The sequence below is a fragment of the Streptomyces sp. NPDC085900 genome, assembly GCF_044540925.1.
Classification (GTDB): domain Bacteria; phylum Actinomycetota; class Actinomycetes; order Streptomycetales; family Streptomycetaceae; genus Streptomyces; species Streptomyces gilvifuscus.
On record NZ_JBITSP010000014.1, the window covers coordinates 1 to 114491 of the forward strand.

The 114491-nt window shown below is 71.3% G+C and carries 99 protein-coding genes (1 of these 99 running past the window's edge); 61 read left to right on the forward strand and 38 right to left on the reverse strand.

Annotation, left to right across the window (positions count from 1 at the left end):
- From ACIGDI_RS36245 to ACIGDI_RS36280, 8 genes are all read right to left on the reverse strand, one after another.
- Positions 1-6726, reverse strand: a 6726-nt coding sequence (locus ACIGDI_RS36245; RefSeq protein ID WP_399905956.1) for a type I polyketide synthase, incomplete at its 3' end; no start/stop codon positions are given.
- A gap of 169 nt (positions 6727-6895) precedes the next feature.
- A complete protein-coding gene (locus ACIGDI_RS36250) occupies positions 6896-7789 on the reverse strand; it encodes a 3-hydroxybutyryl-CoA dehydrogenase (RefSeq protein ID WP_399905959.1) in 894 nt (297 codons plus the stop codon).
- The gene (locus ACIGDI_RS36255; RefSeq protein ID WP_399906416.1) at positions 7786-8784 is read right to left on the reverse strand and encodes a 3-oxoacyl-ACP synthase III family protein; all 999 of its coding nucleotides are present in this window, start codon (positions 8782-8784) and stop codon (positions 7786-7788) included. Before ACIGDI_RS36255 ends, ACIGDI_RS36250 begins: the two co-directional genes overlap by 4 nt.
- Positions 8785-8808: 24 nt before the next feature.
- Positions 8809-10173, reverse strand: coding sequence for a crotonyl-CoA carboxylase/reductase (gene ccrA, locus ACIGDI_RS36260; RefSeq protein ID WP_399905962.1), 1365 nt, complete (start codon positions 10171-10173; stop codon positions 8809-8811).
- Positions 10174-10542: 369 nt separating this feature from the next.
- A complete protein-coding gene (locus ACIGDI_RS36265; RefSeq protein ID WP_399905965.1) occupies positions 10543-10908 on the reverse strand; it encodes a hypothetical protein in 366 nt (121 codons plus the stop codon).
- A gap of 106 nt (positions 10909-11014) precedes the next feature.
- Positions 11015-11731 (reverse strand): HAD family hydrolase, encoded by a 717-nt coding sequence (locus tag ACIGDI_RS36270; RefSeq protein ID WP_399905968.1) that lies wholly within the window; start codon positions 11729-11731, stop codon positions 11015-11017.
- The gene (locus ACIGDI_RS36275; RefSeq protein WP_399905971.1) at positions 11728-13017 is read right to left on the reverse strand and encodes an oxidoreductase; all 1290 of its coding nucleotides are present in this window, start codon (positions 13015-13017) and stop codon (positions 11728-11730) included. The genes ACIGDI_RS36270 and ACIGDI_RS36275 overlap by 4 nt, the downstream gene beginning before the upstream one ends.
- 273 nt (positions 13018-13290) lie before the next feature.
- The gene (locus ACIGDI_RS36280; protein ID WP_399905974.1) at positions 13291-14232 is read right to left on the reverse strand and encodes a ScbA/BarX family gamma-butyrolactone biosynthesis protein; all 942 of its coding nucleotides are present in this window, start codon (positions 14230-14232) and stop codon (positions 13291-13293) included.
- 234 nt (positions 14233-14466) lie between these two features.
- On the opposite strand from ACIGDI_RS36280, the gene ACIGDI_RS36285 reads away from it, so the two are divergent.
- Entirely contained in the window at positions 14467-15105 is a 639-nt protein-coding gene (locus ACIGDI_RS36285) for a ScbR family autoregulator-binding transcription factor (RefSeq protein WP_399905976.1), read from the forward strand.
- Positions 15106-15137: 32 nt separating this feature from the next.
- Here ACIGDI_RS36285 and ACIGDI_RS36290 read toward each other — a convergent pair whose 3' ends face one another.
- Both ACIGDI_RS36290 and ACIGDI_RS36295 read right to left on the reverse strand, forming a co-directional pair.
- Positions 15138-15794, reverse strand: coding sequence for an MBL fold metallo-hydrolase (locus ACIGDI_RS36290; RefSeq protein WP_399905979.1), 657 nt, complete (start codon positions 15792-15794; stop codon positions 15138-15140).
- 78 nt (positions 15795-15872) lie between these two features.
- Positions 15873-16559 carry a maleylpyruvate isomerase family mycothiol-dependent enzyme gene (locus ACIGDI_RS36295; RefSeq protein ID WP_399905982.1) on the reverse strand — a complete coding sequence of 229 codons (687 nt, stop codon included), beginning with the start codon at positions 16557-16559 and terminating at the stop codon, positions 15873-15875.
- Positions 16560-16782: 223 nt separating this feature from the next.
- Here ACIGDI_RS36295 and uvrA point away from each other — a divergent pair, with 223 nt between their 5' ends.
- On the forward strand, positions 16783-19821 hold the full coding sequence (gene uvrA / locus ACIGDI_RS36300) for an excinuclease ABC subunit UvrA (protein WP_399905985.1): 3039 nt from the start codon (positions 16783-16785) through the stop codon (positions 19819-19821).
- A gap of 60 nt (positions 19822-19881) precedes the next feature.
- Here uvrA and ACIGDI_RS36305 read toward each other — a convergent pair whose 3' ends face one another.
- Positions 19882-20805, reverse strand: a complete 924-nt coding sequence (locus ACIGDI_RS36305) for a carbohydrate kinase (protein WP_399905988.1) — start codon at positions 20803-20805, stop codon at positions 19882-19884.
- Positions 20802-21977, reverse strand: a complete 1176-nt coding sequence (locus ACIGDI_RS36310) for a LacI family DNA-binding transcriptional regulator (RefSeq protein WP_399905990.1) — start codon at positions 21975-21977, stop codon at positions 20802-20804. The genes ACIGDI_RS36305 and ACIGDI_RS36310 overlap by 4 nt, the downstream gene beginning before the upstream one ends.
- 167 nt (positions 21978-22144) lie before the next feature.
- Between ACIGDI_RS36310 and ACIGDI_RS36315 the strand changes: the two genes are divergently transcribed.
- Positions 22145-22573: a Rieske 2Fe-2S domain-containing protein gene (locus tag ACIGDI_RS36315; RefSeq protein WP_399905993.1), complete on the forward strand. Its 429-nt coding sequence runs from the start codon at positions 22145-22147 to the stop codon at positions 22571-22573.
- A 54-nt stretch (positions 22574-22627) separates the two neighbouring features.
- On the opposite strand, the gene ACIGDI_RS36320 is transcribed toward ACIGDI_RS36315, so the two are convergent.
- Complete coding sequence (locus ACIGDI_RS36320; protein ID WP_399905996.1) at positions 22628-23584, reverse strand: hypothetical protein; 957 nt, start codon at positions 23582-23584, stop codon at positions 22628-22630.
- 499 nt (positions 23585-24083) lie between these two features.
- Here ACIGDI_RS36320 and uvrC point away from each other — a divergent pair, with 499 nt between their 5' ends.
- From uvrC to pgi, 12 genes are all read left to right on the forward strand, one after another.
- Positions 24084-26198 (forward strand): excinuclease ABC subunit UvrC, encoded by a 2115-nt coding sequence (gene uvrC, locus ACIGDI_RS36325; protein ID WP_399905999.1) that lies wholly within the window; start codon positions 24084-24086, stop codon positions 26196-26198.
- Entirely contained in the window at positions 26195-27163 is a 969-nt protein-coding gene (rapZ, locus tag ACIGDI_RS36330; protein WP_399906002.1) for an RNase adapter RapZ, read from the forward strand. The genes uvrC and rapZ overlap by 4 nt, the downstream gene beginning before the upstream one ends.
- The gene (yvcK, locus tag ACIGDI_RS36335) at positions 27160-28227 is read left to right on the forward strand and encodes a uridine diphosphate-N-acetylglucosamine-binding protein YvcK (protein WP_200699132.1); all 1068 of its coding nucleotides are present in this window, start codon (positions 27160-27162) and stop codon (positions 28225-28227) included. The genes rapZ and yvcK overlap by 4 nt, the downstream gene beginning before the upstream one ends.
- Positions 28218-29207, forward strand: coding sequence for a DNA-binding protein WhiA (gene whiA, locus ACIGDI_RS36340; RefSeq protein ID WP_200699133.1), 990 nt, complete (start codon positions 28218-28220; stop codon positions 29205-29207). Before yvcK ends, whiA begins: the two co-directional genes overlap by 10 nt.
- A 168-nt stretch (positions 29208-29375) precedes the next feature.
- Entirely contained in the window at positions 29376-32330 is a 2955-nt protein-coding gene (locus ACIGDI_RS36345) for a M14 family zinc carboxypeptidase (RefSeq protein WP_399906005.1), read from the forward strand.
- 227 nt (positions 32331-32557) lie between these two features.
- A complete protein-coding gene (gene gap / locus ACIGDI_RS36350; RefSeq protein ID WP_058926002.1) occupies positions 32558-33565 on the forward strand; it encodes a type I glyceraldehyde-3-phosphate dehydrogenase in 1008 nt (335 codons plus the stop codon).
- A 191-nt stretch (positions 33566-33756) separates the two neighbouring features.
- Positions 33757-34968, forward strand: a complete 1212-nt coding sequence (locus tag ACIGDI_RS36355; protein WP_272175557.1) for a phosphoglycerate kinase — start codon at positions 33757-33759, stop codon at positions 34966-34968.
- A gap of 6 nt (positions 34969-34974) precedes the next feature.
- Positions 34975-35751 carry a triose-phosphate isomerase gene (tpiA, locus tag ACIGDI_RS36360; RefSeq protein ID WP_399906008.1) on the forward strand — a complete coding sequence of 259 codons (777 nt, stop codon included), beginning with the start codon at positions 34975-34977 and terminating at the stop codon, positions 35749-35751.
- A gap of 95 nt (positions 35752-35846) precedes the next feature.
- Positions 35847-36080, forward strand: coding sequence for a preprotein translocase subunit SecG (secG, locus tag ACIGDI_RS36365; RefSeq protein ID WP_142151226.1), 234 nt, complete (start codon positions 35847-35849; stop codon positions 36078-36080).
- Positions 36081-36307: 227 nt separating this feature from the next.
- Positions 36308-36643, forward strand: a complete 336-nt coding sequence (locus tag ACIGDI_RS36370) for an RNA polymerase-binding protein RbpA (protein WP_003976875.1) — start codon at positions 36308-36310, stop codon at positions 36641-36643.
- A gap of 210 nt (positions 36644-36853) precedes the next feature.
- Complete coding sequence (locus ACIGDI_RS36375) at positions 36854-38122, forward strand: MFS transporter (RefSeq protein WP_399906011.1); 1269 nt, start codon at positions 36854-36856, stop codon at positions 38120-38122.
- 52 nt (positions 38123-38174) lie between these two features.
- Positions 38175-39830: a glucose-6-phosphate isomerase gene (gene pgi / locus ACIGDI_RS36380; RefSeq protein ID WP_399906014.1), complete on the forward strand. Its 1656-nt coding sequence runs from the start codon at positions 38175-38177 to the stop codon at positions 39828-39830.
- 124 nt (positions 39831-39954) lie between these two features.
- On the opposite strand, the gene ACIGDI_RS36385 is transcribed toward pgi, so the two are convergent.
- Genes ACIGDI_RS36385 through ACIGDI_RS36395 form a run of 3 tightly spaced genes read right to left on the reverse strand, consistent with a single transcriptional unit; the run spans position 39955 to position 43601 of the window.
- The gene (locus tag ACIGDI_RS36385) at positions 39955-42297 is read right to left on the reverse strand and encodes an ABC transporter permease (protein ID WP_399906016.1); all 2343 of its coding nucleotides are present in this window, start codon (positions 42295-42297) and stop codon (positions 39955-39957) included.
- Positions 42298-42336: 39 nt separating this feature from the next.
- A complete protein-coding gene (locus ACIGDI_RS36390) occupies positions 42337-43089 on the reverse strand; it encodes an ABC transporter ATP-binding protein (protein ID WP_272175553.1) in 753 nt (250 codons plus the stop codon).
- The gene (locus tag ACIGDI_RS36395; protein WP_200699141.1) at positions 43086-43601 is read right to left on the reverse strand and encodes a PadR family transcriptional regulator; all 516 of its coding nucleotides are present in this window, start codon (positions 43599-43601) and stop codon (positions 43086-43088) included. The genes ACIGDI_RS36390 and ACIGDI_RS36395 overlap by 4 nt, the downstream gene beginning before the upstream one ends.
- Positions 43602-43723: 122 nt before the next feature.
- Between ACIGDI_RS36395 and ACIGDI_RS36400 the strand changes: the two genes are divergently transcribed.
- From ACIGDI_RS36400 to ACIGDI_RS36420, 5 genes are all read left to right on the forward strand, one after another.
- Complete coding sequence (locus tag ACIGDI_RS36400) at positions 43724-44995, forward strand: ABC transporter substrate-binding protein (RefSeq protein WP_399906019.1); 1272 nt, start codon at positions 43724-43726, stop codon at positions 44993-44995.
- A 135-nt stretch (positions 44996-45130) separates the two neighbouring features.
- Positions 45131-46741, forward strand: coding sequence for a glycoside hydrolase family 13 protein (locus tag ACIGDI_RS36405; RefSeq protein ID WP_399906022.1), 1611 nt, complete (start codon positions 45131-45133; stop codon positions 46739-46741).
- A gap of 64 nt (positions 46742-46805) precedes the next feature.
- The gene (locus ACIGDI_RS36410) at positions 46806-48131 is read left to right on the forward strand and encodes an ABC transporter substrate-binding protein (protein ID WP_399906025.1); all 1326 of its coding nucleotides are present in this window, start codon (positions 46806-46808) and stop codon (positions 48129-48131) included.
- Positions 48132-48137: 6 nt separating this feature from the next.
- Positions 48138-49499, forward strand: a complete 1362-nt coding sequence (locus ACIGDI_RS36415; protein ID WP_399906028.1) for an ABC transporter permease subunit — start codon at positions 48138-48140, stop codon at positions 49497-49499.
- A complete protein-coding gene (locus ACIGDI_RS36420; RefSeq protein ID WP_399906031.1) occupies positions 49496-50335 on the forward strand; it encodes a carbohydrate ABC transporter permease in 840 nt (279 codons plus the stop codon). The genes ACIGDI_RS36415 and ACIGDI_RS36420 overlap by 4 nt, the downstream gene beginning before the upstream one ends.
- A 38-nt stretch (positions 50336-50373) precedes the next feature.
- Here the strand turns inward: ACIGDI_RS36420 and pgl are convergent, their stop codons facing one another.
- Genes pgl through tkt form a run of 5 tightly spaced genes read right to left on the reverse strand, consistent with a single transcriptional unit; the run spans position 50374 to position 57053 of the window.
- Positions 50374-51156 (reverse strand): 6-phosphogluconolactonase, encoded by a 783-nt coding sequence (gene pgl / locus ACIGDI_RS36425; protein ID WP_384820674.1) that lies wholly within the window; start codon positions 51154-51156, stop codon positions 50374-50376.
- Entirely contained in the window at positions 51153-52274 is a 1122-nt protein-coding gene (gene opcA, locus ACIGDI_RS36430; RefSeq protein WP_399906034.1) for a glucose-6-phosphate dehydrogenase assembly protein OpcA, read from the reverse strand. The genes pgl and opcA overlap by 4 nt, the downstream gene beginning before the upstream one ends.
- On the reverse strand, positions 52271-53764 hold the full coding sequence (gene zwf / locus ACIGDI_RS36435) for a glucose-6-phosphate dehydrogenase (protein WP_399906037.1): 1494 nt from the start codon (positions 53762-53764) through the stop codon (positions 52271-52273). The genes opcA and zwf overlap by 4 nt, the downstream gene beginning before the upstream one ends.
- Positions 53765-53813: 49 nt before the next feature.
- Positions 53814-54932, reverse strand: coding sequence for a transaldolase (gene tal, locus ACIGDI_RS36440; RefSeq protein WP_399906039.1), 1119 nt, complete (start codon positions 54930-54932; stop codon positions 53814-53816).
- Between the two features lie 33 nt (positions 54933-54965).
- Positions 54966-57053: a transketolase gene (tkt, locus tag ACIGDI_RS36445; RefSeq protein WP_399906041.1), complete on the reverse strand. Its 2088-nt coding sequence runs from the start codon at positions 57051-57053 to the stop codon at positions 54966-54968.
- A gap of 356 nt (positions 57054-57409) precedes the next feature.
- Here tkt and ACIGDI_RS36450 point away from each other — a divergent pair, with 356 nt between their 5' ends.
- The 3 genes from ACIGDI_RS36450 to ACIGDI_RS36460 all read left to right on the forward strand — a co-directional run bounded on the left by ACIGDI_RS36450 (position 57410) and on the right by ACIGDI_RS36460 (position 60000).
- Positions 57410-58363: a heme o synthase gene (locus ACIGDI_RS36450; RefSeq protein WP_399906419.1), complete on the forward strand. Its 954-nt coding sequence runs from the start codon at positions 57410-57412 to the stop codon at positions 58361-58363.
- 92 nt (positions 58364-58455) lie between these two features.
- Positions 58456-58788, forward strand: coding sequence for a hypothetical protein (locus tag ACIGDI_RS36455; protein WP_200699152.1), 333 nt, complete (start codon positions 58456-58458; stop codon positions 58786-58788).
- Between the two features lie 105 nt (positions 58789-58893).
- Entirely contained in the window at positions 58894-60000 is a 1107-nt protein-coding gene (locus tag ACIGDI_RS36460) for an amidohydrolase family protein (protein ID WP_399906045.1), read from the forward strand.
- Positions 60001-60010: 10 nt separating this feature from the next.
- Here ACIGDI_RS36460 and ACIGDI_RS36465 read toward each other — a convergent pair whose 3' ends face one another.
- From ACIGDI_RS36465 to ACIGDI_RS36480, 4 genes are read right to left on the reverse strand one after another with little or no spacing between them, the layout of a single operon-like run.
- A complete protein-coding gene (locus tag ACIGDI_RS36465) occupies positions 60011-61021 on the reverse strand; it encodes a heme A synthase (protein ID WP_399906048.1) in 1011 nt (336 codons plus the stop codon).
- Between the two features lie 56 nt (positions 61022-61077).
- Positions 61078-61794, reverse strand: a complete 717-nt coding sequence (locus tag ACIGDI_RS36470; RefSeq protein ID WP_390629342.1) for an ABC transporter permease — start codon at positions 61792-61794, stop codon at positions 61078-61080.
- Positions 61795-61847: 53 nt separating this feature from the next.
- Complete coding sequence (locus ACIGDI_RS36475; protein ID WP_399906051.1) at positions 61848-62771, reverse strand: ABC transporter ATP-binding protein; 924 nt, start codon at positions 62769-62771, stop codon at positions 61848-61850.
- A gap of 10 nt (positions 62772-62781) precedes the next feature.
- Positions 62782-63633 (reverse strand): aminoglycoside N(3)-acetyltransferase, encoded by an 852-nt coding sequence (locus ACIGDI_RS36480; RefSeq protein ID WP_399906054.1) that lies wholly within the window; start codon positions 63631-63633, stop codon positions 62782-62784.
- 160 nt (positions 63634-63793) lie between these two features.
- Between ACIGDI_RS36480 and ACIGDI_RS36485 the strand changes: the two genes are divergently transcribed.
- From ACIGDI_RS36485 to ACIGDI_RS36520, 8 genes are read left to right on the forward strand one after another with little or no spacing between them, the layout of a single operon-like run.
- Positions 63794-64546: a metalloregulator ArsR/SmtB family transcription factor gene (locus ACIGDI_RS36485; RefSeq protein ID WP_200699158.1), complete on the forward strand. Its 753-nt coding sequence runs from the start codon at positions 63794-63796 to the stop codon at positions 64544-64546.
- Positions 64543-65967, forward strand: a complete 1425-nt coding sequence (gene sufB, locus ACIGDI_RS36490) for a Fe-S cluster assembly protein SufB (protein WP_058926029.1) — start codon at positions 64543-64545, stop codon at positions 65965-65967. The genes ACIGDI_RS36485 and sufB overlap by 4 nt, the downstream gene beginning before the upstream one ends.
- 60 nt (positions 65968-66027) lie before the next feature.
- A complete protein-coding gene (sufD, locus tag ACIGDI_RS36495) occupies positions 66028-67209 on the forward strand; it encodes a Fe-S cluster assembly protein SufD (RefSeq protein WP_399906058.1) in 1182 nt (393 codons plus the stop codon).
- Positions 67209-67529: a non-heme iron oxygenase ferredoxin subunit gene (locus ACIGDI_RS36500; protein WP_058926031.1), complete on the forward strand. Its 321-nt coding sequence runs from the start codon at positions 67209-67211 to the stop codon at positions 67527-67529. Before sufD ends, ACIGDI_RS36500 begins: the two co-directional genes overlap by 1 nt.
- A gap of 7 nt (positions 67530-67536) precedes the next feature.
- Entirely contained in the window at positions 67537-68301 is a 765-nt protein-coding gene (gene sufC / locus ACIGDI_RS36505; protein WP_200699160.1) for a Fe-S cluster assembly ATPase SufC, read from the forward strand.
- On the forward strand, positions 68298-69554 hold the full coding sequence (locus ACIGDI_RS36510; RefSeq protein ID WP_399906062.1) for a cysteine desulfurase: 1257 nt from the start codon (positions 68298-68300) through the stop codon (positions 69552-69554). The genes sufC and ACIGDI_RS36510 overlap by 4 nt, the downstream gene beginning before the upstream one ends.
- 16 nt (positions 69555-69570) lie before the next feature.
- Positions 69571-70041 carry a Fe-S cluster assembly sulfur transfer protein SufU gene (sufU, locus tag ACIGDI_RS36515; RefSeq protein ID WP_399906065.1) on the forward strand — a complete coding sequence of 157 codons (471 nt, stop codon included), beginning with the start codon at positions 69571-69573 and terminating at the stop codon, positions 70039-70041.
- Positions 70038-70370 (forward strand): metal-sulfur cluster assembly factor, encoded by a 333-nt coding sequence (locus ACIGDI_RS36520; RefSeq protein WP_058926035.1) that lies wholly within the window; start codon positions 70038-70040, stop codon positions 70368-70370. The genes sufU and ACIGDI_RS36520 overlap by 4 nt, the downstream gene beginning before the upstream one ends.
- A gap of 54 nt (positions 70371-70424) precedes the next feature.
- Here the strand turns inward: ACIGDI_RS36520 and ACIGDI_RS36525 are convergent, their stop codons facing one another.
- A complete protein-coding gene (locus ACIGDI_RS36525; RefSeq protein ID WP_399906068.1) occupies positions 70425-71255 on the reverse strand; it encodes an AbfB domain-containing protein in 831 nt (276 codons plus the stop codon).
- A 289-nt stretch (positions 71256-71544) separates the two neighbouring features.
- On the opposite strand from ACIGDI_RS36525, the gene ACIGDI_RS36530 reads away from it, so the two are divergent.
- From ACIGDI_RS36530 to ACIGDI_RS36545, 4 genes are all read left to right on the forward strand, one after another.
- The gene (locus ACIGDI_RS36530; protein WP_399906071.1) at positions 71545-71865 is read left to right on the forward strand and encodes a DMT family transporter; all 321 of its coding nucleotides are present in this window, start codon (positions 71545-71547) and stop codon (positions 71863-71865) included.
- Complete coding sequence (locus ACIGDI_RS36535) at positions 71865-72401, forward strand: TetR/AcrR family transcriptional regulator (protein ID WP_399906073.1); 537 nt, start codon at positions 71865-71867, stop codon at positions 72399-72401. Before ACIGDI_RS36530 ends, ACIGDI_RS36535 begins: the two co-directional genes overlap by 1 nt.
- 94 nt (positions 72402-72495) lie before the next feature.
- Entirely contained in the window at positions 72496-73101 is a 606-nt protein-coding gene (locus tag ACIGDI_RS36540) for an RNA polymerase sigma factor (RefSeq protein WP_399906076.1), read from the forward strand.
- Positions 73102-73103: 2 nt separating this feature from the next.
- Positions 73104-74108, forward strand: coding sequence for a CU044_5270 family protein (locus ACIGDI_RS36545; protein ID WP_399906079.1), 1005 nt, complete (start codon positions 73104-73106; stop codon positions 74106-74108).
- A gap of 55 nt (positions 74109-74163) precedes the next feature.
- Here ACIGDI_RS36545 and ACIGDI_RS36550 read toward each other — a convergent pair whose 3' ends face one another.
- Entirely contained in the window at positions 74164-75045 is an 882-nt protein-coding gene (locus tag ACIGDI_RS36550; protein WP_399906081.1) for a winged helix-turn-helix transcriptional regulator, read from the reverse strand.
- Between the two features lie 95 nt (positions 75046-75140).
- On the opposite strand from ACIGDI_RS36550, the gene ACIGDI_RS36555 reads away from it, so the two are divergent.
- Both ACIGDI_RS36555 and dapD read left to right on the forward strand, forming a co-directional pair.
- Positions 75141-76394: an MFS transporter gene (locus ACIGDI_RS36555; protein WP_399906084.1), complete on the forward strand. Its 1254-nt coding sequence runs from the start codon at positions 75141-75143 to the stop codon at positions 76392-76394.
- Positions 76395-76494: 100 nt separating this feature from the next.
- Positions 76495-77484: a 2,3,4,5-tetrahydropyridine-2,6-dicarboxylate N-succinyltransferase gene (gene dapD, locus ACIGDI_RS36560; protein WP_272175540.1), complete on the forward strand. Its 990-nt coding sequence runs from the start codon at positions 76495-76497 to the stop codon at positions 77482-77484.
- Between the two features lie 127 nt (positions 77485-77611).
- Here dapD and ACIGDI_RS36565 read toward each other — a convergent pair whose 3' ends face one another.
- A complete protein-coding gene (locus ACIGDI_RS36565) occupies positions 77612-78115 on the reverse strand; it encodes a hypothetical protein (protein WP_399906087.1) in 504 nt (167 codons plus the stop codon).
- A 137-nt stretch (positions 78116-78252) separates the two neighbouring features.
- Here ACIGDI_RS36565 and ACIGDI_RS36570 point away from each other — a divergent pair, with 137 nt between their 5' ends.
- The gene (locus tag ACIGDI_RS36570) at positions 78253-78810 is read left to right on the forward strand and encodes a SigE family RNA polymerase sigma factor (protein ID WP_399906422.1); all 558 of its coding nucleotides are present in this window, start codon (positions 78253-78255) and stop codon (positions 78808-78810) included.
- Positions 78807-80033: a WD40 repeat domain-containing protein gene (locus tag ACIGDI_RS36575; RefSeq protein WP_399906089.1), complete on the forward strand. Its 1227-nt coding sequence runs from the start codon at positions 78807-78809 to the stop codon at positions 80031-80033. The genes ACIGDI_RS36570 and ACIGDI_RS36575 overlap by 4 nt, the downstream gene beginning before the upstream one ends.
- 12 nt (positions 80034-80045) lie before the next feature.
- Here ACIGDI_RS36575 and dapA read toward each other — a convergent pair whose 3' ends face one another.
- Positions 80046-80948, reverse strand: a complete 903-nt coding sequence (dapA, locus tag ACIGDI_RS36580) for a 4-hydroxy-tetrahydrodipicolinate synthase (protein ID WP_399906092.1) — start codon at positions 80946-80948, stop codon at positions 80046-80048.
- A 161-nt stretch (positions 80949-81109) separates the two neighbouring features.
- Here dapA and ACIGDI_RS36585 point away from each other — a divergent pair, with 161 nt between their 5' ends.
- The 6 genes from ACIGDI_RS36585 (at position 81110) to ACIGDI_RS36610 (ending at position 84563) form a co-directional block, all read left to right on the forward strand.
- On the forward strand, positions 81110-81241 hold the full coding sequence (locus ACIGDI_RS36585) for a hypothetical protein (protein WP_267955905.1): 132 nt from the start codon (positions 81110-81112) through the stop codon (positions 81239-81241).
- Positions 81238-81933, forward strand: a complete 696-nt coding sequence (locus ACIGDI_RS36590) for a hypothetical protein (protein ID WP_399906095.1) — start codon at positions 81238-81240, stop codon at positions 81931-81933. Before ACIGDI_RS36585 ends, ACIGDI_RS36590 begins: the two co-directional genes overlap by 4 nt.
- Before the next feature lie 69 nt (positions 81934-82002).
- Positions 82003-82422: a phage holin family protein gene (locus ACIGDI_RS36595; RefSeq protein WP_399906098.1), complete on the forward strand. Its 420-nt coding sequence runs from the start codon at positions 82003-82005 to the stop codon at positions 82420-82422.
- Positions 82419-82913: a DUF3618 domain-containing protein gene (locus tag ACIGDI_RS36600; RefSeq protein ID WP_399906101.1), complete on the forward strand. Its 495-nt coding sequence runs from the start codon at positions 82419-82421 to the stop codon at positions 82911-82913. The genes ACIGDI_RS36595 and ACIGDI_RS36600 overlap by 4 nt, the downstream gene beginning before the upstream one ends.
- A gap of 293 nt (positions 82914-83206) precedes the next feature.
- Positions 83207-83815: a helix-turn-helix domain-containing protein gene (locus ACIGDI_RS36605; protein WP_200699176.1), complete on the forward strand. Its 609-nt coding sequence runs from the start codon at positions 83207-83209 to the stop codon at positions 83813-83815.
- A gap of 13 nt (positions 83816-83828) precedes the next feature.
- Positions 83829-84563, forward strand: coding sequence for an SRPBCC domain-containing protein (locus ACIGDI_RS36610; RefSeq protein ID WP_351582378.1), 735 nt, complete (start codon positions 83829-83831; stop codon positions 84561-84563).
- Positions 84564-84576: 13 nt separating this feature from the next.
- On the opposite strand, the gene ACIGDI_RS36615 is transcribed toward ACIGDI_RS36610, so the two are convergent.
- Positions 84577-86403, reverse strand: coding sequence for an endonuclease/exonuclease/phosphatase family protein (locus ACIGDI_RS36615; protein ID WP_399906105.1), 1827 nt, complete (start codon positions 86401-86403; stop codon positions 84577-84579).
- Positions 86404-86681: 278 nt separating this feature from the next.
- On the opposite strand from ACIGDI_RS36615, the gene ACIGDI_RS36620 reads away from it, so the two are divergent.
- The 5 genes from ACIGDI_RS36620 (at position 86682) to ACIGDI_RS36640 (ending at position 94086) form a co-directional block, all read left to right on the forward strand.
- The gene (locus ACIGDI_RS36620) at positions 86682-88109 is read left to right on the forward strand and encodes a hypothetical protein (protein ID WP_399906107.1); all 1428 of its coding nucleotides are present in this window, start codon (positions 86682-86684) and stop codon (positions 88107-88109) included.
- Between the two features lie 622 nt (positions 88110-88731).
- A complete protein-coding gene (locus tag ACIGDI_RS36625) occupies positions 88732-90177 on the forward strand; it encodes an alkaline phosphatase PhoX (RefSeq protein ID WP_399906110.1) in 1446 nt (481 codons plus the stop codon).
- 510 nt (positions 90178-90687) lie between these two features.
- Entirely contained in the window at positions 90688-92268 is a 1581-nt protein-coding gene (locus ACIGDI_RS36630; RefSeq protein ID WP_399906113.1) for a TROVE domain-containing protein, read from the forward strand.
- Positions 92269-92386: 118 nt separating this feature from the next.
- Positions 92387-93040, forward strand: coding sequence for a GntR family transcriptional regulator (locus ACIGDI_RS36635; RefSeq protein ID WP_200699185.1), 654 nt, complete (start codon positions 92387-92389; stop codon positions 93038-93040).
- A 29-nt stretch (positions 93041-93069) separates the two neighbouring features.
- Positions 93070-94086: a 1-aminocyclopropane-1-carboxylate deaminase gene (locus ACIGDI_RS36640; RefSeq protein WP_399906425.1), complete on the forward strand. Its 1017-nt coding sequence runs from the start codon at positions 93070-93072 to the stop codon at positions 94084-94086.
- A 42-nt stretch (positions 94087-94128) separates the two neighbouring features.
- Here the strand turns inward: ACIGDI_RS36640 and ACIGDI_RS36645 are convergent, their stop codons facing one another.
- The 7 genes from ACIGDI_RS36645 to ACIGDI_RS36675 all read right to left on the reverse strand — a co-directional run bounded on the left by ACIGDI_RS36645 (position 94129) and on the right by ACIGDI_RS36675 (position 101440).
- Positions 94129-95298 carry a TerD family protein gene (locus tag ACIGDI_RS36645; protein WP_399906427.1) on the reverse strand — a complete coding sequence of 390 codons (1170 nt, stop codon included), beginning with the start codon at positions 95296-95298 and terminating at the stop codon, positions 94129-94131.
- Between the two features lie 52 nt (positions 95299-95350).
- A complete protein-coding gene (locus tag ACIGDI_RS36650; RefSeq protein WP_399906116.1) occupies positions 95351-96340 on the reverse strand; it encodes a zinc-dependent alcohol dehydrogenase family protein in 990 nt (329 codons plus the stop codon).
- Entirely contained in the window at positions 96337-97185 is an 849-nt protein-coding gene (locus ACIGDI_RS36655; protein WP_399906118.1) for a carbohydrate ABC transporter permease, read from the reverse strand. Before ACIGDI_RS36655 ends, ACIGDI_RS36650 begins: the two co-directional genes overlap by 4 nt.
- Positions 97182-98120, reverse strand: coding sequence for a carbohydrate ABC transporter permease (locus ACIGDI_RS36660; protein WP_399906121.1), 939 nt, complete (start codon positions 98118-98120; stop codon positions 97182-97184). Before ACIGDI_RS36660 ends, ACIGDI_RS36655 begins: the two co-directional genes overlap by 4 nt.
- Positions 98117-99490 (reverse strand): ABC transporter substrate-binding protein, encoded by a 1374-nt coding sequence (locus tag ACIGDI_RS36665; protein WP_399906124.1) that lies wholly within the window; start codon positions 99488-99490, stop codon positions 98117-98119. Before ACIGDI_RS36665 ends, ACIGDI_RS36660 begins: the two co-directional genes overlap by 4 nt.
- A gap of 86 nt (positions 99491-99576) precedes the next feature.
- Positions 99577-100356, reverse strand: coding sequence for a DeoR/GlpR family DNA-binding transcription regulator (locus ACIGDI_RS36670; RefSeq protein ID WP_399906127.1), 780 nt, complete (start codon positions 100354-100356; stop codon positions 99577-99579).
- 274 nt (positions 100357-100630) lie between these two features.
- Positions 100631-101440, reverse strand: a complete 810-nt coding sequence (locus ACIGDI_RS36675) for an NAD-dependent epimerase/dehydratase family protein (protein WP_399906130.1) — start codon at positions 101438-101440, stop codon at positions 100631-100633.
- 243 nt (positions 101441-101683) lie between these two features.
- Between ACIGDI_RS36675 and ACIGDI_RS36680 the strand changes: the two genes are divergently transcribed.
- Both ACIGDI_RS36680 and ACIGDI_RS36685 read left to right on the forward strand, forming a co-directional pair.
- The gene (locus ACIGDI_RS36680) at positions 101684-102625 is read left to right on the forward strand and encodes a 5-dehydro-4-deoxyglucarate dehydratase (protein WP_399906133.1); all 942 of its coding nucleotides are present in this window, start codon (positions 101684-101686) and stop codon (positions 102623-102625) included.
- The gene (locus ACIGDI_RS36685) at positions 102622-103785 is read left to right on the forward strand and encodes a hypothetical protein (RefSeq protein WP_399906136.1); all 1164 of its coding nucleotides are present in this window, start codon (positions 102622-102624) and stop codon (positions 103783-103785) included. Before ACIGDI_RS36680 ends, ACIGDI_RS36685 begins: the two co-directional genes overlap by 4 nt.
- Here ACIGDI_RS36685 and ACIGDI_RS36690 read toward each other — a convergent pair.
- Complete coding sequence (locus tag ACIGDI_RS36690; RefSeq protein WP_399906139.1) at positions 103722-104957, reverse strand: MFS transporter; 1236 nt, start codon at positions 104955-104957, stop codon at positions 103722-103724. The genes ACIGDI_RS36685 and ACIGDI_RS36690 overlap by 64 nt on opposite strands.
- Before the next feature lie 147 nt (positions 104958-105104).
- Between ACIGDI_RS36690 and ACIGDI_RS36695 the strand changes: the two genes are divergently transcribed.
- The 9 genes from ACIGDI_RS36695 to ACIGDI_RS36735 all read left to right on the forward strand — a co-directional run.
- On the forward strand, positions 105105-105698 hold the full coding sequence (locus tag ACIGDI_RS36695) for a TIGR03086 family metal-binding protein (protein ID WP_399906142.1): 594 nt from the start codon (positions 105105-105107) through the stop codon (positions 105696-105698).
- Positions 105699-105885: 187 nt separating this feature from the next.
- Positions 105886-106560, forward strand: coding sequence for a GntR family transcriptional regulator (locus ACIGDI_RS36700; protein ID WP_384817628.1), 675 nt, complete (start codon positions 105886-105888; stop codon positions 106558-106560).
- The gene (locus ACIGDI_RS36705; RefSeq protein WP_399906145.1) at positions 106557-107468 is read left to right on the forward strand and encodes a dihydrodipicolinate synthase family protein; all 912 of its coding nucleotides are present in this window, start codon (positions 106557-106559) and stop codon (positions 107466-107468) included. Before ACIGDI_RS36700 ends, ACIGDI_RS36705 begins: the two co-directional genes overlap by 4 nt.
- Positions 107465-109201, forward strand: coding sequence for an L-arabinonate dehydratase (gene araD / locus ACIGDI_RS36710; RefSeq protein ID WP_399906148.1), 1737 nt, complete (start codon positions 107465-107467; stop codon positions 109199-109201). The genes ACIGDI_RS36705 and araD overlap by 4 nt, the downstream gene beginning before the upstream one ends.
- A 160-nt stretch (positions 109202-109361) precedes the next feature.
- On the forward strand, positions 109362-110297 hold the full coding sequence (locus tag ACIGDI_RS36715) for a carbohydrate ABC transporter permease (RefSeq protein ID WP_384817624.1): 936 nt from the start codon (positions 109362-109364) through the stop codon (positions 110295-110297).
- The gene (locus tag ACIGDI_RS36720) at positions 110294-111178 is read left to right on the forward strand and encodes a carbohydrate ABC transporter permease (RefSeq protein ID WP_399906151.1); all 885 of its coding nucleotides are present in this window, start codon (positions 110294-110296) and stop codon (positions 111176-111178) included. Before ACIGDI_RS36715 ends, ACIGDI_RS36720 begins: the two co-directional genes overlap by 4 nt.
- A 52-nt stretch (positions 111179-111230) precedes the next feature.
- The gene (locus tag ACIGDI_RS36725; RefSeq protein ID WP_399906154.1) at positions 111231-112376 is read left to right on the forward strand and encodes a Gfo/Idh/MocA family protein; all 1146 of its coding nucleotides are present in this window, start codon (positions 111231-111233) and stop codon (positions 112374-112376) included.
- Positions 112376-113221: a PmoA family protein gene (locus ACIGDI_RS36730; protein ID WP_399906157.1), complete on the forward strand. Its 846-nt coding sequence runs from the start codon at positions 112376-112378 to the stop codon at positions 113219-113221. The genes ACIGDI_RS36725 and ACIGDI_RS36730 overlap by 1 nt, the downstream gene beginning before the upstream one ends.
- Positions 113218-114491, forward strand: partial view of a family 43 glycosylhydrolase gene (locus ACIGDI_RS36735; RefSeq protein ID WP_399906160.1) — the 5' portion only. It continues 226 nt past the right edge of the window; the window shows 1274 of its 1500 coding nt (coding positions 1-1274); it begins with the start codon at positions 113218-113220; the stop codon falls past the right edge of the window. Before ACIGDI_RS36730 ends, ACIGDI_RS36735 begins: the two co-directional genes overlap by 4 nt.

Below are 114491 nucleotides of genomic sequence, written 5' to 3' on the forward strand. Positions count from 1 at the left end.
TGTGGTGACCAGGGACAGGCCCAGGTCCGCGACCGACACCTCGGGGTGCGCCTGGGCATGCGCCAACAACCGCACCGCCTGATCCCGCAACGCCGGCTCGGTGCGTGCCGACAGCAGCCAGGCAACAGTTGTCTCGCTGTCCGACGGGATGTCCGTTCCCGTCGGCTCCCCGACGGGCTCGGGAGCTTCCTCGAGGATGACGTGGGCGTTCGTACCGCTGATCCCGAACGACGAGACACCGGCCCGGCGCGGACGGACGAACTCGGGCCACGCCTGCTCCCGCGTCAGCAGCTCCACCGCACCGGACGTCCAGTCCACGTGCGAGGACGGGACGTCCACGTGCAGCGTGCGCGGCAGCTTCCCCTCGCGCAGCGCCATCGTCATCTTGATGACGCCGGCGACGCCCGCGGCGGCCTGCGTGTGGCCGATGTTGGACTTGACCGAGCCCAGCCACAGCGGTCGGTCCTCCGGGCGGTTCTGGCCGTACGTCGCCAGCAGCGCGCCGGCCTCGATCGGGTCACCGAGCCTGGTGCCGGTGCCGTGCGCCTCCACCGCGTCCACGTCGCCCGGTTCCAGTCCCGCGGAGGCGAGGGCCGCGCGGATCACCTTCTGCTGGGAGCGGCCGTTGGGGGCGGTGAGGCCGTTGCTGGCACCGTCCTGGTTGATCGCACTGCCCCGAACCACGGCGAGTACCCGATGCCCGTTGCGGCGGGCGTCCGACAGCCGCTCGACGACCAGGACGCCGACACCTTCCGACCAGCCGGTGCCGTCGGCCGCGTCCGAGAAGGACTTGCAGCGGCCATCGGCCGACAGGGCGCGCTGGCGGGTGAGTTCGACGAAGATGCCCGGCGTCGACATCACGGTCACCCCTCCGGCCAGGGCCATGGTGCACTCGCCGTCCCGGATCGACCGGGCGGCCATGTGCAGGGCCACCAGGGATGCCGAACAGGCGGTGTCGACGGTCACCGCCGGGCCTTCCAGCCCGAGGGCATAAGCGACCCGGCCGGACGCCACGCTCGGCGTGCTGCCGGTCATCAGGTATCCCTCGGTGGCCTGGGTGCCTTCGTCGAGGCGGGGACCGTAGTCCTGGAAGGTGGCGCCGACGAACACGCCGGTCCGGCTGCCGGCCAGGGACCTCGGGTCGATGCCGGCGCGCTCGACGGCCTCCCACGAGGCCTCCAGGAACAGCCGCTGCTGCGGGTCCATGGCCAGCGCCTCGCGCGGGTTGATGCCGAAGAACTCGGCGTCGAAGCCGGTCGCGTCGAGGAAACCGCCCTCGCGTACGTAGTGCTTGCCGGGCGCGTTGCCCTCGGGGTCGTAGAGGCCCTCCAGATCCCAGCCGCGGTCGGCGGGAAAGGCACCGATGACGTCCCGGCCCTCGGCGACCGTGCGCCACAGCTCCTCCGGCGAGTCGATCCCGCCGGGGAAGCGGCAGCTCATGCCGACGATGGCGATGGGGTCGTCCTCTGCGCCCTCCGAGTCCTCGCCTGCCGGGGCGGGCCGCGGCCGCTTCGCCGTGCCGTCCTCGGCCGGCAGCGTGTCGGCATCCACGTCCGTCAGTCGCTCTTTTAGGTGGGCGAGTACGGCGTCCGGTGTGGGATGGTCGAAGACGAGGGCGGACGGCAGGTCCAGGCCGGTCGCCCGGGCGAGCCTGTCGCGCAGTTCCACGACCATCAGCGAGTCGAAGCCGAGCTCCTTGAACGGGCGGCCGGTGTCGATGCCGTAGGGGTCGCCGTGCTCCAGCACCGCGGCGACGGTGCCGCGCACCAGTTCCTCCAGCGCCTGAGCCAACCGCTCGCCGGACAGCGCGGCGAGCCCGGTCCGTGCCTCGTTGCCGTCGCCCGGGTGTGTGGTCGCCGTCGGCTCGGGCAGCGATGCTGCGACGCGCCGTACCGGTGTGCCGGCGGTGCCGCGCAGTGCGGCCGGGACGGTGGCGGGATCGGCGGCGTCGATGGCGGCGCGGTCCAATCGGGCCGCGACGGCCAGCACGGCGGGGACCCGGGGTGCAAGGTCGAGCAGCCCGAGGGCCTCGGAATCGGACAGCGGCCGCAGGAAGCCGTCGTCGTCCTCGTCCCAGTCACCCAGGGCCACGGCCTGGGCGGGCAGTCCCGCGGCCTGTCGCCGCTCGGCCAGCGCGGCCAGGAAGGCGCCCGTCGCCGCATCCTGCGGCGACCCGCCGCCGAGGGCCGCGGCGGTGGAGGTGAGCAGGACGAACGCGGACAGCCGCAGCGGCCTGGTCAGCTCCTCCAAGTGCAGCACGGAGGCGATCCGGTCGCGCACCGATGGTCCGTCCGCGTCGGTGGCGGTCGTGGCACCCGTCCCGGACGGGAAGTCCACATGGACCACCGCGGTCAGCGGCCGGTCGGTGGTCACCCGCTCCAGCAGGCCCGCGAGGGCGCGCCGGTCGGCGGGGTCGCAGGGCTCCGCCACCACCTCGGCGCCCAGCGCGCCGACTTCGCCGGCGAGTTCCGCGACCTCGGCCGAGACGTCCGCGCCGGGCGCGGCGACCACCACTCTGCGCACCCGGTGCGTGGTGACGAGATGCCGGGCGACGGTCGTGATCCGTCCCTCGCTCCCACCCGTGAGCAGCACATTGCCGCCGGTCTCCCACACCGGGACGGGACTCACCGGCGGAACGGCCGGCACCAGCCGTGGCACCAGCGGCTCACCGCCGCGCAGCGCGATCTCCGGCTCCGGCGAGGCGAGCGCCGCCGGCAGGCCCTTGAGCGATTCGTTGCCACCCGCGACATCGACCAGGGTGATGCGGCCGGGGTGCCGCCGCTGGAGCGACCGCACCGGGCCTCGCGCGGCGGCGGCCACCGGATCGGGCGCCTCGTTGTTCGAACCCGTGGTCACGGCACCGCGGGTGATCAGGGCGAACCGGGTGCCGTTCAGCCGCGGGTCGGCCAGCCAGGCGCTCAGCGTCCCGGCGATCCGGTTCACCGTCGCCTCCACGGCGTCGGCGGTGTCCACGGAAGCGCCGGGGCACGACAGGAGCGCCAGGTCGGGAACGTCCTGGGCGCAGGCGTCGACGAACCCGGCCGCGTCCAGGTGCAGTCGGACGCCGGTTGTGGCGGTGGTCAACGCGGCGGACAGGCCGAGCACATCGGCGCCGACGAGCGCGACCCGGCCCTGCGGGCACCGGTGCCGGAACCCGGCGTGCCCCTCGGCGCGCCGCCACTCCACCCGGTGCAGGGCGTCATGTACGGACGCACGGGCCGCGCCCAGTTGTTCGGCGGTGACCGTGCGGACGGTCAGGGAGCCGACGGCGGCGACCGGCCGGGCCGAGCCGTCGGTGAAGGTGAGGGACACGCTCTCGTCCGCGGCCGCGCTCACCCGCACACGCAGAGCATCCGCGCCGGTCGCATGGAGCCGCAGGTCGTGCCACTCGACGGGCTGTGCCGGCGACATGGGCCCGTGGGACGGTTCGCCGTCTGCGCGGAGGAGCCGCAGCGCGGCGTCCACGAGCGCGGGGTGGAGCCCGTACCGATGGGCCTCCTCCGTCTGCTCCCGGTCGACCACGACCTCGGCGAACATCTCGGCACCGCGCCGCCAGGCCGCCCGGGCGCCGGCGGGCGCGTCGACGGCCACGGCGTCCCGCGGCGGCCAGGGCTCCGGCTGCTCCCTGCCGAGGGCCTCCGCCTCCGGGACGTCGGCTGCGGGGGACAGCGTGCCGTGGGCGTGGCGGGTCCAGCGCGCACTCCGGCCCGCGTCCTCGGGACGGGCGTGCAGGGTGAGGGAGCGTCGTCCGGCCTCGTCCGCCGGGCCGACGACGACCTGGAGCTGGACCGCGCCGTCGTCGGGCAGGACCAGCGGTGCAAGGACCGTGAGACGTTCCACACGCTCGGCTCCGGCGATTGCCCCTGCCTGCAGGGCCAGTTCGGCGAAGGCGGCCGCCGAGACCAGTGGTGCGTCCGGCAGCGTGCGGTCGAGCGGGGCATGCGGGTCCTGTGCCGACAGCCGTCCGGTCAGCAGGAGTTCATCCGCCTCGGCCCGCTCCACGACGGCCCGCAGCAGGGGATGCGGTACGGCGTCCAGCCCGGCAGCACCGACGTCCGCCCGCTCCCGGACGGCGGCGGCGAGCCAGTACCTGTCCCGCTGGAAGGCGTAGGTCGGCAGCGCCACCCGGTGCCCGGCACGGCCACCGCCCGCGTCGGTCAGGAGCACCGCCCAGTCCGGCTCGGCGGCGCCCATGGCGTGCAGTTCCCCCGTGGCGCCGAGCAGTGTGCGCACCTCGGGCCGGTTGCGCCGCGCGGACGGCACGACCGTCGGCTTCGCGTCTGGGGGGAGGGTGTCGCGGGTCATGGCGGTGAGGACGGCGTCGGGGCCGATCTCGAGGTAGGTGGTGACGCCGAGGGTGTGCAGTTCGTTGATGCCGTCGGCGAAGCGGACGGCTTGGCGGGCGTGGCGGACCCAGTATTCGGGGGAGGTGATCTCTTCGGTGGTCGCGGTGCGTCCGGTCAGGTTCGATGTCAGCGGCACCTGGGGTGGCAGGTAGGTGAGGCTTTCGGTGACCTGCCGGAACTCGGCCAGCATGGGTTGCATGTGGTGGGAGTGGAAGGCGTGGGAGACCTGGAGGAGTTTGGTCCTGCGTCCTTGGGTCTGCCAGTGTTCGGCGATGGTGTGGACTGCCGGTTCGTCTCCTGCGATGACGGTGGAGGCGGGGCCGTTGAGTGCGGCGATCTGGACGCCGTCCACCAGGGTGGGCAGCACCTCGGCTTCCGAGGCTTGCAGGGACAGCATTGCTCCGCCCGGGGGCAGGTTCTGCATGAGCCGGCCGCGGGCTGCGACCAGGCGGCAGGCGTCCCGCAGAGACCAGAGCCCGGCCGTGTATGCGGCCGCTATCTCGCCGACGGAGTGGCCGGTCAGGTAGTCGGGTCGTACCCCCCAGCTGTGCCACAGGCGGGCGAGTGCCACCTCGAAGGCGAACAGGGCGCACTGGGTGTAGCGGGTCTGGTGCAGCAGTCCTTCGGTGTCGTCGGTGAACATCACCTCGCGCAGGGGGCGGTCCAGGTGGGTGTCCAGCTCTGTGCAGACCTCGTCCAGCGCGGCCGCGAACACGGGGAAGGACTCGTACAACTCCCGTCCCATACCGGCCCGCTGACTGCCCTGACCCGTGAACAAGAACGCCGTCGAACCGGCCTCACCCCGCACTCGTCGTACCGGCGGCGCGGCGGGCGTGCCCTGCGCCAGCGCGTCGAGGGCGCTCAGCAGTTCGTCGTGACCGTCGGCCAGGACCACGGCGCGCTGTGCGAAGTGGGTTCGGGTGGTGGCGAGCGAGTACGCCACGTCCGTGAGCGGCGTCGTGGGCCGCTCCGCGAGATGCGTACGCAGGCGTGCCGCCTGGTCGCGCACTGCCTGCTCGGTACGCCCCGACAGCGTGAACGGCAGGACGGATCCGGTGCGGTCTTGATCGGTGGGTGCCGGTGCGTTCCGCCAACGGGACAGCACGATATGGCAGTTGGTGCCGGCCATACCGAAAGAGCTGACCCCTGCGTACACCTCTCCGTCGGGCAGGGGCAGCAATTCGGTGTTGACGGTGAGGTTCAGCTCGTCGAGCGGGATGGCCGGGTTGGGCGCCCGGAAGTTGAGGCTCGGCACAAGGGTGCCCTCGCGCAGGCAGAGCAGGGCCTTGAGGAGTCCGGCTATCCCGGCCGCGCCCTCCAGGTGGCCGATGTTGGTCTTCACCGATCCGACGGGCAGCGGGTTTCCGGGACGACGGGCGCGGCCGAGCACCGCGCCGAGGGCGGCGGCCTCGACAGGGTCGCCGACGGGGGTGCCGGTGCCGTGGAGTTCGACGAACCGTACCGCGGCGGGGTCGACACCCGTCCGGTCGTAGGCGCGGCGCAGCAGGTCCTGCTGGGCCTCGGCGCTGGGAGCGGTCAGAGTGGCGCCGCCGCCGTCGTTGTTGACGGCGCCGCCGCGGATGACGCCGTGGATGACGTCGCCATCCGCGAGGGCCCGGCTGAGCAGCTTCAGGACGACGATGCTCGCGCCCTCGCCACGGACGTAGCCGTCGGCGCGTTCGTCGAAGGTGAAGGCCCGGCCCTGCGGGGACAGCGCACCGAACTTCTCGGCGACGGCGAAGCCTTCGGAGGTGAGGTTGAGGCTGACCCCGCCGGCCAGGACGAGCGTGGCCTCGCCGCTTACGAGTTGCTCGCAGGCGAGTTGGACGGCGACGAGGGACGACGACTGGGCGGTGTCGACGACGAGGGAAGGGCCGCGCAGGCCCAGGGCGTAGGAGACGCGGTTGGCGATGACGCCGCGGCTGACGCCGGTGATCGTGGTGTGGGTCGCGGCGTCGGCGCCGCGTTCGTGGGCGAGCTTGGCGTACTCGTCCCACATCGCGCCCACGACGACGGCGGTGCGGGTACCGCGCAGGGTGGCGGGGACGATCCCGGAGTGCTCCAGGGCCTCCCACACCAGTTCCAGGACGAGCCGCTGCTGCGGGTCGACTCCGGCGGTCTCGCGCGGGGAGATACCGAAGAACTCGGGGTCGAAGTGGGCGACGTCGTCGAGGTATCCGGCGGGTGCCCGGTTCCCGGCCCGCAGGTCCGTCCGGTCCGCGGGTGGGCCCGACAGGGCGTCCTGGCCGCCGCGCAGAAGCTGCCAGAAGGCTTCCGGGTCGCCGGCGCCGGGGAATCGGCAGGACATTCCGACCACAGCCACCGCATCGCGCGGCAGGTCGTGCCGGACGGTCTTTCCGACCTCGGTTTCGAGGGACATTTTCTTCCTTCCGGAAATACGGGGTGGCCTGCCGTGTGGGGGCATGCGAGTACTGGGGCAGCCGGGCAGGGGAAACAGGCCCGTTCAGGCGTGAAGGGGAGGGAAATTCGGGGGAGGGGCAAGGGGGAATTGCATTCCGCCGCGTGACGGAACGACGGACGACCGGCGTTCAGGCGTAGTTGTAGAAGCCCCGGCCCGACTTCTTGCCCAGAATTCCGCACTCGACCATGCGCAGCAGCAATGACGGCGGGGCGTACAGCGGTTCCTTGGTCTCCTCGTACATGGCCTCGGCTATGGCCGCCGTGGTGTCGAGGCCGATGAGGTCGGCGAGCCGCAGCGGTCCGAGAGGGTGCGAGCAGCCGAGCTCCATGCCGCGGTCGATGGTCTCGGCGGTGGCCAGGCCGGTGTCGACCATCCGGATCGCGGAGAGGAGGTAGGGGAACAGCAGGGCGTTGATGACGAAGCCGGCCCGGTCGGGTGCCTCGATGACGGTCTTGCCGAGCGTGTCGGTGACGAAGCGGGCGGCGCGCTCGGTGATGTCCCGCTCGGTGAGCACGGAAGGGACGATCTCCACCAGAGGCAGGACCGGGACGGGGTTGAAGAAGTGGATGCCGACGACATGGCCGCTGCGCTCGGTGACGCGGGCGAGGCGGGCCACGGACAGCGAGGAGGTGTTGGTCGCCAGGATCGCTTCGGGGTCGGTGACGACCTTGTCCAGGAACGTGAACACCTCCCGCTTGACCTGCTCGTCCTCCTTCACCGACTCCACGACCAACTGCCGGTCGGCGAGGCCCGCCAGATCCGTGGTGAAGTCGATGCGGGCCAGGGCGGCGTCGCGGTCGGCCTCGTCGACGCGTCCTTTGGCCACGGCGCGGTCGAGCGAGCCGAGGATACGGCGGCGGCCGCGCGCGGCGGAGGCGTCGGAGGAGACCGCGATGCGGACATCGAGCCCGGCGCGGGCGCTGATCTCGGCGATTCCGGCGCCCATGGTGCCGCAGCCGACGATGCCGACCCGTTCGATCACCGGGCCCTTGTAGGTGCTGTGGGGTGCCGTAGTGGTCATGCCGTCACCGCCCAGCGCATCAGCGTGGTGCCCATCGCCATGCCGCCGCCGAACCCGGCCATGAGCACCAGGTCGCCGTCGCGCAGCGCCCCGGAGCGGTTGGCGTCGTCGAGGGCGACGGGCACGGAGGCGCTGCCCACATTGCCGTAGCGTTCCAGCGTGCGGTGGGTGGTGGCCCGGCCGAGCCCGCTGACCTCGACCAGGTCGGTCAGCATCACGCCGTTGGCCTGGTGGGGTACGAAGTGGTCGACGTCCGTCATCGCGAACCCGGCGCGGTCGACGATGCCGCGCAGAGCGCCCGGAACGTTCTCGGCGACGAAGTCGCGTACTCCGCGGCCGTCCATGCGGAAGTGGTGGCCGCCGTCGGCGACCGTCTCCGCGGAGGCGGGCCGCCGGCTGCCGCCCGCCTCGACCCGGATGAGGGCATGGGCGTCGCCCCGGCTGACGAGGTCGGTGTCGAGGATCCCGTACGGCTCGGGGACGTGGCCCACGACGGCCGCACCGGCCCCGTCGGCGAAGAGCACCGCGGTCTTGCGGTCGGTGAGGTCCAGAATCCGGGAGTAGACGTCGGCGGCGACCACCAGCGCGTGCGCGCCGGGCCGGGAAGCGACGAGACTGCGGGCGACCTCGAGGGCGTATACGAAGCCGCTGCAGACGACGTTGACGTCGAGGCAGGCGGCGCCGTACGCGCCCAGCCGGTGCTGGATCAGGCAGGCGGTCGGGGGCTGGGGGAAGTCCCCGGTGGAGGTGGAGACGACGAGGTAGTCGAGCCGCTCGGGCGGGAGGCCGGCCTGTTCCAGGGCCTTCTCGGCCGCCTTGACGCCCAGATCGGAGGTGGCCTCGTCGGGTGCCGCGTACCGGCGGGAGCGGATCTGGGTCTTGCGCTCGATCCACTCGGGGGTCACACCGGCCCGGCGTGCCACCTCCTCGTTGCTGACCTCGTCCTTGGGCAGGTACGAGCCCGTTCCGAGGATGCCTATCGCTTGGTTCACCATGTCGGTCATGTCTCCCGCGGGGCGTCAGCCGGCCAGCGCCGGTATTCGGGTCTGCTGCGACAGGTCGCGCAAGGGGTTGAGCGTCTGGGCGCCGATGCGTTCGCGCAGTTCGGGGTCGGTGACACCAAGACCGGTCTCCGGTGCCAGGGCGAGGACGCCCACCTTCCCGATGTGCCGGTTGTTCTGCACGAGCCGGGCGGCCTCGGCGGTGTCGGCGAGGGGATACACCTCGGAGAGGATCGGCATCAGCTTCCCGAGCTGGAACAGGCGGTTGCACTCCCACTGCTCCTGGAGGTTGGCCGCGTGGCTGCCGATGATCCGCTTGAGGTTCATCCACAAGTAGCGGTTGTCGTACCGGTGCCAGTAGCCGGTGCTGGAACCGCAGGTGACCACGGTGCCGCCGCGCCGCACGACGAACACCGACAGCGGGAAGGTGGCCTCGCCGATGAAGTCGAAGACGACGTGCGGGTCCTCGCCGGTCTCCCGGCGGATGACCCGGCCGAGCCTGCGGCCGAGTTCGGCCGCGCGTTCGGGAGTGAGTTCCTCGTCGCCGCCGAGTCCGATCTCCTCGCGGTTGATGACGACATCGCATCCGAGCCCGCGCAGCAGCCGGGCCTTGGCCTCGGAGCTGACCACACCGACCGGGATACCGCCGGCGTTCTTGACCAGCTGGACGGCGAAGCCGCCGAGTCCGCCGGTGGCGCCCCAGATCAGCACGATGTCGCCCTGCTTGATACGGGCACCGCGGTCACTGACGAGCATGCGGTAGGCGGTGGCGGCGGTCAGCATCGTGCTCGCCGCTTCCTCCCAGGTCAGATGGGTGGGCTTGGCGAGCAGCTGGCTGGCCCGCACGACGGTGTAGTGGGCGAGCCCGCCGAAGTTGGTCTCGTATCCCCAGATGCGCTGTTCGGTGCCGAGCATGCCGTCGGCGTGGGTGGCCGGCTCCTGGTCGTCCACCTGGACGCAGCTGACGGTGACGTGGTCGCCGGCCCGCCAGCGGCGCACTCCCGCGCCCACTCGGACGACGACGCCTGCGGCGTCCGAGCCGAGCACGTGGTACGGCTGGTCGTGGCGCTCCGCCCAGCCGCCCTGCGCGCCGAACTTCCGCAGGAAGCGGAAGGTGGACACGGGCTCGAAGGTCGCGGACCAGACGGTGTTGTAGTTGATGGAGCTCGCCATGACCCCGACGAGTACTTCGTCGGGGGCCAGTTCGGGCATCGGCACCCGGCCCACGTGGATCGAGCGGCGTACGTCGGGATCCGCGTCGCCGCGGAACATGTCGACGTCCTCGGCTCGGGTGTGCACGGCGAGGTAGTCCTCCGGGAGGGGTTCCCGCTCCAGGATCTCGGCGCCGGCTCCGTTGAGCAGAGCATCAGCCAAAGAGTCCATGCCAGTCCTTCGTCATCGGCGGATGTCCGCCGCACGGCAGGGCGAAACGCGCACAGGCCGGCAGCGGGCAATCGAGAAAGGGAAGCCGAGCCGCAGCCGATGGCGGACGGCGCCGCCGTGAATATCGGGCTGCTCGGTTCTCGTTGGGGAAAAGGGCCGGAATCCGGCACGTCGCTGGGTCGGAATCCGGTGCACTCGGGCGCCGGGAACACCTACGGACGATCCCCCGAACTTCCGTTTGCAATAAAACATTACGGGGCGGGAACTGATGTCCCCTACCCCTTACCACCCCTAGAGCCCCCTAAGGTGGCCGGAATTGAGGCGGTTTTCGGGACGGCGACGCTGCCGCCCGGGGCGCGGTCGGCCGGCTCAGGCGGTGAGACGGGTCAGAGCACGCGACAGGCGGCGGGCACCGCGGGGGCCCATGGTCTCGGCTTCCGCGCGGGCGGCGGCCACCAACTCCTCCGCCTGGAGGGCGGGAACGTCGTAGGGGAAGGTCGCGGTGGTGCGGACGACCCAGGCCAGCGAGTCGGCGGGCGCGGTGCGCCGCCAGGCGGTCAGGGCCTCCAGGGCCGCCAGGGGTCCGGACGCCCGCTCCATGTCGGTGGCGTCCTCGCTCCCGGCCTCGCCACTCGGCCACTGACGGCAGATCACCCAGTACGTGGGTGCCGGGCTGCCCGTCGCAGGGCGCGGGACGGTGTCGGTCACGGGGTTCTGCTTCTGGTGGTCGCTCATGACGTCCTCTCAGCTAAAAACCTTCATGAAGGTATTCTTTGTGGTCAGAGGTGTGCCGACGGTCCTTCCGGGTCCGTCGGCTCCCTCGACAGGCCGCCGCCTCCGCTCACATCGGAGCCGTCCGGCGGGCGTTCGGCAGCCGCGCGAGGAGCTCGGGGGAGTCCCCCACCACGGTGGGGTGCCCGACCTCCAGCAGCATCGGCAGATCGGAGACATGGTCGCCGTACGCATGGCAGTCGGCGGGGTCGATGTGCGGATGGCGGGCCAGTAGCGCGCGCACGGCCCGCCGCTTGCCCTCCCCGATCACCGGCTCGCCGGCCACCTCGCCGGTCAGTACCCCGTCCGCCACGGCGGGCCGGGTGCACAGGACGTGGGCGGCGCCGCATTCCTCGGCCAGCGGATCAAGGACGGCGGCGAACGAGCCGGAGACCAGGGCCAGTTCGGCACCCTCGTCCCGGTGGCGGCGCAGTGCGGCGTACGTGGCCTCGACGAAGAGGCCGCCGGCCGACCGGCGGGCGGCGTACCAGCGCCGCCCCGCCTGCCGGACCTCCCCGAGGAGCTCACCGCGCCAGGCCCTGTAGTACAGGGCGTTGGCCTCCTCCCGCCCCGCTCCGGCGGCGGTCGCCGAGGCGAGCCGCGCCCGCACGGCGGTGGCGTGTCCTCGGCCGTCGGGGCCATGGCGCTCGGCGAAGTAGTGGTCGAGGAACTCCAGCAGGCTCTTGCAGTGGATCAATGTCTCGTCCACGTCGGAGAAGACCAGATACGCGGGTTCACCCGGCCGGGACAGGGTGGCGGCACCACGGCCGGCCCGATGAGTGCTCATCGGACGGCCGCCGTGGCCACGTCGGCGTACGCGTCGGCGGCCGGTCCGAGACGCAACACGCCGTGGGCGGCGATGGTGTGCAGATCACGCCAGCAGCGCTGGAGCTCACCGTCGTCCTCCCGCGCATGGACCCCGCCCGTGCGGAACAGCCGCTCGACCGCGCCGACCAGCAGGTCCGTGGCGACCGCCGTGTCACGGCGGTTGAGCGCCACGGCGGTCGCCACGGCCCGGGCGTCGGCCGGGTCGACCTCGTCGCCCCGGCCGGCGGCCGCCTCCAGAAGCAGCCGGGCCGCCTCGGCCTCGGCGGAGGACCGGGCCAGCGCCGCGCGCGCCGGGCCGTCGACAGGCAGGGGCGCGACACCCTCCGGCCCGGACGGCCGGAGGGCCCATCGTGTCCAGGCCGCCAACGCGTGGCGGGCGGCGCCCAGACCGGCCGCCGCGAAGATCAGTCCCCCGCCGAGCATGGCCGGCAGGGCGTGACAGCGGGCGTGTCCCGCCCCCCGCGTACCGGCGAGCAGCTCCGCCAGCGGAAAGGTGCGACGGTGTGGCACCAGGACCCCGGACGCGGCGACGGTGTGGCTGCCGGTGCCGCGCAGACCCGTGGGGTGCCAGCTGTCGAGCACCCGTACGTCCGCGGTGGGTACCGCGAAGACCCGTACGGCAGGCCGGTCGTCCGCGGCGTCCTGGTCGGCGCGCCGTCGGTCGGCTGCCGAGGACCCACCGGAGGTGTCGTCCCGGCCGTCCACCTCGACGCGTCTTCGACCGGCTGCGGTTGCCGCCGGGTCCCGATCCTCTTCGACGGCCGCGAGCAGCACCCAGTCCGCGGAGCCGACACCGCTGACGCAGGACCACTGGCCGCGCAACCGCCATCCGGCGCGCTCACGGACCGCGGTGCCCGTCGGCGGCATGATCCCCGCGGCGATCCGGACGTCCGGGGAGGCGGCCCACAGGTCACGCTGCCCCTCGTACGGCAGACACGCGGCGAACCGGCCATGCGCCGCGTACAGGGCCGCGACCCAGGCGGCCGACGCACAGGCCTCCCCGACCGCCGCCGCACGGGTCAGCAACTCCCCGAAGGTCCCCTCGTCGCCTCCCCATCGCCGCGGCACGAAGTGCCGGCTGAACCCCGCGCGGGTCAGCGCGTCGACGACCTCGGGGTCGAGACAGCGGTCGAGGTCCGCCGCGGTCGCCCTGGACGCGGCGGCCACGACCGCGCTTTCCAGGGTGTCGGAGGGTGAGCCGCGCGAAATCGTGGGCCGCGCGGGCGGAAGCTCTGTGACAGTCATGCCATGCCCTTCTTGGCAAACTGATGGCTATGCGGTCGAGTCGGGATCACGACCGGACGACCGTGGGCCGCAACGGCGGCCTGGGTCGAGGAAACGCGCAGAACGAGGCAACGGTCATGGCGACGGCCACGGAGCGCGTCGCACGGACGACCGCCGGAAAGGACCGCACGCGCACGGGCATTCCGTCATGGCGGAACGCCTGCGGCGAGACCTCGGTGAAGTGGACTCCGGAACGGAGGTACACGGTGCCCCGACGGGGCACGGGGCGGTGCGTCAGGCGACGCCCTCGCGCTCGGCCACTGGCAACGCCGCCCACGTCATCGCGGCCGTCGCAACGCCCCGGCCGGACTGCACCGCGTCCACGCGGAGCTCACCGGCTCCGCCGCGTGCGGCGGGCTCATAGCCGTTCTGCACCTCGAGCCGGATGGGTGCGTCCAGTTCCGCGAACGCCACGCAGTCGATGCTCACCGCCGTCAGGAAGGCCGAGACGCCCGCTTCCGTGTAGACGGTGGACATACGGCTCAGGAGATGCCCGAGCTGACGGAAGCCCTCCAGCATCACCATCATGGGAACATGATCGGTGGGGTGGTCGAACAGCACGGCATGCCCCACCGACGCGCGGATCTGCCAGTCCGAGGAACCGGCACGCTCCAGCACGCAGTCCTTCTCCCGCAGGCGGCCCACGCACGCGGCGGGAATCCTGGTCCCCTGCTGTGTGACCAGCGTCTGAGTCCCGGCGGCCGGCGCCGCCCCGCGACGCCGCAGGATGCCGTACCGCTTGGCGTCCACGGCGATCGCCGAGATCGAGCCATGGCCGCAGACCCGTCCGGCGATGGTCAGCTCCACGTCCACGCGCAGCGAGATCCGGTTCGGCGGCCTGCTGTCCACTTCGGTCCAGCGCGCCTCCAGGACCGGCTGGAGCGGCACGCCGGTGACCCGGAACATCTCGGGGTCGGTTATCTCGAAGTGGAAGTCACTGCCGATGAAGTGATGCGTGAGCGGTACGTCGTAATAGGCGTGCGCCAGATAGACCATGGACTGCCGGATGGTCTCCGCGAAGAGCAGCGGATCGCTCAGGCCGTCGCCGTCCGGGTAGTACAGGGCGTGGTCTCGGGGCCACTGGGCCGCGACCAGGAACCGGTCTCCACCGAGGGCCTGCGCGTCTGTGAGGAACACCTCGGACAGGGCGGCGCGGTGGACCATGTGCCGGGGCACGGTCTGAAGATGGCTGAGGCGGTGGCCCGAGGCCTCGGATATGTGGATGCCCCTCACGGGCATGACTGACCTGTCACGCATAACTCCCCCATTTGATTAGCGTGGTGCAGGACCGTTGTCATCCGACACGGTGGCAGTGAGAATATACCTTCGCGAAGGTATCTACAAGATGTTCCGGACCCCCCTCCGTCCCCCGGGGAGCCGTGACACGAGGTGCAGGACAAAGGAGTTGCCGTGGCACTTCAGACGGCCAAGAACGAAGGCGCAGGAGCGACCAATGCCAAGGGTGCGCTGCTGAAGCAGGAACGCGCGCTGCAGACCCGGCAGACGGTGCTGGCGGCGGCTGCTGAGATGTTCGCGAAACACGGGTTTCCCGCGGTGACCGTCATGCACGTGGCCGAGTGCGCGGAGATGACCAAGGGGGCGGTGTACTTCCACTTCACCAACAAGGAGGCGCTCGCGGAGGCGGTGGTCGACGAGTTCTACCGCAGGCTGCCGCTCATCGTGGCGCCGGTACGCGATCTGGGCCTGCCTCCTCTGCAGGCGGTCGCCGAGGTGCTGATCCGCACGGCCCTCGCCTTCAAGGACGACCGGGTGATCCAGGCAGGGGCCCGGCTGCAGATAGAGCGGTCGTACATCGGCACAGAGCTGCCGGCGCCGTACACCACCTTCCAGTCCATGATCGAGGAACTGTTCTCCCAGGCCAGCGAGGAGGGCGCGCTGCAGAGCCGTCTCTCCCCCGGGGGCTACGCCCGGGTCCTGGTCGCCGCCTTCTTCGGCGCGCAGCACATCTCGTGGGTCCAGTGCAATCGCGAGGACATCGAGGACCGTGTCCGGGAGATCATCGAGGCGGTCATTCCCGACCGAGTCTGATCGTTCACTCGCCGGGCAGTGTCCTTGCGGGGTCACCAGCCTCGTTGACGCCACTCCGGCAGATGGGGCCGCTCCGCGCCCAGCGTCGTGTCGTTGCCGTGCCCCGGATAGACCCAGGTCTCGTCCGGCAGCACGTCGAAGATCTTCGTCTCCACGTCGCGGATCAGGCTCGCGAACGCCTTCGGATCCTTACGGGTGTTGCCGACCCCGCCCGGGAAGAGGCAGTCGCCCGTGAACACATGGGGATGCCCGTGCGGGTCGTCGTAGACGAGCGCGATCGAGCCCGGCGTGTGCCCGACCAGATGGCGCGCGGTGAGCTCCACCTGCCCCACCCGGATGGTGTCGCCGTCGTCGACCAGGACGTCGGTCGGCACCGGGATGCCCGAGGCGTCGTCCCGGCCCGCGTACGTGCGCGCCCCGGTGGCCGCGACGACCTGGGCGAGCGCCTGCCAGTGGTCCCCGTGCTGGTGCGTGGTGACGACGGACGCGATGCCGTCGTCACCGATCATGCCGAGGAGGGTGTCCGCGTCGTTGGCCGCGTCGATCAGCAACTGCTCGTCCGTGGCCCGGCAGCGCAGCAGATAGGCGTTGTTGTCCATCGGGCCGACCGCGATCTTGGTGATCATCAGGTCCTTGAGCTCGTGCACGTCCGCCGGGCCGCCGACCGTCACCTGTCCGCTGTACGTCATGGCGGTCAGCCTATAGCGGGGGAGGGTGCCGGACTCCCCGCCGAAGGCCGCGCCCGCGGACGAGGGGAGCCCTCGCCCCTACAGCGGCGGCAGTCCGGGAAGCGAGCCGCCTCGCACCGTCAGCCCGGAGCCGTCCCGGCGTCCCGCGAGCCAGCCCAGCAGCTCGGGTGCCGGACCCGTCACCGTGATCTCCGCGTCCGCCGCCTCCCGGCCGGTCCGCCACGCGCGCGTACCGTCCGTGAGGCGCGTCGGCGGCACGTCCGGGTGGCCCGAGAAGCGGTCGGCCAGGAAGGCGATCTCCCGCTCCGTGAACTGCTCCGGCAGGTGCTCCAGCTCGTATCCGATGCCGAGGTCCACGTGGTGCAGCTCCACCTCCACCCACCGTCGGAAGGGCACCCGCGACGCCGAGTCGGTGACCCCGTTGCGCAGCTCCACCGTCCGCGACCAGTCCGCGGGCGCCGCCCCCGCAGCCTGGAACCGGGCCGCGCTCTCGCGCAGGTCGGCGAGCTGCGTCTGCAGGGGGCGCGGCGCGTCACGCTCGATGTCGGCGTCGCGGGCCTTCCCGGAGACGTACATGGGGCGGCCCTCCAGGACGTTCACGAGGGCGTCGGCGTTGCGGGCGAGGTGCGCGAGGACGTGGCCGCGGGTCCAGCCCGGCAGCCGTGACGGCTCGGCCACCGACGCGTTGTCCAGTTCGGCGGCTGCGGTGAGCAGCCGGTCCGTCGCGTCACGTACAGACGCCAGGTCATGACCGTGATCAATCATGGTGCTGACCCTAGCCTCGCCACACCTTTGGGTGAAGGTGGTGAAGCAGTGCCGTAAATCGAAAGCACGTGCTATATGGTCGGGAGTGGCGTCGGGCATGCTGGATGGTCGGGGATTGTTATGCAACCCGGAATCCGACCGGCGTTGTCAGTGGCTCCCCCTAGTGTGAGAAGACACGGGGGCCTCGCCCCTGTCACTTCTCTCAAGAAAGGTGCGGACCGGCGTGGCCGACCGTCTCATCGTCCGTGGCGCGCGCGAGCACAACCTGAAGAATGTCTCGCTCGACCTGCCGCGCGACTCGCTCATCGTCTTCACGGGCCTGTCGGGGTCGGGCAAGTCCTCGCTGGCCTTCGACACCATTTTCGCCGAGGGGCAGCGCCGCTACGTGGAGTCGCTCTCCTCGTACGCCCGCCAGTTCCTCGGCCAGATGGACAAGCCGGACGTCGACTTCATCGAAGGTCTGTCGCCGGCTGTCTCCATCGACCAGAAGTCGACCTCGCGCAACCCGCGCTCGACGGTCGGCACGATCACCGAGGTCTACGACTACCTCCGGCTGCTCTTCGCGCGCATCGGCAAGCCGCACTGTCCCGAGTGCGGGCGCCCGATCACGCGCCAGTCGCCGCAGGCCATCGTGGACAGGGTCCTGGAGCTGCCGGAGGGTAGCCGCTTCCAGGTGCTGTCGCCGCTGGTGCGGGAGCGCAAGGGAGAGTTCGTCGATCTCTTCGCCGACCTGCAGACCAAGGGCTACAGCCGGGCGCGCGTGGACGGCGAGACCGTCCAGCTCTCCAACCCGCCGACGCTGAAGAAGCAGGAGAAGCACACCATCGAGGTGGTCGTCGACCGCCTCACGGTGAAGGACTCCGCCAAGCGCCGCCTCACCGACTCCGTGGAGACCGCCCTCGGCCTGTCCGGCGGCATGGTCGTGCTCGACTTCGTCGACCTTCCCGAGGACGACCCCGAGCGCGAGCGCATGTACTCGGAGCACCTGTACTGCCCGTACGACGACCTGTCCTTCGAGGAGCTGGAGCCCCGCTCCTTCTCCTTCAACTCGCCCTTCGGCGCCTGCCCCGAGTGCACCGGCATCGGCACGCGCATGGAGGTCGACCCGGAGCTGATCGTCCCCGACGAGGACAAGTCCCTCGACGAGGGCGCCATCCACCCCTGGTCGCACGGCCACACCAAGGACTACTTCGGCCGCCTCATCGGTGCCCTGGCGGACGCGCTGGGCTTCCGGACGGACATCCCCTTCGCGGGCCTGCCGCAGCGCGCCAAGAAGGCCCTCCTCTACGGCCACAAGACCCAGATCGAGGTCCGCTACCGCAACCGGTACGGCCGCGAGCGCGTGTACACGACGCCCTTCGAAGGCGCCGTCCCCTTCGTCAAGCGCCGGCACAGCGAGGCCGAGAGCGACTCCAGCCGGGAGCGCTTCGAGGGCTACATGCGCGAGGTGCCCTGCCCCACCTGTGAGGGCACCCGCCTGAAGCCGATCGTCCTCGCGGTCACGATCATGGGGAAGTCGATCGCCGAGGTCTCGGCGATGTCCATCAGCGACTGCGCGGACTTCCTGGGCGAACTGAAGCTGACCGCCCGCGACAAGAAGATCGCCGAGCGCGTGCTGAAGGAGGTCAACGAGCGGCTGCGCTTCCTGGTCGACGTCGGCCTGGACTACCTCTCCCTCAACCGCGCGGCCGGCACCCTGTCCGGCGGCGAGGCCCAGCGCATCCGCCTGGCCACCCAGATCGGCTCCGGCCTCGTGGGCGTCCTGTACGTCCTCGACGAGCCGTCCATCGGCCTGCACCAGCGAGACAACCACCGGCTGATCGAGACCCTGGTCCGGCTGCGCGACATGGGCAACACGCTCATCGTCGTCGAGCACGACGAGGACACCATCAAGGTCGCCGACTGGGTCGTCGACATCGGCCCCGGCGCGGGCGAGCACGGCGGCAAGGTCGTGCACAGCGGCTCCCTGAAGGAGCTGCTCGCCAACGCCGAGTCGCAGACCGGCCAGTACCTGTCCGGCAAGAAGGCGATCCCGCTTCCCGACATCCGCCGCCCGCAGGACCCCTCCCGCCGGCTCACGGTGCACGGGGCCCGCGAGAACAACCTGCAGGACATCGACGTCTCGTTCCCGCTGGGCGTCTTCACGGCCGTCACCGGTGTGTCCGGTTCAGGCAAGTCGACGCTGGTCAACGACATCCTGTACACGCACCTGGCCCGCGAGCTGAACGGCGCGCGCAACGTCCCCGGCAGGCACACGCGCGTGGACGGCGACGACCTCGTCGACAAGGTCGTGCACGTCGACCAGTCGCCCATCGGCCGCACCCCGCGGTCCAACCCGGCGACCTACACCGGTGTCTTCGACCACATCCGCAGGCTGTTCGCCGAGACCACCGAGGCGAAGGTCCGCGGCTACCAGCCCGGCCGCTTCTCCTTCAACGTCAAGGGCGGCCGCTGCGAGAACTGCGCGGGCGACGGCACGATCAAGATCGAGATGAACTTCCTCCCGGACGTCTACGTCCCGTGCGAGGTCTGCCACGGCGCCCGGTACAACCGGGAGACGCTGGAGGTCCACTACAAGGGCAAGTCCATCGCCGAGGTCCTGAACATGCCCATCGAGGAGGCGATGAACTTCTTCGAGGCCGTCCCGGCGATCAACCGTCACCTCTCGACGCTGAACGACGTCGGTCTCGGCTACGTCCGCCTCGGCCAGTCCGCGACCACCCTCTCCGGTGGTGAGGCGCAGCGCGTGAAGCTCGCCAGCGAGCTGCAGAAGCGCTCCACGGGACGCACCGTCTACGTCCTCGACGAGCCGACCACCGGCCTGCACTTCGAGGACATCAGCAAGCTGCTCAAGGTGCTGTCCGGCCTGGTCGACAAGGGCAACACCGTCATCGTCATCGAGCACAACCTCGACGTCATCAAGACCGCCGACTGGGTCGTCGACATGGGTCCCGAGGGCGGCGCCGGCGGCGGACTCGTCGTCGCCGAGGGCACGCCCGAGGAGGTCGCCGGAGTTCCGGCCAGCCACACCGGCAAGTTCCTCCGCGAGATCCTCAACGCTGACCGGATCAGCGACGCGGCCCCGGTGAAGGCCCCGCGCAGGACGGCGGCGAAGAAGACGGTCGCGGCCAAGTCGACGGCGAAGAAGGCGGCGACCGCCAAGGCCGCGACGACCAGGAGCACGACGGCCAAGACCGCCGACAGCACGGCCGCGAAGAAGGCCACGCCCGCGAAGAAGACCACACGGGCACGCAAGGCCTGAGGTCGCCGGACGACGGAGAAGCCACGGCGCCCCGCAGGAGTCCCTGCGGGGCGCCGTTCGTCACAGGTCGCCGAACGCGTCTCCGAGTTCGGAGGCGTACGGCGGCTCCGCGCCCGCCCGGGAACACGTGACCGCGGCCGCCCGCGCCGCGAATCGCAGCAGCCTCGTCCACCCGTCGGCGCCCAGCCCCAGGAGCCCCTCGGGGGACAGGGCGTCCCGGGCGGCCAGACCGTGCAGCAGAGCCGCGTTCACGGTGTCGCCGGCACCGATGGTGTCCACGACCTCGACCTTCTCGCCCGGCACGGAATGCACCGCGCCGTCCGCGGTGTAGACGCTCAGCCCGTCACCGCCATGGGTGATCACCACCGCCGAAGGCCCCGCGGCCAGCCACTCGCGCGGGGTGCCGCCCAGCCACAGCGCGTCCTCCTCGGAGAGCTTCAGCAGCGACACCGACGGCAGCCAGCTCTTGAAGCGCGCGCGGTAGGCGTCCGCGTCCGGGATCAGTCCCGCCCGGATGTTCGGGTCGAGCGCGGTGAACACACCCTGTTCGGCGGCCGTTCGCATCAGCTCCTCGTAGGCGCTCGCACCGGGCTCCAGGACGAGCGAGCACGTCCCGAAGGACACGGCGCGTGTCCCGGCGGGGAGGGCCTCGGGCGCGGTGAAGAGCCGGTCGGCGGTGCCCTCGACGTAGAAGGAGTAGGCGGCCGAGCCGTTCCCGTCGATCGTGGCGACCGCGAGCGTCGTCGGCTCGGGGCCGCGCTGTACGGCCGACACGTCCACGCCGGCTTCCCGGAGCCCGTCGAGGAGGGCCTCGCCGAAGGCGTCCAGCGAGGTACGGGAGCAGAACGCCGTGGGGGAGCCGAGGCGGCCGAGGGCCACGGCGGTGTTGTACGGGCCGCCGCCGAGCGCCGGCTTCAGCCCGGCGAGGGCACCCGTGCCCTGCGGTACCAGATCGATCAGGGCCTCACCGGCGACGACGATCACGAGACGGTTCCTCTCTCGAACTGCACGGACTGCGGGTACTGCGCGGACCTGCCGCGCTCGGCGGACAGCTCCGCCTCACCGGACCGCTCTGACTCGGCGGACCGCTCCGCCTCACCGGACCTCTCGGGTTCCGGGCACCCGCACGAAGTCCGGTGGACGAAGGCGCAGGGCAGCCGCACGGTGCGGGCGGGCCGGTCCGGTGCGGCGAGGCGGTCCAGCAGGAGCCGTACCGCCTGGGTGCCGATCTCCCTGCCGGGCTGGGCGATCGCGGTGAGCCGTGGGGAGAAGAGATCGGCCCAGGGGAAGTCGTCGAAGCAGCACAGGGCGATGTCGTCGGGCACGGACAGACCGCGGTCGCGCAGGGCGCGCAGGGCACCGAGGGTCATCGCGTTGTTGGCCGTCACGAGTGCGGTGGGCGGGGCGGCGAGAGAGAGCAGGGCGGCCGTGGCCCGTTCGGCACCGGCCGACTCCGAGTCGCCGTGCACCAGGAGACGCTCGTCGTGGGGGAGGCCCGCGGCGGCGAGCCCCTCCCGGTAGCCGGCGATGCGTTCACGGGTGGTGCTGAGGCCGGGCAGCCCGGCGATCAGGGCGATGCGGCGGTGGCCGTGTCCGGCGAGGTGGGCGACGAGCCGTGCGGTCGGTTCGGCGCTCTCGGCACAGACCTGGTCGAAACGCAGGCCGCCGTCACCCGACGCCGGAGCCCCCTCGGGCGAAGCCGCGGCCGTCTCCACCAGCCGGTCGAGGAACACGGTCGGTACCTCATGGCGCGCGAGGTAGGCGACGAGTTCACGAGGGTCGGCCGAGGGAGCGACGATCATGCCGTCCACCCGCCGTTCGTGCAGCAGCTGGACGACCGTGCGCTCGTGCGCGGGATCGTCGTGCGGGTCGGCGATGAGCAGGCCGTGGCCCGCGTCCAGGGCGGCCGATTCCACGCCCTGGAGGATCTCCGTGAAGTACGGGTTCCTGATCGCCGAGACCGCGAGCCCGATCGACCGGGTGCGGGAGGTCACCAGGGAACGGGCCAGGGTGTTCGGTGTGTAGCCCAGCCGCTCGATCGCGTCCAGGACGGACTGCCGGGTGTGCGGCAGCACCGGCCGGGTGCCGTTGAGGACGTGCGAGACGGTCGCCACGGACACCCCGGCGCTCCGCGCGACATCGGCCATGGTCGGCACCGCGTCCTCCTCTCCGTACCACATGCTCCAGGCCGGAACGTACCTCATTCCCTGCCCGACGTAAACGCTTACGCAAGCGTTTAACTCAACGCCACCCCGACCCGCGGGCCAGCGGTCGCCCGGGAGTATCGTCGCCGTGCACCACCCCCTCACCAGCGGAGCCCCGTATGCCTGCCCGCCCTTCCCCGAGCCGTCGTACCGTCCTGCGAGGCGCTGCCCTCACACCTGTGGCCGGTCTCGGACTCGCCGCCTGTTCGACGGGGGCCGGGGCGGAAGGGGCGCCCGCCACACCGACGGCGCCCGTCGAACTCGGCCCGGGATCGGACGTCGCCAAGGGCGGCGCCGAGCTCTACCGGGATCACAACGTCGTGGTCAGCCGGGCCGAGGACGGCTCGCTGAAGGCGTACAGCACGATCTGCACGCACGCGCAGTGCCCGATCAACAAGCTGGAGGGGACGACGTTGATCTGCCCGTGCCACGGCAGCGAGTTCGACGCCAGGACCGGCAAGGTGCTGCGCTCCCCGGCCACGGAGCCGCTGCGGGAACTGTCGGTCAGGACCGCGAACGGCAAGATCGTCGCGGGCCCGCTCAGCTGAGGAAGCGCGCCCCGGCCGCGTCGAGGCAGCTGCCTGGCAACCCTCGTCGAGGGCTCACTCCCATTCCCAGCCGATGCCCACGATCCCCGTGCGCACCCGGGGCTCGACGAGGTGCACCGAGTGGTGGTGGCCGCTGAGGGCGAGTTCCTGGCGACCGCCGCGCGGAGCGGCGGCGGAATGCTGGGCGAAGCGATGGCAGCGCACCGGCAGCGCGCGTTCGTCGAAGCGCACCTGGAGGGCGTACTGGCCGCCGGCCGGCCCGAATCCGCGGACGTACTCGCGGCAGACGCCGGCCGTGCCGTCCTCGACGCAGTAGCGGAAGAGGAAGGTGTCCCCGGCCCGCAGCCGGGTGTCGAAGAGCAGTTCGGCCACGAGGACCCCGGCGTCGTGGTGGGCGCGCACGCGTCCTGTGCGGCAGTTCTCCAGGGCGTGCACCCGCATGCGCTCCGGCGCGCATCCCGGGTCACCTTGGTGGACGGCGACGAAACGGTCGATGCCGTCCTTGTGGGCGCGCACGATGTGCTGCGACTCGCGCCCCGACAGCTCGCGCCGCGGGCCGATGCGCACCCGCTCGTGGTGCCCGAGGGTGTGCAGGCCGCCGTCCGGCGGCAGGCGCAGCTCGGTCAGCATCCGGTCCAGGACGTCCGAGGCGGCGACCAGGGAGCGGTAGGAGCGGGCGGCGGGCCGTTCGCCACCGGTCCGTTCGTCGGTCTCGGCGAGCAGCCGTATCAGTGACTCCTCCGGCAGCTGGAGTATCTCCTCCAGGGCCCGCACGGCCCGCAGTGATTCCGGGCGCTGCGGCCGCCGGGCGCCCTGCTGCCAGTAACTCAGGCTGGTGACGCCGACCTTCACCCCGTGGCGCGACAGATGGTGCTGCACACGCTGCAGCGGCAGCCCGCGGGCGGCGATGGCGGCGCGCAACGCGACGTGGAAGGGCCCGCCCCGCAGGGCCGATTCCAGTTCCGCGCCGACGACGGCGGCGACGTCCGCGTGCTGTGTGGCGTGCGGCATGCAGGGGGCCTTTCTGTGAATGCTCGCTACGGCTGGTCGGGCCGGTTTCGTGCGAAGGTCGGGGCCACCCCGTCGGCGTCGGGGGCGTCTTCACATCCGTACGCCGTCGTTCACGGCCCCGAGTTCCCCCGCATTGAAGCGTGTTGACCAAGTCCCGACAACACCTGATGCCCGACGGCCGCGTACACCTGGCCGAGACACGATCGGTGGCCCCACGCCCGCGCGGCCGTGCCGTCGCAGCCCACCACCTGTCCGGCCGCCCGCGCGAGCGGTCCGCCCCGTGGCTTCCGGAGCGGATCCGCCCTGCCCGCGCGGGCCCGGGCATCGCAGTACGCCCCGATCTCATGATCGTCGGCGTGGGGACGCTCCGGAGCCGTCGGCGAGCGCCGCGTGGTGTGCCACCTGCCGAGCGTGCCGGGCTTCCCCGCGGCGCGCAGGCTCGGTAGACGTTGTCCACAGCCTCGCCGTACTGTCACCCCCCGCCAGTAGGGTGTGAGACATGGCCGACCCCTCCAGCTACCGCCCCAAGCCGGGACAGATCCCCGACTCCCCCGGGGTGTACAGGTTCCGTGACGAGCACCGCCGGGTGATCTACGTCGGAAAGGCGAAAAGCCTGCGTCAGCGCCTGGCGAACTATTTCCAGGACCTGACGAATCTGCACCCCCGCACCCGGACGATGGTCACCACCGCCGCGTCCGTCGAGTGGACCGTGGTGTCCACAGAGGTCGAGGCGCTGCAGCTGGAGTACTCCTGGATCAAGGAGTTCGACCCCCGGTTCAACGTCAAGTACCGCGACGACAAGAGCTACCCGTACCTCGCGGTGACGATGAACGAGGAGTTCCCGCGCGTGCAGGTGATGCGCGGTCACAAGAGGAAGGGAGTCCGGTACTTCGGCCCGTACGCGCACGCGTGGGCGATCCGCGACACCGTCGACCTCCTCCTGCGCGTCTTCCCCGTCCGCACCTGCTCTGCAGGCGTCTTCAAGAACGCCGCCCGCACCGGCCGCCCCTGCCTGCTCGGCTACATCGGCAAGTGCTCGGCACCCTGCGTGGGCCGCGTCGACCCCGAGGAGCACCGCGAACTCGCCGAGGAGTTCTGCGACTTCATGGCCGGCCGCACCGGCACCTACCTCCGCCGCCTGGAGAAGCGGATGACGGAGGCGGCCGAGGAGATGGAGTACGAGCGGGCCGCCCGCCTGCGCGACGACATCGAGGCCCTGCGGAAGGCCATGGAGAAGAACGCGGTCGTGCTGGCCGACGCGACCGACGCCGACCTGATCGCGGTCGCCGAGGACGAGCTGGAGGCGGCCGTCCAGATCTTCCACGTGCGCGGCGGACGCGTGCGCGGCCAGCGCGGCTGGGTCACCGACAAGGTCGAGGAGATCACCACTGGCGCCCTCGTCGAGCACGCGTTGCAGCAGCTCTACGGCGAGGAGAAGGGCGACTCCGTCCCCAAGGAGGTCCTCGTCCCCGCCCTGCCCGACCCGGTCGAACCCGTCCAGGAGTGGCTGGCCGACCGGCGCGGCTCGGGCGTCTCGCTGCGCATCCCGCAGCGCGGCGACAAGAAGGCCCTGATGGAGACCGTGCAGCGCAACGCGCAGCAGGCGCTCGTCCTGCACAAGACCAAGCGCGCCTCCGACCTCACCACGCGCTCGCGTGCCCTGGAGGAGATCGCCGAGGCACTCGACCTCGACAGCGCCCCCCTGCGCATCGAGTGCTACGACATCTCGCACCTCCAGGGCGACGACGTCGTCGCCTCCATGGTCGTCTTCGAGGACGGTCTGCAGCGCAAGAGCGAGTACCGCCGCTTCCAGATCAAGGGCTTCGAGGGCCAGGACGACGTCCGCTCCATGCACGAGGTGATCACCCGCCGCTTCCGCCGCTACCTCGCTGAGAAGGAGAAGACCGGCGAGTGGGTGGAGGACGGCCACGAGGACGGCCTCGCGGGTGAGGCGACGGCGGCCCTCCAGGCGGACGGGACGCAGGCAGGCTTCCAGGCTGACCTGGAGATGGACGGCCTGAAGAACGAGGACGGGCGGCCCAAGAAGTTCGCCTACCCGCCCCAGCTCGTCGTCGTCGACGGCGGACAGCCGCAGGTCGCGGCGGCGAAGAGGGCCCTGGACGAGCTCGGCATCGACGACGTCGCCGTCTGCGGTCTCGCCAAGCGGCTGGAAGAGGTCTGGCTTCCGGACGAGGACGACCCGGTGGTCCTGCCCCGTACCAGCGAAGGCCTCTACCTGCTCCAGCGCGTCCGCGACGAGGCGCACCGCTTCGCGATCACCTACCAGCGCACCAAGCGGGCCAAGCGCTTCCGCTCCAGCCCGCTGGACGACGTGCCCGGCCTCGGCGACACCCGCAAGCAGGCACTTCTGAAGCACTTCGGTTCGTTGAAGAGACTGCGATCCGCCACCATCGACCAGATCTGCGAGGTGCCCGGCATAGGCCGCAAGACGGCCGAGACGATCGCCGTGGCCCTCGCCCAGGCGGCTCCGGCCGCACCCGCCGTGAACACGGCCACCGGAGAGATCATGGAGGAGGAACCCGGCACCATGGGTTCCGGTGGGGATCCCGTGACGACGGGAGCCCCGGACGAACGACGGGGGCAGGAGACATGAATGTGAACAATCACGACGAGCAACACGACCAGACGGGCCAAGGCGGAGACGGAGCACAGGTGAGTACGGGCACGACCGGCGAGACGGGTGGGCTTCCCGAAGTCGCCATCCCCGAGCTGGTGATCATCTCCGGCATGTCCGGCGCCGGAAGGTCGACGGCCGCGAAGTGCCTGGAGGACCTCGGCTGGTTCGTCGTCGACAACCTTCCGCCCGCGCTGATCCCCACCATGGTGGAGCTCGGCGCCCGCTCGCAGGGCAACGTGGCCCGGATCGCGGTCGTCGTCGACGTACGCGGCCGGCGCTTCTTCGACAATCTGCGCGAGTCCCTGGCCGACCTGGAAACCCGGCACGTCACCCGCCGCATCGTCTTCCTGGAGTCCTCCGACGAGGCCCTGGTCCGCCGCTTCGAGTCGGTGCGCCGCCCGCACCCCCTCCAGGGCGACGGCCGCATCGTCGACGGCATCGCCGCCGAGCGCGAGCTGCTGCGCGAGCTGCGCGGCGACGCCGACCTGGTGATCGACACCTCCAGCCTGAACGTGCACGAGCTGCGCGCCAAGATGGACGCCCAGTTCGCCGGCGAGGAGGAGCCCGAGCTGCGGGCCACCGTGATGTCCTTCGGCTTCAAGTACGGCCTCCCGGTCGACGCAGACCTGGTCGCGGACATGCGCTTCCTGCCCAACCCGCACTGGGTCCCGGAGCTGCGCCCCTTCACCGGCCTCAACGAGGAGGTGGCGGCCTACGTCTTCAACCAGCCCGGCGCCAAGGAGTTCCTGGACCGCTACGCCGAGCTGCTGCGCCTCATCGCGGCCGGCTACCGCCGCGAGGGCAAGCGGTACGTGACCATCGCCATCGGGTGCACGGGCGGCAAGCACCGCTCGGTGGCCATGTCGGAGAAGCTCGCCGCGCGCCTCGCGGCCGAGGGCGTGGAGACGGTGGTCGTGCACCGGGACATGGGACGCGAATGACGGAACGCTCTGTGCGGCTGAGCAGGCTGCGCCGGATGGTGCCCGAGTCACGCGCGGGCCGGCCGGTCGAGGCCCGCGGAGCCCGGCCGCGCCGGCGCGGTGCACAGCCCAAGGTCGTCGCCCTCGGCGGCGGCATGGGCCTGTCCGCCTCGCTCGCCGCGCTGCGCCGGATCACCGGCGACCTCACCGCCGTCGTCACCGTGGCCGACGACGGCGGCTCCAGCGGGCGCCTGCGCGACGAGCTGGGCGTGCTGCCGCCCGGCGACCTGCGCAAGGCGCTGGCCGCGCTGTGCGGCGACGACGACTGGGGCCAGACCTGGGCCCGGGTCATCCAGCACCGCTTCCACTCCAAGGGCGACCTGCACGACCACGCGGTCGGCAACCTCCTGATCGTCGCCCTGTGGGAGCAGCTGGGGGACCACGTCCAGGCCCTCGACCTGGTCGGCAGGCTCCTCGGCGCGCACGGGCGCGTGCTGCCCATGTCCGCCGTACCGCTGGAGCTGCAGGCCCTGGTCAAGGGGCACGACCCGGACCGGCCCGAGGAGGTGGACACGGTCCGGGGACAGGCCACCGTCGCCCTCACACCCGGCGAGGTGCAGTCCGTGCACCTCGTGCCGCACGACCCGCCGGCCGTCCCCGAGGCCGTCGAGGCGGTCCTGGACGCGGACTGGGTGGTGCTCGGCCCCGGCTCCTGGTTCTCCTCGGTGATCCCGCACCTGCTCGTGCCGGAACTGCTGGACGCCCTCACCCAGACGAAGGCGCGCCGGGTACTCTCGCTGAACCTCGCCCCGCAGCCCGGAGAAACCGAGGGCTTCTCCCCGCAGCGTCATTTGGAGGTTTTGGGACGACACGCCCCTAAACTCGCCCTGGACGTGGTGCTGGCCGACGAGGCCGCCGTGCCCGACCGCGACGTGCTGACCGAGGCCGCCAAGCGGCTCGGGGCCGCGGTCGAGCTCGCCCCGGTGGCACGGAGAGACGGAACTCCGCGGCACGACCCGGAGCTGCTGGCCGCCGCGTACGACCGTATTTTTCGGATGCATGGAAGGATCGGCCCATGGCGATGACGGCAGCGGTGAAGGACGAGATCTCCCGGCTCCCCGTCACCCGGACCTGCTGCAGGAAGGCGGAGGTCTCCGCCATTCTGCGGTTCGCCGGCGGCCTCCACCTGGTGAGCGGGCGCATCGTGATCGAGGCGGAGCTGGACACCGCGATGGCGGCCCGACGCCTGAAGAGAGACATCCTGGAGATCTTCGGCCACTCCTCGGAGCTGATCGTGATGGCGCCCGGCGGACTGCGCCGCGGCTCGCGTTACGTCGTCCGGGTCGTCGCCGGCGGTGACCAGCTGGCGCGCCAGACCGGCCTGGTGGACGGGCGCGGCCGCCCGATCCGCGGTCTGCCCCCGCAGGTGGTCTCGGGGGCCACCTGCGACGCGGAGGCCGCCTGGCGCGGTGCGTTCCTGGCGCACGGCTCGCTCACCGAGCCCGGCCGCTCCTCCTCCCTGGAGGTGACCTGCCCGGGCCCCGAGGCGGCGCTCGCCCTGGTCGGCGCGGCCCGCCGGCTGTCGATCGCCGCGAAGGCCCGCGAGGTGCGGGGCGTGGACCGTGTCGTCGTCCGCGACGGCGACGCGATCGGCGCTCTGCTCACCCGCCTCGGCGCCCACGAGTCGGTGCTGGCCTGGGAGGAGCGCCGGATGCGCCGGGAGGTGCGGGCCACGGCGAACCGTCTCGCCAACTTCGACGACGCCAACCTCCGCCGCTCCGCCCGCGCGGCCGTCGCCGCCGGCGCCCGGGTCCAGCGCGCGCTGGAGATCCTCGGCGACGAGGTCCCCGAGCACCTCGCGGCCGCCGGGCGCCTGCGCATGGAGCACAAGCAGGCCTCCCTGGAGGAGCTGGGCGCGCTCGCCGACCCGCCGCTGACCAAGGACGCCGTGGCCGGCCGTATCCGCCGCCTGCTGGCGATGGCCGACAAGCGCGCCTCCGACCTCGGCATCCCGGGCACGGAGTCCAGCATCACCGAGGAGCTGGCGGACAACCTCGTCGGCTGACCCCCCGACACCGAGGTCGGCTGACCCTCCGACAACCTCTGGCTGCCGGCGTCCACTTGGGCGCCGGCACCGCCTTTTACTGTCTTTGTGTCGCCCTTGACTGGGTTGTGAACTGACATGAGCCTGGCAGCACTTCGTCACCGTGACGAAGGACTGCTAGGGGGGTACATGAGACCCAGAGCGAGATCGATCCTCGCTGTCGGCGCGCTTCTGCTCGGCGGAGCGAGCCTCGCACCCATCGCCCAGGCACAGAACGGGACCTCACAGGGTTCCGATCCCAACGAGGTCGACGTCTACCGCGCGGAGGTCAGCGCCCAGCAGGTACCCCTGCTGCTGGCCGCCGGGCAGGACGGCCAGGAACTCGGCGAGCAGGTCCCCGCGCAGGGGAAGGCCACCGTCGAGGTCTATCTCACCGGCCGGCAGGCCGGGAAACTGCGGAAGCAGGGCGTCCACCTCACCGAGCACACACTTTCGGCCAAGGCCGAGAAACGGGTGGACACCGCCGCGCAGGGTGTCTTCCGCCCGTACAGCGGCAGCGGGGGTCTCAAGGAGGAGATCGTCCGGACCGGGCAGCTCAACCCCGGCCTCACCAAGGTCGTCTCCATCGGAAAGACCGTCAACGGCCAGGACATCCTCGCGGTCAAACTGACCAAGGACGCGAAGAAGACCAAGGACGGCTCCAGGCCCTCCGTGCTCTACATGTCCAACCAGCACGCGCGCGAGTGGATCACGCCGGAGATGACCCGCCGGCTGATGCACTACTACCTGGACCACTACAAGACCGACAAGCGCGTCAAGCGGATCGTCGACAGCACCGAACTGTGGTTCGTGATCTCGGCCAACCCCGACGGCTACGACTACACCTTCAAGGACTCCGACACCCGCCTGTGGCGCAAGAACCTGCGGGACGTCAACGGCGACGGCGTCATCTCCACCGGCGACGGCGTCGACCTCAACCGCAACTTCGCCTACAAGTGGGGATACGACGACGAGGGTTCGTCCCCCAACCCCACCAGCGAGACCTACCGCGGCGCGAGCCCCGGATCCGAGCCCGAGACCAAGGCGCTGGACGCCTTCGAGAAGCGGATCGGGTTCTCGTACGGCATCAACTACCACTCCGCCGCCGAACTCCTCCTCTACGGCGTCGGCTGGCAGGTCGCCACCCCGACCCCGGACGACGTGGTCTACAAGGCCCTCGCCGGCACCCCGGACAACTCCGCTATCCCCGGCTACCGTCCGCAGGTCTCCTCGGAGCTGTACACCACCAACGGCGAGGCGGACGGCCACGCGGCCAACGTCAACGGCATGTCGATGTTCACCCCGGAGATGTCGACCTGCCAGACCGCGTCGAACCTCGACCCCACTGACCAGTGGAACGCGGCCGACTGCCAGTCCGTCTTCAACTTCCCGGACGACGAGAAGCTCATCCAGCAGGAGTTCGCGAAGAACATCCCGTTCGCGCTGTCGGTCGCCGAGACCGCCCGGCACCCCGACACGCCGTCCTCGTCGCTGGGCCTGAAGGCCGCCGACTTCACCCCGGCGAAGTTCACCACCTCGTACTCGCGCGGCGCCGACCAGGAGGTCTCGGTCGTCGTCCGCAAGGCGGTCCGCGACAAGGAACTCAACTACCGCGTCAACGGCGGCCGTACGAAGGACCGGCCGCTGAGGGCCTGGAAGGGCGGCGAGACCTACGGCGGCGACGACAACCTGCACTTCGACGAGTACCGCGCCAACGTCCGCGACGGCGACCCGGGCGACAAGGTCGAGGTGTGGTTCACCGGCCGGTCCAGGAGCGGCAAGAAGGTCTCCAGTCAGCACTTCACCTACACCGTCGCCCAGCGGGCCAAGGCCGACACGCTCGTCGTGGCCGAGGAGGGCGCGGCGGCCACGCAGGCGCAGACCTACGTGGACGCGCTGAAGGCGAACGGACGCAAGGCGGTCGTCTGGGACGTCGCCACCCAGGGCGCGCCCGACGCGCTCGGCGTGCTGAAGCACTTCAGGACCGTCGTGCACTACACGGGTGCGAGCACCCCCGGCAACGCCACCCAGCTGCAACTGCGGGCCTACCTCAACGAGGGCGGCAAGCTGATCGAGGCGGGGGAGCAGGCCGGCGGCAGCGTCGACCTCGGCGGCGGCACCCTGTCCAACGACTTCAGCCAGTACTACCTGGGCGCCTACTCGCGTACGTCGACCCCGGGCGCCACCGGCTTCACCGGCTCCGGTGAACTCGCCGGCTTCAGCGGGGCGCTCGGCGCGGCCCCCGGCAACCCGCTCGACAAGGCGGGCACCTACGCCGTCACCTCCGACTCGCTGCCCGCGGACAGGTACCCGCAGTTCGCGAGCGCCGGGGCCGGCCAGTTCGCGGGGACCGTCAACCCGTACGGGCCGTACTCGGGTTCGTACATGGCGGCGGCCGTCCACACCGACGACTCCTACAAGCGCCTCACCCGCACCATCGACCTCACCGGTGTCGCGGCGGCCGACAAGCCGACCCTGCGCAGCCAGTTGCTGTGGGACACCGAACCGGGCTACGACCACGTCATCGTCGAGGCCCACACCACCGGCGCCGACGACTGGACCACCCTCCCGGAGGCGGGCGGCGCGACCACCACGGCCGTACCCGCGGAGTGCGAGGCGGGCTTCCTGGTCAACGAGCACCCGTGGCTCAAGCACTACCTGACCGTCGCCTCCTCCGGCTGCACCGCGACCGGCAGCAGCGGCTCCTGGAACAGCCTCACCGGCTCCTCCAGCGGCTGGCAGCAGGTCGGCTACGACCTGAGCCCCTACGCCGGCAAGTCCGTCGAGGTCTCGATCAGTTACGTCACCGACCCCGGCACCGGCGGCCGCGGCGTGCTCGCCGACGACACCTCGCTCGTCCTCGGTGGCACGGCCACCCAGGCCGAGGGCTTCGAGACCTCGCTCGGTGCCTGGAGCGTGTCCGGGCCGCCCGCGGGCAGCCCGGCGGTCCTGAAGGACTGGACGCGCACCGGGGCGCTCTTCCGGACCTACGGCGCCGTCACCACCGACCGCACCGTGCTGTTGGGCTTCGGCCTGGAGCACGTCACCGCGGCGGCGGACCGCACCGCCCTCCTCAAGAAGGCACTCGCGGCCCTGGAAGGGTGAACTGCCTGGTCAACGATGACTAGGTCACCGTAGTCAAAAAGAGTGATCGGAATTTCGGGCCGGGCGGTCCGTACCCCTACTGGCGGGTACGGACCGCCTGCCCATGTATGGGGCGTCTCGATGTCACTCCGGGGGCCTCAGGGAGGTAGGGTCGGGGGTGGTCGGGGACATCCCAAACAGAGCTCGCCGGCACCGCATGGCCGGCGTACCAACGAGGAGATCGGTTCGTGACGATCCGCGTAGGCATCAACGGCTTCGGTCGTATCGGTCGCAACTACTTCCGCGCGCTGCTGGAGCAGGGTGCTGACATCGAGATCGTGGCTGTCAACGACCTGGGTGACACCGCGACCACCGCCCATCTGCTGAAGTACGACACCATCCTGGGCCGCCTCAAGGCCGAGGTCTCGCACACCGCCGACACCATCACCGTCGACGGCAAGACCATCAAGGTCCTGTCCGAGCGCAACCCCGCCGACATCCCGTGGGGCGAGCTGGGCGTCGACATCGTCATCGAGTCGACCGGCATCTTCACGAAGAAGGCCGACGCCGAGAAGCACATCGCCGGCGGCGCGAAGAAGGTCCTCATCTCGGCCCCGGCCAAGGACGAGGACATCACCATCGTGATGGGCGTCAACCAGGACAAGTACGACCCGGCGAACCACCACGTCATCTCCAACGCCTCCTGCACCACCAACTGTGTGGCGCCGATGGCGAAGGTCCTCGACGAGAACTTCGGCATCGTCAAGGGTCTGATGACGACGGTGCACGCGTACACGAACGACCAGCGCATCCTTGACTTCCCGCACAAGGACCTGCGCCGCGCCCGTGCCGCCGCCGAGAACATCATCCCGACCACGACCGGTGCCGCGAAGGCCACCGCCCTGGTCCTGCCGCAGCTCAAGGGCAAGCTGGACGGCATCGCGATGCGCGTCCCGGTCCCGACCGGCTCGGCCACCGACCTCGTCGTGGAGCTGTCGCGCGAGGTCACCAAGGACGAGGTCAACGCCGCCTTCAAGAAGGCCTCCGAGGGCGAACTGCAGGGCTACCTGTCCTACACGGAGGACGAGATCGTCTCCTCCGACATCGTCAGCGACCCGGCGTCCTGCACCTTCGACTCCTCCCTGACCATGGTCCAGGAGGGCACGACGGTGAAGATCCTCGGCTGGTACGACAACGAGTGGGGCTACTCCAACCGCCTCGTCGACCTCACGGTCTTCGTCGGCAACCAGCTCTGATCGCCGCAGCAGGCAGCACCTCGGTGTGAGTGCAGGGCTCGGGCAGCGCACGGCCGCGCTGTCCGAGCCCTGTGTCGCGTGGCTGGGGCCCGACCGGCCCTCGCGCCCGCCTCGCACAGGTAGCAGCCTCACGGACAAGAGCAGCCCACTCGGACCTCCGAGCCTCCCGAGCCCTTTCTAGGAGCCCCTTCATGAAGACGATCGACGAACTTCTCGCCGAAGGCGTGGACGGCAAGCGGGTCTTCGTCCGCGCCGACCTCAACGTGCCGCTCGCCGACGGCCTCATCACCGACGACGGTCGCATCCGCGCCGTACTGCCCACCGTCAAGGCCCTCGCCGAGGCGGGCGCCAAGGTGGTCGTCGCCTCGCACCTGGGCCGCCCCAAGGGCGCCCCGGACCCCGCCTTCTCCCTGCTGGCCGCCGCCGAGCGGCTCGGTGAACTCCTCGGCGCCCCCGTGGCGTTCGCCCAGGACACCGTCGGCCCCGCCGCCCACGACGCGGTGAACGGCCTGCAGCCCGGCCAGGTCGCGGTGATCGAGAACCTCCGCTTCAACGCCGGTGAGACCTCCAAGGACGACACCGAGCGCGGCGAGTTCGCCGACCGCCTCGCCGCCCTGGCGGACGTCTACGTCGGCGACGGCTTCGGCGCGGTGCACCGCAAGCACGCCTCGGTCTACGACCTCCCGGCCCGCCTGCCGCACTACGCCGGCTACCTCATCGCCAACGAGGTCGGCGTCCTGAAGAAGCTCACCGACGAGGTCCGGCGGCCGTACGTCGTCGCGCTCGGCGGTGCCAAGGTCTCCGACAAGCTGGCCGTCATCGACCAGCTCCTCGGCAAGGCCGACCGCCTCCTCATCGGCGGCGGCATGGCCTACACCTTCCTCAAGGCCCAGGGCCACGAGGTCGGCAAGTCCCTCCTGCAGGAGGACCAGATCCCGGCCGTCAAGGAGTACATCGAGCGCGCCGAGAAGACCGGCGTCGAACTGGTCCTGCCGGTCGACGCGCTGGTCGCCACCGAGTTCCCGGACCTGAAGACCAAGGCCCCGGCCAACCCCACGACCGTCGCCGCGGACGCCATCCCGGCCGACCAGGAGGGCCTGGACATCGGTCCGGAGACCCGCAAGCTGTACGCCTCGAAGCTCGCCGACGCCGCCACCGTCTTCTGGAACGGCCCCATGGGCGTCTTCGAGCACCCCGACTACGCCGAGGGCACCAAGGCGGTCGCCCAGGCCCTCATCGACTCCCCGGCCTTCACGGTCGTCGGCGGCGGCGACTCCGCCGCGGCCGTGCGCCTCCTGGGCTTCGACGAGACCGCATTCGGCCACATCTCGACCGGTGGCGGCGCCTCCCTCGAATACCTCGAGGGCAAGACGCTCCCCGGCCTCGCCGCACTGGAGGACTGACCAAGCATGAGCACGCGCATGCCGCTGATGGCGGGCAACTGGAAGATGAACCTCAACCACCTCGAGGCCATCGCGCACGTCCAGAAGCTCGCCTTCGCCCTCGCGGACAAGGACTACGAGGCCGTCGAGGTCGCCGTCCTGCCGCCCTTCACCGACCTGCGCTCCGTGCAGACCCTGGTCGACGGCGACAAGCTCAAGATCAAGTACGGCGCCCAGGACGTCTCGGCCCATGACTCCGGCGCCTACACCGGCGAGATCTCCGGCGCCATGCTGGCCAAGCTGAAGTGCACGTACGTGGCCGTCGGCCACTCCGAGCGCCGTCAGTACCACGCCGAGACCGACGAGATCGTCAACGCCAAGGTCAAGGCCGCCTACAAGCACGGTCTGACCCCGATCCTGTGCGTCGGCGAGGAGCTGGACGTCCGCGAGGCGGGCAACCACGTCACCCACACCCTCACCCAGGTCGAGGGCGGTCTGAAGGACCTCCCGGCCGAGCAGGCCGAGACGATCGTGATCGCGTACGAGCCCGTCTGGGCCATCGGCACCGGCAAGGTCTGCGGCGCCGAGGACGCCCAGGAGGTCTGCGCGGCCATCCGCGGCAAGATCGCCGAGCTGTACACGCAGGAGCTGGCCGACAAGGTCCGCATCCAGTACGGCGGCTCGGTCAAGGCCGGCAACGTCGCCGAGATCATGGCCCAGGCCGACATCGACGGCGCCCTGGTGGGCGGCGCGTCCCTGGATGCCGACGAGTTCGTCAAGATCGTGCGCTTCCGCGACCAGTGAGTATGCGCTAGGCCCGATCCGTCGTACCCTTGCGGGGTCCAGCACTGTGCCGGACCCCGCGTCGTCCATCCGAATCCGAGGAAGTTGGTCCAGCCGTGGTTTTGGGGTTCTCGATCGCCCTGATCGTCTTCAGCCTGCTGCTGATGCTGCTGGTGCTGATGCACAAGGGGAAGGGCGGCGGCCTCTCCGACATGTTCGGTGGCGGCATGCAGTCGTCCGTCGGCGGCTCCTCGGTCGCCGAGCGCAACCTCGACCGCATCACCCTGGTGATCGGTCTGCTGTGGTTCGCGTGCATTGTCGTACTCGGCCTCATCATGAAGACGTCCTGACTTCGAACAGCTGAGCGACAACACGCACACAGCACCTCCATTCCGCACGTAAGGCCCCATGTTCGGTACGCGCAGCTGAGCGCGGCCTATCATGGGGCTTGCGTCTAGGTGTGGGGGCTGTAACTCCAACCACTGGACGTGCGTTGGGCCTTACGTAGACTGAGGCGCTCGCAACGAAGCGAAACGCCGACTCGCTTCGCGGCACCATCACGCAGGGAGTTACGACCGTGGCAAGTGGCAACGCGATCCGAGGAAGTCGGGTCGGGGCGGGGCCGATGGGCGAGGCCGAGCGCGGCGAGTCCGCGCCGCGTCTGCGCATCTCCTTCTGGTGCTCCAACGGGCACGAGACGCAGCCCAGCTTCGCCAGCGACGCGCAGGTTCCCGAGACCTGGGACTGCCCGCGCTGCGGCTTTCCCGCCGGACAGGACCGGGACAACCCGCCGGACCCGCCGCGCACCGAGCCCTACAAGACGCACCTCGCGTACGTCCGGGAGCGGCGCAGCGACGCGGACGGCGAGGCCATCCTCGCCGAGGCGCTCGCCAAACTGCGGGGCGAGATCTAGGAATTGAAGCCGGCCGGGCACCGATAGGGCGCCTGGCCGGAGCTGTTTCCCACCGGCTGCCCTCCTGCCTCCACGGCGGCTGTGCACCGGCTGCCCTCCTGCCTCTACGGCCTCTGTGCACCGGCCGCCCGCCCGCTCCGCATCGATTGTCAGTGGCACCCTCTACGGTTTGTGCATCGTCTCGATACGGACGAATCGCAAGGGGGAGCTGTGGCGACGGTCGAGTCCGCGGGGGTGCGCGCGCCGGCGTGGCGCGGGGGGTTCGGGCGGTTGTGGAGCGCCGCCGTGCTCTCCAGCTTCGGGGACGCTCTGCGCAATGCGGCGCTGCCCCTGCTCGCCGTGCGGCTCACGGACCGGCCGCTGCTGGTCGCGACGGTGACCGCCTGCGGCTATCTGCCCTGGCTCGCCTTCGGGCTGCTCGGCGGTGCGGTGGCCGACCGGGTGGACCAGCGGCGGGCGATGTGGACGGTGGACGCGTTACGAGGACTGCTGGTCGCGTCCTTCGCGGTCGCCGTCGCCCTCGGACACGCCTCCATCGGGCTGCTGATCGCCCTGGCGTTCACCCTGACCACGCTCCAGACCCTGTTCGACAACGCCTCCACGGCCCTGCTGCCCGTCCTGGTGGACCGCGAGGTCCTCGGCAGCGCGAACGCCCGGCTGCTGACGGGGCAGCGCATCGCCGGCGGACTGCTGGGCGCACCGGCCGTCCCCCTGCTGCTGGCGGCCGGGGCCGCCGCGCCGTTCGCGGTCGACGCGGCGACCTTCCTGGTGGCCGCAGCCCTGGTCGCCTCGCTGCGGACCGCCGTTCCGCGGCGCAGGGCGGCGGTGGCGGGCAGCACCCTGCGCCGGGAGATCGCGCAGGGACTGCGCACCCTGGCCCGGGACCGCGCCCTGCGCGGACTGTGTGCCGCCACGGCCCTGTGCAACATCGGCATGGGCGCCCAGCTCGCCACCCTGGTGGTCCTCGTGACCGGCTGGCTGCACGGCGGCACCGTCGGATACGCCGCGGCCGGCACCGCGGCCACCCTGGGCAGCCTGGTCGGGGGAGTGGTGAACCGCCGGTTCGTCGCCCGTGTCGGCCGGCTGCGGGCGGTGCTGACCGCCGGCACCGCGCAGACCGCGGCCCTCGTCGTCATGGGCAGCGTGCGCAGCCTGCCCGTCCTGGTCGCGGCGATCGCGGGCTTCGGGCTGATGGGCATGGTGTGGAACGTCAACACCACGACCCTGATGCAGGAGCGCAGTCCCGCCGGCATGCTCGGCCGGATCAGCTCCGCCTTCCGCACCCTGTCCTACGCCGGGGTCCCGCTGGGCGCCCTCCTCGGCGGTGCCGTCGCCACCGCCTGGGGCCTCAACACCCCGCCCCTGCTGACGGCGGCCTTCTTCGTCCTCGCCGTCATCGCGCTGATACCCGCGCTCAAGGTGAACGTACCTGTTGTTGCGCCGCACGACGACGCCACGACGGCTCACGCGCCGCGCTGATCAACTAGGTTGGAACAGCTGGGACAGGCACGAAAGAAGGCTGAAGTCGCACATGAACGCAGACGGCCGTACCAGGCTCGACCAGATGCCCGAGTGGACCGCGCTGGCCAAGCACCGCGAGGAACTCTCCGGCACCCATCTGCGGGAGCTGTTCGCCGCCGACCCGGGCCGCGGCAGTGGGTACACGCTGCAGGTGGGAGACCTGTACGTCGACTACTCCAAGCATCTGGTCACCGACGAGACCCTCCGGCTGCTGCGTGAACTCGCCGCCGCCACCGACGTGTTCGGGCTGCGCGACGCCATGTTCCGCGGCGAGAAGATCAACACGACGGAGGACCGCGCGGTCCTGCACACCGCCCTGCGCGCGGCACCCGACGCGGTGATCGAGGTCGACGGCGAGAACGTGGTCCCGCGCGTGCACGCCGTCCTCGACAAGATGGCCGGCTTCGCCGACCGCGTCCGCTCCGGCGCCTGGACCGGCCACACCGGCAAGCGCATCAAGAACGTGGTCAACGTCGGCATCGGCGGCTCGGACCTCGGCCCCGCGATGGCCTACGAGGTGCTGCGCGCCTACACGGACCGCGACCTCACGGTCCGCTTCGTGTCGAACGTCGACGGCGCCGACCTGCACGAGGCCACCCGTGACCTGGACGCCGCGGAGACGCTGTTCGTGATCGCCTCCAAGACCTTCACCACCATCGAGACGATCACCAACGCGACCTCGGCGCGCGAGTGGCTGCTCGGTGAGTTGAAGGCCGGTCAGGAGGCGGTCGCCAAGCACTTCGTGGCCCTGTCGACGAACGCCGAGAAGGTCGCCGACTTCGGCATCGACACGGCGAACATGTTCGAGTTCTGGGACTGGGTCGGCGGCCGCTACTCCTTCGACTCCGCCATCGGCCTGTCGCTGATGATCGCCGTCGGCCCGGACCGCTTCCGGGAGATGCTCGACGGGTTCCGGCTGGTCGACGAGCACTTCCGCACCGCGCCCGCCGAGGCCAACGTGCCGCTGCTGCTCGGGCTGCTGGGCATCTGGTACGGCAACTTCCACGATGCCCAGTCCCATGCGGTGCTGCCGTACAGCCACTACCTCTCCAAGTTCACGGCGTATCTGCAGCAGCTGGACATGGAGTCCAACGGCAAGTACGTGGACCGGGACGGGCAGGAGGTCGACTGGCAGACCGGGCCGGTGGTGTGGGGCACGCCGGGCACCAACGGGCAGCACGCCTACTACCAGTTGATCCACCAGGGCACGAAGCTGATCCCCGCGGACTTCATCGGGTTCGCCGAGCCGGTCGCGGAGCTGAGCGACGGGCTGAAGGCGCAGCACGACCTGCTGATGGCCAACTTCTTCGCGCAGACGCAGGCGCTGGCCTTCGGCAAGACGCCGGACGAGGTGCGGGCCGAGGGCGTGCCGGAGAAGCTGGTGCCGCACAAGACGTTCAAGGGCAACCACCCGACGACCACGATCCTCGCGCGCGAGCTGACGCCGTCCGTGCTGGGGCAGCTGGTCGCCCTGTACGAGCACAAGGTGTTCGTCCAGGGTGCCGTGTGGAACATCGACTCCTTCGACCAGTGGGGCGTGGAGCTGGGCAAGGTGCTGGCCAAGCGGGTCGAGCCCGCGCTGACGGAGGGCGCGGACGTGCCGGGTCTGGACGCCTCCAGCAAGGCGCTCGTGGCCAAGTACCGGGAGCTGCGCGGGCGCGGCTGACCGCCTCGGTGCCTGGAGCGGGCGGTGCGTGATCGCCCGCTCAGGCACCGCGGCCGAGCCACAAGGTCGCCGCGCTCAGGCCATCCCGCTCAGGCACCGAGGCCGAGCCACAAGACCACCCCGCTCAGGCCACCGCGCTCAGCGTGTCCGCCAGGCGTCGTCGTGCCGCTCGGGCCGCCGGGAGGGCGGCGAGTCCCGTCGCGCCCAGCACCGCCGCCGCCCCGAGCAGCACCAGCAGCGCCGGTGACGGAGCCTGGGCGATGCCCGAGCCGATGCCGCTCGAACTGCCCTGGGCGTTGATCAGCCAGTGCGCGAGGGGTGTGCCCAGGGCGGTGCCGACGAGGGCGGCGGCCAGGGCCGTGCAGCCGCTGGCGGTGACGGTGATCGCGGTGATCTGGCGGGGGGAGAGGCCGATGGCCTTGAGCGCGAGGAGATCGCGTTCGCCCTCGCGGACGGTGCCGCCGATCGCGGTGAGCAGTTCGATCAGGCCGATCAGGGCGAGGACGGCGATCAGGCCGGCCACGACTCCGCGCAGCGGTGAGAGCCCGTCGGCCGGGTTGGTCACGGCGTGCACGTCCAGCCGTCCGTGCCCGGCGGCGGTCAGGCGGGCCGCGACCGCGTGGGGGTCGGCGCCGGGGCGCAGCCGTACCTGGTAGAGGGTCGGGGTCAGGCGGGGGTCGTTCTGGCGGAGGGTGTCGAGCGAGGTGGAGACGACCCGGCCGGCGTTCTCCGGTTCGATGCTGCGGCCGACGATGTGCAGGATCTGCGGCTGGTCGCCGACGGTCAGGCGGACCCAGTCGCCGATCCGGACGTCCAGCAGGTCGAGCAGGCCCTGCCCGGCCACCGCCTCGTCGTCCCCGCGCGCGGGGCGGCCCTCGGCGAGTGCGTACGGGTAGGGGTCCTGGCGGGTGCCGAGGCCGCGCAGGGCGATGGTGGCGGTCTGGCCGGGGACCAGGGCGGCCACCTCCAGGCCGGGGTAGGCGGCGGCGACCTGCGGGTCACGGTCCAGCAGGGCACGGGTGCCGCGCTCGCTCAGGCCGTCGTTCGCGTGGACGGTGAGGGCGGCCGGCAGACCGATCCGCTCCGGGCTGCTGTGGAAGCGGTCGATGGTGGTCCAGGCGGACATCGCGACGACGATCAGCAGCAGGGGCAGCGCCAGCCGGGCCACGGTGGTCACCGACCGCAGCCGACGGCTGACGACCGTGTGCCAGCCCAGCACCAGTGCGGGCGACAGCCGGGTGCCGAGCGCGCGCCGGGAGAGTCCGGAGAGCTGCCCGCCCGGCAGGGACACGGCACGCGCGCCCGGCACGGCTCGTACTCCGCCCGGGACACGCTCTCCCCGAGCCGCGACGGGCCGTACCCCCGGCACCGGCGGCACCCGCCCCGCACGCCAGGCCGCCAGGCCCGTCGTCGCGCCGATGAACAGCACCGCGCCCACCGGGACCGCGAACAGCGCCGCCGTGTACCCGGGCAGCCCCTGCCAGACGGCGACCGCGTCCCCGAGGCCGCCCGGGAAGCGGCTGCCCAGTGTCTCCGTCAGCGCTGCCGCGGCCACCGCGCCGAGCAGCGCGTAGGCGAGGTGCTGCGAGAGAAAGACCCGTACGACCTGGCCCGGTGTGAAGCCGATCGCCTTCAGGACCGAGATGTCCCGCAGGTGGCCGCGGATACGGGTGGCGATCGCGCCGTGGACCGCCAGGCCGGCGGCGATCAGCGCGCCCAGCCCGAACAGGCCCAGCACCTGCCCCAGCAGCCGGTAGTCGCCCTGGGCCTCGGCGCGCGCCTGCTGCCAGGTGGAGACCTCGCCCACGGCTCCCGCGCCGAGGACGGTGACGGCGCGCTGGACGACGTAGTCGGTGTCCGCGGGGTCGGTCAGGCGCAGGCCGATGACCCGGCCGGTCGGGTGGGGTACGGCGGACGGCAGGGCCCAGACCAGGCCCGGCCGCTCACCCGCGTGATAGCGCGGCTCGGCCGCGTCGGCCACGCCGAGGACGGTCACCGTCCGCCCGGTGCCCGGCAGGGTGAGCGAGTCGCCCGGTTCGGCGAGCAGGGTGCGGGCCAGGCTGCTCTCCAGAACCACACCGTCCGGGGTCCGGGTGTTCAGCCAGCGGCCGGAGGTGATCAGGGGCCGGCCGACGGTGGGCCGGTCGGGTGTCGCGCGCAGTTCGACGGCGGCCCGGGTGCCGCGGGAGGCGAGGGTGGCGGAGGCGGTGGAGTAGGGGCCGGCGACGGAGTCGACGCCGTCCAGCCCCGTGAGCCGCCCCACCTTGGCGGACTCGCTGGTGTGGATCCAGACGTGCGCGCCGCGCGACTCGGCGAACACCCGCTGCCAGGGGTTGGTGGCGTAGCCGAACAGGGCGGTGGCCAGCAGCAGCGAGACGACGATCCCGGCGGTGGCCAGGACCAGGAACAGCGCCTCGCCGCGGTGCGTGCGCAGATCGGAGTGCGCCCAGCGCAGGGTGGCTCGCATGCGGATCAGTGCCTCCCGGGAGCGTCGTGCGTCCGCATGTCAGTCCCTGAGCTCCAGTACCCCGGATATGCCGCTCTTGCGGGACTTCGGGGCGGCGTCCAGTTCCGCGTCGTCGGCTATGCGGCCGTCGAAGAAGGAGATCACCCGGTCCGCGGCGCTGGCCAGCCGCGCGTCATGGGTGACCAGCACGATCGTCTGGCCGCGCCCGTGGAAGCGGGACAGCAGCCGCATCACCTCGCGGGTGCCCTTGCTGTCGAGGCTGCCGGCGGGTTCGTCGGCGAGCAGCAGGGGAGGGTGGTTGACCAGGGCGCGGGCCAGCGCGACCCGCTGCTGCTCACCGCCGGACAGCTCGCCCGGCAGGCTGCGCTCCTTGCCGTCGAGGCCGAGCTCGGCCAGCAGTTCCTCCCGCTCGGCCCGCGCCCGCTTCGGCGACACCCCGGCGAGCAGTGCGGGCAGCTCCACGTTGTCGGCGACGGACAGGTTCGAGACCAGGTTGAAGAACTGGAAGACGATCCCGATCCGCTTGCGGCGCTCCACCGCCCAGCGCGCCTCGCTCCAGGCGTCCGCGCACTCGCCGTCCAGCCATATACGCCCGCCGTCGGGCCGTTGCAGGCCGCCCAGCAGATGCAGCAGTGTCGACTTCCCGGCACCGGACGGGCCGGTGACGGCCACGAACTCGCCGGGGCGTACGCACAGGTCGACCCCGCGCACCGCGTGCGCCGGGGCGCCCTCGCCGTAGTGCGTCTTGACCAGGCTCTCGGCGCGCAGCACGGGAGCGGGACCGTCGTTCACTCCAGCTCCTCCAGCTCTTCCTGGCACCGCTCGAGCCAGTCGAGGTCGGCCTGCAGGTGCAGCATCGCGCCCTCGATCAGCAGCTGGGCGATGCGGTTGTCCCGGTCTTCCGCGGCCGCCAGTTTCGACAGCTGCCGCATGGTGTTCAGATACTGGCGCCGCTGCTTGTTGATCAGCGCGATCCGGTCGGCGAGGCCGGTCTGCGGAGCGAGTGCCAGCTTCATGAAGAACTCGTCCCGCACCCGCGGCTCGTCCTCGGGATCCTCGAACCAGACGCGCAGCGCCTGCCGCCCGGCTTCGGTGAGGTGGTAGACCTTTTTGTTGGGCCGGCTCGACTGCTCGACGTCCTCGCCCTCGATCAGGCCTTGCTTCTCGAGGCGGCCGAGGGTTACGTAGATCTGGCCGACGTTCGGCTGAGGGTACGCGGAGCCCAGCGTCTGCTCAAGGTGCTGCTTGAGCTCGTAGCCGTGGGCGGGGCCGCGCGCCAGGAGAGCCAGGAGGGGCAGGCGCACGTGTGCAGTCCTCCTGTCGGGTCAATGTGCTCCAGGCCCTAGTATCGCCCATACCTAACAGGTATACATGGCCTCTGACTCCGGGCGAAGACGCCCGGCGCCGGGTGTGCAAGGAGGAACCTATGCGGTGGATGCGTGCCGCGGGTAGGGGCCTCCTCGTTCTCGTCGTGGTCATGGCCGGTTACGTGGCCGCGGGAGCCCGGGACGACACGGGTCCGGCCGACGGTCGCGGCCCCCTGACCCTGGCCACCGCGGGCGACCTGACGGGCTATCTCCGCCCCCTCCTCCAGGGCTGGAACCGCGCCCACCCCGGCGAGCGGGTCAGGCTCGTGGAACTCCCGGACTCCGCCGACGAGACCCACGCGCAGATGGTCACCGACCTGCGCGGCGGCGACCGCAGCCGGTTCGACGTCCTCAACATCGACGTCAACTGGACCTCGGAGTTCGCGGCCGCGGGCTGGATACGCCCGCTGCCCCGCGACCGCTTCCCGCTCGACGCCTTCCTCAGGCCCGTCAAGAGCACGGCGACCTACGACGGCCGCCTGTACGCCGTCCCGTACGTCACCAACGCCGGCCTGCTCCTCTACCGCAAGGACATCCTCGCCAAGGAGGGCGTCCCGCCCCCGCGCACCTGGGCCGAACTGGAGCACGACGCGAAGACCATCGCGCCCAAGTACGGGCTCGACGGCTACGCGGGCCAGTTCCTGCCGTACGAGGGCCTGACCGTCAACGCGGCCGAGGCCGTCTACTCGGCGCACGGCACGATCCTCGGCGACGAGGGCGCGCGGGTCACCGTGAACTCGGCGGCGGCCAGGGAGGGGATCGGCTTCCTCGCGCGCGGGGTCCGCGAGGGCTGGATCCCGAAGGTCGCGCTGACGTACAAGGAGGAGGAGTCCAAGCAGGCCTTCAAGAGCGGCAGGCTGCTCTTCCTGCGCAACTGGCCCTATGCCTATGTCCTCGCCTCGGCCAAGGGCTCCCCGGTCGCCGGGAAGATAGGCGCCGTGCCACTGCCCGGCCCGGACGGCCCCGGGACGAGCGTCCTCGGCGGCTCCAACCTGGCCGTCAACACCCACGCCCGGCACCCCGACTCGGCCGCGCGCCTGATCGCCTACCTCACGAGCGAGCCCGTGCAGCGCCAGGTCCTCACCCGCGGCGCGCTGCCGCCCGTACGGGCCGCGCTGTACGAGGACCCCGAGCTGATCCGGCGCTTCCCCTACCTCCCCACCCTGCGCAAGAGCGTGCTGTCCGCCATGCCGCGCCCCAAGAGCCCGCGCTACGACCAGGTCAGCCTGGTGGTGCAGGCCGTCGTGCAGGACGCCCTGACGGGCCACCAGACGCCCGCGGCGGCGGTGCGCCGCCTGGCGCGGGAACTGGCCGCGATCCCCGGCCGGTAGTTACCTGTTAGGTAACGCGCACATCTCATCTCTCCTCGCTCTGTCCTAGTTGGTCCGTATTTCGCAGGCCAACTCGGCGGTAGCTTCTGTTCTCATCGTTGACACCCGCGCGAAGCCCCTACATAACATGCATGCATGTTGAGTAAGTACCGCTGGTGGCGGGACGCGGTGATCTATCAGGTGTACGTCCGCAGCTTCCTGGACAGCACCGGCGACGGCGTCGGCGATCTCGCCGGAGTCAGGGCGGGGCTGCCGTACCTGAAGAAGCTGGGCGTCGACGGGATCTGGCTGAGCCCCTTCTACCCGTCCCCGCAGCACGACCACGGCTACGACGTGGCCGACTACTGCGACGTCGACCCGCTCTTCGGCGACCTCGCCGAGTTCGACCTGCTGATGGCGGACGCCCGGCGGCTCGGCATCAAGGTGCTGCTCGACATCGTCCCCAACCACTGCTCCAGCGAGCACCCGTGGTTCCGCCAGGCGCTGGCGGCCGAGCCCGGCAGTGCGGCCCGCGCCCGCTTCCACTTCGCCGACGGCCGCGGCCCCGAGGGCGCCGAGCCGCCCAACAACTGGCACTCCATGTTCGGCGGCCCGGCCTGGACCAGGGTCGGCGACGGCCAGTGGTACCTGCACATGTTCGCCTCCGAGCAGCCCGACTGGAACTGGCGCAACCCCGAGGTCGGCGCCGAGTTCGACCGGGTGCTGCGCTTCTGGCTGGACCGGGGCGTCGACGGGTTCCGCATCGACGTGGCCGCGGGCCTCTTCAAGCACCCCGCCCTGCCCGACTCGGACGACCCCGAGGCCGACGCCCGCACCCGCGACTCGGTCAATCCGCTGGCCTGGAACCAGCCCGAGGTGCACGAGGTGTGGCGGCACTGGCGGTCGGTGTGCGAGGAGTACACCGCGCAGGACGGCCGCGAGCGGCTGCTGGTCGGCGAGGTGTCCGTGCCGACGGCCCGCGAGCACGCCCTGTACGTCCGACCGGACGAGCTCCACCAGGCCTTCTTCTTCGACCTGCTCAGCGCCCCCTGGGACCCGGGCGCCTTCCGCAAGGTCATCTCCGAGGCCATGCAGGACATCGCCGGCACCGGCTCCACGGTCACCTGGGTCCTCAACAACCACGACCAGGTTCGCACCGTCACCCGCTACGGCGAACCCGCCACGGAGGGCAGCGGTCTCGGCGCCGCCCGCGCCCGCGCCGCCGCCCTGCTGATGCTGGCGCTGCCCGGCGCCGCGTACATCTACCAGGGCGAGGAGCTGGGTCTGCCCGAGGTCGTCGACCTGCCCGACGACGTGCTCACCGACCCGATCTTCCGGCGCACGGGCAGCCGGGCCCGCATCCGCGACGGCTGCCGGGTGCCGCTGCCGTGGTCCGGACAGGCCTCGCCCTTCGGCTTCACCTCCGGCGCCGAGAGCGCCCGCCCGTGGCTGCCGCAGCCCTCCTACTTCGCCGAGTACGCCACCGACCGCGCCCTCGCCGACACCCGCTCCTTCTGGCACCTGTACCGCGACGGCCTGCAACTTCGGTCTTCCTTGCCCCAGTTGGGCGAGGGCACCCTCCGCTGGCTGGACACCCCGCCCGGCGTCCTCGCCTTCGAGCGCGGCGACGGCCTGGTCTGCGCCGTCAACTTCGGTACGGCGCCCACGCCCGCGCCGGTCTCCGGCACCCCGCTGCTGTCCAGCGGCCCGTGCCCGGCCGGCGTGCTGCCCGGCTCCACGGCCGCCTGGTGGCTGGCCGACCGCTGACCGGGCACGGCCCCTCTCTACCTGACCGCTCGTCAGTTATTCACCCCCTGAAGGGACATCAACGATGATGCGACGTACCACCCTGCTCACCGGCTGCACCGCCCTCGCCCTGGCCCTGGGCGCGACCGCCTGCGGAGGCGGCGGCCCGGTCTCCGCGGGCGGCGGCGACAAGGCCCTCGGCGGCCAGACGGTCACCGTGGCCGGTGTGTGGACCGGCAGCGAGCAGAAGAACTTCCAGAAGGTCCTCGACGCCTTCAGCGCGAAGACCGGGGCCAAGACCCAGTTCATCTCCACCGGGGACAACGTCTCCACCGTCGTCGGCAGCAAGATCGAGGGCGGCAACGCGCCCGACGTGGTGATGGTCCCGCAGGTCGGCGTGTTGCAGCAGTTCGCCAAGAAGGGCTGGCTCACCCCGCTGTCGGCCACCACCGAGAAGACGGTGGACGCCGGCTACGCCCCCGTCTGGAAGAAGTACGGCAGCGTCGACGGCCGCCTCTACGGCCTCTACTTCAAGGCCGCCCACAAGTCGACGGTCTGGTACAGCCCCGACGCCCTCGACCAGGCCGGCGTCAAGCCGCCGAAGACGTACGACGAGATGCTCAAGGCCGGCCGCACCGTCTCCGACTCCGGGCTCGCCGCGTTCTCGGTGGCCGGCCAGGACGGCTGGACCCTCACCGACTGGTTCGAGAACATCTACCTCTCCCAGGCCGGACCCGAGAAGTACGACGCCCTGGCCGCCCACAAGCTGAAGTGGACGGACGCGAGCGTCGTCAAGGCACTGGGCACGCTCGGCAAGCTCTTCAAGGACAAGCGCCTGGTGGCCGGAGGCCAGAAGGAGGCCCTCAACACCGACTTCCCCGGCTCCGTGGAGAAGGTGTTCGGGCCCAAGCCCGAGGCCGGCATGGTCTACGAGGGCGACTTCGTCGCCGGGGTCGCGCACGACCAGTTCGGCAAGACGATCGGCACCGACGCGAACTTCTTCCCCTTCCCCGCGGTCGACGGCGGCAAGGCGCCCGTCGTCAGCGGCGGTGACGCGGCCGTCGTCCTGAAGGACGGCAAGAACGCCAAGGCCGGCATGAAGCTCCTGGAGTACCTGGCCACCCCGGAGGCCGCGGCCGTGTGGGCGAAGGCGGGCGGATTCCTGTCCCCGAACAAGAAGCTCGACCTCGCCCAGTACGGCGACGACGTCACCCGCGCCACCGCCAAGTCCCTCGTCACGGCCGGGGACTCGGTCCGCTTCGACATGTCCGACCAGGCGCCGGCGGCCTTCGGCGGCACCAAGGGCGCGGGCGAGTGGAAGCTGCTGCAGGACTTCCTGCGCGACCCGTCCGACCCGAAGGGGACCGCGGCCCGCCTGGAGTCCGCGGCGGCCAAGGCCTACCAGGGCTGACGCGCCATGACCGCGACCCTGGTGAAAGAGACGAGCCCACCCGCCGCCGGCCTGGTCGAGCGCGCCCGGCGCTCCCGGCGGCGGGCCCGGATCGTCGCCCTGCTCTTCGTCTTTCCGGCGCTGCTCCTGCTCGGCGCGCTGGTCGTCTACCCGGTGCTGTTCTCGGTCGGCCGCAGCTTCTTCGACGCCTCCGGCACCCGCTTCGTGGGCGGCGACAACTACACCGAGATGTTCCGCGACCCGGCCACCCTCAAGGCCGTCCGCAACACGGCCATCTGGGTCGTGGTCGCCCCCGCGCTGCTGACCGGCCTCGGTCTGATCCTCGCCGTACTGGTGGAGAAGGTGCGCTGGGCGACGGCCTTCAAGCTGCTGCTGTTCATGCCGATGGCGGTGTCCTTCCTGGCCGCCGGCATCATCTTCCGCCTCGCCTACGACGCGGACCCGAACCGCGGCGTGCTGAACGCGGCCGTGGTCGGGGTGCACGACGCCTTCGCGGGCACATCGCACTACCCGACCGCACGGGCCCGCCCGGACCAGGGCCTGACGGCGGGCAAGGACGGCTCGTACCGCACGAGCGCGACCGCGAAGCCCGGCGACTCGGTCACCCTCGGCCTGGTCGGCGTCGCCCCCAAGGACCTGCCGGACGGCGCCCGCCCCGCCTACCCGGCCGCCCACCGCAAGGCGGCCGCCGGCGACCTGAGCGGCGTCGTCTACCTGGACTTCACGCCCGGCGGAGGCGGCAAGCCGGGGGCGGTCGACCGGCGGGAGAGCGGGCTGCCGGAGATGAAGGTCGAGGCGGTGCGCGACGACGGCAGGACCGTCGCCGGGACGACCACCGCGGCCGACGGCTCCTTCCGCTTCAGCGGCCTCAAGTCTGGCTCCTACACGGTGAAGTTGCCGGCCTCGAACTTCGCGCAGCCGTACCAGGGCGTCTCCTGGCTCGGACCGGCGCTCGTGACGCCGGCGATCATCGGGGCGTACGTGTGGATCTGGACGGGATTCGCGATGGTGCTGATCGGGGCGGGGCTCGCCACCCTTCCCCGGGACGCGCTGGAGGCGGCGCGGATGGACGGCGCCAACGAGTGGCAGATCTTCCGTCGCATCACCGTCCCGCTCCTCGCCCCCGTCCTCACCGTGGTCTTCGTGACGCTGCTGATCAACGTGATGAAGGTCTTCGACCTCGTCTACATCATCGCGCCCGGCGACGTGGCGGAGGACGCGACCGTGCTCGCCACGCAGATGTGGCTGGTGTCCTTCGGCGGCGGCAACAACCAGGGCCTGGGCAGCGCGCTCGGCGTCCTGCTCCTCCTCCTGGTCGTCCCCGCCATGGTCTTCAACGTCCGTCGATTCCGAAGGAGTCAGCGATGAACGCGGTGCGGCGCGCTCTGTCCAGCGGTCTGGTGCAGGCCTTCCTCGTCCTGATCGGCCTGGTGTGGCTGACACCGCTCGCGGGGCTGTTCGTGTCCTCGATGCGGTCGTCCGAGGACTCGGCGAGCAGCGGCTGGTGGACGGCGCTCGCGAGCCCCGGCCGGCTGTCCTTCGACAACTACTCGGCGCTGCTGAAGAACGCGGGCATCACCCAGGCGTTCTGGAACACCGTGCTGATCTCGGTCCCGGCGACGGTCCTGGTCGTGGTCCTCGCGGCACTCGCCGGATACGCCTTCGCCTGGCTGGACTTCCCCGGGCGCGAGGCCGTCTTCCTGGTCGTGGTCGCCCTGCTGGTGGTGCCGGTGCAGATCGGCCTGCTGCCGGTCGCCAAACTCTTCGGCGAGCTGGGGCTGTTCGGCACGATCCCCGGCGTCGTGCTCTTCCACGTGGCGTACGGGCTGCCGTTCGCGGTGTTCCTGCTGCGGAACTACTTCGCCGAGATGCCGAAGGAGATGCTGGAGGCGGCCCGGATGGACGGCGGGAGCGAGTGGCGCATCTTCACCCGGCTGGTGCTCCCGGTCGGCCGCCCCGCGATCGCCTCCCTGGCCATCTTCCAGTTCCTGTGGGTGTGGAACGACATGCTGGTCGCCCTGCTGTTCGCGGACCCCTCGTCACAGCCGCTGACCGTGGAACTCCAGTCCCAGATACGGCAGTTCGGCAGCAACATCGACGTCCTGGCGCCGGGCGCGTTCGTGTCCCTGGTGGTGCCGTTGGTGGTGTTCTTCGCCTTCCAGCGGCACTTCGTGCAGGGCGTGATGGCCGGGTCCGTGAAGTGAGGCGGTGGGGGCTCCCGTCGGGAACCCCCACCGCGCGCTCACGGCGACGCCGGTGGGTACAGCGACCTCGGCAGTTGTGAGGCGGCCGCCGCGTCCAGCAGCCACAGTGTGCGCTGCCTGCCGCGCGCGCCCGCCGCAGGCGCCTGGATCTCGCCCGCGCCGGACAGGGCGATCGCCGCGGCCTCCGCCTTGTCCTCGCCGGCCGCCAGCAGCCACACCTCGCGGGCCGCCCGGATCGCGGGCAGCGTCAGCGTCACCCGGGTCGGCGGCGGCTTCGGCGAGCCGTGGACGCCCACCACCGTGCGGTCCGTCTCCCGGACCGCGGGCAGCTCCGGGAACAGCGACGCCACGTGCGTGTCCGGGCCGACGCCCAGCATCAGCACGTCGAAGGTGGGAACGGCGCCGTGGTTCTCCGGACCCGCCGCACGGGCCAGTTCCTCCGCGTAGGCGGCCGCCGCCGCGTCGACGTCGCCACCGAACGGGCCGTCCGACGCGGGCATGGCGTGCACGCGCTTCGGGTCCAGCGGGACCGCGTCCAGCAGGGCCTCGCGGGCCTGCGTGACATTGCGGTCCGGGTCGCCCTCGGGCAGGAAGCGCTCGTCTCCCCACCACAGGTCCAGCCGGCCCCAGTCGATCGCGTCCCGGGCCGGCGCGGCGGCGAGGGCGGCCAGCAGGCCGTTGCCGTTGCGGCCGCCGGTGAGGACCACTGACGCGGAGCCCCGGGAGGACTGAGCGTCGACGATCTTCGTGATCAGACGGGCCGCGGCGGCCTGCGCCATCAGGTCCTTGTCGTGGTGCACGACCAGCTGCGGGGTGCTCACTTCGCGGCCGCCTTCTTCGACTCCTGCTTCACCGGCTCCGCCGCCGCCGCTTCCTGTGCGGGAGCTTTCGCAGCGTCCTCGACAGGCGTTTCGACGGCGAGGGGTTCTCCGCTGCCGGACTCGGATCCTCCGGGGACGTCGGCGGCCGGCTCTCCTTTGGCAGCCGGTTCCCGAAAGGGAGCCGCCGACGCGGGTGCGTTCAGCCGCTCCACCCCGAACCGCAGCGCCGAGGCGTAGGTGTCGTCCGGGTCGAGCCGCCGCAGCTCCTCGGCGATCAGCTCGGCCGTCTCCCGCCGCTTCAGCGCCACCGCACGGTCCGGCTGGCCCTGGATGGAGAGGGTGGCGAGCGAACCGTCCGCACGGTCCAGCACGATCGGTCCGCTGTCGGTGTGCATACGCACCGCCGTCAGACCGGGCCCGCCGGACAGCGACCGCTTCACGGGCACGTCCAGCCGGTCCGCCAGCCACATCGCCAGCAGCTCGCAGCTCGGGTTGAACTCCTCGCCCTCCACCTCGACGGCCTCCACCTCACAGGTGACCTGGTCGAGAGCGGCGGCCAGCATCGAGCGCCACGGCGTGATGCGGGTCCAGGACAGGTCCGTGTCGCCGGGCGTGTAGGTGTCGGCGCGGGCCGTCAGCTCCCGCACCGGCTGCTCGGCGGCGTAGGTGTCCGTCACCCGTCGCTGGCCCAGGGCGCCCAGCGGGTCGCTGGCCGGGTCGAGCGGCGCGTTCACCGGCCACCACACGACGACGGGCGCGTCCGGCAGCAGCAGCGGCAGGACGACGGACTGCGCGTGCTCGGCGGTCTCGCCGTACATCCGCAGTACGACCGTCTCGCCGGTGCCCGCGTCCGCGCCCACCCGCACCTCGGCGTCCAGCCGGGACGACGTGCGGTCGCGGGGGGTGCGCGAGACGCGCTTGATGACCACGAGCGTGCGCGAGGGGTGCTCGCGCGAGGCGTCGTTCGCGGCCTTCAGCGCGTCGTACGCGTTCTCCTCGTCCGTCACGATGACCAGCGTCAGCACCATGCCGACGGCGGGCGTGCCGATGGCGCGCCGCCCCTGCACCAGTGCCTTGTTGATCTTGCTGGCCGTGGTGTCCGTGAGGTCTATCTTCATGGCCGGCGCCAGCTCCGTCCGTCTCGCTCGAGCATTTCGTCCGCCTCGACGGGACCCCAGGTGCCGGACGGGTACTGCGCGGGCCTGCCGTTCCTGTCCCAGTACTCCTCGATCGGGTCGAGGATCTTCCAGGACAGCTCGACCTCCTCGGTGCGCGGGAAGAGGTTCGAGTCACCCAGCAGCACGTCCAGGATCAGGCGCTCGTACGCCTCCGGGGAGGACTCGGTGAACGACTCGCCGTAGGCGAAGTCCATCGAAACGTCCCGGATCTCCATGGAGGTGCCCGGCACCTTCGAGCCGAAGCGGACCGTCACGCCCTCGTCCGGCTGGACGCGGATGACGATCGCGTTCTTGCCGAGCTCCTCCGTCGCCGTGTGGTCGAAGGGGGAGTGCGGCGCCCGCTGGAAGACGACCGCGATCTCGGTGACGCGGCGGCCGAGGCGCTTGCCGGTGCGCAGGTAGAAGGGGACGCCCGCCCAGCGGCGGTTGTCGATCCCCAGCTTGATGGCGGCGTAGGTGTCGGTCTTGGAGTTGGCGTCGATGCCCTCCTCCTGGAGGTAACCGACGGCCTTCTCGCCGCCCTGCCAGCCCGCCGAGTACTGCCCGCGCACGGTGTCCCGGCCCAGGTCCTTCGGCAGCCGCACGGCCCCGAGCACCTTGGTCTTCTCCGCGGCCAGCGCGTCCGCGTCGAAGGAGGCCGGCTCCTCCATGGCCGTCAGGGCCATCAGCTGCAGGAGGTGGTTCTGGATGACGTCACGGGCGGCGCCGATGCCGTCGTAGTAGCCGGCGCGGCCGCCGATGCCGATGTCCTCGGCCATGGTGATCTGCACATGGTCCACGAAGGACCGGTTCCAGATCGGCTCGAACATCGTGTTGGCGAAGCGCAGCGCCAGGATGTTCTGGACGGTCTCCTTGCCCAGGTAGTGGTCGATGCGGAAGACCTGGTCCGGGGCGAAGACCTCGTGCACGACCTTGTTGAGCTCCTCGGCCGACTTCAGGTCGTGGCCGAAGGGCTTCTCGATGACCGCGCGCCGCCAGGAGCCGCCGGTCTGGTCCGCCAGTCCGTGCTTCTTCAGCTGCTGGATGACCACCGGGAAGGAGCGCGGCGGCACCGACAGGTAGAAGGCGAAGTTGCCGCCCGTGCCCTGTGCCTTGTCGAGCTCCTCGATGGTGGAGCGCAGCCGCTCGAACGCGTCGTCGTCGTCGAAGGTGCCCTGGACGAAGCGCATCCCCTGGATGAGCTGCTGCCAGACCTCCTCGCGGAACGGCGTGCGGGCATGGGCCTTGACCGCGTCGTGGACCTCGGCGGCGAAGTCCTCGTTCTCCCACTCGCGGCGGGCGAAGCCCACCAGAGAGAAGCCCGGCGGCAGCAGACCCCGGTTGGCGAGGTCGTACACGGCGGGCATCAGCTTCTTGCGCGACAGGTCGCCGGTGACGCCGAAGATGACCAGGCCCGACGGCCCCGCGATGCGCGGGAGCCGTCGGTCCATGGGGTCACGAAGCGGGTTCGCTCCGGAACCGGAAAGAGGAGCCAAGGTCTCAGCCCTCCGCGGGGGCGAGGCGCTCCAGCTCCGCCTCGGTCGACTTCAGCAGGTCGTTCCAGGACGCCTCGAACTTCTCGACGCCCTCCTCCTCCAGCAGCTGGACGACCTCGTCGTAGGAGATCCCCAGCTTCTCGAGCGCGTCGAGGTCGGCGCGGGCCTGCTCGTACGTCCCGGCGATCGTGTTGCCGGTGATGGAGCCGCTCTCCTCGGTGGCGTGCAGCGTGGCCTCCGGCATGGTGTTCACCGTGTTCGGCGCCACCAGTTCGTCGACGTAGAGGGTCGGCTTGTAGGCCTTGTCCTTCACGCCGGTGGAGGCCCACAGCGGGCGCTGCTTGCGGGCGCCCGCGTTCTCCAGCGCCTGCCAGCGGTCGGACGAGAAGACCTCCTCGTACGCCTGGTACGCCAGACGGGCGTTGGCGATGGCGGCCTTGCCGCGTACCGCCTTGGCCTCGTCGGTGCCCAGCGCGTCGAGCCGCTTGTCGATCTCGGTGTCCACGCGGGAGACGAAGAAGGACGCCACGGAGTGGATCTTCGACAGGTCCAGGCCGCGCTCCTTGGCCTTCTCCAGGCCGGAGAGGTAGGCGTCCATGACCTTGCGGTAACGCTCCAGGGAGAAGATCAGCGTGACGTTGACGCTGATGCCGAGGCCGATGGTCTCGGTGATCGCCGGAAGGCCCGCCTCGGTGGCCGGGATCTTGATGAGCGTGTTCGGCCGGTCCACCAGCCAGGCCAGCTGCTTGGCCTCGGCGACCGTCGCCTTGGTGTTGTGGGCGAGGCGCGGGTCGACCTCGATCGACACGCGGCCGTCCTGGCCGTCGGTGGCGTCGAAGACCGGGCGCAGGATGTCGGCGGCGTCGCGGACGTCCGCCGTCGTGATCATGCGGATGGCCTCTTCGACGGTGACCTTGCGGGCGGCGAGGTCGGACAGCTGCTGGTCGTAGCCGTCGCCCTCGGAGATCGCCTTCTGGAAGATCGTCGGGTTGGTGGTGACGCCCACGACGTGCTGCTGGTCGATCAGCTCGGCGAGGTTGCCGGACGTGATCCGCTTGCGCGACAGGTCGTCCAGCCAGATCGCCACGCCTTCCTCGGAGAGGCGCTTGAGTGCGTCTGTCATGGAATTACATCTCCTACGTGTCGTATGTGGGCGTCAGCGCTGGGCGGCGGCGAGGGATTCCCGGGCCTGGGCGGCCACGTTCTCGGCGGTGAAGCCGTACTCCTGGAAGAGCACCTTGCCGTCGGCGGAAGCACCGAAGTGCTCCAGGGAAACGATGCGGCCGGCGTCCCCCACGTACTTGTGCCAGGTGAGACCGATACCGGCCTCGACCGCGACCCGCGCCTTCACGCTCGGCGGCAGAACGCTCTCCCGGTACCCCTGGTCCTGCTCCTCGAACCACTCCACGGACGGCATGGACACGACCCGCGTCGGCACCCCGTCGGCCTGAAGCTGCTCGCGCGCCTCGACGGCGACGTGCACCTCGGAACCGGTGGCGATCAGGATCACCTGGGCCTCGCCGCCCTCGGCCTCGAACAGGACGTAACCGCCCTTGGCCGCGTCCTCGTTGGGCTCGTACGTCGGCACGCCCTGACGCGTGAGCGCCAGTCCGTGCGGGGCGCCCTTGCCGTACTCCTTGGTCCAGCGCTTGAGGATCTCGCGCCAGGCGATCGCGGTCTCGTTGGCGTCGGCCGGACGCACGACGTTGAGGCCGGGGATGGCGCGCAGCGACGCGAGGTGCTCGACCGGCTGGTGGGTGGGGCCGTCCTCGCCGAGGCCGATGGAGTCGTGCGTCCACACGTACGTCACCGGCAGGTGCATCAGCGCCGACAGGCGTACGGCGTTGCGCATGTAGTCGGAGAAGACGAGGAAGGTGCCGCCGTAGACACGGGTGTTGCCGTGCAGGGTGATGCCGTTCATCTCCGCGGCCATGGAGTGCTCGCGGATGCCGAAGTGCAGGGTCCGGCCGTAGGGGCTGGCCTCGGGCAGCGGGTTGTCCGCCGGCAGGAACGACGACGTCTTGTCGATGGTCGTGTTGTTGGAGCCGGCCAGGTCGGCCGAGCCGCCCCACAGCTCCGGGATCACCGCGCCGAGCGCCTGCAGCACCTTGCCGGACGCGGCACGCGTGGCCACACCCTTGCCGGGCTCGAAGACCGGGATCTTCTCCTCCCAGCCGGCCGGCAGCTCGCCCTTGGCGACGCGGTCGAACTCGGCGGCCCGCTCGGCGTTGTTCTCCCGCCACAGCTGGAACGACTTCTCCCACTCGGCCTTCGCCTCGCGGCCCCGCTCCAGCGCCTGCCGGGTGTGCTTGATGACGTCGTCGGAGACCTCGAAGCTCTTCTCCGGGTCGAAGCCCAGGACGCGCTTGGTGGCGGCCACCTCGTCGTCGCCGAGCGCGGAGCCGTGGGCGGCCTCGGTGTTCTGCGCGTTCGGGGCGGGCCAGGCGATGATCGAGCGCATCGCGATGAAGGACGGGCGGTCCGTCACCTGCTTGGCGGCCTCGATCGCGTTGTAGATCGCGTGCGGGTCCAGGTCGCCGTCCGGCTTCGGGGCGATCCGCTGCACGTGCCAGCCGTACGCCTCGTAGCGCTTGACGGTGTCCTCGGAGACGGCCGTCTCGGTGTCGCCCTCGATCGAGATGTGGTTGTCGTCCCACAGCAGGATCAGGTTGCCGAGCTTCTGGTGGCCGGCCAGCGAGGACGCCTCGGCGGAGATGCCCTCCTGCAGACAGCCGTCACCGGCGATGCAGTAGACGAAGTGGTCGAAGGGGGACTCGCCCTGCGGGGTCTCCGGGTCGAACAGACCGCGCTCGTAGCGGGCGGCCATCGCCATGCCAACGGCGTTGGCGACACCCTGGCCGAGCGGCCCGGTCGTCGTCTCGACGCCCTTGGTGTGGCCGTACTCCGGGTGGCCGGGGGTCTTCGAGCCCCAGGTCCTGAAGGCCTTCAGGTCGTCCAGCTCCAGGCCGAAGCCGGCCAGGTAGAGCTGCGTGTAGAGGGTCAGGGACGAATGGCCGGCGGACAGCACGAAGCGGTCGCGGGCAACCCAGTCCGGGTCGGCCGGGTCGTGCCGCATCACCTTCTGGAAGAGGGTGTAGGCGGCGGGCGCCAGGCTCATGGCCGTACCCGGATGGCCGTTGCCGACCTTCTGTACGGCGTCGGCGGCCAGGACGCGGGCGGTGTCCACGGCCCGCTGGTCCAACTCGGTCCACTCGAGGTCTGTGGTGGTCGGCTTGGTGCTCACCCTGAGTCAGGGCTCCTCTCCACATGTCACGCATGTCGAATGCCGGCGCACTGGACGCCCACCGGCCGTTGTCGAGCCTACCCCTGTAAGAACGTGCATTTTTTCGAGTCATTCCAGACTGCCGGGCCTGCGCGGCATCCGCCTCCCGACTGGCCTGGAGGCCGTTCGGCAACTGAATACGCAGCCGCTCATCTGACTGCTCAATCGAGCTCGCGTACGACCTTCTGTGGGCCCTCGCCAACACGACCCCACCCCCGCGAAGGGCGGGGTATGGGCAACGTCTACAGTGGCGTGGTACGCGCGAGCCTTTACCCGTGCTTCACACGGGGAAGGCTCGCTGGGATGTCTCTGTAGGGGTGTGCGTGACGGCCGTCGAATCCCGTCCAGCGGGGGTAATCGGTGCGAGCGAGAGCCCGCGTCACCGGCCGTTCGGGGCCCGTGTCAAGGCGTTCGTGGCGCTGACCAAGCCGCGGATCATCGAGCTCCTGCTCATCACCACCGTTCCGGTGATGTTCCTCGCCCAGCGGGGGGTACCGGACCTGACGCTGGTGCTGCTCACCTGCGTGGGCGGCTACCTGTCGGCGGGCGGCGCCAACGCGCTGAACATGTACATCGACCGCGACATCGACGCGCTGATGGACCGCACCTCGCAGCGGCCGCTGGTCACGGGCATGGTGAGTCCGCGCGAGTGCCTCGCCTTCGGCGTCACCCTGGCGGTCGTCTCCACGCTCCTGTTCGGCCTCACCGTCAACTGGCTGTCGGCCTGGCTCTCCCTCGGCGCGCTCCTCTTCTACGTCGTCGTCTACACGATGATCCTCAAGCGCCGTACCTCGCAGAACATCGTGTGGGGCGGCATCGCGGGCTGCATGCCCGTGCTGATCGGCTGGTCGGCCGTCACCGACTCCCTCTCCTGGGCCCCGGTCGTCCTGTTCCTGGTGATCTTCTTCTGGACGCCGCCGCACTACTGGCCGCTGTCGATGAAGGTGAAGGACGACTACGCGCGCGTGGGCGTGCCGATGCTGCCGGTCATCGCCTCCAACAAGGTCGTCGCCCGGCAGATCGTGATCTACAGCTGGGTGATGGTGGCCGTCTCCCTGCTGCTCACCCCCCTCGGCTACACGGGCTGGTTCTACACCCTGGTGGCCCTGGCGGCGGGCGGCTGGTGGCTGTGGGAGGCGCACGCGCTGCAGACCCGCGCGAAGGCGCAGGCGACCGGCGCGAAGCTGAAGGAGATGCGCCTGTTCCACTGGTCCATCACCTATGTGTCGCTGCTGTTCGTGGCCATCGCGGTGGACCCCTTCCTGCGCTGACACCCCTGTGACGCCCGACGGGCGGGGCGCGTGGTCAAGGCCACGCACCCCGCCCGTCGCCGTTCGATCTACTCGTCGGTAGCATCCTGGCTATGGCAGACACGCAGCAGGTTGACGCGAAGGCCGAGCGCAAGGTGGCGAAGCTCGCCAAGCGGATCGGCGCCTTCTCCAAGGCGCACGGCGGGGCCGAGGGGCAGGTGGCCCACATCGGCGAGCGCGGCGCGCGCATCGTCCTCGTCGGCGAGGACGGCGGCTGGGGCGACCTGGTGGCGCCCTCGTACGAACTCGCCGAGAAGGCCGTCCAGAAGGCCGGCATCACGGTCCACGAGGACTTCGACGGGGAGTTCGCGGCGAAGGTGCGCACCGGGCGGTACGAGTGGACGCGGATGGCGGGCATCCAGCTCGGCGGTCCGGCGAACAGCTGACCGCTTCCGGCGATTTCGCACGGGGTGTGTCGCACCAACACCTCATGACCGGTTCACCCGTTAGGACCTGTTAAGGAGCAACGGTCCAGTAAACGGAGAGCCCGGATGATCGAAACGCCGTCCCTCGTGGACCAGTACTGCCACGGCGTACTGAGAACCGAGCTGGGCCTCGGCACCTTCGAGGCCCAGCTGGCCCGCACCGAGGGCCCGCCCGCCCCGGGCACCACGCTCTTCGACACCCAGACGGGTTTCGCCGTACGGCGCTGGTGCCCGCCCCTGTTGGGCATGGAACCGCACTGTCATCCCGCCCGTTACCTCGCCCGCCGTCGTGAACTCGGCGTCCTGGAGGCGGGCCGCAGACTCCTGCGCGGCAGCGGGATCACGACGTACCTGGTCGACACGGGCCTGCCCGGCGACCTCACCGGGCCGGACGAACTGGCCTCCGCGAGCGCGGCCGAGGCCCGGGAGATCGTGCGCCTGGAATTACTGGCCGAGCAGGTCGCCGACACCTCCGGCACCGTCGAGTCCTTCCTCGCCAACCTCGCCGAATCGGTGCACGGCGCCGCCGCGGGCGCGGTCGCCTTCACCTCGGTCGCCGGCACCCGCCATGGACTGGCCCTGGCGCCCGAGCCGCCGGGGCCCGGGGAGGTGCGGGGCGCGGCGGGCCGCTGGCTGTCCGGCCGTCGGGTCGGCGGCCAGCTGACCGACCCCGTCCTGCTGCGGCACCTGCTGTGGATCGCCATCGCCTCGGGCCTGCCGCTGCAGCTGCACGCGGGGCTCGGCGAACCGGGCCAGCGCATCGACCGCACCGACCCCGTGCTGCTCACCGACTTCGTCCGGGCCACGGCCGGCCTCGGCACGGACCTGGTCCTGCTGCACGGCTACCCGTACCACCGGCACGCCGCCCACCTCGCGGGCGCCTTCCCGCACGTCTTCGCCGACTCGGGAGCCGCCCTGGTGCGCACCGGCGCCCGCGCCGCGACCGTACTCGCCGAGATCCTGGAACTGGCCCCCTTCGGCAAGATCCTCTTCTCCAGCGGGGCGCACGGGCTGCCCGAACTGCACGTGGTGGGCGCCCGTCTGTTCCGGGAGGCGCTCGGCCGGGTGCTGGGCCGCTGGGTGGCCGAAGGGGCGTGGTCGCTGGCGGACGCCCAGCGGGTGGCGGGGCTGGTGGCGGCGGGCAACGCCCGGCGGGTGTACGGGCTGGAGTGAGCGGTGCGGCCTACGCGCGCGTGCCGACCGTCACCTCGGCCGAGGGCCCCGGCAGGTCGGCCACCACCTCCGGCCGTTCGCGCAGTGCCAGCAGCACCCGCAGTACGCCGATCCACACCAGGCACGAGCCGAGCATGTGCAGGCCGACCAGGGCCTCGGGGAGCTTGGTGAAGTACTGGACGTAACCGATGACGCCCTGGGCGAGCAGGATCACGAAGAGCTCGCGGGTGCGGGCGAGGGGGGCCGTGGGAGCGTCGACCGCCTTGAGGACGAACCACAGGGCGAACGTCAGCGTGACCACGATCCAGGCCAGTACGGCGTGCAGTTTGCTGACCGTCTCCCAGTCCAGCGGCATCCGCTCGACCTCGCGGGAGTCACCGGCGTGCGGGCCCGCGCCGGTGACCACCGTGCCGACCGCGATGAGCAGCGTGGCGGCCAGCACCAGGAACCACACCATCTGCTGCACCGGCTTGCCGACCAGCGGCCGGGGCGCCCCGTCGCCCTCGCGGGTGCGCTGCCACATGACGGTGGCGACGGCGATCAGGGCGGACGAGAGCAGGAAGTGCGCGGCGACCGTGTACGGGTTGAGGCCGACCAGCACCACGATGCCGCCCAGGATCGCGTTGCCCATGACGATCCAGAACTGCGCCCAGCCCAGCCGGGTCAGACTGCGCCGGTACGGCTTCTCCGAGCGGGCGGCGACGATCGCCCAGCCGACGGCCGCGCAGAGCACGTAGGTCAGCATGCGGTTGCCGAACTCGATCACGCCGTGGAAGCCCATCGCACTGGTCGTGGTGAGCGAGTCGGCGGTGCACTTCGGCCAGGTCGGGCAGCCGAGCCCGGAACCGGTGAGGCGTACCGCGCCGCCGGTGACCACGATGACCACCGACATCACGAGCGCGGAAAGGGCCGCTCGCCGAACCGTCCGGGGTGTCGGGGTCCAGCGTGCGGCGATGAGGGCGAGCGGGTTGCGCACGGCCGCGAGGGCGTCGGCGCGGGTCACGTTTGGCACGGGAACCATCGTAGGCCGCCGCTTGTGCACGCTTTCACGAGGGTCCATGACCGCTCACCTCCCTGCTACTCCCAGCGGAAGAACTTCCCCGCCGCGGCCAGCCCCACGACCGCCCACGCGGCCAGGATCCCCAGGTCGCCCCACGGCATGCCGGCGCCGTGCTGCAGCACGTCCCGCAGGCCGTCCGACAGGGCCGAGATCGGCAGCAGGCCCAGGACGTCCTGCGCTCCCTGCGGGAACTTGTCGAGGGGCACGATCACCCCGCCGCCCACGAGCAGCAGCAGGAAGACCAGGTTGGCGGCGGCCAGGGTCGCCTCGGCCTTCAGGGTGCCCGCCATGAGCAGGCCCAGGCCCGAGAAGGCCGCCGTGCCCAGGACGAGCAGCAGGGCGACGGCGAGCGGGTTCCCGTGCGGGGACCAGCCGAGGGCGAAGGCGATCACCGTCAGCAGGATCACCTGCAGGACCTCCGTGACCAGCACCGACGCCGTCTTCGCCGTCATCAGGCCCCAGCGGGGCAGCGGAGAGGAGGCGAGGCGCTTGAGGACGCCGTAGCGGCGTTCGAAGCCCGTGGCGATCGCCTGGCCGGTGAAGGCCGTGGACATGACCGCGAGCGCGAGGATGCCGGGGGCGAGGAAGTCCACCGCCTCGCCCGCGCCCGTGTCCACGATGTCCACCGAGCTGAACAGGACCAGCAGCAGGGTCGGGATCACGACCGTCAGCAGCAGCTGCTCGCCGTTGCGCAGCAGCATCTTCGTCTCCAGCGCCGCCTGGGCCGCGATCATGCGGGGCAGGGGGGCCGCGCCCGGCTTCGGCGCGTAGGTACCGGTGACCGTCGTCACGAGCGCAGCTCCTTGCCCGTCAGTTCCAGGAACACGTCTTCGAGGGTGTGCCGTTCCACCGAGATCCTGTCCGGCATCACGCCGTGCTGCGCGCACCAGGACGCCACCGTCGCGAGCAGCTGCGGGTCGACCTTGCCGACCACCCGGTACGAGCCCGGCGTCAGCTCGGCGGCCGAGCAGTCGGCCGGGAGCGCCTTGAGCAGCGACCCCACGTCGAGGCCGGGACGGCCGACGAAGCGCAGGGTGTTCTCGGCCCCGCCCCGGCACAGCTCCTCCGGGGAGCCGTGCGCGATGACCCGGCCGGCGTCGATGATCGCGACGTCGTCGGCGAGCTGCTCGGCCTCCTCCATGTAGTGCGTGGTGAGGATCACCGAGACGCCGTCGGCGCGCAGGTCCCGGACCAGGTCCCAGGTGGCGTGGCGGGCCTGCGGGTCGAGGCCGGCGGTCGGCTCGTCGAGGAAGACCAGCTCGGGGCGGCCGACCACGGCCATCGCGAGCGCCAGCCGCTGCTGCTGGCCGCCGGAGAGGCGGCGGTACGTCGTACGGCCGCAGGAGCCGAGGCCGAGGCGCTCGATCAGGGCGTCCACGTCCAGCGGGTTCGCGTGCAGCTTCGCCACGTGCCGGAGCATCTCGTCGGCCCGCGCGCCGGAGTACACGCCTCCGGACTGGAGCATCACGCCGATGCGGGGGTGCAGCTCACGGGCCTGGCGCACCGGGTCGAGGCCGAGGACACGCACCGAACCCGAGTCCGGTCTGCGGTATCCCTCGCAGGTCTCGACGGTCGTCGTCTTGCCCGCGCCGTTCGGACCGAGTACGGCGGTCACGCCCGCCTCGGCCACCAGGTCGAGGCCGTCCACGGCGGTTTTCGTGCCGTACCGCTTCACCAGGGCCTGAACCTGGACCACGGGCTCACTTCGCATGGGCCCGAGTCTAGGTACGGGGCGCCCGGCTCCGACGGGCGGGTGCAGGATCTGCACCCGTCGCCATCTCCTCCTCGCGGGAGCGGTGCAGCGGCAGCCACCGCTCGGCGTAGGCCACCGCGTCCGCCACGGGGAACAGCCGCACGTCGGCCGCGCCCGCCTTGCCCCGTACGACGGGACGGTCCCGCTCGAAGTCGTGGCCCAGCTCGTCGAAGCGGGCCGAGGTGATCGACACCTCGATCACCGTCTCCCAGCCGCCGCCGGGCGTGGGCCGGCCCACGCCGACGAGTGGGGAGGGGATGCGGTACTCGGCCAGGTGGAAGCTGGTGCACGAGCCGTAGCCGGCGCCCAGGAGCAGCACCCGGGCCCCCATCTCCTCCAGCCTGGCCAGCGGGCTGTGCTCGCCCAGCCGGCAGTCCGTCGCGTGCCCGTCGACGATCCGCGCCGCGTCCGGGCCGAGCGCGGCGAAGGACGTCTGGGGGTGCGCGCTGCGCAGGGCGCCCGGCCAGGTGCGCACGGTCTCCGGGACGACACCGACCCCGCGCGTGGGGGTGACCAGGGAGTCGTACGCGGGCATCGAGGTCCGGATCCGCGCCCACCACTCCTCGGGTACCGGCGGGCTGTTCCACAGTGCCGGGTCGGAGATGTCGCCCGTCTGGGTGGGAACGACGATCGTGCCGTCCGGGCCGACCGCGTCGAGCAGGGCCTGGACCACCGCGACGGCACCGCCGCAGACCCAGCCGAGACTGCTGAGGGAGGAGTGCACGAGGAGGGTCTCACCGCTGTGCACGCCGAGCCCGCGCAGCTCTGCTGCCAGTGTGTCCCGCGTGACAAGTGGGCCGGTCGGAGGGGGTGTCGCCATGGTCGGGAGTCTTACCCACGGGTCTGCCGTATGCCACCTGTTTGATCGATCAAAGATCGTTCCCGCAGGTCATCTTAGGTGAGCCTAAGTGACGCAGGGCACCGTCGGGTCGCCCGGACGCCGCTTGCCCGGTCCAGAGGAATTACGCAACAATGGCGTTGTGAAAAACGTCGGCGAGGCTCGGGAGACCCCCACGGGGACCCCCCATGAGGAGCTCGCGGCCGGTGTGCGCTCGGACCGTTCCACGCGCAACCGCGTCGCGCGGTCCATCCTGGACCACGGGCCGTCGACCGTCACCGAGCTGGCCGGCCGACTGGGCCTGACCTCGGCCGCCGTACGACGGCATCTGGACGCGCTGGTCGCCGACGACGTCGTCGAGGCGCGGGAGCAGCGGGTGTACGGCACGCGCACGCGTGGCCGCCCCGCGAAGGTGTTCGCGCTCACCGACTGCGGCCGCGACGCCTTCGACCAGTCGTACGACAAGCTCGCCGCGGACGCCCTGCGCTTCATCCAGGAGCGGTTCGGCGGGGACGAGGCCGTCGTCGCCTTCGCTCGCGCGAGGATCGCCGAGCAGGCCGACGCCTACCGCAAGGCGATCGAGGCCGCCGCCCCCGAAGAGCGCACGGAAGCCCTGGCCAAGGCCCTGAGCGCGGACGGGTACGCTGCTACGGCGCGCAGCGCACCGGTCGGCGAGCAGCTGTGCCAGCACCACTGCCCCGTCGCCCACGTGGCGGAAAAGTTCCCGCAGCTCTGCGAGGCGGAGACCGAGATCTTCTCCCAGCTGCTGGGTACCCACGTCCAGCGACTGGCGACCATCGCGCACGGCGACGGCGTCTGCACGACGTTCATCCCAAAGATTTCCGAGATCACTCACAACGCATCTGCAAGCACGGCCGGGAGGAACCCCGCATGACTCTCCCCATCGAGGAGACTGCCCACCCTGAGCTTGAGGGCCTGGGCAAGTACGAATACGGCTGGGCGGACTCCGACGAAGCCGGTGCCTCGGCGAAGCGCGGTCTCAGCGAGGAAGTCGTCCGGGACATCTCCGCCAAGAAGAACGAGCCGGAGTGGATGACCAAGCTCCGCCTCAAGGGCCTGCGGCTGTTCGACAAGAAGCCCATGCCGAACTGGGGCTCGGACCTGTCGGGCATCGACTTCGACAACATCAAGTACTTCGTGCGCTCCACGGAGAAGCAGGCGGAGTCCTGGGAGGACCTGCCCGAGGACATCAAGAACACGTACGACAAGCTCGGCATCCCCGAGGCGGAGAAGCAGCGCCTCGTCGCCGGTGTCGCGGCCCAGTACGAGTCCGAGGTCGTCTACCACCAGATCCGCGAGGACCTGGAGGAGCAGGGCGTCATCTTCCTGGACACCGACACCGCTCTGAAGGAGCACCCGGAGCTCTTCAAGGAGTACTTCGGCACGGTCATCCCGGTCGGCGACAACAAGTTCGCGTCGCTGAACACCGCGGTGTGGTCCGGCGGCTCCTTCATCTACGTGCCGAAGGGCGTGCACGTGGAGATCCCGCTCCAGGCCTACTTCCGTATCAACACGGAGAACATGGGCCAGTTCGAGCGGACCCTGATCATCGTCGACGAGGGCGCCTACGTGCACTACGTCGAGGGCTGCACCGCGCCGATCTACAAGTCGGACTCGCTGCACTCCGCGGTCGTCGAGATCATCGTCAAGAAGAACGCCCGCTGCCGTTACACGACCATCCAGAACTGGTCGAACAACGTCTACAACCTGGTCACCAAGCGCGCCGTCGCCTACGAGGGCGCCACCATGGAGTGGATCGACGGCAACATCGGCTCCAAGGTGACGATGAAGTACCCGGCCGTCTACCTGATGGGCGAGCACGCCAAGGGCGAGACCCTGTCCATCGCCTTCGCCGGCGAGGGCCAGCACCAGGACGCCGGCTCCAAGATGGTCCACATGGCGCCGAACACCTCCTCCAACATCGTCTCCAAGTCGGTGGCGCGCGGCGGCGGCCGTACCTCCTACCGCGGTCTGGTCGAGATCGGCGAGGGCGCCCACGGCTCCAAGTCGAACGTGCTGTGCGACGCGCTGCTCGTCGACACCATCTCCCGCTCCGACACGTACCCCTACGTGGACGTCCGCGAGGACGACGTGTCCATGGGCCACGAGGCGACCGTCTCCAAGGTCTCCGAGGACCAGCTCTTCTACCTGATGAGCCGCGGCCTCAGCGAGTTCGAGGCGATGGCGATGATCGTGCGCGGCTTCGTCGAGCCCATCGCGAAGGAGCTGCCCATGGAGTACGCCCTCGAGCTCAACCGGCTGATCGAGCTGCAGATGGAGGGCGCGGTCGGTTAGGACCGGTCTCCAGGTAAGCAGCCAGCAATTCTGACGTAGGAAGAGAGCAGACCGACAGCCATGGCTGAGGCTCAGAACATCCCGGTGGGCAGCACGACCGCCGGCCAGATCGCGGTGGCCGCCGAGTCGACCGTCGCCACGCGCATGAGCGCGCCCCCCTCCTTCGACGTGGCGGACTTCCCGGTCCCGCACGGCCGCGAGGAGGAGTGGCGGTTCACCCCGCTGGAGCGCCTGCGCGGCCTGCACGACGGCACCGCCGTCGCCACCGGCGAGGGCGTGAAGGTCGCGGTCGAGGCCCCCGAGGGCGTCACCGTCGAGACCGTCGACCGCGGCGACGCCCGGATCGGCAAGGCCGGCACCCCGGTGGACCGCGTCGCCGCCCAGGCGTACTCGGCGTTCGAGAAGGCCGGCGTGGTCACCGTCCCCAAGGAGACGGTGCTCACCGAGCCGATCCGCATCGCCGTGCACGGCGAGGGCGGGGTCGCCTACGGCCACCAGGTCGTCGAGCTCGGAGCCTTCGCCGAGGCGGTCGTCGTCATCGACCACACCGGTGACGCCGTGCTCGCCGCCAACGTCGACTACATCCTGGGCGACGGCGCCAAGCTGACCGTCGTCTCCGTCCAGGACTGGGACGACAAGGCCGTCCACGTCGGCCAGCACAACGCGCTGATCGGCCGCGACGCCACCTTCAAGTCCTTCGTGGTCACCTTCGGCGGCGACCTCGTACGCCTGCACCCGCGCGTCGCCTACGCGGGCCCCGGCGGCGAGGCCGAACTGTTCGGCCTGTACTTCACCGACGCCGGCCAGCACCAGGAGCACCGCCTCCTGGTCGACCACAACACCCCGCACTGCAAGTCGAACGTCGCCTACAAGGGCGCGCTCCAGGGCGAGGGCGCCCACGCGGTGTGGATCGGCGACGTGCTCATCGAGGCCAAGGCCGAGGGCACGGACACGTACGAGATGAACCGCAACCTCGTGCTGACCGACGGCGCCCGCGTCGACTCGGTGCCGAACCTCGAGATCGAGACCGGCGAGATCGTCGGCGCCGGCCACGCCTCCGCCACCGGCCGCTTCGACGACGAGCAGCTCTTCTACCTGATGGCCCGCGGCATCCCCGCCGACGAGGCCCGTCGCCTGGTGGTCCGCGGCTTCTTCGCCGAGCTGGTCCAGCAGATCGGCGTCGACGACATCCAGGCGCGACTGCTGGAGAAGATCGACGAGGAGCTGGAGGCGTCGGTCTGATGTCAGCGTTCGTACGCGCCTGTGGGCTGAGCGAGCTGGAGGAGGACACCCCGAAGCGGGTGGAACTCGACGGCACGCCGGTCTCGGTCGTGAAGACCGAGGGCGAGGTGTTCGCGATCCACGACATCTGCTCGCACGCGAACGTCTCCCTCTCCGAGGGCGAGGTGGAGGACTGCCAGATCGAGTGCTGGCTGCACGGCTCCAGCTTCGACCTCCGCACCGGCAAGCCGTCCGGCCTTCCCGCGACGCGCCCCGTCCCCGTATACCCCGTAAAGATCGAAGGGGACGACGTTCTCGTCTCCCTCAACCAGGAGTCCTGAGGCACCCATGGCAACGCTTGAAATCCGAGACCTGCGCGTCACCGTCGAGGCCGACAACGCCACGAAGGAGATCCTCAAGGGCGTCGACCTGACCGTGAAGCAGGGCGAGACGCACGCCATCATGGGCCCCAACGGCTCCGGCAAGTCGACCCTCGCCTACTCCCTCGCGGGCCACCCGAAGTACACGATCACCGGCGGCACCGTCACCCTCGACGGCGAGGACGTCCTGGAGATGTCCGTCGACGAGCGCGCCCGTGCCGGCCTGTTCCTGGCGATGCAGTACCCGGTCGAGGTCCCCGGCGTCTCGGTCTCCAACTTCCTGCGCACCTCCGCCACCGCGATCCGCGGCGAGGCCCCCAAGCTGCGCACCTGGGTGAAGGAGGTCAAGGAGGCCATGGAGCGCCTGCACATGGACCCCTCCTTCGCCGAGCGCAACGTCAACGAGGGCTTCTCCGGCGGTGAGAAGAAGCGCCACGAGATCCTCCAGCTCGAACTGCTCAAGCCGAAGATCGCGATCCTCGACGAGACGGACTCCGGCCTGGACGTCGACGCGCTCCGGGTCGTCTCCGAGGGCGTCAACCGCGTCCGCGAGTCCGGCGAGGTCGGCACCCTGCTGATCACGCACTACACGCGCATCCTGCGCTACATCAAGCCCGACTTCGTCCACGTCTTCTCCGGCGGTCGCATCGTCGAGTCCGGCGGCGCCGAGCTCGCCGACAAGCTGGAGAACGAGGGCTACGAGGTTTACACGAAGGGTGGCGTATCCGCGTGACACAGCTGCCGGGCCTCCTCGACACCGAGGCGATCCGCAAGGACTTCCCCATCCTGGACCGTCAGGTCCACGACGGGCGGAAGCTCGTGTACCTGGACAACGCGGCGACCTCGCAGAAGCCGCGCCAGGTGCTGGACGCCCTCTCCGAGTACTACGAGCGCTACAACGCCAACGTCCACCGCGGTGTGCATGTGCTCGCCGAGGAGGCCACGGCGCTGTACGAGGGCGCGCGCGACAAGGTCGCCGCGTTCATCAACGCGCCGAGCCGCGACGAGGTGATCTTCACCAAGAACGCCTCCGAGTCGCTCAACCTCGTGGCGAACATGCTGGGCTGGGCCGACGAGCCCTACCGGGTGGACCACGAGACCGAGATCGTCATCACGGAGATGGAGCACCACTCCAACATCGTGCCGTGGCAGCTGCTCGCGCAGCGCACGGGCGCGAAGCTGAAGTGGTTCGGCCTGACCGACGACGGCCGCCTCGACCTGTCCAACATCGACGAGATCATCACCGAGAAGACGAAGATCGTCTCCTTCGTGCTGGTGTCCAACATCCTGGGCACGGTCAACCCGGTCGAGACGATCATCCGGCGCGCGCAGGAGGTGGGTGCCCTCGTCTGCATCGACGCCTCGCAGGCCGCCCCGCACATGCCGGTGGACGTGCAGGCCCTGCAGGCCGACTTCGTGGCCTTCACCGGCCACAAGATGTGCGGCCCGACCGGCATCGGCGTCCTCTGGGGACGCCAGGAGCTGCTGGAGGACCTGCCTCCGTTCCTCGGCGGCGGCGAGATGATCGAGACGGTGTCGATGCACTCCTCGACCTACGCTCCCGCGCCGCACAAGTTCGAGGCGGGCACCCCGCCGATCGCCCAGGCCGTGGGCCTGGGCGCGGCGATCGACTACCTCGAAGCCATCGGCATGGACAAGATCCTCGCCCATGAGCACGCGCTGACCGAGTACGCCGTCAAGCGGCTGTCGGAGGTCCCGGACCTGCGGATCATCGGCCCGACCACGGCCGAGGACCGGGGCGCGGCGATCTCCTTCACGCTCGGCGACATCCACCCGCACGACGTGGGCCAGGTACTGGACGAGCAGGGCATCGCGGTCCGCGTGGGCCACCACTGCGCCCGCCCCGTCTGCCTCCGGTACGGAATTCCCGCGACCACGCGAGCGTCGTTCTATCTGTACTCCACGCCGGCCGAGATCGACGCACTGGTCGAGGGGCTGGAGCACGTACGGAACTTCTTCGGCTGATGGGACGAGCGATCGCATGAAGCTGGACTCGATGTACCAGGAAGTCATCCTGGACCACTACAAGCACCCGCACGGGCGTGGTCTCCGGGACGGCGACGCCGAGGTGCACCACGTGAACCCGACGTGCGGCGACGAGATCACCCTCCGCGTCAAGTACGACGGCAAGCGGATCGAGGACGTCTCGTACGAGGGCCAGGGCTGCTCGATCAGCCAGGCCTCGGCCTCGGTGCTGAACGAACTGCTGGTCGGCAAGGACCTGACGGACGCGCAGAAGATCCAGGAGACCTTCCTGGAGCTGATGCAGTCCAAGGGCCGGATCGAGCCGGACGACGCGATGGAGGAGGTGCTGGAGGACGCGGTCGCGTTCGCCGGCGTCTCCAAGTACCCGGCCCGGGTCAAGTGCGCCCTCCTCAGCTGGATGGCGTGGAAGGACGCGACGGCCCAGGCGCTGGGCGCCGACGCCGACGCCGAAAGGAAGACGGCATGAGCGAGACCGTTGAGATGAAGCCGGCCTCGGAGGAGGAGATCCGCGAGGCGCTGTACGACGTCGTCGACCCCGAGTTGGGCATCGACGTCGTCAACCTCGGCCTGATCTACGGCATCCACATCGACGACGCGAACATCGCGACGATCGACATGACCCTGACGTCCGCGGCCTGCCCGCTGACGGACGTCATCGAGGACCAGGCCAAGTCCGCCACGGACGGCCTCGTCAACGAGCTGCGCATCAACTGGGTCTGGATGCCGCCGTGGGGCCCGGACAAGATCACGGACGACGGGCGGGAGCAGTTGCGGGCGCTCGGGTTCAACGTCTGAGACCCCCCAGACAAGAAGCGGCGGCACCTTGAAGGGTGTCGCCGCTTCCTGCTGTCAGGCCACCCCGCCCACCAGCCGGAACGCGGAATCCGCCAGGTAGAGCGAGCTGTTCTGGAACGGGTCGAGCCTCAGCTGGAAGTTCTGGTGGCGCAGGAAGCGGCCCGGGTAGTTCACCGACTCCAGCATGACCGCGCCCGAGTAGGCGGAGGCGCGGGGACAGAAGGTCGCGTCCTGCCGGAACAGGGCCGAGCCGTCGTTCGGCTCGTCGCGCAGCAGGAAGTTGCGGTGGCGCAGGTAGGTGCCGTCGTGCGTGGCGAACGAGTAACAGGAGCCGTCGGCCAGGCCCTTGACCACTTTGAACGTGGAGTCCTGGCGAGACTCGGAGCCGCCGAGGGGGTCGAGCTTCACGTAACCGCCGCTCACATGCCAGTAGCGGTCGGGGTAGTTGACCGATTCGACGGACCGCCAGGTGGCCGACGGCTTCGGCTTGGAGGATGAACTCGCATGCGAGCCGGGTGACTTGGAGGGCTTGGCGCTGTGGGCCGCGGACGGCGAGCCGTTCTCCTGGGGCTCGGCGGAGGTGCTGGGATGCGTCGACGACATGCCGCTCTTGCCGCTCGGCGGTGCCGTCGCGTTCTTGACGGAGGGCGAGGCGAACGAGATCAGGCCGGGGACGGTCTGGGCGGACGACGGGTCCTGCGACGCCTTCGTGTCACGGTCGGCGCCCGTGTCCATCACGGCCATCGCCATCACACAGGTGATGACGGTGGCTATGGCGAGTCCGCCGGCCAGCCACAGTCTTCGGGTGCCCGGTGCGCGGGACGTGTCGGGGGCCCAGCCGTTCTCCCAGGGTTCGCGAGAGGGCTCGGGCGTGGTTTCTGGCATGCGCTGTTCCTCCAGCGGCGCCCATGGCGGCGGCCGGGGGTGTGAGGGTGGGGTGATTGAGCGGTGAAACACTAGTGGAGCCAGGGCGAGTTGGGGGAGATGTTTCGGCAAGCGATTTCCGCGAATATCCAACGTCCCTGCGAAAACCTGCTTACGGGATAGTGAAGCGCCCCCCGCCGCGCACGAGACTTCACACGCCCTCCTCGGTGCCTTCCCATCGCCGCCTCGACTTCCCGCCTCGACTCCCTCCTGTGTACGCGCGTACGCATTGTTGTGTACGCTCGTACACATGGGATACCTCTTGCTCGGCGTCGCCATTGCCGCCGAGGTCGGCGCCACGACCGCCATGAAGTTCAGCGAGGGCTTCAGCCGGCTGGTGCCGTCGCTGGTGACCGTCGTCGGATACGTCGTCTCCTTCGTCCTGCTCGCGCAGACCCTGAAGACCCTCTCCGTCGGCACCGCCTATGCCATCTGGGCGGGCGTCGGCACCGCCGCCATCGCCGTCATCGGCCTGCTCTTCTTCGGTGAGGGGATGACGGTGACCAAGGCCGCCGGGATGGCCCTGATCATCGTCGGAGTGGTGGTGCTCAACCTGGGGGGCGCGCACTGATGCCCCGCCGCTACGACCCCGACCGGCGCCAGCGGATCATCGACGCCGCGATCCGGGTGGTCGGGGACAAGGGGCTCGCCGGGCTGACCCATCGCACGGTCGCCGCCGAGGCCGACGTGCCGCTCGGCTCGACGACGTACCACTTCAAGACCCTCGACGAGCTGATGGTCGCCGCTCTGCGCCAGGCCGACGAGGGCTTCAGCAAGGCGGTCGCCGCCCGCGGCGGTCTGACGGACCCGGGCGGCGACCTGGCCGCCGAACTCGCGGGCCTGCTCGGCGACTGGCTCGCCGGCGACCCCACCGGCATCGAGCTGGAGTACGAGCTCTACCTCGCCGCCCTGCGCCGCCCCGCCCTGCGTCCCGTCGTCGCCGAGCAGATGACGGCCCTCGCCGACCGCCTCGCCCGCCGCACGGACACCGTCACGGCCCGGGCGCTGGTCGCCCTCATGGACGGCATATGCCTGCAGGTGCTGCTGGCCGGGACGCCGTACGACGAGGAATACGCGCGCGAGGTGCTGGCGCGGATGATTCCCTGACCCGCGGGCCTTCTTCCGGAAACCGTGAACTCCGCGCCGCCCAGCGGGGAACAGGGGGTGACACGCACGCACCGACGAACCCAGGGGGAGCCTCGTGAGCGGACCACCGCCGTCCACGGCACGGACGGAGGACGACGCCGAGGTCGTCGCGCAGTCGCTGGAGCAGCCCGAACTCTTCGCCCGCCTCTACGACCGCTACGCGCCCGACATCCACCGGTACGCCGCCCGGCGCCTGGGCGACGGCGCCGCCGACGACATCACCTCGGACACCTTTCTCATCGCCTTCCGCATCCGCTCCCGCTACGACCGGACGCGCCCCAACGCCCGCCCCTGGCTCTACGGCATCGCGGGCAACCTCATCGGCAAGCAGCGCCGCTCCGAGGTGCGGGCACTCAAGGCGCTGGCCCGCACCGGGCACGACCCGGTCACCGAGTCCTGGGGCGCCTCCTGGGTCGAGGACACCGACAGCCGGATCGCCGCACAAGGGCCTCTGGCCGGCGCGCTCGCCGCGCTGTCCGCCGGTGACCGGCACGTCCTGCTGCTCGTGGCCTGGGCCGAACTCACCTACCAGGAGGTCGCCGAGGCCCTGGACATCCCGGTCGGCACGGTCCGCTCCCGGCTCAACCGGGCGCGGCGCAAGGTCCGTACGGCGCTGGGCGCCGATCCCGCGTTCGTGAGCGACACGGCGGAGGTGGCGTGACGATGGACGAGCTGACGAAGGTGCGTGAGCTGCGCGCCGACGCGCCGGTGCCCGACCGGGCGCGACTCGCGCCGGGGCGCGCGCGGCTGATCGAGGCGGCGCGGGCGGGGGAGCGGCGCCGGGAACTGTGGCGACGGCGGGAGTTCGTGATCGTCGGGGTGGTGGCCGCGGTGACCGCCGTCGCCGTCACGGTCTCCCTGCTGGTGGGCGGCGGTGCGGGGCACCGGGTTCAGCCCGCGTCCTCGCCGTCGGCCACGCCGGGCCCGCGGCTGAAGGGGGTGAGCGCGGCCGAGTTCCTCAGGCGGGCCGCCGACGTGCTCGCGGCGGAGCCGGACGGCGCCGTACCCGGGGCCAAGCAGTGGGTCTACACCAAGGACGCGCGGGAGCCGCTGGACGAGAAGCGTGCGAAGGCCGGGGGCATGCTGGGGCCCGTACAGGAGTCCTGGCTGCGCTACGACGGCACCGCGACGGCGGGCCCGCGGTGGGACGCCAAGGGAGAGGACACCGGGAAGCTCACCATCACCCCGATGCACCTGGAGAACGGCGCGGAGGGCGACGACCGCTCGCCGCGGGAGATGTACCGGGTGCTGGCAGCCCTGCCCGCCGACGCTGAGGGGACGCTGGAGTACCTGCGCGAGAAGAACGCCATCGCCGACAACAAGGGCGAATCACAGGCCAAGGCGGACTACAACGAGATCAGCGTCCTTCTGAACGCCAAGGTGATGCCGGCCAAGGGGCTCGCCTCGCTCTACCGGGCCCTGGCCACCCTGCCCGGCGGTGAACTGACCGACCATCTGGTCGACACGGCGGCCGGACGCCGGGCCGTCGCACTGGACTACGGCCGGACCGGCGACGCCAAGATCGGCAAGGTCATGCGGGACCAGTGGCTCATCGACCCGCGGACCTACCGGATCGTGGGCATGCGGATGGTCTCCGGCGACCAGGTCCTCGGCGGCAGTTCGCTCGTCGCCACGGCCGTGGTGGACGAGGCCGGCGACCGGAGCTGACGCCACCGGCCCGGGCGGCCCGCACCACGAGGGGAGTGCGGGCCGCCCGGGCCGTTCACGCCCCGCCGCCGCGCACCGCCTCTAGCGCGGCCGCCACGCTCCCCGCGATGTCCGTCACCGGATACTGCACGTCGCGTACCACGCGCTCGCGGTCCACGACCAGCGTGAGCCGCTTCAGCCGGCCCGCCCCCGCCGCACGGAACGTCGGCAGCCGCAGCGCCGCGACCAGCGACAGCTCGGCGTCCGACAGCAGCGGGAACCGCAACCCCTCCTTCTCGGCGAACGCCCGCTGTTCGTCCGGGCGTTGGGTGGAGACCCCGTGCACGGCGGCACCGGCCGCGGTGAACTCCTCCAGCCGGTCGCGGTAGGTGCACGACTCCAGGGTGCAGCCCGCCGTGCCCGGGATGTCCGTCCAGCCCGGCGGATAGGAGTCGGCGCGGGCGTAGGCGCCGGGGAAGCAGTAGAGCACGGTGTACGGGCTGTCGGCGGCGACGGGATCGCGCAACTCGCCCCTGTCGTCGAGGAGTCGGAGCTCGGGCACCCGCGTGCCCACCAGCTCGTGCACCCGCCGCGCCTCCGCCGAGGCCTCCTCGGCCGTGGCCGTCGTACTGCCGTCGCCCAGGACCCAGGTGTCGCCCCAGTCCTGGAGTGCGACCAGGACGGGGAGCAGGGCGCGTCCGCGCGGGGTGAGGCGGTACTCGTAGCGCGGCGGGCGCTCCTGGTAGGGCACGCGGGTCAGTACGTCCGCCTCGACGAGGAGGCGCAGCCGCTCGGTCAACACCTTGCGGGACACGCCGAGTTCGGCCTGCAGCGCGTCGAAGCGGTGCACTCCGCGGGCCGTGTCCCGCACGATCAGCAGGGTCCACCAGTCGCCGACGACGTCCAGGGCCTGGGCGATGGCGCAGGTGGCGTCCTCGAGGCTCGTCCTGCGGGCCATGGTGTGCCGTCCCTTCGTGCACAGGTCGTCGTTGACCCGAGGCTGTCATGCGTCCATAGTAAGTTCCCAAAAGGAACTCACTGGGGTGTCGGTCGATGACGGGGGAACGGGTGCGAGGTCTGCGAGAAGTGCCGAGGCCGGTCTGGCTGCTGGCCTGCGGGACGTTCGTGAACATGGTCGTGAGCGTGAGCTTCGCCTTCACGTTCCTGTACCTGACCGGGCCGCGCGGGCTGGACGCGGGCGCGGCGGGAGTGCTGAGCGGCATCGCGGGGACCGGGCTCGTCGCGGGCAACTTCACGGGCGGCTGGTACGGCGACCGGTTCGGCCATCGCCGGGTCCTGCTCGCGGCGGCCGCGGCCTCCGGACTGCTGCTGGCCGCCGTGCCACTGCTGCCCACGGCCGCGCTGTTCGCCGCGCTGCCGACGGCCCAGTACGTGTCCGGGGTCCAGCGGGCCGCGGCGTCCGCCCTGGTCGCGGCCGTCGTGCCGGAGGGGGCGCGGCGACCGGCGTTCGCGGTGATGCGGGCCGCGTCCAACGGGGGGTTCGCGCTGGGCCCGCTGCTCGGGGCCCTGGTCGCGACCCGGTACTCCTACGACTGGCTGTACCTGGCCGAGGGGCTCGGCAGCCTGGCACTGGCTCTCTGGACGGCCCGGGTGGTGCCGCCGTCGGCCGTGCCGGGCGGCCGGCCGCGCGCCCACGCCGAGCGGCGGGGCGGGGTGTGGGCGGCGCTCCGGGCACGGCCGGCGGTGCTGGTGCTGCTGCCGGCGATCGTCGTGATCGACGTCGTCTACCGGCAGCAGTACTCCACCTTCCCCGTCTTCCTGGCCGACCACGGCATGGACGCGCGTGTGTACGGGGCGCTGCTCGCCGTCAACGGGGGCCTGCTCCTGTGCCTGGAGCTGCCGGTGGCGCTGACGCTGCGGCGGAGGTCGCCGCTGCGGATCGTGGGGACCGGCCTGCTGCTGGTCGCCGCGGGGTACGCGGTGCTGCTGCTGGGCGCGGGCGTCGGCACGGCGGTGGTGATGATGGCGGCGCTGACCCTCGGGGAGGCGCTGTACAAGACGACCGCCACGGCGTACGTCGCCGACCAGGCGCCGGAGCATGTGCTCGGGCGGTTCCAGTCGCTGTACGCGGGGGCGTCGATCAGCGGGGTGGTGCTGGCGGCACCGCTGGGCGGGGCGGTGTACCAGGCGGCACCGGGGGTGTTGTGGCCGCTGTGCGCCGGCCTGGGCGCGCTGGCCGGCTGCGCGGTCCTGCTGGCCGCCGGCCCACGAGCTGCCCGCACCTCGCCCACCGACACACCCCCGGAACCCCGGACGGCCGGTCCGGCGAGGGTGAGCACCTCCTGAAGGGGCGGGTACGTCCGGGCGGTGGCGTGGGGCGTTCGGCACCTGAGATGTCCGGGGTGCTGGTTGGCCTGGGTGCCCTTCGGGCGGTTAGGTTGCCCTCATGACCGACACGACTGCTCCTCGTACGACCGGCGCCGCGGCCGCCGGGCTTGCCACGATCGCCGCCGACGGCACCGTCCTCGACACCTGGTTCCCCGCGCCCGAGCTCACCGCCGAGCCCGGCCCGTCCGGGACCGAGCGGCTGACCGCGCAGCAGGCCGCGGAACTGCTGGGCGAGGGTGCGGCGAAGGCGATCGGCCCGGACGCCCGGCGTGGCGTCGAGGTCGTCGCGGTCCGTACGGTCATCTCCTCGCTGGACGAGAAGCCGATCGACGCGCACGACGTCTACCTGCGCCTCCACCTCCTGTCGCACCGGCTCGTCAGGCCGCACGGCCAGAGCCTGGACGGCATCTTCGGCTTCCTCGCCAACGTCGCCTGGACCTCCCTCGGCCCCGTCGCCGTCGACGACGTGGAGAAGGTGCGGCTCAACGCCCGTGCCGAGGGCCTGCACCTGCAGGTGACCTCGATCGACAAGTTCCCGCGCATGACCGACTACGTGGCCCCCAAGGGCGTCCGGATCGCCGACGCCGACCGCGTCCGCCTCGGCGCCCACCTCGCCGAGGGCACCACCGTCATGCACGAGGGCTTCGTCAACTTCAACGCCGGCACCCTCGGCACCTCCATGGTCGAGGGCCGTATCTCCGCGGGCGTCGTCATCGGCGACGGCTCCGACATCGGCGGCGGCGCCTCCACCATGGGCACCCTCTCCGGCGGCGGCAACGTGATCATCTCCATCGGCGAGCGCTGCCTCATCGGCGCCGAGGCCGGCGTCGGCATCGCGCTCGGCGACGAGTGCGTGGTCGAGGCGGGGCTCTACATCACCGCCGGCACCCGCGTCACCATGCCCGACGGCCAGATCGTCAAGGCGCGTGAACTCTCCGGCGCCTCCAACATCCTCTTCCGCCGCAACTCGGTCACCGGCACGGTCGAGGCCCGCCCGAACAACGCGGTCTGGGGCGGCCTGAACGAGATCCTGCACAGCCACAACTGACCGTCGGCGACCGCGCACCGCGGTCGTCCCGGTGGACAACGCCCTTCCGCGGCCGAGGACGGCCCGGGAGGGCGTTCGTGCGAGAGGCACCCACGCGTGGGATGACAACGCCGCGGCGCTGTTCCCGTCAGGGCCGCAGCCCCGCCGCGAACCCCGCCAGTGCCGTGAAGTCCTCCTCGCGCAGGCCGACGCGCGGGTCGACATGGTGCAGCAGCGCGGCGCCCGGGTGGGCGCGGCCCACGTACTCCTCGTCCGCCGGGCTCTGTTCGTCGTCCACCCAGGCGAACGGGCGCCCGGCGGCGTATGCCACGATCGCCTCCGTCTTCCAGTGCACCCCGTCGGGGCGCAGGGCGAACAGGCCCGCGCCGAAGTCGACGTACGGCAGCGGGGGGAGTCCGACGACGGGGGCGATCCAGCGGTTGGCCGCGTCCATCCACGTGGTGGCCCAGCACAGGTCGTAGTCGAGGGCGAGGAGGGCCTCGCCGTGCCCGGGGTTCAGCCACACGGGCAGTGCCCGGCCGGGCTGGAGGGCGACGACGATCGTCGTGTAGCCCTCGGGGCGCCCGTACGGCTGGGCCGCCCACGGGTTGAGGGGACCGTCGACGTCGAGGAAGAGCAGTGGACGGCGCACACGGACAACGTACGGCAGATCTCCGCGTGACCGGCGGAGAATCTTCCGGAGCGCAGGCATAGCGCCCGGCGGCCGCACGCGTCACAAGGGGCACAGGGGCGGACGACCGGTCCGCCCGGGGGAAGGCGAAGGTGACGATGGATGCCGAGGCGCAGGACAGCTTCCGGGAGTTCGTGGAACACCGGTCGTCCGCGCTGCTGAAGACGGCGGTGCTGCTGAGCGGCGGCGACCGGCACGCCGCCGAGGACCTGCTGCAGAACGCCCTGATCAAGGCGGCGGGGCGGTGGCGCCGGATCGAGGAACCGGAGGCGTACGTACGGCAGGTGCTCTACCGGCAGCAGATCAGCCGCTGGCGGCTGAAGTGGCGCAGACGGGAGCTGACGGTCGCCGAACCGCCGGACACCGGGGCCGGCCGGGACGGCGCCGCCGACGCCGACCTGCGGCTGCTGATGCGCGGTGCGCTCGCCCGTCTCACCGCCCGGCAGCGCACCGTACTGGTGCTGCGCTACTTCGAGGACCTGCCGGAGGCCGACGTGGCCCGGATCCTCGGCTGCACGGTGGGCACCGTACGGTCCACCACCCACCGCTCGCTCGCCCGGCTGCGCGCCCTCGCGCCGGAACTGGCCGCGCTCGGCCCGCCGGACGCCGCGGAAGTGCCGTCCCGTGACTACTCGCCCGTGGAGGTGCGTCCGTGAACGTCGAGGAACTGCTGCGCGACTCCCTGCGCGAACTGGCCGCCGAACAGCCGCCGCCCGGGGGCGGGTTCGCCGACCGGGTGCTGGCCGCCCGCCGGCGCCGCCGCGCCCGCAGGCTCGCCTCCGTCGCCGCGGCCACGGCCGCCGTGGTGGCGGTCGCGGTCGGGGTACCGCTGCTGGAGGCCGGCAAGAGCGATGTGCGTCCGTCGGGCGTCATGCAGAAGGACGGTGTCGTCGGTCACCCGGACCAGTCGCCGCCGCGCGAGCCGGTGGCGGCCGGGAACGCGGTACTGGCCGCCTACTACACGGTCCGCGACCGGCCCATAACAGAGCACACCGCCGTCCAGCAGCGCACCTACTGGCTGCTCGACCAGAAGACCGGGAAGTACGAGAAGGACGCACGGTGGTCGATCGTCGCCGTCGCCCCGGGCCTGAAGACCGCCGCCGTGCTGGAGCGGAACCTTCCCGCCCAGCGGATCGGTCTGCTCGACCTCGCCACGGGCAGGGTGGAACGGTGGATCCCCGTCCAGCACGGGGTCGGCGGGCTCGCGTTCTCGTACGACGGCCGCAGGCTCGTGGCCACGACGTACGACGCGAATCCCGATCTGCGCACCAAGATGAAGGTACGCACCGGTCAGAACAAGGTGGTGTGGGACTGGGAATCCGGGTTCGGTGACTCCAGCCGGTCCGGTTTCTACGACCTCGACGTGCTGTCCGGCCAGGGTGCCTGGACGCCGGTCGCGTTCGACCGCAACACCAACTCCCGTCAGGACTTCGCGTTCAGCCGCTCCGGCGACCTGATGTACGCGCAGGTCATCGGCGGCCGGGACGGCATGCAGCAGTTCTACGACCACCAGGGCGCCAAGGTCGCCGCCCCGGCGGACGAGAAGTACCTGCGCTCGGACGTCCCCGCCAGGCTGTCCCCGGACGGCCGGCTCGCTGCCCTCGGCCTGACCAGGGAGGTGCCGCCCGGGAAGTCGTACTCCTCGATCCGTGACCCCCGCACCGGCAAGGAGGTCACCAAGGTCCGCGGCGCCCATCTGCTCGCCTGGGCCGACGACCGGCGGCTCATCGCCTGGGAGCGGGTGACGACCCTGGACGAGCCGTACCGGGCCCGGCTGGTGCTGGTCACGCTGGGCAGCGACAAGGTCGTACCCCTGAGCGGAGCCCGCGACGAGCACTACGACCGGCAGGAGTGGGAGCCCGTCTTCGCCCGCCGCTGAGCGGCCGCCGGTTCAGCCTTCGGTCAGCTCCCGGTACGCCGTCAGCAGCCCGTCGACCGCCTCGCGGCCGGCGGCCCGCAGCGGGGCACGGACCGGGCCCGCGGGCAGGCCGAGTTCGCCCAGCAGGGCCTTGGCGGTGACCGCGCCGGGCAGGCCCGCCGACATCATCGCCTCGATGAGCGGCGTGGCGCGTTGCTGGAGGCGGGCGGACACGGGGGTGTCGCCCGCCTCGAACGCGTCCAGGACCGCGCGGAGCCGGTCGGGCACGACGTTGGCGACCGTGCTGATGTACCCGGCACCGCCCACCGCGTACAGCGCGAGGTTGTGCTCGTCGCAGCCCGCGTAATAGGCCAGGTCCGTGCGTGCGAGCACCTTCTGGGCGGCGAGGAAGTCGTAGGAGCAGTCCTTGACCGCCACGATCCGCGGGTGCTCGGCGAGCCGGAGCATCGTGTCCGGCTCGATACGGGTGCCGGTGCGGCCCGGGATGTCGTAGAGGACGACCGGCAGTCCCGAGGCGTCGGCGACCGTGCGGAAGTGCTCCTCCAGCGCGTCCTGCGGAGGCCTGCTGTAGTAGGGGCTGACCACCAGCACGCCGTCGGCGCCCGCCTTCTCGGCCGCCAGCGCGAGCTCCACGGTGTGCCGCGTGTCGAAGGTGCCGACGCCCGCCACGATCGACGCCCGGCCGCCCACCGCCTCCCGCACCGCCTCGACGAGCGCCGCCTTCTCGGCGTCCGTGGTGGTCGGCGACTCACCCGTGGTCCCGGAGAGCACCAGGCCGTCGCAGCCGAGGGAGACCAGACGGTCGGCGAGCCGCTGGGCCCCGCCGAGGTCGAGCGCGCCGCCGTCGGTGAACGGCGTGATCATCGCGCAGAGGGCACGGCCGAAGGGCGGTGCGGAGCGTGCGGTCGTCGTCATGGCAGCAGTCTTCGGCACAACGACAGTGAAGCTCCACTTAAATCTTCTACGAGATATGGATAAGGCTTCCTACGCTGTTCGGCTTTGGGCCCTATGTCCCTCGCGGCCGTCTTGAGTCACCATGGCAGAACGGTGACAGACCGCTGGTCATGGGAGGCGTCATGAAGCTCGGCAAGGCACTGGCGACCGGAGTCGCGGAGGAACGCCCGCAGATCCATGAGGAAGAGCCCGAACTGCCCGAGGAGATCACCGAGGAACTGAAGGCCCCCGAAGAGGTCCCGGCGGCCCGATGAGACTGCGGCTTCCGGAGGAACGCACTGCGGAGCCGCCGACCGGATACAAGATCGCCCACCCGGTGCTGTCCCACGACGGGCGCCGGGCCGGGTTCACCGGTGTGTCGCTGGGCGGTGCGCTGCCGTACGGGGTCCTGGCCGACGCGTCCTGCGTCTACGGGCTGCGGCACGGCGCACCGCACCGCCGCTGCGACTGCGGCTTCCACTGCGTGCACGACCGTACGACGGCCGAGGCGCTGCTGTGCACGGCCGAGCACCGGGACGCCGTCCTGCTCGAGGTGGTGGTCCTCGGCCGCTACATCCGCTTCGAGCGCGGCTTCCGCTACGCCCGCCAGCGGGTGCGCACCGCCACGGTCGGCCCCTGTGCCTGCGGCGCCGCCGCCGCAGCCCTGGCCGACGCGGGTCGGGGACGCCCTGGCTGGCGCGTCCTCGCCCCCTCCTGCGCGGGCTGCGTCCGGGCCCGTACGTCCGTCTCGCTCGCCGCGTTCGCCCGGCTGGCGGGGGAGGGCCTGCGGGTCGTCGCCGGGGCCGAGGGCGCCCCGCGTGCGGCCGGGACCGGTCCGCCCGCCGAACACCTCGGAGTGCCCGAACTGGTCGCGGAGGCGGCGCTGTTGCAGGCCCGGCTCGACTGGTTCCAGACCCAGCTGGCCAGGCTCGGCGAGCCCGGCGGCCGGGGAGGGCGGCAGGGGTAGCCGGAGACGGGACGGGTACCCGCAGTGTTCCGAACGTTTCGAACGACAGGAACACGAGAGGAGGCGACCGTGACCGGGACCACCACCCCCGGGCCGGTGCGCGACGAGCACCACTCCGTGGGCGAACTCGTCAACCAGGCCACCGAACAGCTCTCCCGGCTCCTACGTCAGGAACTGGCCCTCGCCAAGGAGGAGCTCGCCGCCAAGGGGCGGCGAGCCGGACGCGGCGGCGGACTGCTCGGGGCGGCGGGCGCGTTCGCCTACGCAGGTCTGCTCGCCACGGCCGGGACGGCGATCGCCGCTCTCTCGCTGGTGCTGTCCGTGTGGGCCGCGGCGCTCATCGTCACAGCGGTGCTGTTCGTGATCGCCGCCGTCCTCGGCGCGACGGGCCGCGCCCAGCTGCGCAAGGCCGCGCCTCCCACCCCGGAGGAGGTCCTCGGCAGCGTCAAGGCCGACGTCGAGGAGATCAAGGAAAGGGCACACCGATGACGAACAAGGCGGCCGGGGAGACGGGCGCCGAGGGAGCCGAGGAGCTGCGGCGGCAGATCGAGCAGACCCGCAGTGAACTCGGCGACACGGTCGAGGAGTTGGCAGGAAAGATGGACGTCAAGGGTCGCGCACAGGCCCGCGCGGCGGACCTCAGGGACAAGGCGGGCGCGATGACCGTGCAGCTGCGCAGCTCGGCGGCCCAAGCGGGTCACACCGTGCAGGAACGGGCCACGAAGGCGGGCCACAAGGTCCAGGACACGGCCACCAGGGCCGGTCACCAGGCCCACGAGCGGGCCCTGAAGGCCGGCCACACCGCCCAGGACAGGACGACACGGACCCGGCACACCCTGGAGGACAGGGCGGACCACGGCATGCCGTGGCCGGCCGGACCCGTCGTGAAGGCTGCGGTGCGCCACCCGCGGCCGACACTGCTCATCGGCGCGGCGGTGCTGGCGATCGCGGTGGTGTCGTGGAGGTACCCCAAGAAGTAACCGGCAGGGGAGTGCGACGTGCGACCACGGGTCGCGGAGACGCCGGGCGGGTGGTGAACCCGTCCGGCGTCCGGCTGTTCCGAGCACCTTCCGAGCACCTTCCGAGCTGCTTCCGGGTCTCCGGCTCTCGGGCGGCTTCTCCGGCCACCGCGGTCTCATGGCCGCACCGGCGGCTTCGCGGCGGTGAGCCACGGCCACACCAGGAAGCACGTCGTAGTACGGGAGCGGTCGCGGGCGTCACCGAACACTCGAACCGTCTGGACAAAAAAAGTTTTCGGTGGGACGGTGGACGCATGCTGGACGTCACCGTGATCGAGGACCCCGAGGCCGCCGCCGTCTCCCTGGACCCCATACGGGCCCGGCTGCTCGCCGAACTGGCCGCCGGGCCCGCGTCGGCGGCCATGCTCGCCGGCCAGGTCGGTCTGCCGCGGCAGAAGGTGAACTACCACCTCAAGGCGCTGGAGCGGCACGGCCTGGTCGAGCTGGCCGGCGAGCGCCGCAAGGGAAACGTCACCGAGCGGCTGATGCGGGCGACCGCGGCGTCGTACGTCATCTCACCGCTCGCCCTCGCCGCCGTGCAGCCGGACCCGGACCGCTTCCGCGACCAGCTCTCCGCCCGCTGGCTGCTGGCCCTCGGGGCCCGGCTGGTGCGCGACGTCGGGTCGTTGATCACCGGTGCGGCCAAAGCCCGCAAAGGGCTGGCCACCTACGCCCTGGACGGCGAGGTCCGCTTCGCCTCGGCCGCCGAACGGGCCGCGTTCATCGAGGAGTTGACGGCCGGTGTCACCGCCCTGATCCGCAGGTACGACGCCCCGGACGCCGAGGGCGGCCGTGACCACCGGATCGTCGTGGCCGTCCACCCCACGCTCAAGCAGACCGAGCCGCAACAGGCTCTGCCGTAGTCAGGAGACCGCCATGTCCAAAGAGTTCGAGATCGCCCGGGAGTTCGAGGTCGACGCCACTCCCGAGGAGGTGTGGGAGGCGGTCACCACCGGCACCGGAGGGTATCTGTGGCCGATGGACCCGCCGGAGCCCAAGGTCGGCGGCACGGGACCCTTCGGGTCCACGGTCACCGCCTGGGACCCGCCGCACCGGTACACCAACCGCGTCGCGGACGTCGAGGGCATCGCCGAGCAGACGATGAACCAGCTCGACTACACCATCGAACCCCGCGACGAGGGGCGCCGGGCCTGGGTGCGGTACGTGCACAGCGGCATCTTCGTCGACGACTGGGACAACCAGTACGACGGCGCCGCCAAGCACACCGACTTCTATCTGCACACCCTGCGCGAGTACCTGGTCCACTTCGCGCCCCGGCCGGCCGCGTTCGCCACCTTCGACGGGCCCGAGGCCTCCAAGGCCGCCGACGCCCTGGCCGTCGTGGGACGGGCGCTCGGCGTCGGCGAGGACGTCACGGCCGGCACCCGGGTGACGGTCCACGGGCCGGACGACTTCGACGCCGTGGTCGACTTCCGCAACCCGTACTTCATCGGGCTGCGCACCGACCGGGGCCTGACCCGCGTCTTCGGCCGCAACCACTGGGGCCACCCGGTCGGCATCTCGCTGCACGACTTCACCCCGGGCACCGACATCAAGGAGTGCGAGAGCGCCTGGCAGGGCTGGCTGAACGGCGTGTTCGACCAGCCCTGACCGGGCGGGGGAGTCACGGACGGAAGCGCAGCACCTGCGGGTCGTGGTCGCTGATCTGGTCGTGGAACTCCGAGTTGATGTGCACGGAGTCGTAGTCCAGGTCGCAGCCGCGCCGGATCGACGGGCTGACCAGGATCTGGTCCAGGACCTGCTGGTTGCCCTGGTAGTCGTAGGTGTAACGCTCGCTCTTCGGCAGCGACTTGATCGCCGACCACAGCTCGCCGTCACCCTCGAGGATCTGGGCGGTGCCGGAGAAGTCGAAGTCGTTCATGTCGCCGAGCGCGATGACGTCCGCGTTCTTCTGGACGTCGAGGATGCTCTTGACGAACGCGTTGACCAGCGTCGCCTGCGCGTGGCGCTGGGTCTCCGAGCTGCGCGTCGGGGGCTGGTACTGCGAGGCCAGACCCTGGTCGCCGCCCTTGGAGTTGAGGTGGTTGGCGATCACGAAGACCGTACGGCCGCGGAAGACGAACTCGCCGGCCAGCGGCTTGCGGCTGGACTTCCAGGCGTCGTTCGCCGGCTCGATCCGGCCGGGAGAGGCCGTCAGCTGAGCCTTGCCGTGCACCTTGGTGACGCCGACGGCCGTCGTGGAGTCGCCGCCCGCGCGATCCGTGAAGGACACCCGCTCCGGGTTGAACAGGAACACCTGGCGGATGTTGCCGCCGGGCTCGCCGCCGTCCTGGTCATTGACCGGGTCGATCGAGCGCCAGTCGTACTTCGGGCCGCCCGCCGCGACGATCGCGTCTATCAGCTTGTTCACGGTCGCGCTCGCGTCGACGACACCGTCGTCCGTCGCGCCGTCGTTGTCCTGGATCTCCTCCAGGGACACGATGTCGGGCGACTGCAGGTTGTTCACGATCGCGGCGGCGTGCGCGGCGAACGTGGCGTCGGACGGGTCGAGGTTCTCGACGTTGTACGTCGCCACCGCCAGCTCGCCCCGCGACTGCTTGCGGGTGGTCTCGCGCTGCAGCCCGCCGCTCTTCAGCGTGCCCAACTGGCTCGCGACCAGGGTGTAGCCGCCGAACTGGTTGTAGTCCATCGGGCCGGTGGTGGTGCCGGTCAGGGTGTCGCCGACGTTCGCCACCGGGAAGTCGGCGGTCGCGCCCAGCGACTGGATCTGCAGCCGGCCGGTGTTCTGGGAGTCGTAGGAGCCGTACAGCGCGCCGCCGCGGCGGGTGCGGTTCTCGTGCGGCTTCACCGTGACCCACAGCTCGCTGTACGGGTCGGTGGCGGTGACCACGCGGGCGTCGGCGACCTGGACGTTCATGCCCTCCAGGGACTCGTAGTAGTCCAGGGCGTACGTCGAGGGCTGCAGCGGCAGGCCGTTGATCGAGCCGTTCGCGGCGGCGTCCCCGGCCGGGGTGTACTCACCCGGCACCGACTTCGCGTCGATCACCGTGGGCGCCGGGACCGCGTTGCCGGTGGAGACGGTGGTGACCGTCGGCTTGGTGATCTCGGTGACCGACTGGTTGCCGGACGAGGTGCCGCCCGGGACGTACTCGGAGACCGTGCCGGAGACCGTCACCGAGTCGCCGACCGCGACCTTCGGGGTGGAGCTGGTGAAGACGAAGACGCCCTCGCTGGTGGCCGGGTCGCCGTCCGGGGTGGGGTCCTGGATCCAGAAGCCTCTGGAGGAGCCGTAGGTGCGCGTGGCCGTGACGATGCCGGGCACGTCCGCCACCTTCTGGCCTGCGTACGGGGATATTCGGGTCGTGCCCTGGACGTCGTGGATGCGCACGGAGTCGGCGTGCGCCGGCGAGGTCAGGGCGACGGCGGACGCCGCGGAGCACACGGCGGCGACGGTGAGCGCGGCGAGACGCGCGGAGGACTTGCTCGGCAACGGAATCCCTCCGGGGATGTTCGTGAGTGCCGGGACGAGGGTGGGCTGTGGGGGGAGGGTGACGCGCGTAGAAAACAGTGAACAGTTGTCCCCCGAGTTTCTACGCGCGTCAATCTCCTGCCTGCTCCGGCCAGTTGTCAAGGTTTCGGCCATGTACGGGCGCCGACGAGGAGATGAACCGGGCGGCATAGGTGGAAATCCGTCTAGGCTGAGCCACTGAGTCGTACGTCGTCCAGGTGGTCGTACGGTCTTCGAGGCGCCCGAGGAGAACCGAGCCGATGTCAGACAGCTCCCCCCTGCCGCCCGTGCGGCTGCACCCCGAAGCGGAGCTGGCGCGAGACGCGCTGTCCACGCCCCTGCTGTCCCGGGCCGCGAGGCTGGCCCGCTGGGCCGGCCCGGACACCCGTGTCGACGCGGGGGGAGAACTCGTCGACGAGCAGGTGCCGGCCGCCGCCGAGGTGCTGGGCCTGAGCGGGGACGACGCCGCGGCCGACGCGAGCGAGGCCTGGCGGGCCGCCGTGGACACCGGCCTGGTGGAGATCGTCGACGAGGACGCGGGCACCGTCACGGCCGGGCAGGAGCTGGCACTGCTCACCGCCGGCTCCCCGCACGACGTGCTCGCCGTGTGGCAGGGCGCACTGGAGACGGTGCTCGCCGACGCCAGTGTCCCGGACATCGAGGGACTGGAGGAGGCCCTGGCCGCCGACGGCGAACTCGACCTCTCCGAACTGGAGTGGGACCCGGAGGCGGAGGCCGAGTTCCTCGACGGCGTCCTCGGCAACCTCTACCTGCTCAGCGTCAGCGAGGACGGCCCCGGTGACTCGCCCGTGCCGCTGCCGGCGCTCGCCGCGTCGATGATCGTGCCCTCCGACATGGGGGAGCCCACCAACGACGTCCTGGAACAGGTCTCCGACGCGATGATGCGGCTCGACGACCAGTTCCGGCTGCTGGAGCCGGTGGGGCTCGTCGAGTACCAGCCCGTCGACGAGGCGCTGATGGCCGACGCCGACGAGGAGCCCGCCGCGCCGGTCGACGACACGGACGTCTCCCGCTACGGCATGGTGCGGCTGACCCCGCTCGGGCTGTACGGGCTGCGGGCGCGGCTGCAGGAGGCCGGATTCATCGCGCCGGCCGTGGGCGACCTCGCCGACAAGGGGGCCGACGCGCTGCTGGACGGCACGGCGACGTTCCCCGCGGGAGCCGCACAGGCCGAGACCGAGCAGTGGCTCGCCCGGCGCGAACCCCTCGCCGCGGCACGGGAGTTGCTGGCGGCCGCCCGCGGCGGGGACGCCGGCGCCCCCCTGCGGCGGCTGCGCTGCCAGCAGGCGCTGTCACTGGTCGGCATCGAGGCCGAGTCCGCGCTGCGGGAGGTCCTCGACGACGCCGAACTGGGCGGCCTGGCCCGCGTCTGGCTCGCCGAACGCGGCGTGCCGGACGTGCCGGCCCCGTCGGAGGCGATGATCTTCTGGCTCACCATCGACACGGTCGCCGCCCAGCTCGCCGCCGAGGGCAACTCCGAGGAACTGCGCGAGCTGGTGCAGGGACTGGCCGCACAGCACGGCGAGTTCTTCACCACGGCCTGGCGGGTGGACCACCCGGCCACCGCGGACGTCCTGGAGGCGATGGGCCGACTGCACCCGGACAAGAGGGTGGCGAAGGAAGCGCGGAAGGCGGCGTTCAAGGCGCGGTCGCAGCAGGGGGGTTGAGCGGGCCGGGGGCTGGGGGCCGGGGGCTCTGCCGGGCTGGGCCCCTGCCGGGGCGCGGGCCCTTTGTGGGCCGGGGCGGGTTCCGGTTCGGGGTCGCGACGGGGTTCGGGCTGAGAGCGGCTGGCCCGATCGGCTCGGCCACGGCGGACGGTGTGCTGCGGCGGAGGTGTGTGCCGGGCGGGTGACGAAACCGACGGCTCTCTGGGCGCGTGGTCGTGGGCTGGTTCCTTCCGCGCGGACCGCGAAGCGTCGGCGTTGCTGCGGGCTGATGGCCCCTCGCCGGGCGTCTTCGGACGGCGCGCCGGGATGATGGCCAGGCGCAGCCCACCCGGCGCGACGGGGTGCCGCCGCATCCACCGGTGCTGTCCCGGCGGCGCGACTGCCGTCTCCCCGGCCCTAATGCCGTTCGGGGGCATCGGCCAGCCTCGTCCGTGAGGGCGCGCCGAGCGATTACCCGGACGCGGGGGACTTTTGCTTCCCGTGGGTCGCCGTGTACGGATTCATGGAACTGCGTCCGGTGGCGTCGCCCGGTGTTCAACTCCCGTTCAGGCGTGGGCGGGACGGTGGCGCCGACCCGAGGTCCGCCACCCTCCACGGCACACCCACCGTCACAGGAGACACCATGTCGCTCACTCGCAGGGACTTCGCCAGAAAATCCGCGATCACCGGTGCCGGTGTCGCGCTGGCGGGCAGCGTCGGCGCCCTCGCCACCGCCCCCAACGCCCTCGCGTCCACCGACACCGAGAGCGCCGAGGAGGGGACGGCCCATGGCCACGGCGGTGTCGGATACGGGCCGCTGGTCTCCGACCCCGCCGGCATCCTCGCCCTGCCCGCCGGCTTCAAGTACCGGATCATCACCTACAGCGGCCGGACCAAGCTGGAGTCGGGTGAGTTCACCCCGTCCAACCATGACGGCACCTCCACCTTCGACGGCCCCCGCGGCGCGACCCTCCTCGTCAACAACCACGAGCTCAAGGGCCCGCGTTCGAACTGGAAGTACCCGGTCCCGCTCACCGAGGGCCTGGTCTACGACCCCGCGGCCTCCGGCGGCTGCACGGTCGTCGAGGTCCGCCGCGACCACGTCGCCGAGTGGGTCGGCATCGCCGGCACCTCCACCAACTGCGCGGGCGGGAACACTCCTTGGGGTACCTGGCTTACCTGCGAGGAGACCGAGGACAAGGCCGGACAGAACGGCATGACCAAGGACCACGGCTACGTCTTCGAGGTCGACCCCGCCGACCGCCGGGCCAACCGCGACCCCAAGCCCGTCAAGGCGCTGGGCCGTTACGCCCACGAGGCCGTCGTCGTCGACCCCAAGCGAGGCCACCTCTATCTCACCGAGGACGCCTCCGGCCCCAACGGCCTGCTCTACCGCTGGACCCCGCCGGCCGGCTTCCACCACGGCCGCGGCAGACTGCGCACCCTCGCCGACGACGCGGGCGTCCTGCAGGCCTTCAAGTGCTTCGACTCCGGCGGCCGGTTCGTGGACGACCTCTCCCGGGCGACGAAGATCGGCACGGTCTACGGCGTCGACTGGGTGGACGTACCCGACCGCGACGCGAAGACCACCTCGGTCCGTAAGCAGTTCACCGAAGGACAGGTCACCCGCGCCCGCAAGCTGGAGGGCATGTGGTGGGGCGACGGCGGCACCTACATCGTCTCCTCCTACGCCCGTGACGAGAGCCCCGTCCAGCACGACGGCGCGGTCTGGTTCTACGACCCCAAGCGCCGCACCCTCACTCTCAAGGTCCTGCTCGGCGTCAACCCCGACCCGTCGAAGGAAGGCCGCTTCGACGGCCCCGACAACATCACCGTCTCCCCGTACGGCGGCCTCGTCATCGCCGAGGACGGCGAGGGCCTGCAGCACCTGTTCGGCGCCACCGACAGCGGCCGCACCTACCCCATCGCGCGCAACGAACTGAACATCGGCACCGAGGAGGAGCCGGAGTACAGCGAGTTCACCGGCGTCACCTTCTCGCCCGACGGCGCCACCCTGTTCGCCAACATCCAGGAACCGGGCATCATGCTCGCCATCACGGGCCCCTGGAAGCGCCAGAAGCGCGGCTGAAATCCCTTCATGAATTAATTCGTTCGCTCGTCCCGCGGCCCGCCTCCTAGAGTGATGAACGTCCAGGTGCGAAGGCAGGACCTACTTCCACTGATAATGGGGCGGCCGCGGGTTCGAGTCCCGCCACCGGTACAACGCGCCGGTGTAGCTCAGGGGTTAGAGCACCTACGTCGGTTCCGCCGACCTCGATCTCTGGACACCACAACTTCATGCACCTCCCGGTGCGCAGGCTGCGGCTACTTCCCTTTCTCAGAGAATCAGTGCCGCCGCCGACCTTGATCTCGGGAGGCGCAGCTCATGGTGGGTGCCCGGTGCGAAGGCAGCGGATACTTCAGGGACCTGGTGCTCCAGGCGAGCGTGCGGGTTCGAATCCCGTCGCCGGCCAAGGGCCGGCGTGGCGGAAATGGAAGACGCGCCAGGTGATAAGGCCGTCGCCGATTTCCGACCTCGGGCACCCTCCTTCTGCCGCGCCTCCCTCCGAAACCCATCCAGAATTCGGGGGAATTCACCATGGCGCGATTCAACACCAAGGGCGCGAAGGCGCAGCCCACTTCGCGTGTCACCTCCACGGGCCGCGTGCTCCGCACCTACGAGGGCGGCCGTGGCCGGGAGCGGGACGCGCGCTCCGAGCTCTTTCTGCTCGCCGTCGCGAACTTCGTGTCGCAGCAGACCTTCTACGAGACCGGCGCCGACCGCGACGACCGCTTCGCGCGTCTGGTCCGGCGGCTCGCCGTCGAGGACCCGGTGTGGACGGCCGGCCTGCTCGGCTGGCTGCGCGGCGAGGGCAACCTCCGCACCGCCTCCGTGGTGGGCGCCGCCGAGTACGTGAAGGCGCGCCTCGACGCGGGCGCCACCGACGGCCCGTCCAACCGCCAGGTCGTGGCCTCCGTGCTGCGGCGTCCCGACGAGCCCGGCGAGCTGCTCGGCTACTGGACGGCGATGTACGGCCGCAGCGTGCCCAAGCCCGTCAAGCGCGGTGTCGCCGACGCCGTACGCCGTCTGTACAGCGGCAAGTCGCTGCTGAAGTACGACACCGCGTCCAAGGGCTACCGCTTCGGTGACATCCTCAACCTGGTGCACGCGGCGCCCGACCCGGACAAGCCGTGGCAGGGCGAGCTGTTCCGATACGCCCTCGACCGCCGGCACAACCCGGACACGGCGGTGCCGCCCGCGTCCGACCGTGTCCTGACCGCGCATCGCGAGCTGATGGCGCTGCCGGTGGCCGAGCGGCGCGCGGTCGTCACCGCGCCCGACGGCGCCGAGCGGCTGGCCGCGGCCGGCATCACGTGGGAGGCGCTGGCGGGCTGGCTGCAGGGGCCGATGGACAAGGCGGCCTGGGAGGCCGTGATCCCGTCCATGGGCTCGATGGCGCTGGTGCGCAACCTGCGCAACTTCGACCAGGCCGGTGTGTCCGACGAGGTCGCGGCGCAGGTGGCGGCGAAGATCAGCGATCCGGCGGAGGTCGCGCGCTCGCGGCAGTTCCCGTTCCGGTACCTCGCCGCGTACCAGCACGCGCCGTCGCTGCGCTGGTCGTACCCGCTGGAGCAGGCGCTCGGCCACTCGCTGGCCAATGTGCCCGCGCTGCCCGGTCGCACGCTGGTCCTCGTCGACCGTTCGGGTTCGATGTGGGCGCGGCTGTCGGACCGCTCGGAGCTCAACCGGGCGGACGCGGCGGCGATCTTCGGTACGGCGCTGGCGCTGCGGGCGCGGAAGGCGGACCTGGTGGAGTTCGGATCCACGAGCCGGCGGCTGTCCTTCCGCAAGGGGGAGTCGGTGCTGAAGATCCTGGAGCGTTTCGGCGACCTGGGCGGCACGGACACCACCGGGGCGATCCGGGCCCACTACCGGGGCCAGGACCGGGTGCTGATCGTCACCGACGAGCAGTACGCCTTCAGCCACTACGGCGACCCGACCGAGCAGGTCCCGGCGAACGTGCCGGTCTACACCTGGAACCTGGCCGGGTACCGGGCGGGCCACGGCCCGTCGGGCAGGGCGAACCGGCACACCTTCGGCGGCCTGAGCGACGCGGCCTTCCGCATGGTGCCGCTGCTCGAGGCCGCCCAGGACGCCGACTGGCCCTGGGCCGCCTGAGCCACCCGATCGTGGCCCGCACTTCTACGGGGGGTGCGGGCCACACCCTTGCCCACCCCTGCCCGACCCTCGGCCCGGACCCTTGCCCCGCATCCGACTGACATCTAACATTTCAGTCGTGGAAGCCATCCGGCCGGTCGGCCGCACCCTCCTCAGGGACCGTGCCTACGAGGCCATCCGGGACGCCATCGTGACCGGGGAGATCGAGCCCGGTGCCGTCGTGCGGGACGCCGAGCTCGCCGAGCGGCTCGGGCTGTCCCGGGCCCCGGTGCGGGAGGCGTTCTCGCGGCTGGTGGACGAAGGGCTGCTGGAGAGCAAGCCGCAGAGCTACACCCGGGTCACCCCGCTGGTCGCCGCCGACGTCCGGGACGCGGCCGCCGTGGTCGGCGCCATGCACGAGTTGGTCACCCGAGTGGCCGTGCCCCGTCTCTTCGCCGCCGACGTCCAGGCGATGCGCACGGCCAACGAACGGTTCGCAGCGGCCGTCGGCGCGGGCGACGTCGACGGAGCCCTGGCGGCCGACGACGCCCTGCACGACGTCCTGGTGCGGGTCGCCGGCAACCGGGCGGCCGCCGCCACCATCGTCCGCTACACCCCTCTCGTCCGCCGCCTCGAACGCCGCCGCTTCGGCGAGAGCAGCTGCCGTTCGGCCGGACTGCACGAACAGCTGATCGAGGCCTGCGCGTCCGGTGACGCGGAGGCGGCGGTGCGCGTCACCGCCGAGATCTGGCGCAGCCTCGCCGACCTCGTCGATCTCACCGACGGCGACTGATCCCGACCCTTCCGGGAGGACCCGTGTCCCTGTCCCTTTCCTCGTACGACCGTTACCCCCTCCTCTTCGGGCCCTCCCCGGTGCACCCTCTGGAGCGCCTCACCACGCACCTCGGCGGCGCCTCCCTCTGGGCCAAGCGCGAGGACTGCAACTCCGGGATCGCCTACGGCGGCAACAAGACCCGCAAGCTGGAGTACCTGGTCGCCGACGCGCTCGCCCAGGGCTGCGACACGCTGGTGTCCATCGGTGGCGTGCAGTCCAACCACACACGCCAGGTGGCCGCCGTGGCCGCCCGGGCCGGGCTCAAGTGCGTGCTGATCCAAGAGAGTTGGGTGGACTGGCCCGACTCCGTCTACGACAAGGTCGGCAACATCCTCCTCAGCCGCCTCGCCGGGGCCGACGTGCGCCTGGTCAGGGCCGGCTTCGGCATCGGCTTCAAGGAGAGCTGGGAGCAGGCGCTCAGGGAGGTCGAGGAGTCCGGCGGGAAGCCGTACGCCATCCCGGCCGGCGCCTCCGACCACCCCCTCGGCGGCCTCGGCTTCGCCCGCTGGGCCCACGAAGTGGCCGAACAGGAACGCGAACTGGGCGTCTTCTTCGACACGGTGGTCGTCTGCTCGGTGACCGGCTCGACCCAGGCGGGCATGGTCGCCGGTTTCGCCGCCCTGGAGGAGGCCGGGGAGCGTCCCCGCCGGGTGATCGGCATCGACGCCTCGGCCAAGCCCGCCACCACCCACGAGCAGATCACCCGGATCACCCGCAACACCGCCCAACTCATTGGAGTGAAGCGGGAGTTGACCGAGGCGGACGTGGAGCTGGACGAGCGGTACCACGCGGGGACGTACGGCATCCCCGACGACACCACCCTGGAGGCGATGCGCCTGGCGGCCCGCACGGAGGGAATGGTCACCGACCCCGTCTACGAGGGCAAGTCCATGGCAGGCATGATCGACCTGGTGACCCGAGCCGAGATCACCCCCGACTCCACGGTCCTCTACGCCCACCTGGGCGGCCAACCGGCCCTGAACGCCTACAGCGCACTCTTCTGACGGGACTGCCCGGCCTCACAGGCCGGGCATCACCATCCCGTGTCACAGTGCCTCGGCCGACGGCTTCACCATTCCCCTCACCGTGCGGGCCTTCACGAAGTTGCCCAGGGCTGTCATTTCCCATTCGCCGGAGTACTGGCGGATGAGCTTGGCCATCATCACGCCTGTCTGGGGTTCGGCGTTGGTGAGGTCGAAGCGGACCAGTTCCTCGCCGGTGGTGGCGTCCAGGAGGCGGCAGTAGGCCTTGGCGACCTCGGTGAACTTCTGGCCGGAGAAGGAGTTGACCGTGAAGACCAGGCCGGTGGCCTCCTGGGGGATGCGGCCGAGGTCGACCGCGATCACCTCGTCGTCGCCGCCGCCCTCGCCCGTGAGGTTGTCGCCGGAGTGCTTGATCGCGCCGTTCAGGATCGACAGCTTGCCGAAGTAGCAGCTGTCGATGTGGTTGCGCTGCGGGCCGTAGGCGATGACCGACGCGTCCAGGTCGATGTCCTTGCCGCGGTAGGCGGGCTCCCAGCCGAGGCCCATCTTGACCTGGGAGAGCAGCGGGCTGCCGTTCTTGACCAGGGAGACGGTCTGGTTCTTCTGCAGGCTGACCCGGCCCTTGTCGAGGTTGATCTTCCCGGTGCCGGGCGCCGGGGCGGGCGGGGCGGCCGGGGGAGGCGGGGCCGCCGCCGGCTGCGGGGTGGACACGGGCGGGGCGGCGGCCGGGGCGGCGGCCGGTTCCTCCACCGTGACGCCGAAGTCGGTGGCGATGCCCGCCAGCCCGTTGGCGTACCCCTGGCCGACCGCGCGGGCCTTCCACTGGCCGTTGCGCAGATAGATCTCGACGACCACCAGGGCGGTCTCGGTGCCGAGCTGCGGGGGCGTGAACGTGGCCAGGACCGCGCCGCTGTCGGCGTCCCGGATCGTGGCCGTCGGCTCGATGCCCTGGAAGGTCTGGCCCGCGGCGTCGGGGCTCGCGGTGACGACGATCTTCTCGATGCCGGGCGGGACGGCGGCGGTGTCGACGGTGATCGCGTCCGGGGACGTACCGCCGCCGGACCGGTACGTCACGCCCGGTCCGGCCGGCTGGTTGTAGAAGATGAAGTCGTCGTCGGAGCGCACCTTGCCGTCTCCGGTGAGCAGCAGGCCCGACACGTCGAGCCGCACGGGGGCGGCGACGTCCACCGCCACGCGTGAGACGGACAGAGGGATGTTCGAGCCCGGGGTCATAGCTGTCATGCCCGGTGAACGAACGGACCCGCTTTACCGTTCCCTTAAACTTCTACGGCACCACGACGATCTTCCGCCCGACTCCGGCGGCGAACTGGTCCAGCGCCTGCGGGTACCGCTCCAGCGGCATGCGGTCGCTGATGAAGACGTCGGGGTCGAGGACGCCGTTCGCGAACAGTTCCGCCGCCCGCTCGAAGCTGTGCAGGACCGCCATCGAGCCGGTGATGGTGATCTCCTGGTTGTAGATCCGGTACGGGTCGATCGTCACCCGTGTGGCGTAGTCCGCCACCCCGAACTGCAGGAACGTCCCCGCCTTGGCCACCCTCCCCAGGCCGTCCTGGATCGCCGCGGCGTTGCCCGTCGCGTCGATCACCAGGTCCCAGCCCAGCGGGCGGTCCAGCTCGTCCGGGTTCGCGGCGGACGCCGACACCCCCAGGCGCCGCGCGGTCTGAAGCCGCTCCGCGTTCAGGTCGACCACGTCGACGCTCGCCGCGCCGGTCCGCTTGGCGAGCTCCAGCATCATCAGGCCCATCGTGCCCGAGCCGTAGATCAGGACGTGTGCGCCCAGGCGGGAGCGCAGGACGTCGTAGCCGCGGATCGCGCAGGACAGCGGCTCGACCAGGGCGGCGTCCTGGGTGCGTATGTGGTCGGGCAGCTTCACGCAGTTCGCGACCGGTGCGACGGCGTACTGGGCCGCGCCGCCCCCGGTGGTGACGCCGATGGCGGCCCACCGCTCGCAGAGGTTGCTGTGGCCTGTACGGCAGTACCGGCACTCGTGGCAGTACAGCGACGGGTCGACCGCCACCCGGTCGCCGATCGCGACCTCCGTGACCTGGGTGCCGACGCCGACCACCTCGCCCGCGAACTCGTGCCCCGGCACGATCGGCAGTTTGGGCGCGAACTCGCCCTGGAGGATGTGCAGGTCGGTGCCGCACAGGCCGCAGGCGGCGACCTCCACGACCACCTCGCGGGGGCCGGGTGCCGGGTCCGGGACCTCGGTGACGACGGCGCGGCCCACGGACTCGATGACGGCGGCCTTCATTTCACGGCTCCAAGCGACAGGCCCTGGACCAGCTTGTCCTGGGCGGCGAACCCCGCGGCGAGCACCGGCAGGGAGATGACGAGCGACGCGGCGCACACCTTCGCCAGGAACAGGCCCTGGCTGGTGATGAAGCCGGTCAGGAAGACGGGGGCGGTCTCGGCGACCACGCCGGTCAGGACCCGGGCGAAGAGCAGTTCGTTCCAGCTGAAGATGAAGCAGATCAGGGCGGTCGCGGCGATGCCCGGAAGGGCGATCGGGGCGACCACGCGCGTGAGGATCGTCGGCAGCCGGGCGCCGTCGATCTGCGCGGCCTCGATCACCGCCACCGGGACCTCGGCCAGGAACGACTGCATCATCCACACCGCGATCGGCAGGTTCATGGCCGTGTAGAGCAGGACCAGCAGCCAGATGTTGTCCAGCAGTCCGGCGTTCTTGGCGAACAGGTAGATCGGCAGCAGGCCCGCCACCGCGGGCATCATCTTCGTCGACAGGAAGAAGAACAGGACGTCCGTCCACTTCCGCACCGGCCGCACGGACAGCGCGTACGCGGCCGGCAGGGCGAGGAGCAGGACGCAGAGCGTCGACGCCACCGACGCCACGGTCGAGTTGATCAGCGCCGGCCAGGGACTCGCCCCGCCGCCGGTGCCGAAGAACTCGCGGTAGCCGTCCAGGGTGAGGGAGGCCGCGAAGGACGGCGGGTTGGTCGCCGCGTCCGACTCGGAGTGGAAGGACGTCAGCGCCATCCACGCGATGGGGAGGAAGAACGCGATCCCGACCAGCCAGGCCAGCAGCCCCAGGCCGGCTCCCCGGCGGCGGGGGCGGGTTCGTACGGCGGCGGTGCTCATGCGCGGGACACCTCCTCGCGGAACAGGGACGACACCACGCGCAGCGCGAAGGTGGCGATGACGATCGAGCCGATGACCACCAGGACGCCCGCGGCGGAGGCGAGGCCGTTCTCGTGGGCCTGATAGAAGCTCTGGTAGACGGTGTAGGGGAGGTTGGCGGTGCCCAGGCCGCCCGATGTGATCGTGAAGACGGCGTCGAAGTTCTGGACGATGTAGATCGAGCCCAGGAGCGCGCCGAGTTCGAGGTAGCGGCGCAGGTGCGGCAGCGTCAGGTGGCGGAAGATCTGCCAGTCGCTCGCGCCGTCGACGCGGGCCGCCTCGATCTGCTGGTGGTCGCGGCTCTGCAGGCCCGCGAGCAGGATCAGCATCATGAACGGCGTCCACTGCCACACGAGGGAGGCCTCGACCGCCATCAGCGGGGTGTTGGAGATCCAGTCCGGCTGGGGGCCGCCCACATAATGCAACAACCCGTTGAACAAGCCGTATTCGGGGTTGTAGAGCACATGCTTCCACAGCAGGGCCGCCGCCACCGGGACCACCAGGAAGGGGGCGATCAGCAGGGTGCGGACCACCCCGCGGCCCTTGAACCTGCGGTCCAGGAGCAGGGCCAGCACCAGGCCCAGGACCAGGCTGACCAGGACGACGGTGACGGTCAGCAGGACGGTCGTCCACACCGAGTGGCGCAGGTCGGCGTCGGTGAGAACCTGCCGGTAGTTGTCGAGGCCGGTGAAGTGGCGGGCCTTCGGGTAGAGGGCGTTCCAGTCGAAGAACGAGATCACCAGCGTGGCCACGAAGGGCAGCTGGGTCACCGCGATCATGAACACCAGGGCGGGCAGCAGCGGGGCGCGGGTGGCCCAGGCGCGCAGCCGGGTGGAGGGGGCGCCCTGGGCGCGTACGGGAGTTGCGGCGATCGGGGCCGTCGTCGTGGCGGTCATCGTCCCTCGTACTCCTTCGAGATCTTCTCGGCGAGCTGCTGGGACCTCTTCAGCGCCGAGTCGACGGACTGGCGTCCGGCGATGGCGGCACTGATCTCCTGGGAGACCTTGGTGCCGAGATCGGTGAACTCGGGGATGCCGACGAACTGGATGCCGGGCGCGGGGCGCGGCTGCACCCCCGGGTCGTCGGGCCGGGCGCCCTCGATGGCCTCCTTGGTCATCTCCTGGAAGGCGGCGGCCGACCTGACGTACTCGGCGTTGGTGTAGGTCGAGGCGCGTTTGCCGGCGGGCACGTCGGACCAGCCGCTGGTCTCGCCGACCAGCTGCTCGTAGCCCTTGCCGGACGCCCAGGAGACGAACTTCCAGGCCTTGTCGGGGTTGCGGGAGGCCTTCTGGATGCCCCAGGCCCAGGTGTAGAGCCAGCCGGAGCCGGCGGTCTTCTCCACGGGGGCGGGCGCGTAGCCGAGCTTGCCCTTCACGGGTGAGCCCTTGGCCTCCAGGGAGCCGGCCGCGGACGTGGCGTCGTACCACATGGCGACCTTGCCCTGGGTCATGTTGTTCAGGCACTCGGCGAAGCCGGACTGGGCGGCGCCGGACTCGCCGTGCCGGCGCACGAGGTCGACGTAGAACCTCGTCGCCTTCTCGAAGGCGGGGGAGTCCAGTCGCGCCTTCCAGTCCTTGGTGAACCAGGTGCCGCCGAAGGTGTTGACGACGGTGGTGAGCGGTGCCATCAGCTCGCCCCAGCCGGGCAGTCCGCGCAGGCAGATGCCCTTCATGCCGGGCTTCGCGCCGTCCGCCTTCGCGGCGAGGTCGGCCACCTGCGTCCAGGTGGGGTGGGCGGGCATGGTGAGGCCCTTCGCCGCGAAGACGTCCTTGCGGTACATCAGGAACGACGACTCGCCGTAGAAGGGCTGCCCGTAGAGCTTGCCGTCGTCGGCCGTCAGGGACTGGCGCATCGGCTTGAGGACGTCCTGCTCGTCGTAGGAGCGGTCCTTGGCCACGTACGAGTTCATCTCGCGCAGCCAGCCGTTCTTGGCGTAGATGGGGATCTCGTAGTTGGAGAGCGTCGCGACGTCGTACTGGCCGGCCTGGTTGGCGAAGTCCTGGCTGATCTTGTCGCGGACGTCGTTCTCCGGCAGGACGGTGAAGTTGACCTTGATGCCGGTCTCCGCGGTGAAGTGCGCCTTGGTCAGTTTCTGCAGCTGAACCATCTGCGGGTTGTTCACCATCAGGACGTTGATGGAGTCGCCGCCGGAACCGGACCCGCCCGCCCCGACCCAACAGCCGGAGAGCAGCGGGGCGAGCAGCGTCCCTGCGGCGGCCAGGGCGAGCGTGGCTCGCGGTGGCCGTCGTCGGCTCGGGGTTCGCATGGATCGCTCCTGGACATAGGGGGGTATAGGGGGCGCCGCTCGGCGCGACGGTCCCCGGTGGTGCCTGTCGGTCGGGTTTTCGGGGATCAGACGCGGATGACCTGCGGTCCCAGCAGTGAGTACCGGTGGGCCTCGGCGGACGGCAGCAGGGTGCTGGTGACGATCGTCTCCAGCGCGCCGATCTCCGCGAACCGGCAGAAGCTGACCGCGCCGAACTTGGTGTGCACGCCGGCGAACACCGTGCGGCGCGCGGCCCGCATCGCCTGCGCCTTGACCTCGCTGACGGCCGGGTCGGGGGTGGTCAGGCCGTGTTCGCGGGAGATGCCGTTGGCGCCGATGTAGGCCAGGTCGAGGACGAAGCCGGCCAGCATCTTCGTCGTCCAGTGGTCGACGGTCGCCAGTGTGCCCGGGCGGACCCGGCCGCCGAGCAGCAGGACGGAGGTGTTCTCCGCCTCCGCGAGGGCTCCGGCGACGGGCAGGGACGCGGTGACGACGGTGAGCGCCCGGTCCCTCGGCAGCGCCTCGGCGATGAGCTGCGGGGTGAAGCCCTCGTCGACGAAGACGGTCTCGGCGTCCCCGAGCAGTTCGGCCGCTGCGGCCGCGATCTTGCGCTTCTCGGGCACATGGCTGGTGGCCCGGAACGCGAGGGTCGTCTCGAAGCCGGCGCTCTCCACGGGATAGGCCCCGCCATGGGTGCGGCGGATCAGCCCGTGGTCCTCCAGGGCGCGCAGGTCCCGTCGTACGGTCTCCTTGGCCACGCCCAGCTGTGCGGCGAGCGCCGTGACGTCGACCGAGCCGGTGGCGCGCGCTGCTCGCACGATCTCGCGCTGGCGCTCCTCCGCCGTCCGCGCGGTGTTCGCCGTCATCGCCGTCACCTGCTTCCCTGCCGTGTCTCGGGCTGCCCGTTCGGGCCCGGTGGGACCCATGCAGGAAGTTCTACAACCGGTGCTCGGCGCTGACCAGGCCTGTTGCCGGCCCGATGCTGCCCGTGTGTGCCCGTTCACGCAAACGGAGCGTCCGCCTCGGACCTGCGCGGCTGTGCACGCGGGCGTGGGAGCGGGCAGAGTCCGTGCCCGAATACGGCGGCGGGCGGGCCCGTTCGGTGCCCGCCCGCCGCGCGAACGATCTGTTCCGGTCAGGTCAGTACGGCCAGATCGGCGGGTCGCTGACGAAGGCACCGCCCAGGTACGCGTGCGCGATGTTGTCCGGTTCCAGCTCGCCCTGCTCGGCGATCAGCTTCTCCGCGAACTCCTCGGAGTCGTCCCGCGGCTCGTAGCCGAGCGCCCGCGCGGAGGACAGGTCCCACCACAGGCGGGTGTTGGCGGAGGAGCCGTAGACGACCGTGTGCCCGACGTTCTCGGCGGACAGGGCCGCGTGGAAGAGGCGGGCGCCGTCGGCCGGGCTCATCCACACCGACAGCATGCGCACGCTGGTCGGCTCCGGGAAGCAGGAGCCGATGCGGACGGACACGGTCTCCAGGCCGTACTTGTCCCAGTACAGCTGCGCGAGGTCCTCGCCGAAGCTCTTGGACAGGCCGTAGAAGGTGTCCGGGCGGCGCGGGGTGTCGATCGGGATCAGCGGGTCGTCGCCCTGCGGGCGCGGGGTGAAGCCGACCGCATGGTTGGAGGAGGCGAACACCACGCGGGCCACCCCCTCCTCGCGGGCCGCCTCGTAGAGGTTGTAGGTGCCCTCGATGTTCGCCTTCAGGATCTTCTCGAACGGGGCTTCCAGGGAGATGCCCGCGAGGTGGATGATCGCGTCGACGCCCCGGACGGCCTCGCGCAGGGCCGCACGGTCGGAGAGGTCGGCGGTGACCGCGTCGGGGTCGCCCTCGATCGGGCGTACGTCGAGAAGGCGCAGTTCGTAGCCGAAGGCCGGGAGCAGATTCCGCATCAGGGTGCCGACCCCACCGGCGGCGCCGGTGAGCAGAACGGTGCGGGGAGCGGGCATCCTCGGTCTCCTTGAGGCACATGTATGGACGGTATTCACATTCGTGGACACGCTAGGGAGCGGTGCCACGCTCCGTCAAGTGTCCCGCGCAGCCGCCGTATTCACCTCTTTTCCAGTGACTTTCGGTCGGTCTCGCGCCGAATCGCGCGCTTGACCGGCCCGGAGAGGGCTCCTTAGGGTGGCAGTGTTCAGAAATATAGACGCCGATCACAAGAACGTACGCGCCTGTCTCAGGGAGAGCCCGTGACGCCTGCCCCCCTCGCCGCTCGCCTCAGCATCCCGAGCGGGCCGCTGTTCTTCCCGGTCACCGCCTACGGCCCGGACGGCTCGCTCGACCTGGACGCCTACCGCACCCATGTGCGCCGGGGCGTCGAGGCCGGGGCCGCCGCCGTGTTCGCCTGCTGCGGCACCGGCGAGTTCCACGCGCTCACGCCGGAGGAGTTCCAAACGTGCGTGCGGGCGGCGGTCGAGGAGACGGCGGGGCGGGTGCCGGTCGTCGCCGGCGCCGGGTACGGCACCGCACTCGCCGTGCGCTACGCCCGCCTGGCCGAGGCCGCCGGCGCCGACGGGCTGCTCGCCATGCCGCCGTACCTGGTGGTCGCCGGGCAGGAGGGGTTGCTGCGGCACTACCGCGAGGTGGCCGCCGCGACCGCCTTGCCGGTGATCGTCTACCAGCGCGACAACGCCGTGTTCACCCCGGAGACCGTGGTCGAACTGGCCCGCACCGACGGGATCATCGGCTTCAAGGACGGCCTCGGCGACCTCGACCTCATGCAGCGCGTCATCAGCGCCGTACGCACCGAGACCTCCGGCGACTTCCTCTACTTCAACGGCCTGCCGACCGCCGAGCAGACCCAGCTCGCCTACCGCGCCATCGGCGTCCCGCTGTACTCCTCCGCCGTGTTCTGCTTCGCCCCGGAGCTCGCCCTCGCCTTCCACGCGGCCCTGAACTCCGGCGACGACACCACCGTCCGCAGGCTCCTCGACGGCTTCTACCGCCCCTTCGTCGAACTGCGCGCCCAGGGCCGCGGATACGCCGTCTCCCTGGTCAAGGCCGGGGTACGCCTGCGCGGACTGGACGTCGGGGAGGTCCGCCCGCCGCTCCACGAGCCGACCGAGGACCATGTGAAGCAACTGGCCCGGCTGATCGAGCGCGGCTACGCGCTGCTGGAGGAGGGCAAGTGAAGGCGTCGACGTTCGTCTACCCCTGGGACGTCAACGGGGATCCCGAGGCCGCGCGGCGCATCGCCGGCCTCGGCGTGCGGCAGGTGACGCTGGCCGCCGCCTACCACTCCACGCGCGCCCTGACCCCCCGTCACCCGCGCCACCGCATCGTCACCGCCGAGCATGCCGCCGTGCTGTACCCCACGGACGCGCGCTGGGAGGGGCGGGAGCTGCGCCCCCACGCGGCCGGCGACTGGGCGCCCGGCGACGCGTACGGCGAGGCCGCGGTGGCCCTCGCGGACGCCGGCCTGGAGGTGCACACCTGGGTCGTCCTCGCCCACAACTCCCGCATGGGCGCCGAGCACCCGGACACCTCCGTCGTCAACGCCTACGGCGACCGCTACCCCTGGGCCCCCTGCATCGCCCAGCCCGCCACGCGCGCGTACCTGACCGACCTCGCGGCCGAGGCGGCGGTACGGCCCGGGGCCCGCGGCACCGAGCTGGAGTCCCTCGGCTGGTACGGCCTGCAGCACCTGCACGCCCACGACAAGACCGGCGCGGTCGGCCTCGGGGACGCCGGGTACTACCTGATGGCACTCTGCTTCTGCCCCTCCTGCCGGACGGGGTACGGCGCCCAGGGCCTCGACCCCGACGAACTGGCGGCCGCCGTACGCGACGCGCTGGAGCCGCTGTGGCGGGGCGCCCCCGACGACGGCGGCTGGGCCGGGGTGGAGAAGCTGCTGGGCGAGGAGAAGGCGGCCGCCACGCGCGCGTGGCGCGACGAGACCGCCCGCACGCTCCAGGAGACCGCCGTGCGGGCGGTGCGCGAGGCCGCCCCCGACGGCTTCCAGGTGCTGCTGCACGCCGACCCGATGACGTACCGCGTGGGCGCCAACCCGGGCGTCGACCCCGCGCACATCCTGGGTGTCGCGGACGGCGTGGTCGTGCCCTGCGCGGGCGGCCCCGGCCTGCTGACGCCGTTCGCCGAGCAGGGGCGCGAGGGCGCCGTCATCGCCGCCAACCTCCCCGTGGTCGCGGGCATGGGCGGCAGCCCGGGAACGCTGGCCGCGGACGCGGCGGCGGCCCGGGAGCACGGCGCCACCGAACTGCGGCTCTATCACGCCGGGTTGGCCTCGGACGACGACCTGGAGGCGGTGCGCTCGGCACTGGGCTCCCTCTGACGCAGTGAGACCGCCGTCGCCAGCAGCCCCGCGCCCAGGACGAGCAACAGCGGCCGGAACCCGGTGACTCCGACCAGGCCGGCGCCCAGGGCGAGGCCGACGACGTTCGGGGCGTACAGCAGGGTGCCGGCGGTCGCGGTGACCCGACCGAGCAGCGCGTCCGCGGTCCCACGCTGTACGGCGGTCATCGCGGCGATCAGCACACAGGGCAGCCCCGCCCCGATCGCCGCGCCGCACACCAGCGCCACCGGGTCGGACGGCACCGCCCGCCCCGCCACCCCGACCGCCGTGAGGGCGATCCCGCACGCGGCGAACCGGCGTTCCCCGAGCCGCCGCAGCCCCGCCCCGGAGACCAGCCCGACCGCGACCGAACCGGCGCCCTGCGCCGCATAGAGCGCGCCCGCGTAGGCGGGGGAGTGCCCCAGAGCGTCGATGACGGCGTAGACCAGCGCGCCGTTGAGGCCGGCGAACAGCATGGTCGTCCCGCCCGCCAGGACCAGGGGGCGCAGCCCGCGGTGCCCCCACAGGAAGCGGGCGCCCTCGGCGGTCTGCGCACGCCACGCGCGCGTGGCCGGCTCCGGCCGCCTCTCGCGCACCCGCACGCGCGCGTAGAACGCCGCCGCGCACACGAAGGTCGCCGCGTCCAGCAAGGCTACGCTCGGACCGCCGTAGGCCGCGTAGACGCCGGCGCCCGCCAGCGGGGCCAGCAGTTTCATGCCCTCGACGGCCGTGGTGCGCAGGCCGTTGAAGTCGCCGAGCAGCTCCGGGGCGACGGCGGCGGCGACGAGCGCGGCCTTGGCCGCCTCGTGCACGACCGAGGCGGTGCCGTACACGAACAGCACGGTGAACAGCAGCCACAGCCGGCCGGGTGAGTCGACGGCGAGGAGGGCGAGCAGCAGGGCCGCCGGCAGCAGGTTGAGCGTGATCAGCAGCGGTTTGCGGCGGATCCGGTCGGCGAGCGTGCCCAGCGCCGGGCCGGCCAGGGTGGGCGCCCACAGGGCGAGCATGCACAGGGCGGCGAGCCCGTCCGAACCGGTCAGGTCCTTCACCCACACGCCGGAGGCCAGCCACAGCGCGGAGGTGCCGAAACCGGACACCAGCAGGGCGGCGAGACACAGCCGCGCGCCACGGTCCCGCACCACGCGCACCAGCGGCCAGGTCGATGTCGTCATGCCTGCTCATCGTGGGCCTAAGGCCGGGGCGCCGGGATCGGGCAGGTGCCTTACAAACCCGGACGCGAGGGAGCCCGCCGGCACCGGGCGATGAGTTTCGGGGGCCGTGCCGGTCTGCCTCTCAGACACGACTGTGAGGAGCGGTGAATGACCGACACGATCCTGGACCTCGGACCACAGGCACGGATCATCGCGCGGCTCGTGGAGGGCGTGCGGGACGAGCAGCTGGCGGCGCCGACGCCCTGCCCCGGCTCCGCGGTGCGCAACATGCTGGGCCACGTGCTGACTCTGTCCGTCGCCTTCCGCGACGCCGCCCGCAAGGACCTCGGCGTCACGACCGACGGCAACCCGGGCGCCGCCGCCCCGGAGCTCGCCCCGGGCTGGCGCGAGGAACTGCCCAAGGCCCTCGACGAACTGGCCGACGCCTGGCGCGACCCGGCTGCCTGGACCGGCATGACCAGGGCGGGCGGACTGGACATGCCCGGCGCGGTCGCCGCCGCCGTGGCCGTCGACGAACTGGTGATCCACGGCTGGGACCTGGCCCGCGCCACCGGCCGGCCGTACACCCCCGACCCGGCCGCGCTGCGGATGTCGTACGACTTCCTGTTCGCGGCGGCCGAGGACCCGAGCCGGGGCGGCGGCATCTTCGGCCCCGTCGTCCCGGTCGCGGCGGACGCACCGCTGCTGGACCGGGCGGTGGGGCTGAGCGGCCGGGATCCGGCCTGGACGGCTCAGCCGTGATGCCGGGTGCGGGTGGCCCACCACCACCCGCACCCGACGCACTCAGTCCGACCTCGGCAACCTCAACTTCCCCTGCCGGAAGCATTGACGAAATCTTCGCCCTCTCCTACCTTCAACGCGTCGTACTTCGTACGTCATATATGAGACGCGATACGCGAGATCAGATACGCGACATCGAGAGGGCCGCATGACCTCTGTGCCCACGCCGATCCCGTCCCGCACGCAGTACGTGCTGGACGCGATCAAACACCGCATCCTCACCGGGCAGTTGACGCCGGGACAGGCTCTGGTCGAGACCGAGCTCGCCGCGCAGTTCGGGGTGTCCAAGACCCCCGTGCGGGAGGCGCTCAAGACCCTGGCCGGCACCGGGCTCGTCGTGATGAACCAGTACAAGGGCGTCACGGTGCGCATGGTGGACGCGGACATGGCGCGCGAGGTCTACGACGTACGGCTGCTGCTGGAGCCCGAGGCGCTGAAGCGCGCGGTACGCCGCGGAGCCTCCCTGAGCGCCGCGCGCGACGCCCTCACCCGGGCCGACGCGGCAACCGACACCGCCGAACGGTCCCTCGCCAACCGTGAGTTCCACCGCGCCCTCTACCTTCCCTGCGGCAACCCGCTGCTCGGCCGGATGCTCGACGAGGTCCGCGACCAGGCCGCCCTGGTCTCCGCGGTCGCCTGGGCGGCCTCGCCCTCCTGGGAGCGGGAGGCCGGCGAGCACCGGGAGATCCTGCGGCTCGCCCTGGACGGCGACGCCGACGGTGCCGCGCGCGCCCTGCACGACCACATCGCGTCGTTCGTGCGGCGGGCGTTCCCGCAGGCCGCGGAACCGGCCCCGGCAACCGAAGAGGAAGGTCAGGAATGAGCGGCGTGACGTTCGAGACCCAGCGGGCGGCCCTGGCCGACGTGGTGGCGATCCCGGTGACCCCGTTCGCCGAGGACGGCTCCGTCGACACCGTCGCCCACCGGGCCCTGCTGCGTCGGCTGCTCGAAGGCGGCGTCCGCATCCTCACCCCCAACGGCAACACCGGCGAGTTCTACGCCCTCACCCCCGAGGAGCGCCGCCTGGTCACCGAGTTGACGATCGACGAGGCGGGCGCCGGCGCGGCGATCCTCGTCGGTGTCGGCCACGACGTGCCCACCGCCATCGCCTCCGCGCGGCACGCCCGCGAACTCGGCGCCCAGATGGTCATGGTCCACCAGCCCGTCCACCCCTACGTCTCCCAGGCCGGCTGGGTCGACTACCACCGTGCCATCGCCGAGGCCGTCCCCGAGCTGGGCGTCGTCCCGTACATCCGCAACGCCCAGCTGTCCGGCGCCCGGCTCGCCCAGCTCGGCGAGGCCTGCCCGAACGTCATCGGCGTCAAGTACGCCGTCCCGGACGCCGCCAGGTTCGCCGCCTTCGCGCGGGACGCGGGGCTCGACCGCTTCGTCTGGGTGGCCGGACTCGCCGAGCCGTACGCGCCCTCCTACTTCTCCGCGGGCGCCACCGGCTTCACCTCCGGCCTGGTCAACGTCGCCCCCTCCGTCTCGCTGAACATGATCGAGGCGCTCCGGTCCGGCGACTACCCGGCCGCCATGAAGGTCTGGGAGCAGATCCGCCGCTTCGAGGAACTGCGCGCCGCGCACGGCTCCGCCGACAACGTCACCGTCGTCAAGGAGGCCCTCGCCTCCCTCGGCCTGTGCCGCCGCGACGTCCGGCCGCCGAGCCGGACGCTGCCCGAGGACGAGCGCGCCGAGGTCGCCGCGATAGCCGCCGGGTGGTCCATATGACCGCCCGGGAGCGCCTGAGTCCGGAGGAACTGCGCAGCCACCAGTGGTACGGCACCGAGGGCCAGTTGCGCACCTGGTCGCACAACGCCCGGATGCGCCAGCTCGGTTACGAGGCGGAGGAGTACCGGGGCCGCCCGGTGATCGCCGTCCTGAACACCTGGTCCGACATCAACCCCTGCCACGTCCATCTGCGCGAGCGCGCCGAGGCGGTCAAGCGGGGTGTGTGGCAGGCCAGCGGTTTTCCGCTGGAGTTCCCGGTCGCCACGCTGTCCGAGACGTACCAGAAGCCGACCCCGATGCTCTACCGCAACCTGCTCGCGATGGAGACGGAGGAGCTGCTGCGGTCGTATCCGGTCGACGCGGCGGTGCTGCTCGGCGGCTGCGACAAGTCGACGCCGGCGCTGCTGATGGGCGCGGCCTCGGCCGACGTGCCGTCGCTCTTCGTGCCCGCCGGGCCGATGCTGCCCGGGCACTGGCGCGGGGAGACCCTCGGGTCCGGCACCGACATGTGGAAGTACTGGGACGAGCACCGCGCCGGCAACCTGACCGACTGCGAACTGCGCGAACTCCAGGGCGGGCTGGCCCGTTCCCCCGGCCACTGCATGACCATGGGGACCGCGTCCACGATGACCGCGGCGGCGGAGGCCCTCGGCATGACCCTGCCGGGCGCCTCCTCGATCCCGGCCGTCGACTCCGGGCACGAACGGATGGCCGCCGCCTCCGGGCGCCGTGCCGTGGAGCTGGCCTGGACCGGGCTGAAGCCGTCGGAGATCCTCACCCCCGAGGCCTTCCAGGACGCCGTCACCACGGTGCTCGGGCTCGGCGGCTCCACCAACGCCGTCATCCACCTGATCGCCATGGCCGGCCGGGCGGGCGTCAAGCTCACCCTGGACGACTTCGACCGCGTCGCCCGCACCGTGCCGGTGCTGGCGAACGTCCGGCCCGGCGGACAGACCTACCTGATGGAGGACTTCTACTTCGCCGGCGGTCTGCCCGCCTTCCTGTCCCGGATCACCGACCTGCTGCACCTGGACCGGCCGACCGTCAACGGCACCCTGGGCGAGCAGCTGGAGGGCGCCGTCGTCCACGACGACGACGTCATCCGCACCCGCGAGAACCCGGTCGCCCCCGAGGGCGGAGTTGCGGTCCTGCGCGGCAACCTCTGTCCCGACGGCGCCGTCATCAAGCACATCGCCGCCGAGAAGCACCTGCTGAAGCACACCGGCCGCGCGGTCGTCTTCGACGACTACAGGACCATGCAACGCACCATCGACGACCCGGAGTTGCGCATCACCGCCGACAGCGTGCTGGTGCTGCGCAACTCAGGGCCCAAGGGCGGCCCCGGCATGCCCGAGTACGGCATGCTGCCCATCCCCGACCACCTCCTCAAGCAGGGCGTGCGGGACATGGTGCGGATCTCCGACGCCCGGATGAGCGGCACGAGTTACGGCGCGTGCGTCCTGCATGTGGCGCCCGAGTCGTACGTCGGAGGACCGCTGGCCCTCGTCCGCACCGGCGACAGCATCACCCTCGACGTCGAGGCCCGGACTCTGCGACTCGACGTCGACGAAACCGAGTTGGAACGCCGAAGGGCGGAGTGGACACCGCCGCCCACCCGCTACGAGCGCGGCTACGGCGCGCTCTACAACGAGCAGATCACCCAGGCGGACACCGGCTGCGACTTCGAGTTCCTCGCCAGGCCGGGCAAGGCGCCAGACCCCTACGCCGGCTGACCCGTCCCCACCCAGGGGCGCGGGGAACTGCGCGACAAGCCGCAACGCACCCGCACCCGCCGCACCACAGCAAGAGGCACCCCGTACCGCGAACAGGGGCCGACCTCCGCATATCGAGAAAGCGCTTCCCGTACGACGTACCGAGAACGGAGACCCTGTCATGGCCCAAGCCGCAGCCGTGGCGAAACCGCCCGCGCCACCCCGGCGGCGCCGTGCCTCCGCCACGCCGCGCAGGCTCCCGTACCTGCTGATCGCACCGGCGGCCCTGCTGATGCTGGGCTTCATCGCCTACCCCGTCATCAGCGTCTTCTACTACAGCCTGCAGAACTACAACCCCACCAAGCCGTGGCGGAACGGCTACGCGGGGCTCGACAACTTCGTCCAGATCTTCACCAAGGACACCCAGTTCTGGGACACGCTGACCTTCAGCGCCAAGTGGGTCGTCGTCGAGGTCGGTCTGCAGCTGCTCTTCGGTCTCGCGCTCGCGCTGATCGTCAACCAGACCTTCGTGGGCCGCGCGCTGGGCCGCGCGCTGGTCTTCTCCCCGTGGGCCGTCTCCGGCGTGCTGACCTCCGCGATCTGGGTGCTGCTGTACAACTCCCAGACGGGAATGACCCGTTACCTCGCGGACATGGGCATCGGCTCCTACGGCACGAGCTGGCTGTCGGACACCTCGACCGTCTTCCCCGCGGCGATCGTCGCCGACCTGTGGCGAGGCGTCCCCTTCTTCGCCATCCTCATCCTCGCCGACCTCCAGTCCGTCTCGAAGGACCTCTACGAGGCCGCCGAGGTCGACGGCGCCAGCCGCGTCAAGCAGTTCTGGCACATCACCCTGCCCCACCTGAAGGACGCGATCGTCCTGTCGACGCTGCTGCGCGCGGTGTGGGAGTTCAACAACGTCGACCTGCTCTACACCCTCACCGGCGGCGGACCGGCCGGCGAGACCACGACCCTGCCCCTCTACATCGCCAACACCAGCGTGGACGCCCACAACTTCGGCTACGCGTCCGCCCTGACCACGGTGGCGTTCGTGATCCTGCTCTTCTGCTCGATCGTCTATCTGCGGTTGAGCAAGTTCGGAGGCGACCAGAAATGATCACCGAGATCGCCCCCGCGCCGGAGCGCGTGTCCTCCGAGCCCGCCCGGCCGCGCGGGAAGCGCCGCGCCTGGGACGAGGTACCCCGTTGGCACATCTACCTCCCTCTCTCGATCTACCTGCTCTTCACCCTGATCCCCTTCTACTGGATCCTCCTCTTCGCCCTGCGCCCGGCCGGCTCGACCTCGCTCCTGCCTTGGCCGATGACCTTCGACCACTTCGAGAAGGTGTGGAACGAGCGGGCGTTCGGCACCTACTTCCAGAACAGCGTCCTCGTCGGCGTCGCGACCCTGGTGATGACGACCCTGGTCGCGCTGGCCGGCGGATACGCCCTCGCCCGGTTCGACTTCAGGGTCAAGAAGGCCTTCATGCTGGCCCTGCTCTGCACGCAGTTCGTGCCGGGCGCCCTGCTGCTGGTCCCGCTCTTCGAGATCTTCGCCAACCTGCGGATGATCAACTCCCTCGGCAGTGTCATCATCGCCGAGACCGTCTTCCAGCTGCCCCTGTCGATGATCCTGATCAGCGGGTTCATCCGGAACGTGCCCTACTCGCTGGAGGAGGCCGCCTGGGTCGACGGCTGCAACCGGTTCACCGCCTTCCGCATCGTCGTACTCCCGCTGCTGCGGCCCGGGTTGATCGCCGTCGGTTCCTTCGCCTTCGTGCACGCCTGGAACCACTTCCTGTTCGCCCTGATGTTCCTGTCCGACCAGAGCAAGCAGACCATCCCGGTCGGCCTCAACACGCTGATGAGCGCCGACAGCGTCGACCTCGGCGCGCTCGCTGCGGGCGGCATCATCGCGGCCGTACCCGTCGTGATCGTCTTCGCCTTCATCCAGAAGTGGCTGATCACCGGCTTCAGCGCGGGGGCGGTGAAGGGATGAGGGCTCGTCCGATGCCTACCCTGCACGCACGAACCGGCGCAGGGAGGATCCCATGAGCACCGTAGACATCGTCCTGGCGGGCGCGCGCGGCCACGGCCGCTGGCACCTCGACAACATCCGGCGGCTCCAGGACAAGGGCATCGTCCGGCTGGCGGGCATCTGCGAGCTGACGCCGCTGAGCGCCGCCGAGATCCCCGACGGCCTCGGCACCCCCGAGCAGTCCGCCGACTTCGGCGCCCTCCTCGACTCCACCGGAGCCCGGATCGCGGTGATCTGCACGCCGATCCCGACGCACACGGAACTGGCGCTGGCCGCCGCGAACAGGGGCGTGCACGTGCTGCTGGAGAAGCCGCCCGCGCCGTCGTACGCCGAGTTCCGGCGGATGGCCGACGGGATCGCCGCGGCCGGGGTCGCCTGCCAGATCGGGTTCCAGTCGCTGGGCTCGCACGCCGTGCCGGCGATCCGCGAGATGATCGCCGAGGGCGCCGTCGGTGAGATCGTCGGGATCGGCGGGGCCGGCGCCTGGGCGCGCCCGGAGTCGTACTACCGCCGGGCGCCCTGGGCCGGGAAGCGGCGGCTGAACGGCATCGACGTCATCGACGGCGTGCTGACCAACCCGCTCGCCCACGCCGTCGCCACCGGCCTCGCGCTGAACGGCTCCCCGCGCGCCGAGGACGTCACCGGCGTCGAGCTGGAGCTGCTGCGCGCCAACGACATCGAGTCCGACGACACCTCCTGCGTCCGCGTCTCCACCGCGCAGGGCCGCCAGGTCACCGTCGCCGCGACCCTGTGCGCCGAGCACCCCGACGAGCCGTACGTCCTGATGCACGGCACCAGCGGCCGGATCACCTTCTGGTACAAGCAGGACCGCGTCCTGCTCCAGCGCGCGGACCACGGCCCCGAGGAGTACCAGTACGGCCGCACCGACCTGCTGGAGAACCTGGTCGACCACCTCACCGACGGCGACGACCTGCTGGTCACCCCCGACGCGACGGGCGCCTTCATGAAGGTCGTCGAGGCGATCCGGCTGGCCCCCGACCCCGCCCCGCTGCCGGCCGACGCCTGGCAGCTGCTCCCCGACGAGGAGCGCCGGGTCGTCCCCGGCATCGACGCCCTGGTCGCGGCCGCCGCCGACACCCTCGCCCTCTACTCCGAACTCGGCGCCGGCTGGGCCCCACCGAAAGAGGTGAGCACCTGATGACGACCAACGACTCGCCGGTCCTGCGCGTTTCGGGCCGCCCGGTCGGCCGCTACGTCACCCGGCCCGAACTCCCGGCCCGGCTCTCCCCGCGCCCCTATCTGCACCCCGTCACCACCCTGGCCGGCACGGCGGTCACCGAGCTCAGCCCCGCCGACCACACCCACCACCTCGGCGTCGGTGTCGCCGTTCCCGACGTCGAGGGGCACAACTTCTGGGGCGGCCGGACCTACGTGCGCGACCAGGGCCCCACCGAGCTGGACAACCACGGCGCCCAGCGCCACATCTCCTTCCAGCTGCGCGACCCCGACGGCTTCGTGGAGGAGCTGCGCTGGGTGGCCTCCGGGGCGGAGCTGCTGCGCGAGCGCCGCACCGTGGCGGCCACCGAACTCACCGCCGCCGCCTGGGCGTTGGACTTCACCTTCTCCCTCACCAACGTGACCTCGGGCCTGCTCTCCATCGGCAGCCCGGCCACCAACGGCCGCCCGGGCGCCGCGTACGGCGGTTTCTTCTGGCGGGCCCGCAAGGAGCGCGACGCGCCGCACGTCTTCACCTCCGACCGCGAGGGCGAGCCGGCGGTGCACGGCAGCCGCGCCGACTGGCTCGCCCTCGCGGGATCCACCTGGACCCTCGTCCTCGCCGGTGCCACGGAGGCCACCCGGCGCGACCCGTGGTTCGTGCGCACCGCCGAATACCCGGGCGTGGGCTCGTCGTTGGCGCACGAGGAGCGGCTTCCGATCGAGCCGGGCGACACCGTCGTACGCCGTGTGGTGACCGTCGTCGCCGACGGGCGGCTGGGCCGCGACGAGGCGGCGGCGCTGGTCCGCAAGGCGGTGAGCCAGTGACGACGTACACCAACCCGGTCCTGAACGCCGACTGGTCCGACCCGGACGTCCTGCGCGTCGGCGACGACTTCTACCTCACCGCCTCCAGCTTCGGCCGCGCCCCGGGTCTGCCCCTGCTGCACTCGCGCGACCTGGTCAACTGGACGCTGGTCGGCCACGCCCTCGAACGCCTGGAACCCGAGGCCGAGTTCAGGACGCCGCGCCACGACTGCGGCGTGTGGGCACCGGCGTTGAGGTACCACGACGAACGCTTCTGGATCTTCTGGGGCGACCCCGACCAGGGCGTCTTCCAGGTCAACGCCCCCGCGGTGCGCGGCCCCTGGACCCGCCCGCACCTGGTCAAGGCCGGGAAGGGGCTCATCGACCCCTGCCCGCTGTGGGACGAGGAGACGGGTGACGCCTATCTGGTGCACGCCTGGGCCAAGTCCCGTTCGGGGGTGAAGAACCGCCTCACGGGCCACCGGATGCACCCCGGCGGCACCGAGGTCCTGGACGAGGGCAAGGTGATCGTCGACGGGGACCGGATACCGGGCTGGTTCACGCTGGAAGGCCCCAAGCTCTACCAGCACGACGGCTGGTTCTGGATCCTGGCTCCCGCGGGCGGGGTGGAGACCGGCTGGCAGGGAGCCTTCCGTTCGCGCGGCTTCTTCGGGCCGTACGAGGAGAGGATCGTCCTGGAGCAGGGGGACACCGACGTCAACGGGCCGCACCAGGGCGGCTGGGTACGCACCGGGACCGGCGAGGACTGGTTCCTGCACTTCCAGCAGCGGGGCGCGTACGGCCGGGTCGTCCACCTGCAGCCGATGCGTTGGGGGAGCGACGGCTGGCCGGTGATCGGCGACGAGGGCGCCCCCGTCGCCCTGCACGAGGCACCCGGTCTGCCGCCGCAGCCGCCCGCGGCGCCCGCCACCGACGACGACTTCCCCGGCGGACGCTTCGGCCGCCAGTGGAGCTGGACCGCCAACCCGCGGGACGGCTGGGCCACCCAGCACTCCGGCGACGGCCTGCGGCTGACCTGCGTCCGCTCGGCCGACGCCCACGACCTGCGCAGACTCCCGAACGTCCTCACCCAGCGGCTGCCGGGCACCCCCTCGGCCGTCGAGGTGGAGCTGACCCTGCACGGCGAGGAGCCGGGGGCGCGGGCGGGGCTCGCGGTGCTCGGGGACGCGTTCGGCTGGATCGGGTTGCAGCGGGGCAGCGACGGGGCGGTGCACGTGGTGCACCGGTTCGCCGAGGCCGTCGCCGAGCGGGAACGGGACGCGGACCACCC

What these genes read in the sequence shown, in the direction of transcription:
- ACIGDI_RS36250 (WP_399905959.1), bottom strand. Translation starts at nt 7,789, where the DNA reads ATGACCACTACGGCACCCCACAGCACCTACAAGGGCCCGGTGATCGAA.
- ACIGDI_RS36255 (WP_399906416.1), bottom strand. Translation starts at nt 8,784, where the DNA reads ATGGTGAACCAAGCGATAGGCATCCTCGGAACGGGCTCGTACCTGCCC.
- ccrA (WP_399905962.1), bottom strand. Translation starts at nt 10,173, where the DNA reads ATGGACTCTTTGGCTGATGCTCTGCTCAACGGAGCCGGCGCCGAGATC.
- ACIGDI_RS36265 (WP_399905965.1), bottom strand. Translation starts at nt 10,908, where the DNA reads ATGAGCGACCACCAGAAGCAGAACCCCGTGACCGACACCGTCCCGCGC.
- ACIGDI_RS36270 (WP_399905968.1), bottom strand. Translation starts at nt 11,731, where the DNA reads ATGAGCACTCATCGGGCCGGCCGTGGTGCCGCCACCCTGTCCCGGCCG.
- ACIGDI_RS36275 (WP_399905971.1), bottom strand. Translation starts at nt 13,017, where the DNA reads ATGACTGTCACAGAGCTTCCGCCCGCGCGGCCCACGATTTCGCGCGGC.
- ACIGDI_RS36290 (WP_399905979.1), bottom strand. Translation starts at nt 15,794, where the DNA reads ATGACGTACAGCGGACAGGTGACGGTCGGCGGCCCGGCGGACGTGCAC.
- ACIGDI_RS36295 (WP_399905982.1), bottom strand. Translation starts at nt 16,559, where the DNA reads ATGATTGATCACGGTCATGACCTGGCGTCTGTACGTGACGCGACGGAC.
- ACIGDI_RS36315 (WP_399905993.1), top strand. Translation starts at nt 22,145, where the DNA reads ATGCCTGCCCGCCCTTCCCCGAGCCGTCGTACCGTCCTGCGAGGCGCT.
- ACIGDI_RS36320 (WP_399905996.1), bottom strand. Translation starts at nt 23,584, where the DNA reads ATGCCGCACGCCACACAGCACGCGGACGTCGCCGCCGTCGTCGGCGCG.
- uvrC (WP_399905999.1), top strand. Translation starts at nt 24,084, where the DNA reads ATGGCCGACCCCTCCAGCTACCGCCCCAAGCCGGGACAGATCCCCGAC.
- rapZ (WP_399906002.1), top strand. Translation starts at nt 26,195, where the DNA reads ATGAATGTGAACAATCACGACGAGCAACACGACCAGACGGGCCAAGGC.
- yvcK (WP_200699132.1), top strand. Translation starts at nt 27,160, where the DNA reads ATGACGGAACGCTCTGTGCGGCTGAGCAGGCTGCGCCGGATGGTGCCC.
- whiA (WP_200699133.1), top strand. Translation starts at nt 28,218, where the DNA reads ATGGCGATGACGGCAGCGGTGAAGGACGAGATCTCCCGGCTCCCCGTC.
- ACIGDI_RS36345 (WP_399906005.1), top strand. Translation starts at nt 29,376, where the DNA reads ATGAGACCCAGAGCGAGATCGATCCTCGCTGTCGGCGCGCTTCTGCTC.
- ACIGDI_RS36355 (WP_272175557.1), top strand. Translation starts at nt 33,757, where the DNA reads ATGAAGACGATCGACGAACTTCTCGCCGAAGGCGTGGACGGCAAGCGG.
- tpiA (WP_399906008.1), top strand. Translation starts at nt 34,975, where the DNA reads ATGAGCACGCGCATGCCGCTGATGGCGGGCAACTGGAAGATGAACCTC.
- pgi (WP_399906014.1), top strand. Translation starts at nt 38,175, where the DNA reads ATGAACGCAGACGGCCGTACCAGGCTCGACCAGATGCCCGAGTGGACC.
- ACIGDI_RS36385 (WP_399906016.1), bottom strand. Translation starts at nt 42,297, where the DNA reads ATGCGAGCCACCCTGCGCTGGGCGCACTCCGATCTGCGCACGCACCGC.
- ACIGDI_RS36400 (WP_399906019.1), top strand. Translation starts at nt 43,724, where the DNA reads ATGCGGTGGATGCGTGCCGCGGGTAGGGGCCTCCTCGTTCTCGTCGTG.
- ACIGDI_RS36405 (WP_399906022.1), top strand. Translation starts at nt 45,131, where the DNA reads ATGTTGAGTAAGTACCGCTGGTGGCGGGACGCGGTGATCTATCAGGTG.
- ACIGDI_RS36410 (WP_399906025.1), top strand. Translation starts at nt 46,806, where the DNA reads ATGATGCGACGTACCACCCTGCTCACCGGCTGCACCGCCCTCGCCCTG.
- ACIGDI_RS36415 (WP_399906028.1), top strand. Translation starts at nt 48,138, where the DNA reads ATGACCGCGACCCTGGTGAAAGAGACGAGCCCACCCGCCGCCGGCCTG.
- ACIGDI_RS36420 (WP_399906031.1), top strand. Translation starts at nt 49,496, where the DNA reads ATGAACGCGGTGCGGCGCGCTCTGTCCAGCGGTCTGGTGCAGGCCTTC.
- opcA (WP_399906034.1), bottom strand. Translation starts at nt 52,274, where the DNA reads ATGAAGATAGACCTCACGGACACCACGGCCAGCAAGATCAACAAGGCA.
- zwf (WP_399906037.1), bottom strand. Translation starts at nt 53,764, where the DNA reads ATGGACCGACGGCTCCCGCGCATCGCGGGGCCGTCGGGCCTGGTCATC.
- tal (WP_399906039.1), bottom strand. Translation starts at nt 54,932, where the DNA reads ATGACAGACGCACTCAAGCGCCTCTCCGAGGAAGGCGTGGCGATCTGG.
- ACIGDI_RS36455 (WP_200699152.1), top strand. Translation starts at nt 58,456, where the DNA reads ATGGCAGACACGCAGCAGGTTGACGCGAAGGCCGAGCGCAAGGTGGCG.
- ACIGDI_RS36460 (WP_399906045.1), top strand. Translation starts at nt 58,894, where the DNA reads ATGATCGAAACGCCGTCCCTCGTGGACCAGTACTGCCACGGCGTACTG.
- ACIGDI_RS36465 (WP_399906048.1), bottom strand. Translation starts at nt 61,021, where the DNA reads ATGGTTCCCGTGCCAAACGTGACCCGCGCCGACGCCCTCGCGGCCGTG.
- ACIGDI_RS36470 (WP_390629342.1), bottom strand. Translation starts at nt 61,794, where the DNA reads ATGATCGCGGCCCAGGCGGCGCTGGAGACGAAGATGCTGCTGCGCAAC.
- ACIGDI_RS36475 (WP_399906051.1), bottom strand. Translation starts at nt 62,771, where the DNA reads ATGCGAAGTGAGCCCGTGGTCCAGGTTCAGGCCCTGGTGAAGCGGTAC.
- ACIGDI_RS36480 (WP_399906054.1), bottom strand. Translation starts at nt 63,633, where the DNA reads ATGGCGACACCCCCTCCGACCGGCCCACTTGTCACGCGGGACACACTG.
- sufB (WP_058926029.1), top strand. Translation starts at nt 64,543, where the DNA reads ATGACTCTCCCCATCGAGGAGACTGCCCACCCTGAGCTTGAGGGCCTG.
- sufD (WP_399906058.1), top strand. Translation starts at nt 66,028, where the DNA reads ATGGCTGAGGCTCAGAACATCCCGGTGGGCAGCACGACCGCCGGCCAG.
- ACIGDI_RS36500 (WP_058926031.1), top strand. Translation starts at nt 67,209, where the DNA reads ATGTCAGCGTTCGTACGCGCCTGTGGGCTGAGCGAGCTGGAGGAGGAC.
- sufC (WP_200699160.1), top strand. Translation starts at nt 67,537, where the DNA reads ATGGCAACGCTTGAAATCCGAGACCTGCGCGTCACCGTCGAGGCCGAC.
- sufU (WP_399906065.1), top strand. Translation starts at nt 69,571, where the DNA reads ATGAAGCTGGACTCGATGTACCAGGAAGTCATCCTGGACCACTACAAG.
- ACIGDI_RS36520 (WP_058926035.1), top strand. Translation starts at nt 70,038, where the DNA reads ATGAGCGAGACCGTTGAGATGAAGCCGGCCTCGGAGGAGGAGATCCGC.
- ACIGDI_RS36525 (WP_399906068.1), bottom strand. Translation starts at nt 71,255, where the DNA reads ATGCCAGAAACCACGCCCGAGCCCTCTCGCGAACCCTGGGAGAACGGC.
- ACIGDI_RS36530 (WP_399906071.1), top strand. Translation starts at nt 71,545, where the DNA reads ATGGGATACCTCTTGCTCGGCGTCGCCATTGCCGCCGAGGTCGGCGCC.
- ACIGDI_RS36535 (WP_399906073.1), top strand. Translation starts at nt 71,865, where the DNA reads ATGCCCCGCCGCTACGACCCCGACCGGCGCCAGCGGATCATCGACGCC.
- ACIGDI_RS36545 (WP_399906079.1), top strand. Translation starts at nt 73,104, where the DNA reads ATGGACGAGCTGACGAAGGTGCGTGAGCTGCGCGCCGACGCGCCGGTG.
- ACIGDI_RS36550 (WP_399906081.1), bottom strand. Translation starts at nt 75,045, where the DNA reads ATGGCCCGCAGGACGAGCCTCGAGGACGCCACCTGCGCCATCGCCCAG.
- ACIGDI_RS36555 (WP_399906084.1), top strand. Translation starts at nt 75,141, where the DNA reads ATGACGGGGGAACGGGTGCGAGGTCTGCGAGAAGTGCCGAGGCCGGTC.
- dapD (WP_272175540.1), top strand. Translation starts at nt 76,495, where the DNA reads ATGACCGACACGACTGCTCCTCGTACGACCGGCGCCGCGGCCGCCGGG.
- ACIGDI_RS36570 (WP_399906422.1), top strand. Translation starts at nt 78,253, where the DNA reads ATGGATGCCGAGGCGCAGGACAGCTTCCGGGAGTTCGTGGAACACCGG.
- dapA (WP_399906092.1), bottom strand. Translation starts at nt 80,948, where the DNA reads ATGACGACGACCGCACGCTCCGCACCGCCCTTCGGCCGTGCCCTCTGC.
- ACIGDI_RS36585 (WP_267955905.1), top strand. Translation starts at nt 81,110, where the DNA reads ATGAAGCTCGGCAAGGCACTGGCGACCGGAGTCGCGGAGGAACGCCCG.
- ACIGDI_RS36590 (WP_399906095.1), top strand. Translation starts at nt 81,238, where the DNA reads ATGAGACTGCGGCTTCCGGAGGAACGCACTGCGGAGCCGCCGACCGGA.
- ACIGDI_RS36600 (WP_399906101.1), top strand. Translation starts at nt 82,419, where the DNA reads ATGACGAACAAGGCGGCCGGGGAGACGGGCGCCGAGGGAGCCGAGGAG.
- ACIGDI_RS36605 (WP_200699176.1), top strand. Translation starts at nt 83,207, where the DNA reads ATGCTGGACGTCACCGTGATCGAGGACCCCGAGGCCGCCGCCGTCTCC.
- ACIGDI_RS36610 (WP_351582378.1), top strand. Translation starts at nt 83,829, where the DNA reads ATGTCCAAAGAGTTCGAGATCGCCCGGGAGTTCGAGGTCGACGCCACT.
- ACIGDI_RS36620 (WP_399906107.1), top strand. Translation starts at nt 86,682, where the DNA reads ATGTCAGACAGCTCCCCCCTGCCGCCCGTGCGGCTGCACCCCGAAGCG.
- ACIGDI_RS36625 (WP_399906110.1), top strand. Translation starts at nt 88,732, where the DNA reads ATGTCGCTCACTCGCAGGGACTTCGCCAGAAAATCCGCGATCACCGGT.
- ACIGDI_RS36630 (WP_399906113.1), top strand. Translation starts at nt 90,688, where the DNA reads ATGGCGCGATTCAACACCAAGGGCGCGAAGGCGCAGCCCACTTCGCGT.
- ACIGDI_RS36645 (WP_399906427.1), bottom strand. Translation starts at nt 95,298, where the DNA reads ATGACCCCGGGCTCGAACATCCCTCTGTCCGTCTCACGCGTGGCGGTG.
- ACIGDI_RS36650 (WP_399906116.1), bottom strand. Translation starts at nt 96,340, where the DNA reads ATGAAGGCCGCCGTCATCGAGTCCGTGGGCCGCGCCGTCGTCACCGAG.
- ACIGDI_RS36655 (WP_399906118.1), bottom strand. Translation starts at nt 97,185, where the DNA reads ATGAGCACCGCCGCCGTACGAACCCGCCCCCGCCGCCGGGGAGCCGGC.
- ACIGDI_RS36660 (WP_399906121.1), bottom strand. Translation starts at nt 98,120, where the DNA reads ATGACCGCCACGACGACGGCCCCGATCGCCGCAACTCCCGTACGCGCC.
- ACIGDI_RS36665 (WP_399906124.1), bottom strand. Translation starts at nt 99,490, where the DNA reads ATGCGAACCCCGAGCCGACGACGGCCACCGCGAGCCACGCTCGCCCTG.
- ACIGDI_RS36670 (WP_399906127.1), bottom strand. Translation starts at nt 100,356, where the DNA reads ATGACGGCGAACACCGCGCGGACGGCGGAGGAGCGCCAGCGCGAGATC.
- ACIGDI_RS36675 (WP_399906130.1), bottom strand. Translation starts at nt 101,440, where the DNA reads ATGCCCGCTCCCCGCACCGTTCTGCTCACCGGCGCCGCCGGTGGGGTC.
- ACIGDI_RS36690 (WP_399906139.1), bottom strand. Translation starts at nt 104,957, where the DNA reads ATGACGACATCGACCTGGCCGCTGGTGCGCGTGGTGCGGGACCGTGGC.
- ACIGDI_RS36695 (WP_399906142.1), top strand. Translation starts at nt 105,105, where the DNA reads ATGACCGACACGATCCTGGACCTCGGACCACAGGCACGGATCATCGCG.
- ACIGDI_RS36700 (WP_384817628.1), top strand. Translation starts at nt 105,886, where the DNA reads ATGACCTCTGTGCCCACGCCGATCCCGTCCCGCACGCAGTACGTGCTG.
- ACIGDI_RS36705 (WP_399906145.1), top strand. Translation starts at nt 106,557, where the DNA reads ATGAGCGGCGTGACGTTCGAGACCCAGCGGGCGGCCCTGGCCGACGTG.
- araD (WP_399906148.1), top strand. Translation starts at nt 107,465, where the DNA reads ATGACCGCCCGGGAGCGCCTGAGTCCGGAGGAACTGCGCAGCCACCAG.
- ACIGDI_RS36715 (WP_384817624.1), top strand. Translation starts at nt 109,362, where the DNA reads ATGGCCCAAGCCGCAGCCGTGGCGAAACCGCCCGCGCCACCCCGGCGG.
- ACIGDI_RS36720 (WP_399906151.1), top strand. Translation starts at nt 110,294, where the DNA reads ATGATCACCGAGATCGCCCCCGCGCCGGAGCGCGTGTCCTCCGAGCCC.
- ACIGDI_RS36725 (WP_399906154.1), top strand. Translation starts at nt 111,231, where the DNA reads ATGAGCACCGTAGACATCGTCCTGGCGGGCGCGCGCGGCCACGGCCGC.
- ACIGDI_RS36730 (WP_399906157.1), top strand. Translation starts at nt 112,376, where the DNA reads ATGACGACCAACGACTCGCCGGTCCTGCGCGTTTCGGGCCGCCCGGTC.